This window comes from Jatrophihabitans fulvus (genome assembly GCF_054781375.1).
In genome coordinates this window covers 620264-733108 of sequence record NZ_BAAGUN010000001.1, presented here as the reverse complement: position 1 = coordinate 733108, position 112845 = coordinate 620264, and the positions used below count along the sequence as shown (strand labels likewise).

Genomic DNA, 112845 nt, shown 5'->3' with positions numbered 1-112845 from the left:
CCGCCAGCGGCAACGACATCGTGCGCACCTCGACGACGCTCACCGACGCCGACGTCCGCGGCACCTACATCCTTCCGGCGCTGCCGTCGGGCAAGTACGTGTTCACGTTCAGCGCCCCGGGCTACCTCGATCAGACCAAGCAGGTCGAGGTGACGCTCGGTGGCCGCCTCGTGCCCCAGAACGGTGAGCTGTCCGCGTCCGCCGGCATCGTCACCGGCACCGTCACGGGTGTGACCCTGAACGACCAGGGCGACCCCGTCCTCGTCGACGGCCAGAAGTACGTACCGCTCAACGGCGCCGGCGTGATCCTGCAGTCCGGCAGCAACAAGTACAAGGCGACCACCGACAACGGCACGTTCACGGTCACCGGCGTCGCGCCCGGTGACTACACCGTCAGCGCCGAGTACGCGAACCTCGCCACCGCCTATTCGTCGGTGACGGTCAAGGCCGGGTCCGGCAAGGCCGCCCAGGTCCCGGACGGTTCGCTGCAACTGGACGTGCTGCCGCTCGAGGACAACTCGACGATCAGCGGCGTCGTCACCGACTCGCAGAGCCCGAGCGGGCAGATCGACTGCTCGACCTCGGACACGCCGGGGTGCCAGCTGAGCTTCACCCTCATCGACACCAGCCAGCCGCCACCGGCCGCCGAGATCGCGCAGAACGACCCGCGTGCCGCGAAGTACTACGTGCCCATCAACGCCGGCGCGGACGACAGCATGTTCTCCTCGCCCGCGACGAAGAACCCGGCGTCGGACGGTCCCACCCCGTACACGATCAAGACCGACGACAACGGGTTGCCGCCCGGCCAGTACCGCCTCATCATCGGCGCCAACGGGTACCTTCCCGCGTCGGTGACGGTGCGGGTACCGGCCAACGCGCCCGCGGCCGTGCCGCCCGTCGCGCTGATCCGGGCCAACAAGCTCTCCGGAACCCTGGCGACCAGCGGCAGCATCGACGTCGGCCCGAACAACTACACGGACCCGGCCAAGGTGACCCACGCGGACACCACCAACCCCGACGCGGCGACGACGACCGACCAGTACGTCACCTGCGTGTACGTGGTGCCCTCCACCCTCGCGAAGCGGCCGAACCTCGACGGGTGCAAGAAGCCGGCCGACACGGGCACCTGTGTCGCGATCGGCAAGGCCCAGGCGGGTTACAAGGTGGTCGACCCCACCACGAACTCGTGGTCGATCTCCGGCCTGTGCGACGGCACCTACGACGTGTACGTCGTGACGAACAACCCCTGGTACACCCCGCAGAAGCCGGCCGAGCAGACGGTGGCACGCGGGCAGACGGCCGACGTGCCCCTCGACTTCCCGCGCAACGCGACGGTCGTGCTCACCGTTCGCGTGATCGATCCCGACACCGACCTCGACACCTCCACCGGGACCCTGCAGTCGTACCTGCCGAAGGGCAGCGACTGGAAGGCGTACTGCGACGTCACGAGCGCCGACCGCACCACGGTGCGAGCCACGAGGGCGACGCTGGCGGGCAACACGGTCACGGTCGACGGCGTGCCCGTGCCCCCGGGCGGGCAGACGAACTGTTTCGTCAGCACCCGTCCGAACACGGCCCAGTCGGCGGTCCCCACCCTCGACGGGGTGCTGCGCGGACTTCCGGTGCAGGTGAACAAGACCGCCTCCGGTTCGATGGACCTCACCCAGAGCGTCGGCGCCGTGTCGGGCGCGCTGATCGTCGACCGGGAGTCGAAGGCCAACGACCCGTTCGCCGGCGTCCAGGTGACCGTCACCGCGCGACTGCGCGACTCGTCCTCGGGGCAGATCGCGCCCACGCAGAAGACGCTGACGACCGACTCGGCCGGCTGCTTCGCGATCGTCAAACAGGGGACGCCCGTCAACGGCGTCTATCCGCCGCTGAACAGCCCCTGCAGCGCGGCCGCGACCTGGGTCCTGCCGACCACGGCGAATGCCTCGGACCCCGGCAACCTGACGTTGGCGAAGCGCTACGTCACCGTGTCCGTCACCGGCGACCTCGCCTCGGGCGTGCAGCCCTACTCCCAGTCGGTGCAGTTCACCGTCGGCGCCACCAAGACCATCGAGCTGACGCCGCGCGGCAAGTTCGTGACCCCGCCGAATCAGACGACGGGCACCAGCTCGGCGCTGCGGGTGTCGCTCACCGCCAACGGCCAGGCCGTGGAGTCCGACGACGCGACGAAGGTGAAGCTGACCGCGAACAAGGTCTTCCAGGGGCCGGACGACACGACGTCCTTCGATCACGCCGTGGCCGCCTCGGGCGTCTCGGGCATCACCCTGCAGGTGGCCAGCGGCAAGGGCGGCGTGTCGTGGACCGACCCCAAGGTGACGGACGGTTCCGAACGCGCGGCGTCGGGCACCTATCTCATCTCGGTGACTCCCCCGTCCGGCTACGAACTCAAGAGCAGCGACCCCATCTACTTCAGGTGCCCCTTCAGCGCCGCGAGCTGCACCCCGCTGACCATCGAGCTGGTGAGAAAGGCGACCTTCTCCGGCACGGTGACGGGCGTGCTCGGTCAGCAGCGGACGATCGAGGGCAACCCGAACAACAACTACCCGTCCAACCGGCTCGCCAACGCCTCGGTGAGCATCAGGAAGTGCTCCAACGACTTCGATCCGACGGGCGTCACGGGTGCTGCGCTCACCACGCTGATCGCGGACAAGTGCACGGTGGGCAATGCCCTCACCGTCAAGACGAAGGCCGGGGGAAACAACGTCGTCCCGGGATCGTTCGACTTCGGCACGAACCTGACGCCCGGGTACTGGTCGTTGGCCGTCACGGCGACCGGCTTCGGCACGACCTCGACCGACCCCACCGTCGATCCCGTCGTGCCGTCGTACATCAACCTCGTGCCCGGCGCCACGAGCTCCGACTACACCCTGTACGCGACGGCGACCGGTCTGAAGGTCCAGCTGCAGGTCGCCAAGGGCACCTCGGCGGTCAACTACCAGTGCGACGCCGCCCCGGCCGGACAGCCCGACCAGGGTTGCACCGTCACGGTCCGGCGCATCGTCACGAACGTCCTCGCGGGACCGGTGGCCTACGCGAACACGACACCGGCGACGTTCAGCTCGCTGATCCCCGGCGAGTACGAGGTCACGGTCAAGGGGCCGCTGATCGACACCACCACGCAGCGCAGCTACACGCTGGTTCCTGCCGCATCGACGGCGACGGCCACCCTCAACATGACCGTCACCCCGACGGCGAACATGCTGCAGGGATCGGTCCTGGGGCCCAAGGGCTCCCAGACGATCCCCCTGAACGACGTTCCGGTCGAGATCGGCAAGCTGACCCTCAAGGCCGACGGCTCCGTCGACAAGTTCACCGTCGCGGAGGACAACAACGGCGACCCGCTGGTGACCAGGACCAGCAGTTCCAGCGGCGCGCCGGGCAACTTCCGGTTCGACAACGTGACGTCCGGCTCGTACGTGGTTCGCTACAACGCGCCCAAGAGCGACAACGGCAAGTACGACGCGCTTCCCGGTTACCTGCAACCGGACACGTACGCGGTCGTGTCGACCGGCGGCAGCGGCGTTCCCGTCACCGTGCCGCCCGTGACGCTGCAGCGCGTCAAGCATGCGGTCAGCATCTCGATCGACGTCGGCTCGACACCGGTGCCGATCACCGACGTCAGCCTGGTGTCGTCCGTCGACGGCACGCTGGCGCCGACCAGCGGCCCGGCGTCCGGTGCCACCGGCAAGCTCACCTACACGTGGGCGCAGGTCCTCAGCGGCACGTGGTCGCTGAAGGTACGGCTCCCGGTGGGCCACTACGGCGCGCTGAGCGGCGGCAAGTCCCTGGACGCGTGCCCGCAGGCCGCCAGCCCGTCCGGCACCGGCAAGCAGGTGCTCTGCACCGACGACGGCATCGTGGTGAGCGGCGACCCCAAGGGCAGCGACACGTCAGAGGCCTACACCCTCACCGAGGTCGGCTTCCCGGTGAACGTCGCGGTCACCGCCGCGTCGGGCACCCGGCCGGGCTTCGCCCCCGCGCCCCCGACGACCGTTCCGGTCACGATCACCGACGGCGCCGGCACCACGGTGTTCAGCGGCTCGGTGACGCCGGGGGTCACGTCGACGACGCCCGCCTTCTGGGGACGTAAGTCGACCACGTACACCGCCGAGCTGCCCGACTATCCCGCGTTCACGGCGAGCGGCCTCACCTTCATGAACACGCCCGGCGGCGCGATCACGCTGACCGAGCAGAAGGGTTCGCAGAAGTTCACCGGCACCGCGACCCCGTCCGCGGGCACGAACCCGACCTACTCGGCGGCGACGTACAAGGTGACCGACCCCGCCGGCACGGTGTCGTCGGCCGTGAACCTCACGGTGAAGGCGGACGGCACGTACACGTTCACCCTGAACAACCTCTGGCTGACCGCGAGCGACACCTCGAAGTACACCGTCGAGGTGACGATGTCCTGCACCACCGGCACGACGACCAAGACGACCACGACGCTGACGGGCACCCAGCAGTTCTCGATGCCGACCACGAGTCCGGACGACCAGACGGTCGACGCGAAGTAGTCGCACCGCGGATGTGACGAAGGCCCGGCGGGGAGATCCCGCCGGGCCTTCGTCGTACGTCGGTGCGCCGATCAGGTGTGGATGACACCCGTCAGGAACAGGGTGAGCAGCACGCCGACCACCGCGAGCGAGCCGACCGCGAGCCAGATCGCCCACCAGGCGATGTCCCGCGGCACCTCGGGCTCGGGGGGCGGCGGCGGCAGGTAGGGCGCGGGCGCCGGGGGCGGCGGTGGCGCGATCACCCGCATCGGGCTGCCGCAGCGGGCGCAGGTCTCGGCGCTGACGAGGTTCAGCTCGGCGCAGTGCGGGCAGGCGCTGTGCGCGAGCTTCGTGCTGCCCCCGGTGCCGGGCAGCCGGCGCAACGTGTCGGCGGCCGCCTCGTTGCGGTCGCGCTCGTAGCGGCTGGGCGTCCAGAACAGGGGGTAGTCGCAGCGGGAGCAGAAGTCCTCCGCGTCGCGCCGGTTCAGGTTCACCGACTGCTGCGCTCCGCACTCGGGGCAGGTGATGCGCTCGTGCCGGCCCTCGAAGTCGGACGCGGCCGTGCGCGCGGCGAACAGGTCGGCCTGCGTCGCGTCCGGACCCGGCGTGGGCCGCCAGCCGGACGGCTGCTGCGGAACCTCGACGGACATCGGCGCCTGCTCGGTCGCGTACGGCGGGTAGTCCATGAGCGCGCCGTAGCTGGACGGCTGCTCCTCCTCCCGCGGCTGCGGCAGCGCCCGGGCCGACTCCGTCGGCGGCCGGTCGGCGTACGTGTCCGACGTGCCCCAGACGTCCGTCCGATCAATGTCGTTCATCACGCGTCCTCCGCGTCCTCGTTCGACCGCCACACGATCCGCTCGCCCACGTACAGCACGGCGCGCACGTGAGCGGGCACCTCGTCGCGCACCAGCTCGACGAAGTCCTTCTCGGGCATCCAGCCGGTCGAGCGCACCGACATCACGACCCACGCCGTGTTGTCGGGCGCGTCGCCGTCGACCCACACTCCCCCGCCGTCGCGGACGCTGACCGGACCGCCGCTGGCGAGCTCGAGGAAGCGTGCGAGTCCCTGCGGGGTGCCGCGCCAGGTGAGCGTCTCGGCCGCGCTGCGCACGATGCGCCGCTGCAGCTCGACGGGCAGTTCCGGGTCGACCGACGCGCTGCCGATCCACGAACCCAGGTAGCGCACGAGCGCGTCGGGCGCGACCGCGACGTCGAGGATGTTGTCGACGTTGTCGGCGTCCTCGAGCAGCGTGCTGCCGAGGTCCTGGAAGATGCGGACGAAGCGCACGAAGAAGTCGCTGTCGAGCATGCCGACGGGCAGCTGGTCGAGCATCCACGACTCGCTGCGCCGGGCGCGCGGGCGGCTCGTCGGCACCGGCGCGCGGCCGCCGCGGGGAACGAGCGAGTTCATCGCACGACCACCTGGTGCGGGGCCGACATGAACAGCGAGTGGCGGTCGAGCCTGATGACGTCCTTGGCCGCGCCGAGGCGCTGCTCGGTGCGCAGGTCGTACTCGAACAGCAACAGCTCGTCGACCCGCTCGACGCCTTCGACGGACTCGACCAGCTGCGACACGCGGGCGCTGGTGATGTCGACGTCGAACGGCCACCCGGTGCCGTCCGGACCGCCGGTGAGCGGGTTGACGTAGCGGTGCAGCGCGTCGACGATGCGCTGCTGCACGAGCGCGGTCGGACGGCCGGGCGAGGCGTGCACGAGGGCGACGACCGAGACGCCCTGGTAGTACGGCGTGCCGACCTCGACGGCGGTGCCGACCAGGCGGTGCTCGTCCAGGTGCTCGCCGATGTGGCGCAGCAGCGGCGCCGACAGCGCGAAGTCGTCGATGGTGTGGCGGACGGCGTCGCCGCGCACCTGCGGCACGACCAGCATGCGCACCGACCCGTGGTCGCGCGACGCCGGCAGGCACCGGGCCCGGGCGACCTCGACGGACGACTCCAGGGTGAGCCGCTCGTAGTCGCCGGCGGTGACGGCGCGCTGCCCGGTGCGCAGCGTCAGCGGCGCACGGACCTTCGCCTCGCCGACGGTCTCGGCATCGACGCCGCCGGTCGCGTTCGCGAGGTTCACCGCGCTGCGCACGAACGGCACCGTCGAGCGCATGACCGTGAGGGTGCGGGCACCGACGTTGCCGGCCGCTCCCCCGCCGTGGCGGTAGCCGGTCACGCGGATCTCGGCGCCGTCGCGCGGCACCGCGCCGTGCTGCTTCACGGCGCCGTCGGGGTAGCGCACCCGCGGGCCGAAGCGGACGACACCGCTGGCGTTGTCCCAGGTGTAGTGCCGGTCCTCGGGTCCCGACTGCGAGAAGTCGTCGACCTCGGTCCAGGCGAAGACCGCCTCGCCGTCGACGACCTCGACGTGCTCCTCGAGGCTGCGCGGCAGCACCGGCGCGCTCGAGACGGTGAACGACTGGGCGGGACGGCCGTCGCTCGCGCCGAGCAGCTCACCGGCGATGTTCTCGGAGTGCTCGGCTCGGACCGTGCCGCCCAGCATCTCGGCCTCGACGGCGCGCACGCGCGGCGACATCGCGTACGTCGGCTGTCCGGGCTGGGAGCTGCGCAGCCGCACCCGAAGCCAGTAGGCGGACATGTTGCCGACGGTCAGCAACTCGTGCTCGACGGGAATCAGCAGGACGATCTCGCCGGCGCGGTTGAGTCCGCCGGTGGTGTCCTCGGTGACCTGGCACGTCAGCCACGCCTCGCCGTTCCAGACCTCCCACGCGAGCGGAGGGTTGCGCGGGTCGACGCCGATGCCCTCGGCCTCGGCCTCGAACGACAGGCGCATCGCGCCCCCGGCGAGGCTCTCGGCGAAGGCCAGCAGGAACGCGTCCCCCGCGGTCAGCTGCGGCGACGCGAAACAGGCCGCGCCGCGCGGGTTGTAACGGACCTCGTCCCACACGTCGGTGGCGCGGCCGCCGTCGGCCGTGGTGGTCATGGCGCCGACCAGCTTCGGCGGCGCGATGACCAGGTCGTGTGCCGTCGTGAAGATGACGGCGTCCGGGCTGCCGCTGCTCGCCCCGGCCGTCGTCATGACCTGGGTGCCCGACGGCACGACGACCGGGGTGTCGAGCACGGCCGACAGCCAGAAGGTGATGTCGACGCGCGCCACCGACGGCGGGAACGGCTCGATGCCGATCATGTTGAGGAAGTGCGTGTAGAGCCGCTCGGGCACCTGGTTGACGCGGAAGAGCACCATCTCGCTCATCCACGCGAACAGTTCGATCAGCGCGACGCCCGGGTCGGAGACGTTGTGGTTCGTCCACTCCGGGCAGTACTGCGGGATCAGGCGCTTGGCCTCGTCGACGATGTCCTGGAAGCGGCGGTCGTCGAGATCGGGGGCGGGCAACGGCATGGCGACCTACTCCTCGTGCGGAATGACGTAGAACGGGAAGACGAGGTTGTGGGGCTCGTTCGTGTCGCGCATCGTGTAGGCGACGTGGATGTTGACGAGCGACGCGTCGTCCTCGTCGCCGAACGGTGTCACCGACTCGATCTCGACCCGCGGCTCCCACTGCCCGAGTGCGTCGAACACGGCGTGCGCGATGCGGCCGAACAGCTCCGGCGTGACCGGCTCGAACAGCAGGTCCCAGATCTCGCAGCCGAAGCGGGGACGCATCAGCCGCTCACCGGGCGCGGTCGACAGGATGATGCGCATCGAACGCTCGACGTCCTCGTCCGTCGACGTCAGCCGGATCGATCCGGTGTGGTCGACCTCCATCGGCCAGTAGAACCCGCGGCCGACGAAGGACGTCTCGATGCTGCCCGGATCCCCCGGGCGGATGGGGAAATTGCTCTCGCTCATCGACGTCCTCGCTCCGCTCCGGGCGCCGACGAGGCTCCGAGCGCGCTGTATCCCCTGTTCGCTTCGCAAGCTTCGCTCATCAGTTGATCGACACCACCGCTCCCTTGATGGTGAGCGGACCGCTCGCCTCGACCGATCCGACACCCTGGGCCTTCACCGACACCTGTGCGCCCTCGAACGCCGCCGTGCCGGTGCCCTTCGCCTGCAACTGCGCGCCCTCGAGCTTCAGGGCCGCCTTGGCCTTGATGGTGACGTTGGTGCCCTCGATGGTGATGTCGCCGCTGTTGCTGATGTCGAACTTCGAACCGCCGGCCTTGATGGTCAGCGGCGTGCCGTTGGTGACCTCGATGTCGAAGCGGTCGGCACCGACGCGGATCCGGTGTTCCTTGGTGCCGAGTTTGAGCAGGACGTGCTGCTCGGACGGCTGGTCGCCGTCGGCGAACTCGACGATGTGGTTCTTGCGCGAGGCGATGCGGCGGTAGTTGACCTTGCCGTTCGCGACGTACTTCGCACCGTTGGGCAGGGTGTTCGACTTGCTGAACAGGCCACCCAGCACGACCGGACGCCGGGTGTCGCCGTGCTCGAAGCCGACCAGCACCTCGTCCTTGACCTCGGGGTAGAAGACCGCGCCGCGCGCCTTGCCGCCGCCGAGCGTGACCACACGCGCCCACGGGCTCTCGACGTCACCGTCGATGCCCGCGTACTTGACCTTCACCCGGCCGGCACCGTCGGGATCGTTGGCGTCGGTGACCACGGCGACGACGAGGCCCGACACGGCGAAACCGGGGTCGGCGGCCTTGGGCGCCAGCGTGTCGACCAGGCCCGCGGGGCGGCGCGGACCGCACTCGAACTTGGTCAGGAACCGCCCCTTGAACCAGGTGTGCTCGACGCCGGTGACCAGGTACTTGCCCGACAGCGGGCCCGCCTGCGCGACCGACACCGTCTCGCCCGGCTTGAGGCGGCTGTCGACCGCGCACTGCCCCTTGGCGACGACCGCGGCGGAGCTCCACTCCTCGAACATGGCGTCGGCCATGGTCTTGGCCTCGCCCGCGGTGAGCGCGGGACGGTCGGCGACGGACGTCGCCGACTTGGTCAGCGTTTTGGCGGGCTTGGCGCCGAGGTAGTCGGCCACGAAGGCCGGCGGGTTCATCGTCGTGCTCGCCGGGTTCTTGTCGGTGAAGTCCTTCTGCTGGTCGGGGTTCCACCCGACCACGCTCACCTCGGTCGGGCGCAGGCCCGAGGCGCGGACGGTGAACGAGTCGAGCTCGCTGCCGAAGTCGAGCGTCGCCACCGGCGAGCCGAGCTTGAGCTTCTTGGCGACGAGCGTCTTGTTCTCGTCGACGAACCAGCTGAAACCGAGCCGCTCGCAGACGGAGTTGAGGAACTCGAGGTCGGTGCCGGCCTGCAGCAGGTACTCCATGGTCATCGTGCTGCTGCCCAGCTCCGGACGCAGCCCGTGACGGCTGCACACGCGCTGCAGCGCGGCGGTGTAGGACCCGTTGAGGTACGTGGTCACCTGCGTGCCGCGCATGAGCTTGAAGGCGGCGTCGTCGGCGACGACGGTGAACTGCGGCGCGGCCTGGCTGTCCAGGTCGAGGTTCACGCCGGTGACCGTGCCCTCGAAGAGGGTGCCGCCGCCGGGCTCGCTGACCTTCACGTCGCTGCCGAGGGTGAACTGGTCGCCGGCCGACAGCCCGTAGCCGAGGTCGACGAAGCGCAGCGTCGCGCGGCCGACGAGGCCGACGGACCGTTCGATGCGCAGCGAGCGCAGCGCGCTGAGCCACTGCGGGGCGAGCTTGGTGCGTCCGCAGGTGACGACCGGGTCGAGATCGCTGGTCATTACGCTCCTGGCTCCGGGATCGCCAGGGCCATGCCGGGACGCAGCCCGAGGGGGTCCTCGATGCCGTTGGCGACGGCGAGGGTGCGCCACTGCGTCGAGTCGCCGTAGTAGCGCGCGCTGATGCGGTCGAGCGTCTCGCCTCGCTGCACGCGGTGGATGTGGTGGGGCGCGGGCGTTCCCGAGGTGGGGTTCTGGCGCGTGTACGCGTCGTCCGGGCCGGCCTGCGTCAGCGTCAGCTGCACGCGTGCCCGCAGCGGGACGCCCGTGCTCGAGAAGAACTCGAAGGTGACGGTGGCGCTCTCTATGAACGCCCACCACGACACCTCCTTGCCCCAGCCGAACTTCACGCGGGGCGGGCGGGTGATCGTCGCCGACTCCCCCGGCTTGGCGCCCTTGCGCTTCGGCGCCGGGTAGGAGACCGGCTTCATCGCCGCGAAGATCTTCGCCGTGTACTTCGTGACCGGCTTGTCCCGCTCGTCGGTCGTGTCGAACAGCAGGTTGAGGCTCAGCGTCGCGGCCTTGGTGCTGTCGAGCGTCTGCTCCTCGACGGTCTTCATCTTGTGGGTGTTGGCGGGCTTGCCGTCGGCACCCATCTGCGCCGTGTCGGCGGCGGCCGCCGCCGACTGGAAGGAGTTCGACTTCGACACGCTGTAGGTGTCGGGGTTGAACTGGCAGACGATCTTCTGGTTCTTCTCGCTGCTCTTGGTCTTCTCGATCTCGAGGTACGCCTTGATCACGTTGTCGCTCATCAGAACACTCCCGGGTTGTGGCGGCGGCCGCGGCGTTCGAGTTCGTCGACGACGCGCGCCTCGAGACGCTCGACCACCTCGGTGGCCAGCACCTCCATCGCGTCCGCGTCGTTGAGCAGTGCCTTGACGACGTCGACCGGGTCGACGACCGGCCCGGGCTGCACTCCCGGCGATGACGAGTCCTTGACGATGCGCAGTCGCTGCTGACCTTCGGGCATGTCGCCTCCTGTCGGCGCGATCTCCTGGCTCGGCGGCGCCTCGGCCGCGGTCGCCGACTCCGGCGACCGTGCGATCGCCTGCGACATCTCCTGGACGATGTCGACCAGCGAGCGACGCAGCGCGCCGGTGGAACTGCGCACCATGCCGTCCGGAATGCCCGGGCCGCCCGACGAGGACGGCAGGTCCAGCGGGGTCTCCGGGCGCCGGATGCTCACCGGCGGCGGCGCGGGCAGGTGCGACGGGCCCTGCCGCGGCGCGACGGGCGTGATGAGCGAGCGCCGGGCGAAGGCCTCGGCGAGCGAGCCGGCCGAGGCCGGCGTGCCCGCCACCGGACGGCGCACGGGCCCGGTGGCAGCGGGGTTCGCGACGGTCTGGGCACGCCGCGCGGGCACGACCGGCGGCGCGGTGGGCGCGGACTCGCGACGGGCGGCCGGAGCCGGAGCGGTGGCCGGGGCGGTCGAAGCGGCACTGCGGCGCACCTCGGCGCGGCGCTGCGCCGCGGCCAGCGGGCTGCGGCGGGCCGAGGCGGGCACCGGCGGCGCCGCGGCCGGGATCGGCACGGTCGTCGGCGGCGCTGCCGGACGGGGCGCCCCGGCCACCGGGACCTCGTCGGACGGCGCGAACGCGGTCGCCAGCGGCGCCGTGCTGCGCCGCACGGGCGCGTCGTCGCCGACCGGTGCGGCGAGCAGGTCGGTCATGCCGAGCGTCCGGGCGCGCTCGGGGGCACCGGCGCGTGTGGTCGCCTTGGGCCCGCCGTGCTTCTGCAGCGGGGCCGCGGCGACCGGACGCTGCCGCGCCCCGGGCAGCCACCCGTGACCGGAGGTCAGCGAGGGCAGCACGCTCGTGGCCAGCGCGGGCCGCACGGCCTCGGCGCCCCTCGCGAGCGCGGGCAGCGGACGTCCGGTGGCCAGCGCCAACCCGGTCGGGGCGATCGAACGCCGCCGCAGCGGCGCCGCGACGGCGGCCGGCGTGCGGGGCGCAGCTGCCGCAGGTGCCGACGGGAGCCCCGTCGGCGACGCTGCCGCCGGCGAAGCTGCCGCCGGTGAAGAGGCCGCCGCCGACGCTGCCGTCGGCGAGGGAACCGCCGGCGAGGAAGCCGTCGGCAGTGCCGCGGCCGCGCGGTGGCGGCCCCGCGCCGCGGGGGCGGGGGCGGCCTCGCGGGCCGCGCGGGTCATCGGCACGACGGGTCCGGACAGCCGGGTGGGCGCCGCGGACGGCTGCGTCGCCGGCGCGACCGTGTAGCCGGCGCCGACCATGCGGCGCAACGGCTCGGCGGCACCGCGGCGGTCGTCGAGCGCGCGGGCGGCGACCGGGGTGGCGTCGGGCGCGACGAGGGCGAGCGGGCGCACGCCCGTCCGCATGCCGCCGTCGGGCCCGGTGCGGGGCGTGCGGGCGCTGGCCAGGCGCGACACCCGCTCGGCGCGTCGGCGAGGCGGCGCCGGCGGGGCGGCGGGAGGCGCCGGCGTGGTCTGCGCGACGGGCGGCGTGGCCGCAGGCCCGGGGGCCGGCGGGGCGGACGGCGCGCCCGCAGGCGCGGGAGCCTGCGGCGCGGCCGCAGGCGCGGAAGCCTGCGGCGCGGACGGCGCGGACGACGCGGACGGCGCTGACGACGCGGACGCGGTGGGGCCCGACGCGCGGCGCGGCGGCACGGCCGGCGTCGCCGCCGCGGCCGCGGCCGAGGCCGAGCGCCGGATGGTGACGGCGTTGAGCTTGGTGCGGTCCTGGGACACGAGCATCGGTCCCGCGGCCTGCACGGCGTCGACGCGGCGCACGGGCACGACCTGCGCCTTGAGGCTCTCGACGATGCTGCCGGGCGTCCAGCTCTGGTCGTTGTCGACCCGGCGGACGGCGCGCGCGAGCCCGCGCCTCGGCACCGGCGGCGGCTCCGGCGCCGCCGGGGCGAGATCGGGGTGCCACCAGCGCGGAGGGCTGGTGTTGGCGGTGCGGTACGACGGCACCGTCAGCACCTGTGGGCCGCGCAGCGCGCGGCGGGTCACGGTGGGACGGGCGAGGCCGGTGGAGAACCGGCGCGTGGCCGAGGCCAGGCTGCCGATGGGAGCCGGGCGGGGGCCGAGACGGACGGGCGGGCCGGGCAACCGCAGCCGGTGCGCGGCCCGCGGGCCGAGGCTCGACGGCTGCGGGTCCGTCATCGCAACATCGCCTTGGCGGCCTTCGCGTTACGCGGCAGGAAACCGGGGCGCGGCGTGTCGAAGGTGTTGAACTCGAGGCCGTGGTGCGCGATCTCGAGCTCCTCCTCGAGCTGCGTCTGCTGGCCGACGGCGAACTCGGGGCCGCGCCAGCGCACCGGGGTGGCGTCGATGAGTTCCCACGACCGCAGCCGGCGGTAGTTCTCGGTGAGCGCGGTGATGGCCCCGGTGAGGCGCTGCGTCTTCGGCTTCGAGTCGCTGGATCCCGAGGCGGTGTACCTGGCCTCGGAGTACTTCTGCAGCCACTTGGCCATCTCGTCGCTGTGGGTCAGACCGCGGCGCAGCGTGATGTTGCTCCACGTGGTGCGACCGGGCAGCTTCTCGACGTAGCGGTTCTGGCCACCCTCGGCGACGTCGATGGTGGTCATGTTGAACTCGAGGCCCTTGACCTCCTTGAAGATGCCGATCTCCAGGCCGTCGAGCTCGAACAGGAAGAACGTCGCGACGGCCGGGTCGCCGCCGTTCAGCAGCAGGAAGCTGGTGCCGATCATCGTCGTCCTCCGTGCGGTTGTGCGGTGACTTCAGCGGTGACTACTGGGCGTACTCGCGGACGGTCTGCCACGCCCGGTCGTTCAGGTTGGCCACCGCGCGCACCATGCGCACCCGGTCGAGGTGCTCCAGGTCGAGCAGGGTGTCGAGCGGCCAGTGCAGGTGGTAGGCGAGGTACGCGATCTCCTGCCAGATCGCGTCCGTGGGGTAGCGCATCATCGCCGACTACCCGATCAGGACGACTCGCGCCGGATCTCCTCGATCGCGGCGCGGATCGGCGGACGGGCCGCGGGCGGCGCGTCCGGCTCGGGCTCCTCCTCGGCCGGCGGCTCCGGCTCGGCGGCGGGGGCGGGGCGACCCGCAGGTGCCCCGCCACCGCCGACGAGCGACGTCTCCGCCTGGGAGCGCATGAGCTCCTCGTAGTCGGCCTGGGTACCGAAGTTGATCACGCCGTAGAAGTCCTGGAGGAACGCGAGGTCGACCGCGAACAGGTTCTCGATGTCGTGGTCGGTGACGAGCTCCATCGACCCGAGTCGGGTGATGACCCGGGCGAGCACGAGGATCGTGAGACGTGGATCCTCGGGCCCGGAGATGGTCGGGTCGCGCAACGGGTCGAGTTCGTCGCGAGCCGTCGCCAACCGCATGGTGCCGTCGGTGTGCAGCTGGCCGGTGTGGTCGACATAGCCGCGGGGCAGCGTGAACTCGTAGCTGGTGCGCAATCCGGTCATCGGTGACTCTGTGACTTCCTCTGTGACTGGGTGTGCTTCGGTGCCGTGCCGTGCGGGTTGGACTAGTGAACCCGCTCGATGCGCTCGACGACCATGGTGATCGTCTCCTTCATCGGCTCGTTCGAGTCCGTGGTCATGGCGTCCGTCGCGATCTTGCTCGGCCAGCCCTTGAAGAAGTTGAAGCGACCGACCTCGGTGAACGCGCCGTCGTAGAGCACGATCGAGCCGTCACGACGGAACGCCGAGGCGCGGCCGCCGACCATGCCCAGCTTGCGGATGTCGAGGAACCACTTCCACAGCTTGTCCTCCTGAGCCTTCAGGGGGGCCATGCGGGTGATGGTGATGTCGTTCGACTTCAGCTGGCCACCGAGGGTCTTGATGTGCTGCTGGATCGCGCCCGCGCCGTTCTGCGCGACGGACACGACGTCGAGCTCGACCTCGAGGCCGGACACACCCGAGAGGACGAACTTGTCCAGGTTCGGGATGTCGAGATAGAAGTTGCGCGCGACGATCGGGTCGTACGCGATCAGTTCGTTGACGTAGCCGGACATGTTTCCTGCTCTCCGAGATTCGGGTGGTGGTGGGCGTCCGGGCCGATCAGCCCGCGACCTGCTTCTGCTGGCTGATGCGGAACACGACGAACTCGGCCGGCTTGACCGGCGAGATGCCCACCTCGACGACGAGCTTGCCCTCGTCGATCGACTCCGGCGGGTTGGTCTCGGCGTCGCACTTCACGTAGTACGCCTGGTCGGCCGAGACACCCGCGAGGGCGCCGGCGCTCCACAGGCCGCGCAGGAAGCCGTTCAGCGTCCGCTTGACGCCCTCCCACAGGGTCATGTCGTTCGGCTCGAAGACGGCCCACTGCGTGCCCTCGGAGATCGTCCGCTCGATCATGTTGAACAGCCGGCGGACGTTCACGTAACGCCAGTCGGAGTCGGACGACAGGGTGCGGGCGCCCCAGATGCGGATGCCACGCGTGCCGAACGGACGGATGCAGTTGATGCCGATCGGGTTGAGCAGCGACTGCTCGTTCTGGGTGATCGCGCGCTCGACGTCGAGGACGCCGCGGATGGTGTCGTTGGCCGGGGCCTTCCACACACCGCGCTCCTCGTCGGTGCGGGCCCACACGCCGGCCACGTGGCCCGACGGCGGCACGAAGACCTCGGCGTTGCCGTTGGTGCCGATCGGGTTCTCGACCTTGATCCAGGGGTAGTAGAGCGTCGCGTACGCCGAGTCGTACATGGCGACGTCCGAACGCCACTCCTTGATCTGCTGCGGCGTCATGCCGGGAGGCGCGTCGAGGACGGCCATGCGGTTGCCGTTCTGCTCGCAGTGCGAGATCAGCGCGGTCTGGACGGCTTTCCAGAGGTTGAGGTCCAGCGAGCCGTCGTCCTTGGTGGCGGCGGTGACCAGGTCGGGGACGATCACCATGGTGACGTCCTCGGCGATCGCGAGGCCGTTGATGCCGGCGCGCGAGGACTCGGAGCCGGCGAACTTGCGGCCGGTGACCGGCACCGGGACGGGTGCGGCCTTCTCGAGGTCGTAGCGGCCCGGCTTGAGCAGTTCGAGCTGGTTCGAGACGTCGGCGTTCTTGTCGAGGTCGAGCTCGACCTTCACCTTGGTCGAGGTCTTGTTGACGGTCGACTTCACGTCGTTGCTGCCACCGAAGCCGAGGCCCGGGTACTGCTCGACGACCTGGCCGTTCTCGATGACGGTCAGCGTGAAGGTCGCGGGACCGTCGGTGTCGTCGTCGGCGGTGTCGTCGGTGTCGATGGCGATCGAGATGTCGGCGTCGGCGTCGATGCTCTCGATCTTCAGCGGCTGGCCGAGCGCGCGGTCGGAGGCCGGGAGCGCGCGGCGCGCGGGCTCACCCGACGGGTCGGTGTTCGGGATGCGGACGATGTAGGCGATGGCGCCGCCGTTGGCGAAGTAGCCGTAGACGGACATCGGCAGAACGCAGTTCTCTGCGAAACCGCCGAAGAGGGCCTCGAACTGGGACCAGCTGGTCACCAGGCGGGGCGCGACACCCTGCGGGTCGTTGGGGTCGTCGGTGGGTGCCTTCTCGGTGAAGCCCACGAACGCCGCGATGGCCGTCGGGGACGCACTGAGGCTCTTCTGCGAAGAGGGGACCTCTTCGACGTAGACACCCGGCGCGGCATACGTGGGCATGAACTACTCCGATCGGACGGTAGGGAGTGTTAGGGCCGTGCAAAGTTTTGAAGATCCGGCCGAAGGGTATACCGGGCCTTCACAAAAAGGCACCGCCCCGAACGTCCCTGTTTTTTCCGGTCCGACGACAGCATCGGACTCGCTGCGGAGGACCAAAGACCCTGGGCTGCAGGCCCGTGCCGCGGGTCAGTTCGACTGGGTGCGCACGGCGCCGGGGAACGTGATCGTGATGACCCCGCCCCAGCTGCACTGGCAGGTCGACGACGAGGTCAGGGCCGGCTTGCCGCCGAGCATCGTCTTGATCGCGCCGGGCTTCCACGGGGTCGTCACCGGCACGCACGGCATGGGCGTGAGCACGCCCAGCGCGGCCGCCGTGGCGGACGCGACCGTCGGGTTCGACAGCGTCGTGCACATGCCGAACGGCGGCACGTTCACCATGGGCGCGCAGTCGGTGATGGTGGCGGCCGGCTTGCCCTCGATCATCACGCGCGAGGTCGGCAGTGCGTTCAACGTCGACGGCGCGACCCCGAACGAGCACGTCATCATCGCGGTCGTCGTGACGTTCTGCGGCATGGGGAGGTACTACCGCTCGCGACCCTCGATGTCCAGGCCGGGTGACGACCCGCCGGTCAGCGCTTCGAGCCCTTGACCGAGCTCTTCAGGGTGCCGCCGGTCGTGGTGACGAAGCAGATGACCTTGCGGTCGCCGCTCTGCTCCCAACTGCGCGCCGACGGCAGCAGGTAGGTGTAGAAGAAGTCGGACTCCAGGTAGTCGACACCCACGTACGGCCCGTACGCCTGCGCGCAGGCGCCGTCGGCGAACTTCTTCAACACGCTCGCACCGGGGTAGTCGAGTCCCGCGACGGACGCCGACGGGGCCGACGGCTGCGCGATGCTCGGAAGCGCGGTGGGGACCGCGGTCGGGACCCCGGTGGGCACCTTCGGCGTGCTCGGGCGCTGGCTGCTCACCGACCCGGCCGGACGGTAGACCGGCGTCGCGTACGCCTCGAGCGAGTGCGGCTTGTCGCAGCCGACCCTCGACAGCGTCGACAGCTGCACCTTCACCGACTTCGGCACGGTGAAGCACTCCCCCGCCTTCACCGCGAACACCGACACCGTGTTGTCGTCGTCGCCGGTGCAGGCGGCGAGCGTCGCGGTGAGGGCGATCGACGCCAGCGCGGCGGCGAGCGCGCGCCGCCCCCGTGCGGGCGGGGGAATCACGGTCGCAGCAGTCACGTGCTCGTCCTTCGCGGTGGTGTCGTCGTCGGTGCCGGGCGGGGTCGCGGACGGGGCTCGGACCGGCCGTGCGGTTCGCGCACATTCGGCCTTTCGCCGGGAAACCAGCGGTGTCCGGGAGGTCCGGCGCGTGGCTAGTATCCGTGCCGTGTCTATCACCGTGATCATCGCTCGCGACGACGTCGGCGCACCCACGACGCGAGAGGTGTACGCGACGGGGGTCAAATTCACCATCGACAACGGTGACCTGGCCATCCTCTCGGCGATGCCGCAGCTCATCGCCACCTACGGCTCGGGCAACTGGCTGTCGGTGCACGTCGACGAGCACGTCGAGGTCATCACCGAGAAGCCCGCCGAGGACGACGACAGCGGCGGCTTCGGCGGTTTCGGCGGCGACGACGACTCGGGCGGCTTCAGCTTCGGCGACGACGATGCGAGTTCCTCGGACGACAGCAGCGGCGGCGACTTCGACTTCAGCTTCGGCGACGACGACTCGACGACGAGCACGACGACCTCGTCGGACGACAGCAGCGACTTCGACTTCAGCTTCGGCGACGACGACACGACGACGAGCACCACGAGCACGACGAGCTCGTCGGACGACAGCAGCAGCGGCGACTTCGACTTCACCTTCGACGACGACACGACGACGAGCACCACGAGCTCGACCGACGACAGCAGCGGGGACTTCGACTTCACCTTCGACGACGACGACACCCCGGGGACGAAGTCCGGCTGATCGCCGCTACTACCGGGACGGTCGGCCGAGGCTGACGATCGTCGCGTCGTCGGCGACGTCCCGGTCGACGGCCTCGCGGATGTCGGGTGCCTGCCAGGTGCTCAGCGACGCGAGCGCCTCGGACAACCGCTGCCGGCCGACGTCGATGACCTCGCCGCGGCGCTCGATGAGGCCGTCGGAGAACAGCACCAACCACTGTCCGGGCTGCATCGTGAACGTGCTCGCCCGGTAATCGACCCGCCGGATGCCGACGGGCGGCGACACGACGATCGCGGGCGTGGCCGGTTCGGCCCCCGGCGCGAGCAGGAACGGCAGCGGGTGTCCTGCCGAGACGGCCTCGACCTCGCCGGTGTCGAGATCGGCGGCGGCGATCGCGAGGGTCGCGAACGCGCCGGGCAACAGCTGGGTGGCGAACCGGTTCGCCTTCGCGACGGCCTCGGCCACCGGGTCGCCGTCGTGCAGGTAGGCGCGCAGCACGTTGCGCAGCTGCGCCATGGTGCCGGCCGCCGCGATGCCGTGACCGGCCACGTCGCCGAGCACGGCGGCGAGCCGTCCGTCGGGAAGGTAGAGCGCGTCGTACCAGTCGCCGCCGACGCGGCCGCCCTCGGCCGGTTCGTAGTGCGCGCTCAGGTGCCAGCCACCGGCGACGTCGGGCATCCGCGGCTGCAGGTTGCGTTGCAGCGTCTCGGCGAGCCGCAGCTCGGTGCTGGCCCGTTGGAACATGGCCTCGACCACGACCCGGCGCAACTGGTCGGCGTGGTCGCGATCGACGCTCGACCACGGCGCGGACCGGTTCCGGACCGTCTCGGTCCAGCGCTCGAACGACTTGCGCGGGCTCAGGCGCACCGAGTCGCCCTCGCGCGTCGCGATCGCCTTGTTGTACGGGTCGCCGCCCCAGTCGACCGACTGGGCCTGCTCGGCCCGGGTCCAGAGCAGGTAGCGGCGGTCGGGCAGGACGACGACCAGCGCGCCGGCCGCGACGTCGTGGGGGACGTCGAGCTCGGGCAGGGTCTCGCGCAGGCTTTCGGTCGCGGCCACCGGCGTGTCACGCGAGCGGGCCCACTCGACGATGGTGAGCACGGCACGCTCGTCGGGCACCGTGCCGCGGGTGCGCAGCTCGTCCTCGAGACCGACCACCACGCCGTCGGCCTCGATGAGGTCGAGCAGGTCGGGCGCGCCGAGCAGGGCGTCCGGCAACGCCGTCCGCTCGTCGTTGGTGGTCGCGGTCAGCTTGGCGAGCACGGCCTGCGCGGCGATGCGGGCGCGGAAGTTGTCGTCCTCGACGCGGTCGACGAGACGCAGCGACAGCGTCGAGCCGAGGAACTCGGCGGCGGCGCGGGTGCCGTAGGGCGGCGAGTGCGGTCCCGAGTAGTGGTGACAGGCGATGAGGCCCCAGAGCTTGCCCTCGCGCAGCAGCGAGATGGACATCGACGCGTGCACGCCCATGTTGCGCAGGTATTCGAGGTGGATCGGCGACACGCTGCGCAGCGTCGAGTTCGTCAGGTCGATCGACCCGCCGGTCACCGGGTTGACGGCCGGCACGAGAGGCGAGGGCGTGTAGTCGACGTCGTGGATCAGGCGGATCCAGTTCTTCTCGTACAGCGCGCGCGCCTGCGCCGGGATGTCACTGGCCGGGTAGTGCAGGCCGAGGAACGAGTTGAGGTCGTCCAGCTTCGCCTCGGCCACGACCTCGCCGTTGTACTGCTCGTCGTAGCGGTAGACCATCACCCGGTCGAAACCGGTCAACTCGCGCACGGCCCGCGCGGTGACGTCGTACAGCTGCTGGATCTCGGCGGTCGTGTTGAGTTCCTGGGTCGCCCCGCGCACCGCCTGGTACGTGTTCGGGAACGAGAACGGACGTGGACCGTAGGCGTCCTCGAGCTCGACGAGCAGCAGGCCGTCCGGTTCGCGCGACAGGATCGCGTCGAAGTCGCGACGCTCCTCGCCCACGTGGACGACGACCTCGAGCGGGTTGCGGTGACGCAGGTCCGGATACGACGAGGCGAAGTGGACGACCGCGCGTCCGGCCCGGTCACCGAGCGCGCTGGACAGGTGGTTGCCCAGCACCGCGTCGACCTCGACGCCCAGCACCTCGGGCAGGTTGGCGCTCGCCTGGACGACGACCATCTCGGGTTCGCGCAGCACCAGCAGCACGCCGCGTGGCTGGATGCTGCCCGGCACGTGGATGGGCTCGCGCGCGCAGTTGTCGAGATCGATGGGGGTGCCCGGGGGCAGCAGGTCCAGCGACGGATCGGAGACGCCCGTGGCGTCGTCGGAGCTCAGGACGGGCCTCCTCCCACCACCCGGGCCGGCGCGGATCGCTGGGTCTCAACCCCGCGGGGGCGCAGCAGTGTCGATCAGGTCTTTCCCGAATACTGGCACAGCGATCAGTCCAAGGTCCCGATGTGGGGCGGCGCGTGCCCCGGCCGCCCGTGCCAGGCTGACGGCGTGGCGGCAACGATCGGAATCCTCGGCACCGGAGCGATGGGAGCGGCCCTGGCGGCCGCGTGGCGCGCCGGCGGCGCCGAGGTGGTCGCCGACCTCTCGGCGCGCAGCCCCCGCAGCCGCGCACTCGCCGCCGCAGCGGGCATCAGCGACGTACCCGCCGTCGAGGTCGTCCGGGCCGACGTGGTCGTGTCCGTCGTGCCGCCGGGCAGCGCCCTGGCCGCAGCGCGCACGGTTGCGGCGGCGGCCGCGGCCGCCGGCGTCCGTCCGGTGGTCGCCGACCTCAACGCCGTCTCACCCCCGACCCTCGCCCGCATCGCCGCCGCCCTGCCGGGACACGAGCTGGTCGACGGCGCGCTGTCCGGGCCGCCGCCGGCACCGGGCGGCACGACGCGCCTGTACCTGGCCGGACCGTCCGCGCCGGTGCTGGCCGCACTGCCCGCGCCGGGGGTCGAGGTCGTCGTGCTCGACGGCCCCGCCGGCAGCGCGTCCGCGCTGAAGATGTGCACGGCGTCGATGTACAAGGGCACGACGGCGCTCGTGACGCAGGCGATGCTCACCGCGCGCCACCACGGAGTGCTCGAGCCGTTCCTCGCCGACGTGGCACACCGCTGGCCGCACGACGTGCCCCGCTGGCCGGCGGACGTCGGCCTCGCCGCGAGCAAGGCCGCGCGGTTCGCCGACGAGATGCGCGAGATCGCCGCGACCCAGCACACCGCCGGGCTGCCCCCGGGCCTGTTCGACGGTGCGGGCGACGTGTACGCGCGCATCGCGGCGACGCCCGCCGCCGCGCGCAGCCCCGAGGAGGCCCGCGGCACCGGCGCCGACCTCGCCGACCTCGCCGCGCGACCGCGAGGGGTGCTGTTCGACTTCTCCGGCACGCTGTTCCGCATCGAGTCCCCCGCGCAGGCGCTGCTCGCCGCGCTGGGTCCCGGTTTCGTCCCCCTGGCCGACGGCCTGGAGCGGCTCGGCGCGATCAACGGCGCCACCGAGCCGCAGGAGCTGCCCGACCACCTGGCCGGCGACTGGGACGGACGCGACCTCTCGATGGCCGCGCACCGGGCCGTCTACTCGGGGCTCGCCGTCCACGGCGGCCTGAGCGAGCAGCAGGCGGCCGTGCTCTACGAGCGAGGGGTGCAGCCGGAGGCGTGGCTGCCCTACGACGGCACCGTCGCGACCCTCCGCGCGCTGCGCCGCGGCGGGGTGCGGGTGGCGATCGTCAGCAACATCGGCTGGGACCCCCGCCCGGTGCTCGCGCGCTACGGCGTCGACGACCTCGTCGACGAGCTGGTGCTGTCCTACGAGCTCGGGGTGATGAAGCCGGACCCGGTGATCTTCGAGCACGCCTGCTCGGCGCTGGGCCTCGAGCCGGACGACTGCGTGATGGTCGGCGACAGCCCGCGCGCCGACGGCGGCAGCGAGGCGATCGGGGTGCCGTTCCGTCACGTCGCGGCCGACCCGCACGAGCGCGGACCGGACGCGCTGCTGCACGCCGCCGCAGCGGCCCGATGACGAATCGGGCACCGTTGCCGCGCTCTCGTTGACTTCGGGCGGCGCCCGGCGTTCCCTCGGCACCAGGCCGCTCAGGCCGCCCGTCCGGTGGAGTGCCCGTGACCGTCGTCGTCCTCGTCGTGGCGTGCCTCAGCCCTGCGCTCGCGTTCTGGTTGTTCTCGCGCGCCTTCGACTGGTTCAGCACCTACGAACGCCGCGTCCCGACCCCGAAGCCCGATCCGGCCGTGGTGCTGCCGCGCATCGGCGACGACCTGCGGCGCCTGTCGGCCGAACACCGCTGGTTGATGCGGGCGGACGTGCCCGGGCGGGCGCTGCGGATCAAGGCGGTCGAGCTCGCGTACGACGACGTGCTGCTGCAGGCGGGAGCGGTGCTGGAGATCGACCTGCCGGAACCGCCGCTCGCGCCGGCGACGAGGCTGGAGGCCGAGATGGAACTGGCCACGCACGGGTTCACGTGGTGACCACGCGCGCGGGCTGACAGCTCGGGCACCACCAGGTGCGCCGTCCGGACGGGCTGTCGACGCCGTCGACCACCCGCACGACGGTGCCGCAGCGCAGGCACGGCCGTCCCGCCCGTCCGGTGACCCAGTGCTGCTCGCCGCGGCGCCGGACGCCGGTGGTCACCTGCATCTGACCCGGCCGGTGGGCCGACGCGTGCAGCGCCCGCGCGCCGAGCGCGACCAGCGCGGGCAGGTCGACCTCGCCGACCGGCGTCCGCGGGTCGAGCCCGCGCAGGAAGCAGAGCTCGTTCGCCCAGAGGTTGCCGAAACCGGCGACGAGCCGCTGGTCGAGCAGGGCGTCCGCCACGGCGCGCGACGGGTCGCAGCACAGTCGCCGGACGGCCTCGGCGGCATCCCAGTCGGCGCGCAGCGGGTCGGGCCCGAGGTGGCCGATCACGTCCCGTTCGTCGGCGGTGGCGACCAGGTCCACGACCGGCAGCCGCAGGCCGTAGGCCGTCGAGCCGCCGTCGACCTCGAGCAGCAGGCGGACGTCCGGGAGCAGCCGGCGCGGCAGGCGGCGGCCCTGCCGGGTGACCGTCCACGACCCGTCCATGCGCAGGTGCGTGTGCAGGGTGCGGCCGTCGCCGAAGCGGGTGAGCAGGTGCTTGCCGTGGGTCTCGTGGCCGAGCACCACCGATCCGGCGACGTCGGCGGTCGCGTGCGCCGGGACGCGGAACGACGAGCGGACGACCGTCCGCCCGTCGAGGTCGCGCCGTAGCCGCGCCGCGAGCGCGAAGACGGTGTCGCCCTCAGGCACTCGCTCCCAGCTTGTTCAGCACCTCGGTCATCTGGTCCTCGGTGTCGCCACCGAGCTTCTCGAAGACCAGCTTCATCACCGGTGTGCCGAGCTTCGCGGCGCCGTGCATCTCGAGGTCGACGTGGTACGTGATCTCGGATCCGGTGCCCGACGGGCGGACGGTGATCGTGTCGATCGACGTGGCCGTGTCGTTCTTGCCCACCAGCACGATCGTGTCGTCGGTGAGCGTGTCGAGCGTGTAGGTCAGCTCCGTCTTCAAGCCCATGATCTTCGAGACGTTGTGCCAGTTGGCACCCACGGCGATCGGGCCGCTGTCGTTGCGCGTGCACTCCTCCGTGCCCGGGTCCCACTCGGTGGCGTTGCCGAAGTCGGCGAGGTACGGGACGACGACGGCCGGCGGCGGGGTGACCTCGAAGGTGCGTTCCACTTGTGTCATGCCGGTCTCGTACCCGGTCTGCACCATGATGGTGCGAATGATCGCCTGTGCGGCTCGTGTCCCCGGCGCCGTTCGCGCCGTCGCCGTCCTCTGCGTGGCGGGGGGTGTGCTCGCCGGCTGCACGTCGGACGGCGACGACGGCCCGACGTCCGGCCCGCCGCCCACGGTCACGTCGGGGTCGTCGGGGTCGCCGTCCGCCCCGTCCGGGAGCACGACGCCGTCGGGCGACGGGCTGGCCGCGCTCGCCGGCACGTACCTGCTCGCCGGGCCCACCGCCGACACCGCCCGCATCTACCGGGTCGCGCCCGACGCCGTCGACCGGGTGACCGCCACCAACGGCTTCACCGGCGTGACCGTGCGCGGCAGCACCGTCGTGGTGTCCCGCCGCAGCGCCGGCGGCGAGCAGGTGCAGGAACTGCGCAACGACAGGCTCCTCGACATCGGCCTGGGCGACGCGTTCTCCCCCGCGCTCTCGGGCACGGGACGGCTGGCCTGGGCGCAGCTCGCCCGGGGCAGCGGCGGCCCCGGCATCTCGAAGCCCGCCGGCTTCACCGTGTTCGCGCGCCCGTCCGTCACCGGCGCGACGCGGAAGCTCGCGACCTTCCGCACGTCGGTCGGGTCGCTCGCGTGGTCCGGGGACCTGCTCGTCGTCCCCGTCGAGGAGGGCCAGGCGACCCGGCTGGTCACCGTCGACGGCCGGGGACGGGTCCGCGACGTCACGCGGGTGGCCGACTCCCCCGACCTCGTGGTCACCGCGAACCGGCGCTCCGCGACCGTGCAGACCTCGGACGGCGCCGTGGTCGTCGACCTCGCGACCGGACGCACCCGGCCGCTCGCCACCGGGTGGACGCCGCTGTGCTGGCAGGACTCCGGACCGTCCGGACGGCTGGTCGTCGCCCGCGGCCGCACCCTCGGCCTGGTCACCCTCTCGGCGTCCGGCGCGCCGGGAACTCCGGCGCCGCTGGGCAGCCTGCCGGCCGGAACCTCCGCCTTCGGCGGCGCCTGCCCGTGACGCCGACACACCCGCCCCTGAGCGCGAGCCGTGTGGCGGACGCGGCCGGGCGGCCCCTCGATGCCATGATGTCCTGATGGTCGCGGTGCGGGAATCGGAGGTCGCCTCCGCAGGTGATGCTGCCGACGCCGCCGGTCCGGCGCACCGGTCGTTCACCGGCCTGCTGCCCCGCCGCTTCACGCGGTGGCGCCGGCCCCGCTGGTACCAGGAGATCGCGATCATCGCGATCGGCTACTGGCTCTACTCGCTCGTGCGCAACGCGATCCCCGAGCACGAGTCGATCGCGACCCGCCACGCGCGCAGCATCCAGCACGTGCAGGACGTGCTGCACCTCAACTTCGAGCGGTCGTTCAACGGCTTCGTCGCCGCCCACGAATGGCTCGCGCAGCCGCTGAACTACTACTACGCGACGTTGCACTTCATCGTCACGCCCGGCGTGCTGATCTGGCTGTTCGTGAAGTTCTCGCACCTGTACCGCGGGGTGCGCACGGTGCTGTTCGCCACGACGCTGATCGCCCTGGCCGGGTTCGCGCTCTACCCGCTCGCCCCGCCGCGGCTCATGCCCGAGTTCGGGTACGTCGACACGCTGGTCGTCTTCCACACGTGGGGCTCGTTCGCCAGCCCCGCGGTGCAGAGCGCGTCCAACCAGTTCGCCGCGATGCCGAGCCTGCACATCGGCTGGGCGCTGTGGGCCGGCATCACGATCGTCCGGCTGGCCCGTCGCCGCTGGGTGCGCGTGCTCGGCGCCGTCTACCCGCTGGGCACCCTCGTGGTCATCGTCGGCACCGCCAACCACTTCCTGCTCGACGCCGTGGGCGGCGCGGTGGTCGTCGCGGCCGGCTTCGGGGTGCAGTTCCTGCTGTCGGGACGGGGGGCGTTCACCGCGCCGGTCGACGCCCCCGACTTCGGCCGACCCGACCCTCCCCTGCCAGGACACAAATCCGCCTAAGCCCCATCGAAGCGGACGTTCGCGGACCGGAAGTCCCGAAAACCGAACAGCCGCTACACATCCGGACGTGCCGTTCCGTACAGTCCGTGCCATGACCTCGACCTCCCCCCGGGTCGGTCGCCGCGCCGTCGTCCTCGGTGCCGCCACCGTCTGCGCCGTCCTCGCCCTCTCGTCCGCCACCCCCGGCGCGACCGCCTCGCCGACCGTCCGCGCGTCGGCCGCCACCGCCGCCGCACCCCGCACCACGTCCGGCAAGACCGTGCAGCCCGTGAACAAGTACAACCGCACCAACCCGCTGGCCGGTCGCACCTGGGGCGTCGCGAAGGACTCCGCCGACCAGGTGTATCCGCACTACCAGAACGCGCGCGGCCTGACGAAGCAGCGCCTGGCCCGCATCGCGCTCACCCCGCGGGTGCGCTGGTTCGGCGCCTGGCAGAAGGCGTCCTCGCTCAACAGCCTGGTCGGCAAGTACATCGCCGCGGCGAAGGCCGACGGCGGCTCGAAGACCGTCGTGCAGGCCGCGGTCTTCCGGCTCGTGCCGAACGAGGCCCAGTCGTGCGGCCGCGTCGCGACCTCCGCCGAGGTCAGCGCCTACCAGTCGTGGATCACCGCGTTCGCGCGGGCGATCAACGCCCACATCGGCGACGCCCGCATGATGATCGACCTCGAGCCCGACCTGCCGCACTGGGAGTGCTCGCCGCGCGGCGCGAAGCACCGCAGCATGACGGCCTACTCGGCCCGCGTGCTGGAGGCGGCCAAGAACACGTCCGTCTACATCGACGCGGGAGCGTCCGACTGGCGTTCGGTGTCGCAGGCCGTGTCGCTGCTCAAGGGATCGGGCATCAGGTACACCCGCGGCTTCATCCTGAACAACACGCACTACACGAGCACGACCGACAACATCAACCACGGTTACGCGCTGACGAAGGCCCTCGCGCGGGCCGGCTTCGGCACCAAGCACTTCGTGCTGAACACCTCGAACAACGCCTGGGGCTTCACCCACGCCTGGTACTACTCCAAGAAGCGCAGCGCACCGTACGACAACGCGCCCACTTGCAGCACCGCCGCCCAGCGCGGCTGCGTCACGCTCGGCATCCCCGCCACCACGAACGTCGCCAAGAGCACCTGGGGCCTGTCGAAGGTCGTGGCACTGCGTGCCGCGATGCGCGTCGACGGCTACGTGTGGTCGGGACGGTCGTGGCTGACGATGCAGTCGCACCCGTTCAACCTCGCCCGGGCCCTGAACATGGCCAAGACCGGCCGCTACATGGGCAGCTACCCGACGCGCTGACCGCGCGTCAGTCGGGCCGCACCCCGTAGAAGACGTCCTCGACGACCCGGCGCGCCCGCCGCGCGGCGCGCCGGTAGTCGTCGACGAGCTGCCCGGGGTCGGTCTCGGCCGGATAGCCGAGCACCCGGTTCACCGCCACCAGTTCCGGTCCCAGGGCGGGCAGCTGGTCTGTGGGCTTGTCGCGCACCAGCGCGAGGGCGTTGCGCACCCGGGTCGCCAGCCGCCACGCGTCGGCCAACGTCTCGGCCTGCCCCGGCTCGAGCAGGTGCGCCTCGGCCAGCGCCGTGAGGGCCTCGAGCGTGCGGGTGGTGCGCAGCCCCGGCACGGCGTGACCGTGGCCCAGCTGCAGCAGTTGCACGGTCCACTCGATGTCGCCGAGGCCACCGCGGCCCAGCTTCGTGTGGGTCGTCGGGTCCGCGCCCCGAGGCAGTCGCTCGGCGTCGATGCGGCCCTTGAGCCGCCGGATCTCGAAGAGATCGTCCGCCGACACACCGCCCTCGGGGTAGCGCACCGGGTCGATGAGGGCCACGAACCGCCGGCCGAGCTCGGCGTCGCCGGCGACCGGACGGGCCCGCAGCAGGGCCTGCGCCTCCCACGCCGAGGACCAGCGCGCGTAGTAGGCGCCGTACGAGGCGAGGGTCCGTGCCAGCGGCCCGTTGCGACCCTCGGGACGCAGGCCGGCGTCCAGCGTCAGAGGTGGGTCGACCGACGACGGAGCGCCGAGCAGCGCACGTAACCGTCCGGCGAGGTCGGCCGCGCACTTGGCGGCCAGCTCGTCGCCCGCCGAGGTCGCCTCGCCCGCGTTCTCGTAGACGAACATGACGTCCGCGTCGGAGCCGTAGCCGACCTCCGCACCGCCGAGACGGCCCACGGCGATCACCGCGAAGTGGATCGGCAGGTCCTGGAGGGCGCGGTCGGCCGCGACCGTACGGACGGCCACCCTCAGCACCGCGTCGATCGTCGAGGTCAGCGTGTCGCTCAGCGCCGCGCACACCTGCCCGACGTCCGCCCGGCCGAGCAGGTCGGCGAAGGCGGTGCGCAGCAGCTCGACCCGGCGCAGCGCGCGCACGCTGCGCACGGCCGCCGCCGGGTCCGGGTGCCGCGCGGCCGACTCGTGCATGGCCGCCAACACCTCGGCGGGGTCGCGCGGCGCCAGGCTGCCCTCGCCGCCCAGCAGCCGGACGGCCTCCGGCGCACGTCCCAGCATCGGCGCCACGTAACGGCTCGTGCCCAGCACCCGCGCGAGATTGGGCGCGACCGCGTCACCGTCGCGCAGCAGCCGCAGGTACCACGGCGTGGTGCCGAGCTGGTCGGACAACCGGCGGTAGGCCAGCAGCCCGGTGTCGGGGGCGGGCGCCTCGGCGAACTCCTCCAGCAGCACCGGCAGCAGCGCCCGCTGCAACGCCGCCCGCCGGCTCACGCCCGCGGTGAGCGCCTCGATGTGCCGCAGGGCGGCGTCCGGGTTGTCGAAGCCGAGCGCGGCCAGGCGCCGGCCGGCCTCGTCCGTGGTCAGGCGCAGCCCGGCGGCGGGCACGCGGGCCACCGCCTCGAGCAGCGGACGGTAGAACAGCTTCTCGTGCAGCCGGCGCACCTCGCGCACGTGCAGCTTCCACTCGGCCTCGAAGACGTCCTTGGCGCTGCCGCGGTGGTCGGGGCGGTAGCCCATGGCCCGGGCCAGCCAGCCGAGGTCGGCCTCGTCCGCGGGCAGGATGTGCGTGCGCCGCAGCCGCCGCAGCTGCAGGCGGTGCTCGACCGTCCGCAGGAAGCGGTAGGCGTCGCGCAGGCTCACCGCGTCGTCGCGCCCCACGTACCCGCCGTGCTGCAGCGCGTCGAGCGCGGGCAGCGTCTCGGGCGAGCGCAGCGTCTCGTCGCCGCGGCCGTGCACGAGCTGCAGCAGCTGCACCGAGAACTCGACGTCGCGGATGCCGCCGCGGCCGAGCTTGACGTCGCGCTCGGCGTGCGACACCGGGATGTGGTCGACGACCCGCTTGCGCATCGCGCGCACGTCGGCGACGAAATCGGGACGCTCGGCAGCCGTCCAGACCAGGGGGGTGATCACGTCCCGATACGCCGCGCCGAGCGCCGCGTCGCCCGCGACCGGACGGGCCTTGAGCAGGGCCTGGAACTCCCACGTCTTGGCCCAGCGGTCGTAGTAGGCCTGGTGGCTGGCGAGGGTGCGCACGAGCGGCCCGTCCTTGCCCTCCGGACGCAGGTTGGCGTCGACCTCCCACGCGACGGCACGGCAGACGCGCATCAGGGCGCCGGCCAGTTTCGACGCGGTGGCGAGGGCGGGCTCGGTGTCGGCGTCGGGCCCGGCGTCCGCCTCGGGCCCGGCGACGAAGACCACGTCGACGTCCGAGACGTAGTTGAGCTCGCGCGAGCCCGTCTTGCCCATCGCGATCACCGCGAGCCGGCAGGGCGCGGCGTCGGACGGCAGCTCCGCGGCGGCCAGCGCGAGGGCGGCCTGCAGCGTGTGCCCGGCGAGGTCGGCCAACAGCTCGGTGACGGCGCGGACGTCGAGGTCACCGGCCAGGTCGCGGCCGGCGATGGCGACGACCTCGCGGCGGTAGGCGGTGCGCAGCGCGACGATGCCGTCGGCACCGGTGACGGTCGCGCGGGTGCCGCCGGTGCCCGTGACCGGACGCTCGGCGTCGGCACCGACCGCGGCGTGCAGCCGCTGCGCGGTGCGCAACGGGTCGACGTCCGCCGCCGGGTCCTTCGGGTCGTCGAGCAGCACCCGCCAGTGCCCGGCGTGGTCGCCCAGGTGGTGCGCGATCTCGTCCGACACCCCGAGCAGGCCCAGCAGGCGGGCCCGCAGCTCGGGACGCAGCTCGAGCGCCTGTTGCAGGCCGTCGGCGCCCGGTGCCCCCAGCATGCGGGCGAGCGCGCCGACCGCGGCGTCGGGGTCGGCGGTGCGCGACAGCGCCGCGACGACGGCGCCGGCGTCCTGGCCCGCCGGCGCGGCGGCGGCGAGGTCCCACCAGGCAGGCGGATCGGCCGACAGCAGCCGCGCGGCCGCCTCGGGTTCGGCGAACGACAGGCGCGACAGCCGGGCGCTGCTGCGCGCCGGTCCGGACGCCGCCTCGGCGCTGCGCGCGGGACCGGCGGGGACGGTGTCAGTCACCGTCGGGACGGCGGGTCGGCATCGGCAGGAACGCGGGGCCGGGCAGGTCGCGAGCCGCACTCGCCTCGGCGGCGAGGGCGGCCCGGGCGGCGGCGACCGGGTCGGCCGGGCCCGCGGTCGGTGCCGGGTCGGCCGCGGAGTCGGGGTCGGCCACCACGGCCATGAAGGCCGCCGCGAACGGCGCCCACACCTCGGCGACGTCGTCGTGCACCGCGGACGCCCGCGCGACGATGCGGTCGAGGTCGATCTGCGGGTAGTCGTCGGTGAGCGACGCGGCGTCCTGCCGGGCCCACGACGCCACCACCTCCGGCGTGGTCTCGATGTGGAACTGCAGTCCCCACGCGAGACCGCCGAGCCGGAAGGCCTGGTTCTCGCAGACCGGCGAGCTGGCCAGCTGCACCGCACCGGGCGGCAGCCTGGTCACCGCGTCGTAGTGCCACTGCACGACGTCCGGGGTGATCGGCAGCGAGTCGAACAGCGGGTCGCCGGCCGCGGCCGAGCGCTTGGCGACCAGTCCGGCGCCGATCTCGGGTCCCTCGGGGTTGACCTCGACGCGGCCGCCGTTGGCCGCGGCCAGCAGCTGTCCGCCGAGGCACACGCCCAGCACCGGGCGGGGGGCGGCGATCGCGTCGCGCAGCAGGGCCTTCACGTCGCGCAGGTACGGGTGCCGGGCGTCGTCGTTCGCGCCCATGCCGCCGCCCATGACGACGACGGCATCGACCTCGTCGACGCCGGGCAACGGGTCACCGGCGTGCACCCGGCGGACGTCGAGGTCGGCGCCGGCTCCGGCCAGCCACTCCCCCAGCCGACCGACCGGGTCGGAGGGATCGAGCTCGACGACCAGCACCCGGTTCCGCGACACGTGTCAAGCCTACGGACCCCCTTCCTGCGCAGGAATGTGGCAATAAGGTGCACACCATGCCGATCAGTGCGCGGGTCCGCGGCCTGCATCGTTCCTACCGGCTGGGCCGCCGCACCGTGCAGGCGCTCGCCGACGTCGACATGGACTTCGTCTCCGGTGCGCTGACCGTCATCGCCGGGCCGTCCGGGTCGGGCAAGTCGTCGATGCTGCGCATCCTCGCCTGCGTCGAGCGGCCCGACTCGGGGGTGCTGGAGATCGACGGCCAGTCGGTCGCCGAGGCCGGTACCCGGCGGCGGCGCAGGCTGCGCCGGCGGCGCATCGGCTACATCTTCCAGGACCCGATCGACAACCTGGTCGAGTATTTGAGCGCTGATGAGCAATTGCGCACGGCGGGACGGCTGCGGGGCGTCCGCGTCGACGACGCGGAGATCGAGCGGCTGCTGGGGTCACTGCACCTCGAGGGCCGTCGTGACCACCGTCCGCAGCAGTTGTCGGGCGGTGAGCAGCAACGGGTCGCGGTGGCCACGGCCATGGTCGGCTCCCCCGCGCTCGTGGTCGCCGACGAGCCCACGGCCGAGCTCGACTCCCGCTCGGCCGACAGCGTCCTGGACGGGGTGCGGGCGCTGTGCGACCAGGGCGCGTCGTTCGCGATCGCGTCCCACGATCCGCGCATGATCGAACGCGCCGACCACCTGTTGCGTCTCGAACGCGGACGGGTGGTGGAGACGTGGTGAGCGCGCCCAGCACCACCGCCGTCGTCCGCGTGCGCGACGTGGTGAAGACCTTCCGTCGTGGCCCCGAGACGGTGCACGCGTTGCGCGGCGCGGACCTCACGGTCGGCGCCGGTGAGCTCGTCGGCATCGCGGGATCGTCCGGGTCGGGCAAGTCGACGTTGCTCGCGGTGCTGTGCGGGTGGGAGCGTCCCGACTCCGGTGACGTCGAGGTCGTCGGCACGGGCACCCCCCTGGACCTCACCTGGTCGAGGTTGTCGCTGCTGCCGCAGACCCTCGGCCTGCTCGACGACCTGCCCGCACGCGAGAACGTGCTGCTGCCCGCGCGGCTGGCCCGCCGCGAGCGCGAGTTCCACGCCCGCGCCGACGCGCTGATGGCCGCGCTGTCGGTCGACCACCTGGCCGCGCGGTTCAGCGACCAGATGTCGCTCGGGGAGCAGCAGCGGGTCGCGGTCGCCCGCGCGCTGCTGCTCGAACCGCAGCTCGTGCTCGCCGACGAGCCGACCGCCCACCAGGACGCCCGCAACGCCCTCGACGTCCTCCGCCTGCTGCGCGAGTTCGTCGACGGAGGGGGCGGCTGCGTGCTGGTGAGCCACCACCAGCAGGCGCTCGACGCCGCCGACGTGGTGCTGACCATGCGCGACGGGCGCCTGACCCGGGACGGCGTCCGATGAGCGCGCGGCATCGCGGCACCAGCCCTGCGCGCGGCGGCGCGCTGGCCACCCTGCCCTGGCGGCGCGCACCGCTGCTGTTGCTGCGCCGTCCCGCCGTCTTCGTCGCGATCGTCGCGGCCACCGCGGTGCTCGGTATCGCGGCCGCGTCCGGCCCGCTGTTCCTCTCGACCGTCGGCACCGCCAGCCTGGCCTCGCAGGCCGGGCAGACCTGCCCGGAGAACAGCGAGCCGGGCATGACGGTCACGGTGCCGGGCGCGCGCGCCGCCATCATGACCGGCCGGGGCGAGCAGGCGCTGCGCCGGCAGGGACTGGCCACGCCCCGCGTCGTCAGCATCGCCGAGGCCAGGGTGCAGCGCTCGTTCGTCCACGTGTTCGCCGCCGCGGGCGCGCTTGATCACGTGCGCACGCTCACGCCCCGCGGCGCGTCCGGCGTCTGGGTGCCGGACACCTTCGCGGCCAAGCTGGGCCTGCGTCCGGGCGGCAGCGTGACGACCGGCGCGGGAACCGCCCTGCCGGTCGCCGGGATCTACCGCGACCTCGCCCCGGACCCGTTCAAGCTCGCCAACCTGCCGCGCTTCTTCTGCAGCTGGTCGAACGCGATCGTGCCGGGCGTGCCGTCCGAATCCGGCCCCGGTCCGAGCTCGCTCGCGCTGACCGCGGCCCCGCTGCTGATCACCGACCCCGCGACGGTCGCCCGCGCGGCCGCCACCCCGGTCCGCGTCTCGCTGCACTCGCCGTTGTCGCCGCAGACGAACGCGCTCGGCCGCTTCCGGACCGCCGCCGACCGTGCCGCGCTGGCCGCCGCCACCCCGGGGCTGGCGCCGTACGCCGAGGCCGACGACCACCTGCCGCGCGTGATCGCGCGCGCCGAGACCGCGCGCAACGGTCTCGCCGGCTCGATCGTGCCGATCGAGGTGGCCGGCGTCGTGATCGCCGGCCTGCTGGTGGCCGGTGCCGGACTGTTCTGGGCCAACGCCCGCCGCCGCGAGATCCGGCTGCTCGTCGCGCGCGGCGTGGGGCCGGGTGCGCTCGCCGGCAAGGCCGTGCTCGAGACGCTGCCGCCGGCCGTCGTCGGCGGGCTCGCCGGGTGGGCGGTGTCGGCGTACCTGGTGCGTGCGGTCGGCCCGGCCGACGTCTTCGAACCCGGCGCGGTGTTCGGCGCGCTCGGTCTCGTGGGGGCCGTCCTCGCTGCCGGTCTGCTGCTGATAGCGGCGGTCGGCGCCGTCGCCGGACGGGAGCGGACGTCCGGACGTTCGGCCTCGTGGGCCGCGCGGATCCCGTGGGAACTGCTGCTCGTCGCCGCGGCGGTGGTCATCGCAGCGACCAGGCTCGACGACTCCGCGGTGACGGTCGAGAACGCGATCGTGCGCATCAGCCCGCTGGTGATCCTCTATCCGCTGCTGGGCGTGACCGGCGTGCTGCTGCTGCTCGGCCGGGCCGTCGGCCTGCTGCTGCCGCTCACCGGGCGGGCGGCCGGACGGGGACCCTCGACGCTGTACCTCGCCTTCCGGCGCATGTCCCGCTCGCGGGCCGTCGCGGTCGGCCTGCTGATCGGCACCGCGCTGCCGTGCTGCCTGCTGATGTACGGCAGCACGGTGCGCGCGAGCGTGTCGGACGAGGTCAGGTCGAAGTACCAGACCAACCTCGGCGCGCCGCACGTGCTCGCGGTCTACGGCGTACGCGGGCGGCAGCTCGACCTGCGCGGCACCGGGGCCCAGGTGACCGTCTACGACCAGGACGCCGCGCTCGGCGCCACCAGCGACATCGCCGACCTCGGCAACCAGGTCACCGTGCTCGGGGTCGACCCCGCGATGTTCGGCCGGTTCGCGTTCCTGACCGGGTCGCAGCGCGCCGATCTCGCCCGGGTGACCGCCCCGGCCGACGGACCGGCACCCGTCGTCGTCGCCAACGCGAGCGGCCCGCTCGCCCGCACGCTGCACGTCGGACGGACGTCCATCCCCGTCGACCCGGTCGCACGGCCGGCCGTCTTCCCCGGCCTGCGCGACGGGTCGTCCCCCCTCGTGATCGTGAACGAGCGCTTCCTGCGCGGAGTCGACCCGAACGCCGAACGCAACACGCAACTCTGGACCGACGACGCGCACTACGGCCCCGCCCGCCGGCTCGTCGCGTCCGACACCCGGTTGAACGTGCTGTACGAGCTGACGTCCAAGGTGGTCATCGACACCACCGGCCTGCTGCCGGTGACGTGGGTGTTCGGCTACCTGCAGGCGCTGGCGCTGCTCGTGGGCTTCGTCGCGCTGGCCGGGTTGGTGTTCGGGCTCGCCGCCCGCACCCGCGCGCGCCGGGTCTCGTACGTGCTCGCCCGCCGCATGGGCATGCGCCGGCGCACGCACGTCGCCAGCCTCGTCGTCGAACTCGGGGTCGTCCTCGGGCTCGGCTGGGTCGCCGGCTCGTCGCTGGGCATCGGATCGTTCGGGTTGATCGTCGACCGGCTCGACATGTACCCGTCGCTGCCGCCGCCGCCCGCGTTCACCGTGCCGGGCACCCCCCTCGTGGTGACCGCCGTGCTCGTCGCCGTCGTCGTGCTCGTCGCGACGCTCGCGGTGCAGGCGCTGGCCGAGCGCACGAGGCCCGCGGAGATCCTCCGGCTGGAGTGAACCCTCAGCGGTGCCGTTGCCGGTCGCGGCAGATGTCACCGATCGGGATGGCGATGCCGCGGTGCTGCGTCGAGGCCAGATCGGCGTGCAGGTCGTGGCGTTCGGCGTCGATGACCGCCCACGACCGGACACGGTGGCGCCGGCGGTCGCGCACCTCGATGACGGCGGCGACCGCGAAGATCAGCAGCACGATCGCCACCGCGGCGGCCAGCACCGCTCAGCCCGTCCCGGTCGGGGTCATGGACGGATGGTGGCCCTCCCCGCGGGGTCCGGCAAGCACGGTGACGTCCGCCGGACACCGGTAGCGGCGCCCCACGACGGCGAACGTCGCGAACGCGACGACCGCGTAGGCGTGGCCGAGCACCGGTCCGAACTCGAACGGGCTGAGCACGAGCGCGCCCGGAACGAGCCGGGCCGCCACGGGCAACCCGGCCAGGCACGGCACGAACCAGACCCAGTGGTGGTTCCACGCCACCGGCGACACCAGACAGGCCGTGAGCCCCACGACGCCGACCGCGGCGATCTCCCCGCCCGCGCGGGCCACGCGCCGCGCCAGCAGCACCCCTGCCGTCAGCACCGGTCCGGCGAGGGCGATCCACACGGCCACCCCCGTGCCGTGCCCGAGCAGGCGTTCGGCCAGCCCGCGCACCGACTGGTTGGCGGTGTGGTCGACACCGCCGAACCCGGTTCCGGCGACCACGTCGTGGGTCCAGTACCGCCACGACGCCGAGGGTGCGACCAGCACCCCGGCACCCGTCGCGGCGACGAAGGTGACCGTCGCGGTCCGTGCCTCCCGCGTCCGTCCGCACAGCAGCAGGTACACGACGAACACGGCCGGCGTCAGCTTGACCGCTGCGGCGAGGCCGACGAGCACGCCGCTGCGGCGCACCAGCAGGTCGTGCATCACCACCGCGGCGAGCAGCAGGTTGACCTGGCCCCACTGCAGGGTCGCGACGACCGGCTGGGCGAGCGCCCATGGCGCGATGCGCAGCGCGGTCGCCCAGCCGGACCCGCACCCGGCCGGAACCGACCGACGCAGGACGACCGCCAGCGCGAGCGCCGACACCGCGGTCAGCGCCGCGAACATCGCCGGCACCGTCAGGCGGGCGAGCGGCGCGAACAGGGCTGCGGCGAACGGCGGATAGGTGAAGCCGAAGCCTCCGACGCGCAGCCCGTACAGGTCGCCGCCGAACACCGCCCGTCCCCCGGCGCGGTACACGCCGACGTCGCCGAGACGCGCGGTCGGCAGGGCGACCGCGAGCGCGGCCACCACCGCCAGGACGATGACGGCGGTGGCGACAGCGCGCCGTGGACGGGTGTCGATGAGCACGACGGGCACGTTCGTCCGGCAGGGTCACCACCGCGCGACCACCGCGTCCCGGTCGTCCGACGCCTCGCTACGGTCGTCGGCGGCGCCCTGTCGACGTCCTGTGACGATGTCGGGACGTCACGGCGACGAAACCGGCGCACGATGGACCCGACGATGACGAAGGAGTGTTGTGCCCCGCCTGCTCGTGATCGAGGACGACGACGCGGTGGCCGAGGCGTTGCAGCTGTCGCTCACCCAGCTGGGCCACGGCGTGCGGACGGCGGCGTCGGCCGAGCTCGGTCTCGCGATGCTCGACGACGGCACCCCGACCGACCTCGCGATCGTCGACGTCATGCTGCCGGGCATGGACGGGTTCGAGCTGTGCCGCCGGGTCAGTGCGACGCGGGCGTTGCCCCTGGTGCTGCTGACCGCCCGCAGCGACCCGATCGACATCGTCGTCGGTCTCGAGTGCGGCGCGGACGACTACGTGACGAAGCCGGTCGAACCGCGGGTCCTCGACGCCCGCATCAAGGCGGTGCTGCGGCGGACCGCCACCGAGACGGCACCGCGCTCGACCGTCACGCGGCTCGGGTCCTTGGTCGTCGACGAGGGCGCGATGCGGGTGACGCGCGACGGCGAGCCGGTGCAGCTGACACCGACCGAGTTGCGGTTGCTGCTCGAGCTGGTGCAGCACCCCGGTCAGGCCCTCACCCGCCGTGCCCTGCTCGAGCGCGTGTGGGAATACGGGTACGTGGGCGACACCCGTCTGGTCGACGCCTGCGTGCAACGGTTGCGAGCGAAGGTCGAGCAGAACCCGTCCCGACCGACGCTCATCCACACCGTCCGTGGTGTCGGCTACCGGCTGGAACTGCCGTGAGGCGGCTGCGCGATCGATTGCCGGTGCGCATCGCGGCGCTCGTCGTCGTGACGGTCGCGGCCGTCTCGGGCGCCATGATCGTCGCGGCCACCCGCCAGCAGTCCTACGGCGACGTCGACAAGCTCCACCGCTCGGCGTGGCTGATCGGCATCGTGGGCCTCGTCGCGGCGATCGCGGTCGGGGTGGCGGCGGCGGTCGCGATCACGCGCCCCGTCCGCCGCACCATCGAGGCCGCCCGGCGCTTCGGGTCGGGCGAGCTCGACGTACGCCTGCCCACCGGCGGCGCGACGGAACTCGCCGAACTCGGCCGGGCGTTCAACGCGATGGCGGGTCGGCTGGCCGACACCCTGCGCGACCTGCACGAGTCACAGACGCTCCAGCAACGCTTCGTCGCCGACGTCTCCCACGAGCTGCGCACCCCGCTGGCCGCCGTGATCGCCGCTGCCGAAGGCCTCGACGCGGCGGACGAACAGGCCCGCTCGCGCGCGGTCGAACTCGTGCGCGGCCAGACGCGGCGGCTGGGCAAGCTCGTCGACGACCTGCTCGAGATGTCGCGCTTCGACGCCGGCCAGACCAGCCTCGAGTACGAACCGGTCGACGTCGCCGCGCTCGCGTCCGACGTCGTCACCACGGTCGCCGTCGCCGAGGACGTGCGCATCACCCGGCTCGGCGACACGACGGCCGAGGTCGACGTGCGGCGCGTCCACACCGTCCTGCGCAATCTCGTGGCCAACGCGTTCCAGCACGGCCGGCCGCCCGTCGACATCGTGGTCGACGGCAGCGGACGCGACACCGTGACCGTCAGCGTCGCCGACGACGGCCCGGGGGTGCCGCCGCACGTCGCGCCGACCGTCTTCGACCGGTTCGTGCGGGCCGACGAGTCCCGCGCGTCGGCCGGTGCGCACAGCGGCCTCGGGCTGTCCATCGCCCAGGAGAACGCCCGGCTGCACGGGGCGTCGCTCATCCTGTCGCACGTCGGCCGTACGTCGTTCGCCCTCGAGCTGCCGCGCCGGGCGGCGATGCGGCCGGCCGGCGCCCTGGACGGGACGGTTCAGCCGGAGCAGTGATCGAGGCCGGTGTCGGCGAGCGCCCGGCCCACGACGGCGTCGATGCGCCGACGGCTCCACTGCGACGGGTCGAACAAGGCCTGCATGCCGGTCCCGAGGACGACGGCGAGCAGGCCGCGGGCCACGGCGTCGGCGTCGGTGCCCGCCGGGAGGCACCCGGCCGCGACCTCGACCGCGAGCGCCGACCGGACGCGCGCCCGCGCCGCCCGCAGCCGCACGCGCTCCTCGGCGGTGAGGTCGACGTCCGTCGCGGCCGGTCCGAGAAAGGCGAACAGCACCCGCCAGTCACGGACTCGCTGCCGGTCCAGCGGCAGCAGGGCGTCGAGCGTCGGCCGCAGCGGGTGCGGCGAGTCGGCCGCCACTTGCAGCCGCTCGGCGACGCGCTCGCCGACCTGGCGGTACGTCGCCATCACCAGGTCGCGCTTGTCGTGGAAGTAGTGGCTCACCACGGTGGTGCTGGCGCCGCTCGCCTCGGCGATGCGCCGATGCGTCGCTGCGGCGAGGCCACCCTCGGCGATGAGATCCCCGGCGATGCGCACGATGTCGCGGCGGTGCTGCTCGTGGTCTCCGCGCGCGGGCATTGACAGACCGTAGCAACGGTCCGCACCATCCGGTGTACATCACTTGTTGCACACCGGAGGACGCATGGATCTCGGACTTGCCGGACGGACCGCACTGGTCACCGCGGGCAGCCGCGGTATCGGACGCGCCGTCGTCGAACGCCTGGTCGCCGAGGGCATGCGGGTGGCGATCTGCGCCCGCGACGCCGACGGCGTCCGGGCGGCCTGTGAGGCTCTCGGCCCGAACGGCGAGGTCGTCGGCGCGTCCGTCGACGCGAGCGATCACGCCGCGCTCGCGGCGTGGGTCGACGAGTACGCCGAGCGCCTCGGCGGGGTGGACGTGCTCGTGTCGAACGCGAGCGCCCTCGGCGGCATCCCCCACACGCCCGAGGGCTGGCGCCGCAACTTCGAGGTCGACGTCATGTCGGCCGTCACCGTCGTCGACGCGGCGGTGCCGTACCTGCGCCGCAGCGACGCCGGCAGCATCGTGCAGATCGGCACGATCACCGCGGTCGAGAACCACTACTACCCGGGCGGCGGCCTCAGCTACGGCCCGATGAAGGCCGCGGTCATCAACTACATGAGCCAGCTCGCGAAGGAGCTCGGGCCCGACGGCATCCGCGCGAACGCGGTCTCGCCGGGACCGATCTACATCGACGGTGGCTCGTGGGACCGCATCCGGCAGAAGAAGCCGGACTACTACGAGTCGAACAAGGCGCGCCACCCGTCCGGGCGCTTCGGCCGCGCCGACGAGGTCGCCGACGTGGTCGCCTTCTTCGCCAGCCCGAGGGCGTCGTGGGTGACCGGTCAGAACCTCGTGGTCGACGGCTCGTTCACGCTGCGGGTCGGTTACTGACGCGGTCGGTCAGGTCGACTTGAACCCGCCGTCGACGGCCACGACCTGACCGTTCAGGTACGACGCCTCGGGCGCGGCCACCGCTCGCACCACGTGGGCGATCTCGTCGGCTGCCGCGGAGCGTCCGGCCGCGATGAACGAGAGCAGCGACGCGCGGCGCTCCGGCGGGATGCGCCCGGACGTGATCTCGGTGCCCTCCGTCCAGCCCGGGGCCACCACGTTGGCCGTGATGCCGTCGGGCCCGAGCTTGTCGGCGAGCACCTTGACCCAGCCGTGCAGCGACGCCTTCATGGCGGCGTACGACGCGGTCGAGTTGCCCCGCAGCGCTGCGGCCGAGCCGACGAGCACGACCCGTCCGCCGGGACGCGCGAGCACCGGCTGCAGCGCCTCCACGAGCAGGACGGCGGAGAGGACGTTCGCGCGGAACGCGCCCTCCCACGCGGCGGCGATCTCGCCGAGGTCCGGACCAGGCTTCACGGCCGCGGCGCCGGCGTTGGCGATCACGACGTCGACCGTGCGCCCGTCGACGGCGTCGCGCACCGCGGCGACGGACACCGGGTCGGACGCGTCCGCCGCCACGGACGAGACCGTGCCGAGCGGCGACAACGTCTCGACGGCCGCGTCGAGCACCTGCTGCCGGCGCCCGACGAGCAACACCTCGTCGCCGTCGCGCAGGAGCGCCTCGGCGACCGCCAGGCCGATACCGGTGCCGCCTCCGGACACCACCGCCAGGCGGCTCATGCGAACTCTCCCCCGGCGAACCAGCGCTCGAAGCGCGGGCGGACGGCGTTGGTCACCGGCTCGAGCAGGAACCCGCTCGGCGCGCGGACGTAGGTCATCGAGCCGTACCCGTCCTCGGGCGACTTCTGCGACATCTCGAGCGACCATCCGGCCGCGAGCAGCGCCTCGGTCTCGGCGGCCACGTCGTCGACCCATACACCGTGGTGGTGCACCCCGGGGGCGTCGTTGCCGTCCCAGAGCGAGCCCGGCGCACCCTGCAACAGCTCGACGTGCTGAGGGCCCTCGCACGAATAGGTGAACCGCAGCGGGGTCGTGAAGTAACCGAGTGCGGGCGTCCACGCGGACTGCTCGCGCTCGATGATCCCGGCCCACGTGATGCCCAGCCCGGCCCCCAGCTCGGCCATCGCCTTCTCGAGATCGGGGACGCGGACCCCGACGTGGTACAGCCCCGCGTTGTAGTCGACCATCGCCGCACCCTATCCCAGTTACTGTACGGCGAATACAGTAAGAAAATGCTTGATCTCTTCCGCCTCGACGGCACCGCCGCTGTCGTCACCGGGTCGGGCCGCGGCATCGGCCGTGGCATCGCCCTCACGCTCGCGCGGGCCGGCGCCGACGTCGTCGTGACCGGACGCCGCACCGACGAGCTCACCGCGGTCGCCGCCGAGGTGACCGCGCTCGGCCGGCGTGCGGTCGCGCACCCGGCCGACCTGCTCGACGAGGGCGTGAACGACGAGCTCGCCGAGCTCGCCGTCCGCGAGTTCGGACGGCTCGACATCTGGGTCAACAACGCCGGAGGGTCGGACGAGAAGACGGTCGCGCCGCTGACGGAGACCTCGGACGAGGTGTTCCGGCGCGTCGTCGAGCTGAACCTGACGGCGGCGTTCCAGGGAATGCGTGCCGCGGCGACGCGCATGGGGCGCGGCGGGTCGATCGTCAACATCTGTTCCGGGGCCGGCATGCGGGCGGCGCCCAACACCGGCGCGTACGGCGCCGCCAAGGCGGGGGTGCTGAACCTGACCATGACGATGGCGGCCGAACTCGCGAAGGCCGGTGTCCGCGTCAACGCCGTCTCGCCCGGACCCGTGCCGACCGAGGCGTTCCGGCGCGTGCTCGACTTCACCGACGAGCAGCTGGACGCGCTGGCCACCACCGTGCCGCTCGGGCGGCTCGGCACTCCCGAGGACATCGCCGCCGCCGTGCTCTACTTCTGCTCGCCGGCCGCGTCGTGGGTGACGGGACAGAACCTGCTGGTCAGTGGCGGGCGCGACGGGGGACGCAGCGTGGAGGACCGATGAGCGAACCACTGCACCCGACGGACATCAGCGCGATCGAGGCGCTGACCACGACCCGCGCGATCCGCCGCTACACCGCCGAGCCCGTGCCCGAGGCCGTGCTGCGCGACATCCTGTTCGCGGCCACGCGGGCGCCGAGCGGGTCGAACCGGCAGCCGTTCCGCTTCGTCGTCCTCACCGACGGACCGAACGCCGCCGCGGCCAAGGCGCTGCTCGCCGAGGGCGCGCGCACGTTGTGGGCGGGCAAGGTCGACCGCGACGGCTTCGCGCGTGGTTCGGGCGCGGTCGCGGGATCACCGAAGGCGCGGATGGCCGCGAGCATGGACGAGTGGGTCGGGTCCGTCCCCCGCGTGCCGGTCGTGGTGCTGCCGTGCCTCAACCGCTACCGCGACCCGGAACCGTCCGAGGGGGCGAACGTCTACCCGGCGTGCCAGAACCTGCTCGTCGCCGCCCGGGCGTACGGCTACGGCGGCGTGATGACGATGATCCACCGCTCGGTCGAACCGCAGCTGCGCGAGCTGCTCGGCATCCCCGACGGCACCGCGGTGTGCGCCACGATCACGCTCGGCCGCCCGGCCGGTCACCACGGACCGGTGCGGCGCCGACCTCTGTCCGAACTCGTCTACGCGGACGGGTGGGACCAGCCCCCGCCGTGGGCGCTCGACCCGCCCGGCACGGCGTTCACCGCCGCGGGGCCGCCGAAGCGTTAGGCCGTCGGCAGGTTCAGCACCGCCGGGTTGCCGACGGTCCAGCGCCGGTCGAGCTTGAGCAGGGCGATGCGCCAGCGTCCGTCGACGCGGACGAGCTCGTCCTGGTACTCGCCGCCGATGGTGCAGAACTCCTCGCGGCCGTCGACGTCGGCGACGTGCCACGCGGTGACGTACATGCGGCACGTCGCGCGGTCGCCGTCGAACTCGACCCGCGGGTTGGACATCGAGTGCTGCGTCGCCCGCATCGTCGCGAACCGCTTGCTCGCGTGCTCGATCCACGCCGCGGACGTCGTCGGGCCCTTCGAGTCCGGACGGTGCGAGCTGTAGTCGTACTCGAACTCGTCCAGCAGCACGGACGCGACCAGCGGCCAGTCGCGCGTGTCGACGCCCTGCGCCCACAGGTAGAGCGCCCCGGTCACGTCCTCGAAGTCGGTCACCCGCGGATCATCGCAGGCCCGCCGGGCTCAGAGCATCGGCAGGTAGCGCCGCAGCTCGAACGGGCTGACCTCGGAGCGGTAGTCGGTCCACTCCTCGCGCTTGTTGCGCAGGAAGAAGTCGAAGACGTGCTCGCCGAGGGTCTCGGCGACCAGCTCGCTCTGCTCCATCGCCCGCAACGCCTCGCTGAGGTTGTGCGGCAGCTCGTCGTAGCCGAGGGCGCGGCGCTCGATGTCCGACAGCGACCACACGTCGTCCTCGGCGCCCGGGGGCAGCTCGTAGCCGGCCTCGATGCCCTTCATGCCGGCGGCGAGGATGACCGCGAACGCCAGGTAGGGGTTGCAGGCGGTGTCGGGCGACCGCAGCTCGACGCGGGTCGAGTTGGCCTTGCCCGGCTTGTAGCGCGGCACCCGCACGAGCGCCGAGCGGTTGGCGTGGCCCCAGCACACGAAGGTCGGGGCCTCGACGACCGAGCCCGGTGCACCGAAGCCCCACAGCCGCTTGTACGAGTTGACCCACTGGTTCGTCACCGCGGTGATCTCGCGGGCGTGCACGAGCAGCCCGGCAATGAACGCGCGCGCCGTCTTCGACAGGTTCAGCGGGTCGTCCGGGTCGTGGAAGGCGTTCTGGTCGCCCTCGAACAGCGACAGGTGGGTGTGCATGCCGCTGCCCGGCTGGTGCATGAAGGGCTTCGGCATGAAGGTCGCGTGCGCGCCGTGTGCGAGCCCGACCTCCTTGATGACGTGGCGGAAGGTCATCAGGTTGTCGGCCATCGACAGCGCGTCGGCGTAGCGCAGGTCGATCTCCTGCTGGCCGGGCGCGACCTCGTGGTGGCTGAACTCGACCGAGATACCCAGCCCCTCGAGCGCACCGACGGCCGCGCGGCGGAAGTCGTGCGCGACATCGTGGCTGGTCATGTCGAAGTAGCCGCCGTTGTCGATCGGCAGCGGCTCGCTGCCGTCGGTCGGACGGTTCTTCAGCAGGAAGAACTCGATCTCGGGGTGCGTGTAGAACGTGAACCCGCGCTCGGCCGCCTTCGACAGCCCGCGCCGCAGCACGTAGCGCGGGTCGGCCCACGACGGCGAGCCGTCGGGCATCTGGATGTCGCAGAACATGCGCGCCGAGTCGGTGGTGCCGCCGTCGCTCTCGGGCAGCACCTGGAACGTGCCCGGGTCGGGGCGGGCGAGCATGTCGCTCTCGAACGCACGGCTGAAGCCCTCGATCGCCGAGCCGTCGAACCCGATGCCCTCCTCGAAGGCGCCGTCGAGTTCTGCCGGGGCCACGGCGACGGACTTCAGCGTTCCCAGCACGTCGGTGAACCACAGCCGCACGAAGCGGATGTTGCGTTCCTCGATCGTGCGCAGCACGAATTCCTGCTGACGGTCCATGTGCGCAGCCTACGGGCGGAGTGTTACGGGACGTAGGTGGCGCGGGCGGTCAGGCCGCCGCGCCGCCCTTGGCCCACGTCGCCCACGGGACACTCCAGTCGCCGCCCTGCCAGACCTGGATGGCGGGCCCGCCGGAGTGCACGACCTTGACGATGTCGCCGACGCGGGCGTTCTGGAAGTACCACTGTGCGTTGGCCTGGTTGAGGTTCAGGCAGCCGTGGGACACGTTCTGGTTGCCCTGCGCCCACACCGTGGTGTCGAGCTCGTGCAGGTAGATGCCGTCGGTGCTGATCTTCGTCGCCCACGGCACCTTCTCGGCGGCGTAGCCGTACGGCGAGCTGGCCGGCAGGCCGTAGCTGTCGGACGACATGGTCGCGGGGTTCTCGTGCGCGATGACGGTGTACGTGCCCGGCATCGTCCAGAGATAGATCGGACCGGTCTTGCCCGGCACGATGCCGCCCTGGCCCATGGACGTCGGCATGGTGCGCACCAGCTTGTCGCCGAAGTACACCTTGACCTGGTGGGTCGAGGCGTCGGCGATCGAGACCCGCTTCTGGCCGATCGTGAACGAGGTGGCGATGTCGGACTGGCCGTAGAGGCCGCCGCCGAAGTCGTGGCCGTAGTCCTTCGCGGTGACCTGGACCTTGGTGCCCGGCGCGTAGTAGTTCTTCGGTCGCCAGTGCGCGGTCTGGTCGTCGAGCCAGTACCACGCGCCCTGCACGGACGGGCTGGTCTTGACCTCGAGGATCTTCTCGGCGGCCACCTTGTCGGGGATCGGCTCGTCGAAGTGGACGCCGACCACCATGCCGACGCCGTAGAGGCCGCCCTTGGTCATGGCGTCGCCCGCAATCGTCACGAACGAGGGCATGGTCATGTTGTTCGGCTGCAGCGTGGTGACGTGCTCACGCTTCGTCACGGTCGCGCCGTCGGCGTTCTTGGCCTGGGCGACGAGCGTGTAGGTGCGGGAGTAGGCGAGGTCCTCGGTGGTGTGCCAGCTCGTGCCGTCGTCCGCCATCGCACCCGAGACGGACAGGCCGGCCGGGTTCACCAGCTTGACCGAGGTGAGCGTGCCGTTCGTGGCCTTGACCTCGACCGGCTCGGCCGGGTTGGCGTGCGTGAGACCACCGACCGCGGACGTCGCGATGGCGGCCGCGGCAGCGGGGGCGCTGCTGGTGGCCGACGAGGACGAGCCGCTGCCCGACGGGGCCGCACTCGCGCCGGTGGCGGCACCGCCTGACTTCGTGCCCGGGTCGTTCGTGCCCGAGGTGCACGCGGCCAGCGTGAGCAGGACGGCGGACCCGGCGAGCACGGTGGCCGCGGTGCGCCGGCGTCCCGAACTCGTGCGAACGGTCCGGACGTCTCGCGCCTGCGTGCCCACGTGCTGCATAGAACCCCTCCGAAACGCGATCTTGGCCCCCGCCAGTGTGCCGGACGAAGCGGACGGACCTCGGCTGATTCGCAGGCTTTTCACAACCGCGTCAGCGGCGAACGCGGTATAAGCCACTACCCCCCGACGACCGGGAGGGTCAGCGCCTGGCCGGGTCCCGAGGCGACCGTCACCGGCCCGGGCACCAGCCCGCCCCGGTAGTTCGGGTCGCCGCCCGCGACGACGAGCCGCACCGAGTGGCCGGCGGCGAAGCGGTGCGCGAAGGCCGGCAGTGTCACGCGGACCGGCCCGGCCGGGTCGGCGACGCGGATCGGCGCGACGAGGCCCTTGATGAGCGAGGCCTTCCCGTCCGGACCGACGTCGTAGAGCTTGGGGATCAGCACCAGCTGTCCGGCCGGCCCGACGGCGGACGTCGCCGCGGCGGCCGGTGCGGACACCCGCAGCGAGAGGGTGGGTGCGCCGACGACGTCCATCGCCGTGGTGAGCTTCGCCGAGTCCCACTGTCCGTAGGTGCCCGGAAGGTTGACGTCCGGCACGTCGAGCGGCGTGCCCGCGGGCAGCCGCGACCCGATCGCGTCCGGCTCCGAGATGGTCGTGGGCGCACCCGCGGGAGGGACGACGAAGGTCTGGCTGCCCGGCGCGCCGGACGTCCCGGCCGCGAGGCGGTTGCCGCTCGACAGCGTGAAGGTGCGGCCGGACCCGACCGGGTAGGCGGCCGCGGAGGCCCAGGTGCCCGTCCAGTCGCGGTAGTACGCGAAGGCGGGCCCGGTGCCGACGGCCTTGTTCTTGAGGTAGCGGTCGAACCAGGCCTTGATGCGCGCGTCCTCGTACGCCCTCCCTGCCGCGGACGGCGTGCCACCGGAGTGGCCCTGCTCGCGCCAGAGCATGGCGACCGGCGTGCCCTGCCTCTTCAACATCGTGTAGGTGGCGACGGCCTCGTTCAGGTTGAACAGGGTGTCGGTCTGGCCCTGGTCGAGCAGCACCGGAACCCGGATCCTCGCCATGTAGCTGCTCACGGACGCGTGCCGCAGCGCCGCGATCGCGTCCGGCTGGAAGTACCCCGTCGTGCCGGCGGTCACGAGCGCCGGGCACACGAAGTCGGCGAAGTTCGGGCATCCGACGAGGCGTCCCGGGTCGTTCGCCGCGTACTGCACGCCGTTCAGCACGCCGACGCTCGAGAAGAGCAGCCCCCACGCGATCTTCGTGGCGCCGGGCGTGGTCGTCGTGACGGTGCCGGACGGCGTCGCGTTGTTCGGGCCGAGCGAGTACGACAGGTCGTTCCACGTGATCTGCGGGTTCAGGGCGTCGATGCGCGGATCGACGGCCGCCGCGGCGAACTGCACCTGGCCGCCGTAGCTGCCGCCCCACATGCCGACCCGCGGGTCGTAGGTCCGCGCCGTCCCGGCGTGGTCGCGCGCGTCGTGGACGATCGCGGTGAGTCGCGGCGCGGGCTTCGTGTGCTGCGCGTCGGTGAACGCGATGCCCGGGGCGCCGCCGAGGTAGCTGACCAGTTGGCTCGCGGCCACGCCGTCGTAGTCGGGCGCGTCCAGCGTGATCTTGCAGCCCGACCCGCCGAAGCCCAGGCCGGAGTACGACAGCACGGCGTAGCCGTCCGAGGCGTACTGCTGCGCGAACGGCGCCTGGTCGGCGGCCGAACCACCGAAACCGTTCGTCGTGAGGACGGCGGGCACCCGCTTGCCCGCCGACGCGCCCGTGGGCAGGTAGAGGTCGCCGACGATGTCGCACTTCTGGGTGCGACCCGGCCCGACCGACACCGCGAAGTGCAGGGACGTCACCGAGTAGGCAGGCGCCGCCTGCGCCGGTGGTGCCAGTGCGGCCGACAGGGCGAGGCCGGTGGTGACCGCAAGGGCGGCGGCGATGGGTTTGCGCAGCGTGGGCACGGCAGCTCCTGTGGACGTCGGCTCGGTAGGACCAACGAGCGCGCGACGGCCGGGTTACCGGCAGGTATCGAGCACGTCCGGTTCGTCCCGGTCGCGACACGGTTCGCCGGTCGGTGACGGGGCTCTCACGCGCTTCGGGCTGACTTACCGGCCCGTACGTTGCAGCATTGTGTCGTCCGCATGACACGCCCGGGGACCGGCCGAGCCGGCCTCGAGGAAGAAGTGAGGCGCACCGATGGCTCAACAGTCCCTGTACGGCGGTGTCACCAGCCGCCGCGTGACGATCCGCGACCTGCAGTTGGCGAAGGACCGCGGCGAGCGGTGGGCCATGCTCACCGCGTACGACTACTCCACCGCCCGCGTCTTCGACGAGGCGGGCATCCCCGTGCTGCTCGTCGGCGACTCGGCCGCGAACGTCGTCTACGGCTACGACACGACCGTGCCCGTGACGGTCGACGAACTGGTCCCGCTCGTCCGGGGCGTCGTGCGCGGCGCGCAGCGCGCGCTCGTCGTCGCCGACCTGCCGTTCGGTACCTACCAGGCCTCCCCGCAGCAGGCGCTCGAGACCGCGTCGCGCTTCATGAAGGAGGGCGGCGCCCAGGCGGTCAAGCTCGAGGGTGGAGCGCGGGTCGCGCCCCAGGTCGAGCTGCTCACCGCCGCGGGCATTCCCGTCATGGCCCACATCGGTCTCACCCCGCAGTCGGTCAACGCGCTCGGGGGTTACCGGGTGCAGGGTCGCGGGGACGAGGCCCGGCACCGCCTGCTGCAGGACGCGAAAGCGCTCCAGCAGGCCGGCGCCTTCGCGGTCGTCATGGAGGTCGTGCCGTCCGACGTCGCTGCAGAGGTGACCTCGGCGCTGCACATCCCGACGATCGGCATCGGCGCGGGACCGTCGTGCGACGCGCAGGTGCTCGTCTGGCAGGACATGGCCGGGCTGCGCGGCGGCGGCAAGCCGGCCAAGTTCGTCAAGGAGTACGCCGCCATCGGCGACGCGCTGCGTGACGCCGCGACGCGCTACGCCGACGAGGTGCGCGGCGGCACGTACCCCTCCGCCGAGCACGAGTACAGCTGAGGTCCCGACGACGAGGGCCCGGTGACCATCAGGTCACCGGGCCCTCGTCGTTCACGGGTGCCGTCTAGCTGGTCGCCTTCTTCGCCGGCGCCTTGCGCGCGGTCTTGCGGGCGGTGGTCTTCTTCGCCGCGGTCTTGCGAGCGGTCGTCTTCTTCGCCGCCGCCTTCTTGGCGGGAGCCTTCTTCGCGGCCGTCTTGCGAGCCGTCGTCTTCTTCGCCGCCGCCTTCCTGGCGGGAGCCTTCTTCGCGGCCGTCTTGCGAGCCGTCGTCTTCTTCGCCGCCGCCTTCTTGGCGGGAGCCTTCTTCGCGGCCGTCTTGCGAGCCGTCGTCTTCTTCGCCGCCGCCTTCTTGGCGGGAGCCTTCTTCGCGGCCGTCTTGCGAGCCGTCGTCTTCTTCGCCGCCGCCTTCTTGGCAGGAGCCTTCTTGGCGACGGTCTTCTTCGCGGCGCCGGCCTTCCTGGCCACGGTCTTCTTGGCAGCGCTCGCCTTCTTCGCCACGGTCTTCTTCGCGGCAGTGACCTTCTTGGCCACGGTCTTCTTCGCGGCGCTCGTCGTGCTCGCCGCCTTCTTCGCGGGCGACTTCTTGGCGGCGGTCTTGCGAGCCGTCGCCTTCTTCGCGGCCGCCTTTCTGGCCGGTGCCTTCTTCGCAGCAGGTGCGGTCATGCGGTGTGCCTCCTCGGGCGGCTGTCGACGAAACACTCGTCGTTGCAACAAAGTTGACGAAGAACATAGGGCTTCGTCAACACGGCACGCCGACCTTTTTCAGGGGCGACGGGCGGGCGGCGCGCACCTCGGCGGCGTCGTTTCGCGCAACTTCGCGCTAGATCGCCTACGCCGTAGGGCTTTCGGTTCGCGCAGTAGCGCGCGAACCCGCTACGGGCGTCGGAAACCAATTCGAGGATTTCTGCGCAAGAACGTCGCGCATCCCACACCCCGCCGGCGCGCTCGCTTCACGTGATGCGTGCGACGACCAGCTCGCGCACGAGCTCGGTGACGCACGCGAGCACGTCGTCGTGCGCCCGCCGCACACCGTGCCGTCGCACCAACGAGTGCATGGTCACGCCCGCGATGACGTCACCTGCACGGTCATCCACGATGTCACCGGCGATGTCACCCGCGACCACCTCGACTTCGACTCCGCACTCACGCGCCAAGGCGGTCACGCCACCGACGACCTTGCCCGCGAACGACGTGCGATCGACCCGCCCCTCACCCGTGACGACGAGGTCGGACGCGACCACGTGCGCGCGCAGATCCTGCTGTGCGGCGACGACGTCGAATCCCGGGCGCAGCCGTCCGCCGAGTGCGGCCAACGCACCGCCGAGGCCACCGGCCGCCCCCGAACCGGCAACCGACTGCACGTCGAACCCGAAGCGATCGCGTACCCGTCTCCGTGCCATGACGAGTCGCTCGCTGAGCGCGCGCACCTGGTCGGCGTCCGCACCCTTCTGCGGCGCGAACTCGACGGCGGCATCCGTGTAGCGCGTGGTGACGTCGCAGCACACGACGAGCTCGACGCTGCCGTTCGCGATCGCGTCACGGACGTGCGCGGGGACGGCGTCCATGGCGGGCAGCCCGCCGTCGGTACACGCGCTGCCACCGAGCCCGAGGAGCACGCGACGGGCGCCCGCCTCGACCGCGGCGGTGAGCAGTTCCCCGGTACCGGCGGAGGTCGCCGTCATGGGGTCGTTCGCGTCACGTCCGCCGGCGAGCACCAGTCCGCTGGCACAGGCGCTCTCGACGACGGCCACTCCGTCGGCGAGGCGCCAGGCGGCGCGCACGGGCGTGCCCGCCGGGCCGGTCACGACGCTCTCCCGGTTCGCGCCACCGAGCACCTCGAGCAGGCCGTCGCCGCCGTCCGACATGGGCACCGTCGACGCGGTCGCACCGGCCTCCCGCGCGCCGCCGGCCATCGCCCGGGCGACCTCGACCGCGGTGGCGGTGCCCTTGAACTTGTCCGGCGCGGCGAGGACGTGCACGTGCGCCACTCTGCCCGTCCCGGCCTCCGTCCGGGTGCGCCGGTCGTGCTTTCGGGCACCGATCGGCGGTGACGGTGACGAGCCGTGATCGCGTGGGTACTCCCTTGGCGATCGGGGCGACGACGGCGAAGGGGGAGGACGATGTGCCGCACCATCGACGCCTCCTTCGTGTGCGAACCCGAGGCGGTCGGCGAGGCGCGCCGCTGGGTGCGTGATCAGCTCGAGCAGCTGTTTCCCGACCTCGACGGGCTGGTGGCCGACGACGTCGGGCTGACGGTGTCCGAGTTGGTCACCAATTGCGTGCGGGCCGACGGTCACGACCTGTCGGTGTCGCTGACCGCGCACCGCAGCGAGATCACGGTCGCGGCGACCGACGACGCACCCGGCGTGCCGGTGGTCAGTTCACCCCCCGACTCGCAACCCAGCGGACGCGGCCTCGCGATCGTCGAGGCGGTCACGTCGGCGTGGGGTGTCGAGTCGGCCGGCGACGGTCACAAGACGGTGTGGGGACGCTTCGACGTGACCGGTGCCGAGTCGACGTTCGAGTGCTCCCGCTGACCCGCGGGCGCTGACGTCGCGGCCGGAACGGTCAGCCGGAAGCAGGCACCCTGCCCGGCGGGTTGCGGCAGGCACACCAGGTCGCCCCCGTGGGCGCGGGCCAGCGCGCGGGCGATCGGCAGGCCGAGCCCGAACCCACCCCGGTCGCGGCTGCGCGATCGGTCGAGCCGCACGAGCCGCTCGAAGATCCGTTCGGCGTCCGCCGGGTCGACGCCCGGACCGGAGTCGGTGACGTCGACGCGCCAGTGCCCGTCCGCCGACGTCAGGGTGACGCCGATGCGTCCGGTCGGACCGGCGGCGGTCCGGGCGTTGGCGAGCACGTTGCCGAGCACTTGTCCGAGCCGGGTGGGGTCACCGTGCACCGGCGCGCTGCCGGGTGCCGCGAGGGTGACGGCAAGGTCGGGCGCGAGCGCGCGGAGACGCTCGAGCTCGTGGGATGCGATCTCGACGAGGTCGACCCGCTCGGACGTCAACGCGGTTCCGGTGTCGAGCCGAGCCATGGTGAGCAGGTCGTCGACGAGCCGGTCGAGCCGGCGGGTCTCGCGTACCAGCGTCACGTACGCGTGCTCGCGGTCGGCGCGGTCGGGCTCGTCGCGCAGCAGCGTCTCGGTGGTGGTGGCGATACCGGTCAGCGGCGAGCGCAGCTCGTGCGACACGTCGCCGAGGAACCCGCGCAGCCGCGCCTCGGCCGCCGCGGCGCCGGCCAGCGCCGACTCGAGTTCGTCGAGCATCGCGTCGAAGGCGGTGGCGGTGCGGCCCAGCTCGGTGTCGGGACGGCCGGTGCCCAGGCGACGTCCGCGGTCGCCGGCCGCGATGGTGCGCGCGACCGCGGTCATGTCGTCCAGCGGGCGCAGCGCCACCCGCACGATGCGGCGCAGCAGTACCCAGGCCAGCGCGAGCGCGACCAGGCCGCCGATCACTTCGAGCAGCACGAGTCGCCGCAACGTGTCGCCGACCTGGCTGCTGTCGACCGACAGCGTCAGCACCTGCCTCGTCGACGGCAGCGTGGTGCGCAGGTAGAGCAGCGAGCCCGACGTCTGCACGTCCGCGCCGCCCGTCCGCGCCGGGGGCGCCGGAGCGCCCGACGGCCTCCCTCCGGGGAAGCCCCGTCCCGGCCCGCGGCCGGAACCCGCGCTCGGGCGGTTGGCGCCGGGGCCGGGCGCCTGCGGCGCGGCCTCCGACTGCACGCATTGCAGGCGCTGCGACGACGACGAGCTGGGCCGGCTGGTCGATTCCGGTTCGCAGAGCAGGGCGACCACGCCGTCGCCCCGCAACCGGTCGACCAGCTGCTGCGGCGAGAGCGCGCCGTCGAGCTGGTCGGCGAGGGCGACCCGATCGGTGAGCCGCGTGCGGAGGTCGGAGTGCAGCCGTGACGACAGCACCGCGTCGACCACGACGAACAACGCCGTCAGCAGCACCGCCAGCAGCGCGAGCACCCCGAGCACCACCCGGCCGCGCAGCGAGCGCGGCCGCGGCACGCGCCATGAGCGCCTCACGGGCGCAGCACGTAACCCAGGCCGCGCACCGTGTGGATCAGGCGCGGTCCGGCGGACTCGGTCTTGCGCCGCAGGGCGCTGACGTGCACCTCGACGAGGTTGGGGTCGTAGTCCTCGTACCCCCACACCTGGGTGAGGATCTGCGTCTTCGACAGGGTGCGACCGCGGTTGGTGGCGAGGTAGCCGAGCAGCCGGAACTCCGTCGCGGTCAGGTCGAGCGGCGTGCCCGCACGGCTGGCGACGGCCGCGCCCTGGTCGATGACGAGGTCACCGACCTGCAGCGTGCTCGGGACGCGCCCGAGCCGGCGCAGCGCCGCGGCCGAGCGGGCCAGTACCTCGCTGATCGCGAACGGCTTGGGCACGTAGTCGTCCGCGCCCAGCGCGAAGCCGCGCAAACGGTCGTCCAGGTCGTCGCGGGCGGTGAGGAACACCACGGCCGCGTCGGTGCGGGCACGCAGCGCCTCGGCCAGCACGAAGCCGTCCCGGTCGGGCAGCATCACGTCGAGAACCACGAGGTCGGGACGGAACGCGTCGACCTGCCGTTCGAAGTCGGCGCCGTCGGCCATCGCGAGCACGTCGTACCCCTCGGAGCGGAACGCGGCCGCGAGCGAGTCACGGATCGCGTGCTCGTCCTCGACGACGATCACGCGCGCGCCGGAGGCTCGGGGGCTGGATGCGCGGGAGCCGTCGGGGCGCGCGGTCTCGGCTGCGGAACTCACCGCACCGAGTCTCGTGCCTCGGTCTGAAGCGATCCTGAAGAACCGCCGGACGGCCCGCCGATTCAGGCTGGCTTCAGAGACGGGGACAACCGTCTGTTCCGTGCCGGTCAACCCCACCACCTCCCCGTTCGCCGCCGTCCTCGTGGACGTCGCCGTGATCGCCGTGGTCGTACTCGCCGCCGTGCGCGGCTACCGGCGCGGTGGCCTGGCCTCGCTCGTCCGCCTCGGCGGAGGTGTCGCGGGCCTGGCGATGGGCCTGGTCGTCGCCGGGCTGCTCAGCGCGGCGCTCCCGCCGGTCGCGCACGTGCTGCTCGGCGTCGCGTGCGCCCTGGGCGGGGTGCTGCTCGGCCTGTCCCTCGGCCGGCGCCTCGCCGCCCCGCTCGCGCGGCACCGCCCGCTGCTGCCGGACCGCCTCGCCGGCGCCGTCGTCGGCGGTGCGGTCGGCGCCCTGGTGTGCGGTCTGCTGGCGAGCGTCGCGGTGGCGGCCGGACCACCCGCGCTGGCAGCGGCCGTCCGTGCCGGATCGGTCGCACCCGACTCGCCGGACGACGTCCCCGTGGCCGGCGAGGTCTGGCACGGGGTCGGCGGGATGCTGCAGGAGGTCGCGCCGTCGGACCTGGCGGCCCTCGTGCCGTCCGTCGGTGACGCCGCTCCGTCCGCGACCGTCATCGACGCTGTCGAGCGCCGCGTCCGCATGTCCGTCCTGCGGGTCACCGCGAGCGGGTGCACCGGTGGCGTCACCGGAACCGGCTTCGTGGCGGGCACGGACGGCGACGCCGCGATCGTCGTGACGAACGCGCACGTCGCCGGCGGTGGCGGTGCTCGCGTGGCCGACCGTCCCGCCACCGTCGTGTACCTGAACCGGCGCGCCGACCTGGCCGTGCTGCGCGTGCCGTCGCTCTCCGCCGCGCCGCTGCCGCTCGCCAGGACCGATGCCGCCAACGGCGACGGCCTCGTGGTCGTCGGCTACCCGGAGGGCGGACCGCGCACCGCCGTCGGCGCGACCGTCGTGCAGCGCTCGCCCGTGCCCAACCCCGGGCTCGCCGACGGCATCGCCCTGCACGAGGCGTACCTGCTCCGGGCCCCGATCGCCCACGGCAACAGCGGCAGCCCGCTGCTCGACACGTCCGGTCGCGTGGTCGGTGTGGTGAACGCGCTCACCGGCAGCTCGGGGCGCTACGGCTACGCCATCTCCGTCGACGAACTGCGCGGCGCACTGCAGACAGCGGCCGGACGTACGACCGCGGTCCCAGCGCAGAGCTGCTCCTGAACCCGGCTCCGGCCACCCGGCCGTGCCTCATCAGTTGGAAAGAACAACCCACGAAAGGGGAATCCCATGTCCGACCACACTCCCGTCCCGCCGACGGACCCTGCTGCCCCAGCGGCGGTCCCTGCCGCCGCGGCGCGGACGGCGTCCCGCGGCAAGCGGATCACCGTCGCGACCGTCGCCGCGCTCGGCCTCACGGCGGGCGGCATCGCGCTCGCGCAGACGTCGTTCGCCTCGGGCGGCGCACCGAGTGCCGTTCCCGGCACGGCGAACGGCGCCCCGTCGGGCGCCCGGCCGGCGGTCCGCCCGCCGATGGCCGGCGGCGAGCGCATCGACGGCACCGTGACCGCGATCTCGAGCGACTCGATCACCGTGCGCGACCTCTTCGGCGCGAGCCGCACCTACGCGATCACCAGCGCCACCACGGTGCACCGCGGTCCGACGAAGACCACCGTCTCGTCCCTGGCGGTCGGCGACCGCGTGGGCGTCGGCGGCACGAAGTCGGGGTCCGGGTCGAGCGCGACCTACAAGGCGACCGACATCGACGTGCGCCTCGCGCACATCGACGGCGTCGTGAAGAGCGTCGGCAGCGGCACGCTCACCGTCACGGACATGGACGGCTTCACCCGCACCGTGGCCACGTCGAGCGCCACGAAGTACACGAAGGACGGCGCCTCGTCCACGGCCGGGGCGGTGGAGCAGGGCAGCGTCGTGCACACCGAGGGCACGGTCGCCTCCGACGGCACCACCCTGGACGCGTCGTCGGTCGACATCCTCACCAAGGCTGCCGGTTCCGGCGGCCGGGGAGGCCCCGGTGGGCCTGCCGGCCACGGCCCGGGCGGGCACGGCGGACCGGGCGGACCCCTCGGCCCGGGCGGCCCGGGGCGCCTCGGGGGTCACGGCGGTCAGGGCGGTCAGGGCGGTCAGGGCGGTCCCGGTGGTGCGCCCGGCAAGGGCGGCTCGATGACGTCCGGAGCGCCGTCCGGAGCGCCGTCCGGAGCGCCGTCCGGTGCGCCGTCCGGTGCGCCGTCAGGAGCGCCGTCCGGTGCGCCGTCGGGAGCGCCGTCGGGCGGGGCGTCGAGTGGGTCCTGACGACCGCGTGCCCGGACGCCGCGACGACGACCCCACCGAGCAGCTCGCCCGCTGGCGGGCCTGGCGCGGCGCGGACGCAACGCGGGAGTTCCCGGCCGTGCCGCTCGACGAACCGCTGGAACCCGACCCGGGTCCCGATTCGGGGCGGCGGCGACACCGCCGCCGCCCCGGCGGGGCGGCGCTGACGGGGCTCGGGCTGCTCGGCGCGGCGCTCGTCGTGAGCGCGCTCGCCGCGACCGGGGTCGTCCCGGTGGGCGGCATCCTCGGCGCGGACGACACAGGTCGCGGGACGGGCACGTCGACGTCGTCCGGCACGGCGTCCGCACCAGCCACGGCTGGGTCGTCGGGTTCGTCCGCGGCGCCATCGCAGGAAGCGGGTTCGGACCGGCCGCAGGCACCGGCCCGCGGCAGGCACGCCCACACCCCCGGCGCGGGATCCGGACGTGACGGGAACGGGCCGTCGGACGTGCCCGCGGGACCTGCCGGCGGGCCGGGCCCGGCCGGCGGCCCGGCCAGCGGCCCCGCTGGCGGCCCCGCTGGCGGCCCCGCTGGCGGCCCCGCTGGCGGCCCCCCGCGCCAACGGGCGGGCGGACCGGGAGGCGGCCCGGCAGCCGATCCCGACGGCGGCCCCGCAACCGGAAGCAGCCCCCAGTCCGGATCCGACGGCACCGGTTCTCCGGCACTCCCGTCGGCCCCGTCCGCTGCGTCCGAGCGTCCGGCCACACCCTGACGCCTGGGCTGACGGCGGCCTGACGGCGGCCCGACCACCCCCTTCTCGAAATCTGTATTACACGCAGATCCGCGTGTATTACAGATTCGCGGAAGGGGGTGTCCGGGCCGCCGCGGTGCGCGTCGTCGGACGTCTCTGCTTGGCTGGGGCCAGCAGTTGTCACAGCGCGCATCAAGCCGACGGTGCCGTCTCCCCGAACGGACCTCTGTGCCCCGTCGTCCTGTCACCAGCCGCACCACGCGCGGTTCCGCCGCGCCGTCATTCCCCGCGGCCGACGTCCTGCACGTGATCGTCGGCCCCGACGGGCACGGCGTGGTCCGTCACGGACTGGAGATCGCGCAGGCCGCCGGCCAGCAGTGGGTACGCGCGCCGCAACCCGAGGCGGTGGCGACGGCCGCCGCCGGGGCCGCCGGGGCCGCCGGGGCCGCCGGGGCCGCCGGGGTCGGGGCCGGGTCCGGGTCCGGGGCGATCGAGGTGGCGCACCTGCCCACCGACGGCGTCGTGCACGTGCCCTTCACCGATCGCCTGTTCGGGCCCGACGCCGAGTCCGCACTCGAGACCTTCCTGGCCTTCGCCGACCGCGTCGCCGCGGCCGGTTCGTCGTTGTCGGTCACCCTGCACGACGTGCCGCACGACGACAGTCCGCTGCAGAAGCGCCGTCGGCGCGTCTACGACGAGGTCGTCGCGGCCGCCCGCGGCGTGGTCGTGAACAGCGGGCTCGAACTCGCGCTGCTGGCGGGCGCGGCCGACGGCGCGCACTCGCTGCGGCGCATCCCGCTGCCGGTGCACGCCGCCGTACCCACATCGAGCCGCCCCGGACGCTCCGGTGTGGCCGTGCTCGGCTTCGTCTACCCCGACCGCGGGTACGAGGACGTCCTCGCCGCGCTGGACTCCCTCGGCGTCGACGAGACGTTGCTCGCCGTCGGGCGGCCCGCCGACGGTCACGACGACCTGCTCGAGCGGTACGCGGTGACCGGACGTTGGCGCTGCACCGGCTACGTGCCCGATGACGCGCTCGCGGGCGTGCTCGCGGCGGCGGCGGTGCCCGTCGCACCGAACCGGCGGGTCACCGCGTCCGCCTCGATCAACACCTGGATCCAGCACGGCCGGCGTCCGCTCGTGCCCGACTCGCCCTACGCACGCGAGCTTCTCGACGAGCGTCCGGACGCGGTCGCGCTCTACGACCCGGACGCCGCGCCCGGCCACCCCGCGTGCCTGGCCACGGCGATCGCCGCCGCGCTCGCCGACCCCGCCCGTACCGAGCTGGCCGACGGCGTGCACCGCGGCCCGGGGCTCTCCGAGGTCGCGGCCGAGTACCGCCGGCACCTCGCGTCCTGCGCACCGCCGCGCGCCCTCGTCACCGACCACGGCGTGCTCGTGCCCGACAACCGATGGGATCTCGTGCCGGCGGGTGAGCCCGCTGCTCCGGCGACGGTCAGCGTCGTGATCCCCTACTTCGACGCGCAGCCGCAGCTCGACCGCGTGCTCTCGGCGCTCACCCGCCAGTCGGGACCACCGCTCGAGGTCGTCGTCGTGGACGACGGATCGCCACAGCCGCCGGACATTTCGTGCGCCGGTTCGCTGCCCGTGCGCGTGCTGCGGCAGGACGACCTCGGCTTCCGCGCGGCACGGGCACGCAACCTCGGCGCGGCCGCGGCGACCGGCGACGTGCTCGCGTTCCTCGACGGCGACACCGTGCCCGAACCCGGGTACCTCGCCGCCCTCACCGACCTGCCCGGGCGCTGCCCCGACGCGGTGACGGTCGGCCGGCGGCGGCACCGCGCGCCCGACGGCACCGAGCTCGACGAACCGGCGTGGCTGCGCGACGCCTACCGCGACTCGGCCGACCTGCTGCGCGCCGACCGCCGCAGCTACCGGTACGTGATCAGCGCCGTGCTGGCCGTCCCCCGTGCGCTGTTCCACGCCGTCGGCGGGTTCGACGAGCGTTTCGTCGGCTACGGCGGCGAGGACTGGGAACTCGCCCACCGGTTGCGCACCGGCGGCGCGGTGCTGGCCCACGTGCCGTCCGCCGTGGCGTGGCACGACGGGCCCGACTGGGCCGGGCGCGGTGACGAGACCGAGCGTGCCCGCACGAAGAACGCCGAGACCGCGGCCCTGGCCGTGCTGCTGCCCGACCCGGACGCCCGCGGGCCGGGACGCTGGGCGCCGTACCCCTCCGTGGTCGTGCAGGCCCCCGCCATGTGCGACGTCGACGCCCTGGCCACGGTGCGCTCGGCGCTGGACGTCGACTGCGCCTTCTGGTTCGCGGACGTCACGGGACCCCGGCGCGAACTCGTGCTCGCCGACCCGGCCGTCCGGCTGGGCGACCCGCCCGACGACGTGCTGCGCCGGGCCTGGTGCCGGGCCCGGCTGCACGGCCCGTCCGATCTCGGGACACTGGGCGAGCTGGCGACGCAGGCCGAGCGCATCGGCCGCGTCGACACCCCGGGCGTGTCCGTCCGCTCGTCCCGGTCCCTGGCGCGCGCCGGGCGCTGGACGGCGGGCGGGGCAGCGCCCGGGGCGGACGCCACCGCCGATCTGCTGTTCGGCCGTCAGGACCGTCCCGGCCCGGCACCGGCCCCGGTGGGCGACCTCGCCTCGTGGCTGCGGGGCCGACGATGAACGCTCAGCCGGTCAGTCGCTCGTACACGCCCACGACGTCGCCCTGCCACCACTCCCCCACGCCGGCGAACGTGGCCAGCACCTCGGCGTGCGACCAGTCCTCCTCGACGTGCACCTCGTACGGATTGCCCTCGATCTCGTGCTGCGGGTAGTGGACGATCGGGATCGACAGGTACACCGCGCGGCGGGCGACGGCGGCGCACCGGTCCCAGACGGCGAGGCCCTCGGCGCGGGTCATGTGCTCGACCACGTCGCCCAGCACGACCACGTCGGCCGGAGGCAGCTCGGCGGTGCGCACGTCACCCAGGAGGATCTCGTCGTAGTAGTCGTGCAGCCGGTACGTCGTCACGTACGGCTCCCACACCTCGAGCCCGGTCATGTGCACCGGCAGGTCGGCGAACAACTTGGCGTACGTGCCCACGCCCGGGCCGATGTCGAGAACCGTGAGCAGCTCGTCCCCGCGGAGGCCGCCGGCGAGCGCCGACACCCGCTCGTGGGTCCACTGCTTGCCTTCGGACGAACTCATGGGCACGGCTGGCTCTCCTGTTCGGAAGGGGATCGATGAACGACGGTCACGACCGCGTGGTCGTGTGGGGTAACTGCCAGGCCGCTCCGCTGGGCGACCTGCTGGCGGCCCCGCTCGCCGCGCACGGTCTGCGGGTGGTGTCCGTGCCTCCGGTCTACCTCGCCGACGAGGCGGACGTCGCGCGGGTGCACGACGAGGTGCGCCGCAGCGCGCTGCTGATCACGCAGCCGGTCGGTGACGACTACCGCGTCGCCGGCTGCGGCTCCGGCACGCTCGGCGCCCTGCTCCCCCGTGGCGCGCGGACGGTGCGCTGGCCGGTGACCTACCACGTGGGGCCGTTCCCCGCCCAGGCGCGCGGGTACGCAGGCGACGGCGAGCGCGTGAACGCTCCGCTGACCGACTACCACGACCTGCGCATCGTTCTCGCCGCTCGACGAGGTTGGGATGTCCAACGCACTCTCGACGGATGGGCGATCGCAGGCGACGCCGTGCGCGCGGTCGCGCAGGCGTCGACCGCCGAGCTGCGACGGCGCGAGGCCGGGCTGGACGTGCCCGTCTCGGACCTCGTCGGGGCGCCCGACGCGTTGTGGACGATGACGCACCCCACGAACGCGTTCCTCGCCCGCGTGGCCCGCCGCGTGCTCGACCACCTCGGCCTCGACGGCACGGTCGACGTCCCCGAGCGCGAGTACCTCGGGCAGCGCCGCGCCCCGATCGACGCCGACGTGGCCACGGCGCTCGGCTGGGCGCACGACACGGTTCGCCCGCAGTGGGTGATCGACGGCGCCGCGGTACCCGACGCCGAACTGGTCGCGACGCAGCTGGAGTTCTACGCCGAACGCCCCGACGTCGTGGCCGCCACGCTGCAGCGCGCGGCCGGCCGGATGGCGGCGCTGGCCCGCTGAGCCCTGCACGTCGTCGGCCGTCACACCCGGGCCCTACCCCGGGGTGACGACCGGCAATCGACGGCCTGAGTTCAGCCCCGGTACGGGTACTTGCGGTCCAGCTCCAGGTTCACCTTCAGCACGTTGACCTTCGAGGTCCCGATGAAGCCGAGGTCCCGGCCGGTGGCGATCGAGTCGATCACCGCGGCAACCTGCGCCCGGGTGATGCCGCGGGTGGCGGCGATCCGTGGCTCCTGCAGCCGGGCATAGGCGAGCGAGATCTCGGGATCGATGCCGGAACCGCTCGCGGTCACCGCGTCGGCGGGCACCGCGGGGTGGGCCGGGGCGTCACCGCGCACCGGCACCACCTTCGCGGCGGAGACGTCCTCCCCCGCCTTCGCGCACTGCACCGTCACGCCGCGGTAGCTGCCGACGAACGGCGTCGCCGGGCAGGGCTGGTTCACGCTGACCACCCGCTCGATCGCGCCGCGGTAACCGGGTTCGGTGTACACGACCGCGAGCACCGCCCCGACCCCGTCGGCGCAGTACGGCCGCGCGCCGGAGACCTTCTCGAGCGTGCCGACCGCGACGCTGCGCTGGCAGACCTGCGTGAGCAGGCTGGGCTTGTCGGGCGCGTCGACGATCGACTCCGGACCGAGGTTGGACGCCCCCGTGGCGAGCGGGTCGTAGCCACCCGCCGACGGACGTGACTGCAGGTACTGCTTCAGCGGGTTGCCCTTGGCGTCGGTGAAGCTCTGCCCGATGAGCCCGGAGCCGACCGGCCTGCCGTCGCGTTCGAGCATCGAGCCGTCCGCACGGGACGACAGCCCCGGCAGCTGGGCGACGGCCCAGATCGCCAGTGGATAGACGACGCCGAGCACGACGGTGAACACGAGCAGCAGCCGCAGTGCGGCGCCGGCCTGGCGGAGGGTGGACGCGAGTCTGCGCATGATCAGCCGATCCCGGGGACGAACTGGATGACGAGGTCGACGAGCTTGATGCCGACGAACGGCAGCACCAGCCCGCCCAGGCCGTAGACCCAGAGATTGCGGCGCAGCATGGCCGCGGCTCCGGACGGCTTGTACCGCACACCCCGCAGGGCGAGCGGGATGAGCGCCACGATGACGAGCGCGTTGAAGACGACCGCCGACAGGATCGCCGACTGCGGCGAGTGCAGCCGCATGATGTTGAGCTTGTCGAGGCCCGGGTACACGGCGGCGAACATCGCGGGGATGATCGCGAAGTACTTGGCGAGGTCGTTGGCGATCGAGAACGTGGTGAGCGCGCCGCGCGTGATGAGCAGCTGCTTGCCGATCTCGACGATCTCGATGAGCTTCGTCGGGTCCGAGTCGAGGTCGACCATGTTGCCGGCCTCCTTGGCGGCCGACGTGCCCGAGTTCATCGCGACACCGACGTCCGCCTGCGCCAGCGCCGGTGCGTCGTTGGTGCCGTCGCCGGTCATCGCGACGAGCTTGCCGCCCCGCTGCTCGCGTTTGATGAGCGCCATCTTGTCCTCGGGCTTGGCCTCGGCGAGGAAGTCGTCCACGCCGGCCTCGTCCGCGATCGCCTTGGCGGTCAACGGGTTGTCACCGGTGATCATCACGGTGCGGATGCCCATGCGGCGCAGTTCGGCGAACCGCTCGGACATGCCCGCCTTGACGACGTCCTTGAGGTGGATGACCCCGACGACGCTCGCGCGGCCGTCGACGCGTTCGGCGACGACGAGCGGGGTGCCACCGGACGCCGACATGCCGTCGACGACGTCACCGGCCTCGGTCGGCACGTCACCGCCGTGGTCGCGCACCCATTGCATCACCGACCCGGCCGCACCCTTGCGGATCTCGCGGGTGCCGACGTCGACACCGCTCATCCGCGTCTGCGCCGTGAACGCGACGAAGGTCGCGTTGTCCAACTCACCGGCCGCACGCTCGCGCAACCCGTACCGCTCCTTGGCCAGCACGACCACCGAGCGACCCTCGGGCGTCTCGTCCGCCAGGGACGACAGCTGGGCCGCCTCGGCGACATCGGCGTCGGTCCGTCCGCCGACGGGGACGAATTCGGACGCCTGCCGGTTGCCGAGGGTGATCGTGCCGGTCTTGTCGAGCAGCAGGGTGTCGACATCGCCGGCCGCCTCGACCGCGCGTCCGCTCATGGCCAGGACGTTGCGCTGCACGAGCCGGTCCATGCCGGCGATGCCGATGGCGGACAGCAGGGCCCCGATGGTCGTCGGGATCAGGCACACCAGCAGCGACACGAGCACGATGCCGGTGAGCCCGTTGTCGTCCAGGGCAGCACTGTCGCCGAGGCCCGGCTGCTGCGCCTTCGAGAAGATGGCCAGCGGTTGCAGCGTGACGGTTGCGAGAAGGAACACGATGGTCAGGGACGCGAGCAGGATGTTGAGGGCGATCTCGTTCGGCGTCTTCTGCCGGCTGGCCCCCTCGACCAGCCCGATCATGCGGTCGATGAAGCTCTTTCCGGGCTCCTGGGTGATCTCGACGACGATGCGGTCGCTGAGCACCCGGGTGCCGCCCGTCACGGCGCTGCGGTCACCACCGCTCTCGCGGATGACGGGCGCGCTCTCGCCGGTGATCGCCGACTCGTCGACGCTGGCGATGCCCTCGACGACGTCGCCGTCGCCGGGGATGACGTCACCCGCCTCGCACACCACCCGGTCACCGCGGGCCAGCTGCGGCGCGCCGACCGACTCGAGCGAGCCGTCCGGCCGCAGCCGGTTCGCCAGGGTGTCGGTCTTCGCCTTGCGCAGCGCGTCCGCCTGCGCCTTGCCGCGGCCCTCCGCCACCGCCTCCGCGAGGTTGGCGAACAGCGTGGTCAGCCAGAGCCACACGACGATCAGCCAGGCGAAGACGGACGGATCGGTGACCGCGATGACGGTGCTGAAGACGGCGCCGACCTCGACGAGGAACATCACCGGGTTGCGGTAGAGGGTGCGCGGGTCGAGTTTGCGCAGGGCCTGCGGGGTGGACGCGATCAGTTGCGCCGCGCTGAAGGCGGACGCGGTGGCGGTCATCAGTGAAGCCCTTCGGCGAGCGGCCCGAGGGCCAGGGAGGGGAAGTAGGTCAGCGCGACGACGATCACCGTGACGCCCAGCAACATGCCGACGAACAGCGTGCGGTGGGTGGGCAGGGTGCCGTCGGTGGCGGGCACGGGTCGTTGCCGGGCGAGCGCGCCGGCGAGGCCGAGCACGAACACGATGGGCAGGAACCGTCCGAGCAGCATCGCGACGCCGAGGGCGTAGTTCCACCACACGGTGTTCACCGACAGGCCGGCGAAGGCGCTGCCGTTGTTGTTGCCGGCGGACGTGAACGCGTAGAGCACCTCGCTCAGCCCGTGCGCGCCGCCGTTCAGCATCGCGGCACGCTGCCCGGGCAGCGCCATGGCGAGCGCGGTGCCGCCCAGCACCACGGTCGGGGTCGTCAGGATGTAGAGCGAGGCGAACTTGATCTCGCGCCCGCCCAGCTTCTTGCCGAGGTACTCGGGAGTCCGTCCCACCATGAGGCCCGCGATGAACACGGTGACGACGGCGAGCACGAGCATGCCGTAGAGGCCGGAACCGACGCCGCCGGGCGCGATCTCGCCCAGCATCATGTTGAGCAGCGTCATCGCGCCGCCGAGGCTCGTGTACGAGTCGTGGAAGCTGTTGACCGCGCCGGTCGAGGTGAGCGTCGTCGCGGCCGCGAACACGCCTGACTGCTGCACCCCGAAACGGCTTTCCGTCCCTTCCGTCGCCGCACCGACCGCGGTCGGCACGGTGCCGTGATGCATGCCCTGCAGCACGACGGTCAGCACCACGCTGGTCAGGGCGATGACGCCCATGACGGCGAGGATCGCGCGTCCCTGGCGGTGGTCACCGATCAGGTGGCCGAACGTCCGCGGGAGCGAGAACGCGATGGAGAAGATCAGCAGGATCTGCAGCCAGCTCGTCCACGCCGTCGGGTCCTCGAACGGGTGGGCCGAGTTGGCGTTGTAGAAGCCGCCGCCGTTGGTGCCGAGTTCCTTGATGACCTCCTGCGACGCGACCGGACCACCGGTGACGGTCTGCGAACCCCCGGTCAGCGTCGTCACCGTCGTGTAGTCGTGGAAGTTCTGCACCATGCCGGCGCCGACGAACACGATCGCGAACACGACCGAGATCGGCAGCAGCACCCGGAAGCTGATGCGCGTCAGGTCGACCCAGAAGTTGCCGAGCGTCCTCGCGCGGTTGCGCGAGAAGCCCCGGACGAGCGCGGCGACGACGGAGATGCCGACGGCGGCGGACACGAAGTTCTGCACCGCGAGGCCGGCCATCTGCACGACGTAACCGAGCGCGCTCTCCCCCGAGTACGACTGCCAGTTCGTGTTCGTCACGAAGCTGGCCGCGGTGTTGAAAGCCTGGTCGGCCGTCATCTGCGGCACGTCGAACGGGCCGGGCAGGTGGTTCTGTACGCGCAGGAACACGTAGAGGAAGACCACCGAGACGCCGCTGAAGGCGAGCACCGAGCGCAGGTAGCGCGACGTCGCCTGTTCGGCGTCGGGGTCGACCCCGGAGAGGCGGTAGGCGACCCGCTCGACGGCGAGATGCCGGGTGCTGGTCAGCGTGCGGGCGATGTAGTCACCGAGCGGCTTGTGGACGATCGCCAGCACCACGACCAGCGACCCGATGTAGACGGCGGTCGCGCCCCACTCCGGCATCAGAACTTCTCCGGATACAGCAGCGCGATCACCAGGAAGATCGCGAACAGCACCGCGAGCACCAGGCCCACGGCATTCACAACGCTCACAGCCGCTCGGCCCCCTTGGCGACGAGGCCGAGCAGGACGAAGGCGGCGACCGTCACCAGGACGGCCCAGAAGTCACTCACGCCTCGCAGTGTTCGTCCGCGCGAGGACCGATGTCGCCCTGGGACGGGCGTATTCACGCCGTCCTCGCGGCAGTCTCACGCCGCCGCAAGGGCCGTGTGACTACGGCAACTCGACGACCTGTCCGGACCACGCCAGGCCGGCGCCGAAGCCGAGCAGCAGGGCGAGCTGCCCGCTGCGCGCGCGTCCCTCGGCGAGCAGCCGGCACAGGGCCAGCGGGATCGACGCGGCGGACGTGTTGCCCACGGTCACGATGTCGTCGGCGACGACGGCGCGGGTGAGGCCGAGCTTCTGCGTCAGCGCGTCGACGATGCGCAGGTTCGCCTGGTGCGGCACGAAGACGTCGAGCTCGTCGAGCCCGATGCCGGCACGCGCGCAGGCCTCGCGGGCAACCGCGGGCATGCTCTCGACGGCCCAGCGGAAGACCGTCCGCCCGGCCATCCGCATGCGTCCGCCGGCGACGCCACCGCAGTCGATCAGGCCCCGCTCGGCGCCGTCGCTTCCCCATACGGCCGGACCGATACCCGGCCGGTCGGACGCCGCGACGACCGCCGCGCCCGCCCCGTCACCGAAGATCACGGACGTGCCCAGGTCGGCCGGGTCGACCAGCGAGCGCATGTGTTCGGCGCCGACGACGAGCACCCGCTGCGCCGCGCCCGCGCGGATCAGGTTGTCGGCCGTCGACACCGCGTAGCTGAACCCGCTGCACGCGCTGTTGAGCTGCATCCGCGGCGCCGCGGGCGCGACCCCGGCCGCGAGGGTGTTGACGTCCCACGGGCCGGTGGCCGCGCTGCAACTGGCGGTGATGACGAGGTCGACGTCGCTCTCGTCCAGACGGGCGGCGGCGATGGCGGACCGACCGGCCTCGTGGGCCAGCGCGACGAGCTCACCGGCGCCGTCCACCTGGCCGTACCCCTCGATGCCGGTGCGGGCCCGGACCCATCCCGCGTCCTTGCCGAAACCGGCTCCGACGTCACTCGACGCGACCGTGCGACGGGGGCGCGCGGCCCCGAGACCGAGCAGCCGGGTGAACGACGGCCGTGCGCTGGAGAGCAGAGGCACTGTCTGTAACCTTCGGTACCGTAGGTAGTAGGACCTCCGACTATCCGGGTTACCGGCACGTACGCGAAATGCCGCGCCTGGGACGCCCTCAGCCGGCCGCGCGCAGCGGCTCGGCGGCCGCCAGGGCGCGGCCCGCCTCACGGGCGGCCGTCTTGGCGCCGGCGTGCAGTTCCGCGGCGGCGTCCTTGAACTCGTCCAGGGCCGGGTTGACCCCGACGAGGGTGAACTCGCGCTCGACGACGGTGAGGTCGGCACCCCAGAGGTCGGCGAGGATGCGCCGCAGGTAGCCGGTCGAGTGGTCCCAGCCCTCGCGGGGAGTGCCCGCACCGTAGGCGCCGCCGCGGACGGCCGCCAGGACGACCTTCTTGCCCTCGAGCAGCGGCGCACCCCCGGTGGTCGCCCGGGGGTCGGTGATGATGAGGTCGATCCAGGTCTTGACGTGCTGCGAGACACCGAAGTTGTACAGCGGCACCGCCAGGAGGATCGCGTCGGCGGCGAGCAGTTCGTCCACCAGGGTGGCCGCGAGCGCCCGCGCGTCGCGCTGCGCGTCCGTCCACTCGGCTTCCGGCACGAAGCCGGCGGTGGCAGCCAGGCCCCACGCGTCGGACGGCAGCACCTCGACACCGACGTGGCGCTTCACGACGCTGTCGCGGGGATGCGCGTGACGCCACTCCTCCTCGACGATGTCGGCGATCTCGCGGCTCGCGGAGCCCTCGATGCGGATGCTGGCGTCCAGGCGGAACAGGGTCATGGCGTCTCCTCGATCGCGTACTTCACAGTTGAAGTAACTTCGAGGTCCAACTTAGTTCAACCTTGAAACGTTCCGGACGTGACACAGACCACTGTTGCTAGGGTTCGCGCGTGGCTGACGAGGCGCCCCGGTGGCTCACCGGCCAGGAACAGGACGCCTGGCGTGCCGCGGCGTCGATGATGCTCCAGCTGCCCGGGCCCCTCGACGCCCAGCTGCAGCGCGACTCGGGCATCAGCCTGTTCGAGTACTTCGTGCTGAGCTCGCTGTCCATGGCGCCCGACGAGACGGTGCGCATGAGCGAGCTGGCACGACTGTCCAACGGATCTCCGTCACGGCTGTCGAACGTCGCCAAACGGCTCGAGCAGAAGCGCTGGCTGCGCCGCACCACCGACCCGCGCGACCGCCGGGTGACGGTGGCCCGGCTGACCCCTGCCGGACGGCGGGTGGTCGAGGCCGCGGCGCCCGGACACGTCGCCGCCGTTCGGCAGTTCCTGATCGACCGGCTCACCGCCGTGCAGGTGCGCACGCTCGCCGAGATCGGCGAGACGGTGCGCGCCGGCATCGAGTGCCCGGACGACGGACCGGACGGCGTCTGCTGATCGCCGGACGGCCGGGCCCGTGACCGTCAGGACTTCGTCGAGCTCTTCTTCGAGCCCTTCTTCGAGCCCTTCTTCGAGCTCTTCTTCTTGGCCTTGGCGCCCTTCTTGCCCAGCTCGGACTGCGCGGCGGACGACGTGCGGGGGTTCTTCTTGCCCTCCTTCGCCGCCTTGGCGTTCGCCTTCTTCGCGGTGTCGCTGCCCTTGCCCTTTTTCTCGGCCATGCCGGTGCTTGTACCCGCGGCACCGGGTCGCCGTGCGTTCGTCGGAACCCGCTGGTAGACCGGGGCCGTGACCACATCCACCCCCACCCGCCTGCTCGACGTCCGGCGGCTGTGGGCCGAGCCCGACGCGTTCGCCGGTGAGCGCGGGCAGCGGGTCCGCACCCGCACCGACCTGATCCCCGAGCACGCGCCGTGGCTGCGGATGCGGCTGCGGATGCGGCTGCGGATGCGGATGCGGATGCGGCTGCGGATGCGGCTGCGGATGCGGATGCGGCATGCCTTCTGACGGCGACGTCGTCGACGTGCTGCGGGCCCTCGCCGACGACGACCGCGATCGCGCCGTCACCCTGGCTGCCGCGGACGACCCGCGACGTCCGCTGCTGTCCCTGGCGGTGCGCACGTACCTGACGCGTGGTGACCGCGCGGACGTCTACGACGCGCCCGCGGCGTTCCAGGCGTTCATCGACGGCGGCGACAACGTCGGGCTCTACCGTGCGACGAGCGCCGCGCTGGCCGAGGGCTACCGCGGCGCGACCACGCTGCTCGACATCGGGTGCGGTACCGGGCACGCCCTGGTCCCCGCGCTCGCGCTGGCGCCGGGCACCGTCACCTCGGTGACGATGGTCGAACCGTCCCCCGCGCTGCTGCACGAAGCCCGTGACGGCGTGGCCCGCGAGCTGCCCGCCCTCGCCGTGACGCCGTTCGAGGGCACGCTGCGATCGTTCCTCGAGCAGACCCACGACCGGTTCGACGTCGTCGAGTCGACGTTCGCGCTGCACACCATGCCGCCCGACGAGCGCGCGGCGCTGCTGCCCGCGCTGGCCGAACGCACCGGCCGGCTGCAGGTCGCCGAGTTCGACCACACGCCGCACCCGGCCGGCTCCGAGGACCAGCTGCGCTTCCTCGCCGACAGCTACGAACGCGGCCTCGGCGAGTACGACGACGACCGCGACCTCGTCGCGCAGGGCTTCCTCATGGGGGTGCTCACCGGCCAGCTCGAGCCCGGCGCGCCCCGCTACACGTTCGAGCAGCCGGCGTCCGACTGGGTGGCCGAGCTGCGCGCCGCGGGCTTCTCCGACGTCGTCGCGCGGCCCCTGGCCGACTACTGGTCCTCGCCGGCCGTCCTGCTCACCGCACGCGGACGCTGAGAGACGCGCCGACGCCGAGGGCCGGGTACAGGGCGGCGGACGAGTCGACCTGTAAGCCGGATCCTGTCCCGGCGCGAACGCCGGTGGCGGCCATCCATCTGGGCCTGCCGTCGCCGACAGGCTCTAGCGGTCCACCCGCGGACTCGGGCGGGCAGCCCTCGAACGTCCGCGCGAACCAGCACGCTGGTTCTTCTCGACCTTGCTCCGGGTGGGGTTTACCGAGCCGCTGCGGTCACCCGCCGCGCTGGTGGTCTCTTACACCGCCGTTTCACCCTTACCCGGACGCGAACGCCCGGGCGGTCTGTTTTCTGTGGCACTGTCCCGCGGGTCACCCCGGGTTGCCGTTGGCAACCACCCTGCCCTGTGGAGTCCGGACTTTCCTCGACACGGTTCCCCGTGCCGCGGCCGCCCGGTCGGCTCGTCCGCCGCGCCGAGAAGCATACGGCGGACGGTCAGAGCGGCTGCATCAGCTGGCTGAAGGCCGGGCGCGCACCCTGCCGGGTGTAGAACCGCAGCCCGTCGTGATTGTCCGTCCGGGTGTCGATGTGCATCGTCGCGGCGCCCCGGTCGCGGGCCCAGCCGACGGCGGCCGCGTACAGCCGGGCCCCGAGCCCCGTCCCACGGGCGCCGCCGGCGACGACGAGCGTGAGGAGCTCCGCGTGCTCGCCGACCGGTTCGAGCACCGGGCGCAGCAGTCCCTCCCGGTCGAGCATCGTGACGAGGGCGAGGCCGTCCCACCCGTCCGCCCCGCGGTGCACGAACAGCTCGGCGACGCCGTCGCGCAGCAGCGGTTCGGCCCTCGCGCGCCAGCCCGCGTAGGCGGCGTCCTCGTCGCGCGGCACGAACCCGGGCGGCACCTCGATCGCGCTGTGGTGCCGGTGCAGCTCGATGCGCAGCGCACGGGCCTCGTCGATCCTGTCAACGGGCAGCGTCTCGATCACGCGCCCGACGGTAGGCGCACTACGCTCGGGGCCATGCCCGAACCGTCCGGTGCCGAGCTCGCCGCCGTCCGCGAACGCCGTGAGCAGTTGCGCGAGAAGTACCTGCAGGAGAAGTCCGTCCGTCCGCCGACGACGGCTCGCGGCATCCATCACGCGGCGTTCGTGTGCCAGGACGTCGAGGCGACGATCCGCTTCTACCAGGGCTTTCTCGGCTTCCCCCTCGTCGAGCTCGTCGAGAACCGCGACTACGCCGGCTCCAGCCACTTCTTCTTCGATCTCGGCAACAGCAACCTGCTCGGCTTCTTCGATTTCCCCGGCCTCGACCAGGAGCCGTACAAGGAGACGATCGGTGCGCTGCAGCACCTCGCCATCTCGGTGACGTCCGAGCAGTTCGAGGCGGCGAAGGCCAAGTTCGACGAGGCCGGCATCGACTACCTCGGACCCGACCGCGGCGCCGACGACAGCATCTACTTCCGCGATCCCAACGGCATGGGCATCGAGCTCTACCGCGAGGTGCTCGGGCACTTCGAGGGAGCCGAGCTCCTGTGACGCTCGACCGGTGACCGGCGCGGCGGCCGAGACCGTCGCCGTCGTCCTGCTCGTCGCGTCGCTCGGCTTCGCCGTGCTGCGCCCGCGCGGGCTGTCGGAGGCGGTCGTCGCGGTGCCGGCGGCACTGCTCATCGTGGTGCTCGGCATCGTGCCGTGGCGCGACGCCCTGCACGCCCTCGGCGACATCGGGCCGACGGTCGGGTTCCTCGCGGCCATCCTCGTGTTCGGGCATCTCTGTGCCGAGGCGCAGGTGTTCGTCTACCTCGGCGGCGTGGCCTCGCGGCTCTCGCGTGGTGATCCCCGACGGCTGCTGACCCTGGTCGTCGCCCTGGCCGCCGGGGTGACCGCGACTCTCACCCTCGACGCGACGGTCGTCCTCGTGACGCCGGTCGTGCTCGCCACCGTGGCGCGGCTGGGGGTGCCCGCCCGTCCGTTCGCGTACGCCTGCACGCGGCTGGCCAACAGCGGGTCGTTGCTGCTGCCCGTGTCGAACCTGACCAACCTGCTCGCGTTCGCGGCCGCCGGCCTCTCGTTCGGACGCTTCGCGGCACTCATGCTGCTGCCGTGGCTGCTCGTCTGCCTGCTCGAGCGGGTGGGCATCCGCTGGTTCTTCCGCCGCGACTTCGACCAACCGCCGGAGCACGAGGCGGTCGACCCGCCTCCCGCACCGCGGTACGCGCTCTTCGTCCTGGCGGTGACGGTCACCCTGTTCGTGGTCACGTCCGCCGTCGACGTCTCCCCCGCCTTCGCCGCCGTCGCCGGCTGCCTGGCCCTGCTCGCCCCGCGGTGGCGGACGGTACGACCGATGCCGATCGTCCGCGCGGCGTCGGTGGGCTTCTGCCTGTTCGTGCTCGCGCTGTCGGTGATCGTCGTCGGCGTCACCAGCCACGGTCTGGGTGACGAGCTGGCGAAGCTGGTGCCGGACGGCACCTCGCTGCTCGCCCTGCTGGGTGCCGCGGCCATCGCCGCCGTGCTGGCGAACGTGGTGAACAACCTGCCCGCCACCCTCGCGCTGCTGCCGGTCGTCACCGGCTCCCCTGCCGCGGTGCTCGCCGTGCTCATCGGGGTCAACGTCGGCCCCAACGCCACCTACGCGGGGTCGCTCGCGACGCTGCTCTGGCGCCGGCTGCTGCCCGCCGATCACAAGCCCCGCGCCGGGGAGTTCCACCTGCTCGGCCTGCTGACGGTGCCGGTGCTGGTCGTCGTGGCGGTGGCGGCGCTCTGGCTCGGCGTGCGGACCGTCGGAGCCTGACCGCCGCCCGCCCGTTACCTGCTGTTCGTCCAACAGGTCCGGTTTCGTCCTTAAGCAACTCATAGCTTCGGTTCGTGATCGACGAACCGACCGTGCGAGCCCGCGGTCTCGTGAAGGCCTTCGGCGACGTGATCGCCCTCGACGGCGTCGACCTCGACGTCGCCGCGGGACGCGTCCACGGGCTGATCGGCCCCAACGGCGCGGGCAAGACCACCCTGCTGGGGCTGCTGCTGCATCTGGCGTTGCCCGACCGGGGCGAGCTGGACATCCTCGGGCACCGCGCGCGGCGCACCCTCGCCCTGCCGCCCGGTGTCGCGGGGTTCGTGGACGGACCCGGCCTCTACCCCTCCCTGACGGCACGGCAGAACCTGTCCACGACGGCCGCGCTCGCCGGCGAGGGGTCGGCCGGTGTCGAGGCCGCGCTCGCCCGCGTCGGGTTGGGCGACGTGGCCGACGACCGCGTGCGCGGCTTCTCGCTCGGCATGCGGCAACGGCTCGGGCTCGCCGCCGCCCTGCTGACCGAGCCGCGCCTGCTCGTGCTGGACGAGCCCGCCAACGGGCTCGACCCCGCCGGTACCCGCCACGTGCACCGGGTGCTCACCGAGCTCGCGGCGGCGGGCACCTCGGTGATCCTCTCCAGCCACCGCATGGACGACCTCGCCGCGCTCTGCGACGACGTCACCCTGCTCGCCACCGGACGGGTCGTGTTCAGCGGGCCGCTGGGCAAGCTCGAGGCCGAGGTCGGCGAGCTCGACCACCGCATCCGGACGTCCGACGCCGACGCCGCCCGCCGGGTCGCCGAGGCGGTGGACGGGGTGCGGCTCCTGCCGGCCGACGACGTGGTGCGGCGGCGCGACACCGACACCCTGCTCGTCCGTGCCGCCGTGCCCGTGCTGGACGACCTCGTCGCGGCCCTCGCCGCGGCAGGGGTGGCCGTCCGCGAGCTGACGCCGGTCGTCTCCCCGCTCGAGGCCGCGTACCTCGCGCTGACCGGAGCCGGTGACGCGCGATGACGACCCTGGCCCCGCCCCCCGTCAGGACCGGTGACGTCGCCCGGCCCGCGCCGCTCGGGCGCGCGGTGCGCTTCGAACTGGTCAAGCTGCTCGCGCAGTGGCGGGTGCGGCTGCTGCTGCTGACGTGCTGGGTCGCGCCGGCGCTCTTCGTCGCCGTGGTCAGCCGGCAGAGCAGCCTGCCCGCCGACACCGTGTTCGGACGGTGGATGGACCGGAGCGGCGCGGCCGGGCCGCTGGTCGTGCTGATGTTCTGCGGCGCCTGGGTGCTGCCGCTGGCGACGTCGCTCGTCGCCGGGGACGTGTTCGCCGCCGAGGACCGGCTCGGCACCTGGCGGCACCTGCTCGTCACCGTGCGCTCGCCGCGGCGGATCTTCGCCGCGAAGACCGCCGCCGCGCTCACGGTGGTGCTCGTGCTCTGGCTCGGCCTCGCCGTGTCGGGTGTCGTCGGCGGCCTGCTCGCCGTCGGCGGGCACGACCTGGTCGGCCTGGACGGCCACCTGCTGTCCGCGGGGTCCGCCCTCACCCACGTCGTCCTCGCGTGGTTGTGCGTGGTGCCGCCGACGCTGGCGTTCGCCGCCGTAGGCCTGCTCGGTTCGGTGGTGCTGGGCCGCTCGCCGATGGGCCTCGCGACGCCGGCGCTGCTGGCGGTCGTGCTGCAGCTCGCGCAGCTGCTGCCGCTGCCCGCGGTGGTCCGCGCCGCCCTGCCCAGCTGGGCGTTCCTGTCGTGGCGCGGGCTGTTCACCGAGCCGGCGCAACCGGCGGGTGTGGTCGTGGGTCTCGTCGTCAGCGCCGCCTGGCTGCTCGTCGCCGCCGGGGTCGCATACGCGCTCTTCCTGCGCCGTGACTTCACCGACCTCGCGCACGACGGCCTCGGCCGGCGCGCCGCGGCGGTCGCCCTCGCCCCGCTCGCCGGGCTGCTGCTCCTCGGCGTCGCCGGCGTCGCCGTCGCCACCCCCGCCTCGGGGTCGGGCGTGACCCGCGCGGCCCTCGACCGGTCGCTCGCGACCACGTTCGCCCACCTGTACCGGTTGCAGGCACGCGAGCTGAACCGTCCCGACGTCACCGAGACCCAACTGGCCGCGAGCGCGGCGTGCGACAAGGGCGGCTCGCTGGTCGCCGACAGCGGGCCCGGCAACGACTGGCGCTGCGTCGTGCAGTGGCACATCCCGGGTGCCCGCGCGGTCGGCCGCGCGATCTACCAGCTCGACGTCACCCCCGACGGCCGCTACATCGCCGACGGCGACGGACCGAAGTCGGTCAACGGCTATTTCCCGGTGCGGACGTCCACGGGCGACGCGGCCAACCCCCTGTGGCAGTTCGACGGCCTCGTCGATCTGCTCGACTCCCCCACAGTGAAGGACTGAGCACATGCAGGTCACCCGACGCCGAAGCGCGTCCCCCTCCAGGATCCGGCGGGTCCGGCGCGTCACCACCGGCGCCGCCGCGGTGCTGCTCGCCGGCACCGGAATCGCCACCGCGTCCACCACCGTGTTCGGCGAGAACCAGGTCGGTACCAGCAACGACCGCGGACTGCAGATCTCGTCCGACCAGGTCCTGAAGCCGCTGGGCAACCGGCTGGTCACGAAGTTCGGCAAGATCATGGGCTCCACCGTGAGCCCGGACGGCCGCTACCTGGCCGCGGCCAGCACCGACAAGTCGGTGACGCTGCAGATCTTCGACCTCAAGCCGTACCGCCTGATCTGGACGGCGGGCTCGGCCGGCTTCGTCAACCAGAAGCTGACCGACGACACGATCGGCCAGGAGGCGCCGGTCTACTCGCCGGACGGCAAGTTCCTCTGGCTGTCGCAGAACGACCGCGTCACCCGCTTCCCGGTGAACGCCGACGGCACGCTCGGCACCCCGGTGCCGTTCGCGCTGCCGAAGGTGGGCACGACCTCGGCACTGCCCGGTCAGGGCGCCTTCTCCTCGGACGGGGGCACCCTCTACCTGCCGCTCAACGGCCAGAACCGCGTCGTCGCCCTCGACGCCGCGACCGGCGCCGTCCAGCACAGCTGGGAGGTCGGCATCGCACCGCGCGAGGTGGCACTCGTCGGCGGCACGCTCTACGTGAGCAACGAGGGCGGACGGCGTGCCCGTCCCGGTGAGACGACGATCAGTTCCTACGGCACCGACGTCCCCGCCGATCCCTACCTCGGCACCTCGACGACGGGCACGCTCAGCGTCATCGACACCGCGGACCCCGCCGCGACCGTCGGGTCGATCACGGTGGGGCTGCACCCCACCGCGCTGCACGTCGAGCGCAACGCGCTGTTCGTCGCCGACACCAACAGTGACGCCGTCTCGGTCGTGAACACCCGCACGAACAAGGTCGTGCAGACGATCGCCACGCAGCCGTGGCCGTCCTCGCCGGTCGGCTACGAGCCGACCGCGATCACCGTGACGGACGACAACCACCTGCTCGTCACCCTCGGCCGCGCCGACGCCGTCGCGGTGTACCGGTACTACGGCACGCCGCGTCAGCCCGTCAGCTACTTGGGCCTGCTGCCCACGGACTACTTCCCGTCCGACATCGCGCAGGTCGGCGGCAAGGTCGTCGTCACCAACACCCGTGGCATCGACGCCCGCGGACCGGAGCTGACCTTCACCAAGGGCACCGGCACCGTCCCGGCGACCGGCCACGGCACGCACAGCACCACCGCCTCGCTGACCCGCTTCGCGCTGCCCGACGACCGTCGCATCGCCACGCTGACCGACACCGTGTTCGCCCAGAACGGCTGGGGCAACGGCGACGTCGTGCAGGCGCACGGCCGGGGCGCGCGTCCCGTTCCGGTGCCGAAGCGGTTGGGCGACCCGTCCACGATCAAGCACGTCTTCCTGCTCGTGAAGGAGAACCGCACCTACGACCAGGTGTACGGCGACGTCAAGCGCGGCAACGGCGACGCCGGGCTCGCGCAGTTCGGCAAGAACGTCACCCCCAACCAGCACGCGCTCGCCAAGCAGTACGGCCTGTACGACAACACCTACGACATCGGCACCAACTCCGCCGAGGGCCACAACTGGCTGATGCAGGGCGACAACCCGGAGTACACCGAGTCGAGCGCCGGCTCCTACACCCGCAGCTACGACACCGAGGACGACGTGCTCGGCCACCAGCGCTCGGGCTTTCTCTGGACGGCCGTGAAGAGCGCCGGCAACACCGCGCGCAACTTCGGCGAGTTCACGCAGTTCGAGACCAAGCCCGCCGGGGCGACGTGGCAGCAGTACTACTGCGCGGCCCGCGCGGTCGACGGCGGTGCCGACCCATCGACGCTGCTCGACCCCTCGATCCGCCAGGACACCGAGTCGCCGATCCCGTCGCTGAACGCGATCACGAACCACGACTACCCGAAGTTCGACACCGACATCCCCGACCTCTACCGCTACCAGATCTGGAAGCAGGACTTCGAGAAGAACGGTCCGGCGAACCTGAACATGTTCTGGCTCTCGAGCGACCACACCGGTGGCACGCCCGACCCGCGCGCCCAGGTCGCGGACGGTGACGTCGCCGTCGGCCGCATCGTGGACGAGATCTCGCACAGCCCGTACTGGAAGTCGTCGGCGATCTTCGTCGTCGAGGACGACAGCCAGGACGGCGCCGACCACATCGACGGCCACCGTGCCCCGATCCAGGTCATCAGCCCGTGGGCCCAGCACGACGCGGTCGACAGCACCTACTACACGCAGATCACCATGGTGCGCACCATCGAGCAGATCCTCGGCGCGCAGCCGCTGAACGAGAAGCTCGCAGCGGCCACGCCGATGTACGGCGCGTTCACGAAGCGTGCGGACCTCGCGCCCTTCACCGCGAAGCGCAACCAGGTGCCGCTGACCGAGGGGGTCGCCACCGCGCCCACCTGCGGCAACGACACCCTCGGCCGCACGGGGACGGCCGCCCGCCGCCTGGCCGTGCAGCAGCAGCACGCGACGGCGGTCCCGTCGGACAAGCGCGGTCTGGCCGCACAGTGGCAGGCGTGGCGATCGCACCAGCGCTTCACCGGCAACTACGCGGTGCCCGACTACGCGAACCCCGAGCAGATGAACCGCTACACCTGGTACCAGACCCACGACTGGACGAAGCCCTACCCGGGCGACACCACGGTGTACGCGCCGTCGCAGGTGCCCGGCGCGTACGTCCCCGGGGACGACGGCGACGACTGATCGGTCACGGCAGCACGTTCTCCAGATCCGCGAGCAGGCCCGGGTGGCTCGGCTGCCACCCGAGCCGCTCGCGGGTCAGCACGCTGGACGACGGCTGATCCATCGCGAAGATCGCCCCGAGCGGACCGAAGTCCGCCTCGGGGCGTCGCTGTACCGGCAGCCCGAGCCGCCGCCCGATCACCTCGGCCAGGGCGCGCACCTCGTCACCCTCGTCGTCGACGGCGTGCCACACCGTGCCGGCGGGCGCCGACTCGAGCACGAGCCGGAACAGCACCGCGGCGTCGAGGGCGTGCACGGCCGGCCACCGCTGGGTGCCGTCGCCCGGGTACCCGGCTATTGCGCTCTGCCGCGCAATGTCGGTGAGCAGACCGGCGAAGCCGCCGCGGCCGTCGTTGTGGACGGTGCGCGGCAGCCGGACGGCCGCGCTGCGCACGCCACGCCCGGCCAGCGCGAGCAGCGCCAGGGTGGCCCGGCCGCGCTCGGCGAGCGGGCCCTCGAAGACCGGGGTGTCGTCGTGCTCGGTGGTCACGCGCCCGGGAACCGCCGGGGTGCCCGACGCCGCGACCAGCGGACGATCGCTGCCGACGAGCGCGTCGCCGAGCGCGGCCAGCGCCGCGCTCTCCTGCTTCGCCGCCCCGGCGATCTCCTCGACGCTGCCGAAGCTGTCGTGGTCGAAGGCCAGGTGGACGACGCCGTCCGCCGCGCTCGCGGCATCGCGCAGCACGTCCAGGTCGGACAGCGAACCGCGGACGGCGGTGGCGCCGGCGGTGACGATCGCGTCGGCGGACCGATCGCTGCGCGCGAGCGCGGACACGGCGTGGCCGTGGGCGACGAGCTCGGCGACGACGGCCGAGCCGATCAGACCGGTGCCGCCGGTGACGAAGACCTGCATGGAAACGCTCCAGAACGGTGATGGGACTCTTGTCCCGTCACCGTAGCACCGCGACGGGACAAGAGTCCCATCACTACGAGTCCCATCACTACGATGGGGCCATGGCCCGCTGGGAACCCGGAGCGCGTGAGCGGCTCGTCGCCGCCGCGGTCGACCTCTTCGCCGAGCAGGGGTACGACGCCACGACGGTCGCCGAGATCGCCGAGCGCGCCGGCGTCACCAAGAGCACGTTCTTCCGGCACTTCCCCGACAAGCGCGAGCTGTTGGTCGCCGGGCAGGAGACGTTGAGCACGTTGCTGCGCGAGGGCATCACCGAGGCGCCCGACGGCGCGACGCCGTTCGAGGCGGTCCGGTCGGGCCTGGCGCGCGCCTCGGCCGTGATGGGACCGGCCAACCGCGAGTTCGGACCCAAGCTGCGCGCCGCCGTCGCCAGCAGCACCGAACTGCAGGCGCGCGACGCGCTCAAGAGCGTCGGCCTCGCCGCCGCGATGTTCGATGCGCTGACCGGCCGGGGCGTCGCCGAGACGCCCGCCCACCTCGCTGCCGAGCTCGGCGTGCTGGCGTTCAAGCTGGGCTACCAGCGGTGGTCCGAGACCGACGACGCGACCGAGCTGGCGACCCACACCGACGCCGCACTCGACGAACTGCGGTCGGCGAGCGCAGCGCTCGGGTGAGCCCTAGAGGTGGCCGGTGTCGTTCACCAGGCGCACCGAGGAGGTGCCGTCGGCCCAGTAGTCGACCGCCGACACCGACGCGGTGTCGAGGTGCAGGCGGTACATCGCCGTCGGCGGCGCGTCGAGCGCGAGCCGCAGCAGGGTCTTGATGGGCGTCACGTGCGACACGACCACGACCCGCTGCTCCGGGTGCCGGCCGATCACCGTCTCGCGGGCGCGGCGCACGCGACGGGCGACCGCCGCCATCGACTCGCCGCCCGGCGGCGCGGCGTCGGGTGAGGCCGTCCAGGCCGCGAAGGCGTCCGCGTCGCGCTCGCGCACCTCGGCCATGGTCAGGCCCTCCCAGGAACCGAAGTCGAGTTCGACCAGGTCGTCCTCGATCTCGATCTCGAGACCCAGCGCGCCGGCGATGGCCGTGGCGGTCTCGACGGCCCGCGGCAGCGGCGAGCTGACCACGGCACCGACGTCGCCCCACGCGCGGCCGGCGAGCGACGCCGCCTGCGCGCGCCCGACGGCGTCCAGCGGCAGGTCGTTGCGTCCGCTGAGCCGGTGCTCGGCCGAGTGGACGGTCGCCCCGTGGCGCACGAGCAGCAGTCCGGTGCGGGCGCCGCTGGGCGGCGTCCAGGCCGGTGCCGGCGGGGTCTTCGCCGCCCTCGCCGGCTTCGGCGCGATGCCGGCGGCGCCGTCCATCGCCTCGTTGGCCAGCCGGTCGGCGTGCTTGTTCTTCTCGCGCGGGATCCAGGTGAAGCTCACGTGGTCGAACCCGCGCCGCAGCGCCTGCGCCTCCCGCGACAACCCCTGCAGCGCAGCGTTCTTGACCGACCAGCGTCCGGACATCTGCTCGACGACGAGCTTGGAGTCCATGCGGACGTCGACCCGGCGCGCCCCCAGCTCCTGCGCCGCGCGCAGCCCGGCGATGAGGCCGCCGTACTCGGCGACGTTGTTGGTCGCGGTGCCGATCGACTCGGCCCGCTCGGCCAGCACCGCCCGCGACGTCGCGTCGAACACCACGGCGCCGTAGCCGGCCGGGCCGGGGTTGCCGCGCGACCCGCCGTCCGCCTCGACGATCACGTGCTCAGCGTTCACAGACCGCTCTCGGACGTGCGGACGAGGATCGCGCGGCAGTTGTCGCAGCGCACCACGTCGTCCGGGTCGGCCTTGCGGACGGCGTTCAGGTCGCTGCCCGACAGCTCGATGCGGCAGCCCTCGCAGCGGCGTTGCCGCAGCAGCGCGGCTCCGTTGCCGCTCTGCGCCCGGGCCTTCTCGTAGAGGGCGAGCAGATCGGCGGGCAGCCCGGCGGCGATCGCGTCTCGCTGCGGCCTGCGCTCGGCCGCGGCGGCGTCGATCTCGGCGAACGCGCTGTCGCGCTCGGCCTCGAGGTCGTGCTGCTCGGCGACCACGGCCTCGTGGCGGGCCTGCACGTCGCTCAGGACGGCATCGGCGGACTCGGCGCGCTCCATGACCTCGAGCAGTTCGTCCTCGAGCGTGCTCTGTCGCCGCGCGAGCGTCGCGATCTCGTGCTGCAGGCTGCCGAGCTCCTTCGCGGGCAGTCCACCCGCCTGCAACCGAGCGTCGTCGCGGGCCGCGCGGTTGCGGACGGTCTCGACGTCGGCCTCGAGGCGGTTCTGCTCGAGCTCGGTGTCGGCGACCGCGGTCTGCGCGTCGACCAGTTCGTGATGCAGCGCCGCAGCGGCCTTCGCCTTGTCGGCGATGGCGGCGAGCTGCGGCAGGCTGCGGCGGCGGTGCGCGAGCTGCGACAGCGCGGTGTCGGCGGCCTGCAGGTCGAGCAGTCGCAGCTGTACGGCGGGATCGGCGTTCACGACGAGGTTTCCCCTCAGCGGGCGGTGCGGTGGACGTGGACGGACCACGGGTCGGTGACGAGTCGGGAGACCCGGACGTCAACCGTAGTGCCGAAGCGGTCGCGCAGTGCGGCCGCGAGGGCGTCGAGCCAGGGGGCCTCGGTGGCCCAGTGCGCGGCGTCGACGAGGGCCATGGCGCCCGGGCCGCGCTCGGTGACGGCCTCGACGGCCGGGTGGTGCTTGAGATCGGCGGTGAGCAGCACGTCCGCGCCCATCGCCCGCGCCTGCCCGGCGTACCCCCCGCCGGACCCGCCGCACACCGCGACCCGCGCCACCGGACGGTCGGGGTCACCCGCGGCGCGCACGCCCCACGAGGTCTCCGGCAGCACCCGGGCGGCCTGCTCGGTGAAGTCACGCAGCGTGGTCGGTCGCGGCAGCTCGCCGACCCGTCCGGTGCCGCGTCGCCCGGGTACGGGAGCCATCGCGAGCAGGTCGAACGCCGGCTCCTCGTAGGGGTGCGCCGCCCGCAGCGCGGCGACGACGGCGGCCCGCCGCGCGGCCGGGACCACCATCTCGACCCGCGCCTCGGGAACCCGCTCGATGTCGCCCACGGTGCCGATGGTCGGGTTCGCCCCGGCGAGCGGACGGAAGGTGCCCTCACCCGCCACCGTCCAGGCGCACCGGTCGTAGTCGCCGATCGCTCCGGCGCCGGCGTCGGCGAGCGCGTCGATCAGGTTCTGGGCCTGCGCGTGCGGGACGAAGACCACGAGCTTGTCGAGCGGGGCGTCCGGCTGCGGGTCGAGCGGGCGGAGATCACGCAGGTCGAACAGGGCCGCGAGCGCGTCCGAGACACCCGGGTCGGCCACGTCGGCGTTGGTGTGCGCGACGAGGTGGCCGACCCCGGCGCGGATCATCCGGTGCACCAGCGCGCCCTTCGGATCGTCCGCGGGTACCCCGTGCACGCCGGTCAGCAGCAGCGGGTGGTGCGTGATCAGCAGCTGGGCACCGGCGGCGATCGCCTCGTCGACGGTCGCCGGGACCGGGTCGACGGCGAGCATCACCCGCTCGACCGGTTCGGACGGGTCGCCGCACACCAGCCCGACGGCGTCCCACGACTCGGCCCACCGCGGGTCGAACCAGGTGTCGCAGGCGGCGACGAGGTCGGCGAGCAGCGGCACGGCCGAACCCTATCCGGCGCCGCCGGGCGCCTCCGGAACCGCCCGACACGCACAGTTTCGCGGCGTAGCCTGGCGCCAACCCCCAGCTCGGAAGGGTCGTTTCATGGTCGTCGGTGGCGCTCTCGGCGTGATTCTCATCGGTGTCTGGATCTTCTGCGTGATCGACACCCTGACCACGCCCGCGGAGCAGGTGCGCAACCTGCCCAAGCTGGCCTGGGTCGCGATCGTGGTGCTGCTGTTCGAGATCGGCGCGCTCGCGTGGTTGATCGCCGGACGGCCGTGGGGGGCGAAGGCGCCCACGCCCGGTGGCAGCACCGGCGGCGGGTTCGCCGGGCTCGGCACGTCCGCGGCGCCCGCGCGCCGGCGCGGCCCCGGCCGCCCGGTCAGCCCCGACGACGACGACGAGTTCCTCGCGTCGCTCAACCAGCAGATCAAGAAGCAGAAGAAGGACGGCGACGGCGGACCCGCCGAACCTTCGCCGGCGTGACCGCCTGAGCTACGGCACCTCCTGCAGCACCCACCCGTTGCCGTCCGGGTCGTCGAACTCGGCGAAGGTGTTGTATTTCGCGTGCTGCGGATCGGCGCCGGGCTGCCAGCCGTCGGCGGTCATGTGCCGCGCCTCGCCCACCTCGACCCCCCGTCCGAGCAGGTACTCGCGGGCCTCGGTCACGTCGCGGACGACCAGGTGCATGCCGCGGACGGGCGCGGTGCCGGCGACGCTCATCGCGCTGCCGAACATCAGCGAGCAGTGCGATCCCGGCGGGGTGAACTGCACGACGCGGAAATCGCTGCCCTCCCCGGGCGAGAAGTCGACGTCACACGGGAACCCGCAGCGTTCGTAGAACGCCTTGGCCCGGTCGACATCGGTGACGGGCAGGACGACGGCCTCGAGTCGGAACTCCATGCCGCACACCGAACCACACCCGTCCGACGAACCACACCGGTGTAGTTCGGCCGCATTACCAGGACAAATCCGTCTCTCGAGCGCGACACGCCGACGTTCAGCCCGGTTTTCTCGCGTGAATCTTGTGAATCAGTGGTGTCTGTGTGACGGTTGGTGCGACTGAGACGTCCGACCACACCACTGCCGACACGACACGGTGGGCCCACGAGGGCCCGTGCCGGAGGGCCTGCCTTGACTTCCGATCCCCGCCATTTCTTCGCCGACTGGACGCGCGAGAACTCCACCCGCCGCTCGCTCGCGCAGCTCGTCCGCGACTCGCGCGGTCCCCGCAACTGGGGCCTGGCCGCTGCGGCCGCGACCGTGGTCGCCCTGGGCGTCACCACCCTCACCACCGCCGGCAGCGCGCAGGCCGACCCGTCTGCGGACCAGTGGTACCGGCTGCGGATGTGCGAGTCGTCGAACAACTACGCGATCAACACCGGCAACGGGTACTACGGCGCGTACCAGTTCGACCTCTCGACGTGGCGCAGCGTCGGCGGCCAGGGTTACCCCCACCAGAACTCCAAGGCCGAGCAGGACTACCGCGCGCTGCGGCTCTACCGGCAGCGCGGCTGGCAGCCCTGGGAGTGCGCGTCGATCCTCGGCCTCGCGTCCGACCGGGACGCCGGCAGCGGACGCTTCTGGGACATCCCCAAGCCCGGCTCCGGCGGCGGCAACACCGGTGGCGGCAACACCGGTGGCGGCAACACCGGTGGCAACACCGGCGGCGGCAACACCGGCGGCTCGTCCAGCGGCGTCCCGATGTTCCCGGGCGGTAGCCACTGGTACACCTACGGCGAGTGGAACAACCACATCAAGCGGTTCCAGGACCAGATGCACAAGCGCGGGTTCTTCCCCGTCGGCACCGGTGAGTACGGGCCCAACACGCTGCGCATGGTCAAGCGGCTGCAGCAGCTCAACGGCCTGATCCCGAACGGCTACATCGGGCCGAACACGTGGCGCATGGCGTGGAAGGGCAAGTACAGCGAGGCCGCGGCGCCGGCCAAGCCGAAGCCCACGCCGAAGCCCACGCCGAAGCCGAGCTCGTCCGGCGTTCCTGCCTTCCCCGGCGGCAGCCACTGGTACTTCTACGGCGACTGGAACAACAACATCAAGCGGTTCCAGGACCAGATGCACAAGCGCGGTCACTTCCCCGTCGGCACCGGTGAGTACGGGCCCAACACGCTGCGCATGGTCAAGCGGCTGCAGCAGCTCAACGGCCTCGTCCCGAACGGCCTCATCGGCCCGAACACGTGGAAGTTGGCCTGGAAGGGCAAGTACTGATCCGACCGTGTCAGTCGGCGCCGGACCCCGTCACCGTGAAGATCGTGATCAGTCCGGCCGTCGTCAGCGTGCGACGCACCCGCGGGTGAAGGTCGCGCAGCGACAGCGTCACGCCCTGCTGCAGGCAGCGCTCGCGGGCCCCGATGAGCACGCCCATGCCCGACGAGTCGATGAACGTCGTGGTCGCGAAGTCGAGCACCAAGCTCTCGACACCCTGCTGTCCGAGCGCCCGCTCGATCTCGCGGGTGAAGGGCGGTCCGGTGCGCACGTCGAGCTCGGACGGCGCGGAGACGGTGGCCGCGGCTTCGGGCATGCGCGCATTGAATCACGCGCGATGCACGGGTGGGCGTTACTGGGATCGAACCAGTGACCGCTCGGGTGTAAACCGAGTGCTCTCCCGCTGAGCTAAACGCCCGGGCGCGCCGAGACTACCGGTCCGGCACCCGCCGGACGCGCCCTCACAGGGCCCCGCCGTACCGTGGACCCGTGTCGCGCAGGTCGAAGGCGGAGGCGGTCCGTCCCGCCTATCTCGCCCGGTTGCGCGAGCCCCGCTACGCCGCGCTCGGCGTGCTCATGCTGGTCGTCGCGCTCGTCTGCGTCGCCTGCGGTGTGTGGCAGATCTTCCGCTACGAGTCCAAGCACGACGAGAACCAGGTGCTGCGCGCGAACGCGAAGCTGCCCGCGGTCGCCCCGGCGCAGGTGCTGCCGCTCGTCGGGTCGCGCGATCCCACGCGCAACGGCGTGGAGTTCCGCCAGCTGCGGGTCAGCGGACGTTACGACGGCGCGGCCGAGACTCTCGTCCGCAACCGCACCGACGGCGACGCGACCGGGTTCCTCGTCGTCACCCCGCTGCAGACCGCGGACGCCACCTTGTTGATCGTCCGCGGTTTCGTCGCGCAACCGGCGTCGGGGGCGCAACCGGCGCCGCCGTCCGCACCGTCGGGCACCGTCACCGTGCTGGCGCGTGCCCAGCCGCCCGAGAGCCGGGACGATCAGTTCGGCTCCCTGCCGGGACGCCAGGTGAGTTCGATCAACCCCCGGCAGCAGGCCGAACGTCTCGGTGGCGCGGTGTACGACGGGTTCGCCCAGCTCGAGTCCGGGCAGGCGGGCACCGGTGGTCTCACCGTGCTGCCGCGTCCCGACCTGTCCAACCCCGCTGGTGGGGCCCTGGAACCGCAGCACTTCGCCTACGTCGTCCAGTGGTTCCTCTTCGCCGCGTTGGCGCTCGCAGCGCCCTTCGCGATGATCCGCGCCGAGAGCAGGCGCCGCGACGACGGCGAGGTCGACCTCGTCGACGAGCAACCCGAACCGGTGGCCGGCCCGCCGTCGCAGGAGGACGTGCGCGCCGCCAAGCTGGCCGACCGGTACGGCCGTCCGGTTCACTGACAACCGTGTTCGACGCGGCCTACTGGGACGAGCGCTACCGTTCGTCGCCGTCGGTGTGGGGACGGCCCCCGAACCGCTTCGTCGAGGCCGAGTGCTCCGACCTCGCCCCGGGCACGGCGATCGACCTGGCGTGCGGCGAGGGTCGCAACGCGCTGTGGCTGGCCGCCCGCGGGTGGCGGGTGCTCGCGGTCGACTTCTCACAGGCCGCGCTGGCGAAGGGGGCCGGGGCGGACGACACCGGTCGGGTCACCTGGGTGCTCGACGACGCACTGGAATTCCGGGCGCCCGCACCGGTCGACCTGATCGTGGTCGCCTACCTGCAGCTGCCGCCCGACGAACGGCGACGCGCGATGCGCAACGCCGTGGCGTCCCTGGCGCCGGGAGGCACGTTGCTCGTCGTCGCCCACGACGCCCGCAACCGCAGCGACGGCACGGGAGGCCCCCAGGACCCCGCCGTGCTCTACACCGCGCGGGACGTCGAACACGACCTCGAGTCGTGCGGGCTCGTCGTCGAACGCGCCGACGAGGTGCTGCGCCCGGTACCGGGTGCCGATCGTCCGGCGATCGACTGCCTGTACCGGGCGCGGCGCCCTACAGGCTCTTGATCGCGGCTTCCCACGCGGCAGGGTCGCGGCCCTCGCCCGGGCCGTTCATCTCGGCGAAGCGGACGATGCCGTCCTTGTCGATGAGGAACGTGCCGCGGTTGGCGATGCCGGCCGGCTCGAGGAACACCCCGTAGGCCTGCGCGACCGCGCCGTGCGGCCAGAAGTCGGCGAGCAGCGGGAACTCGAAGCTTTCGCGCTCGCTGAAGATCTTGTGGGAGTACGCGGAGTCGACACTGACCGTCAGCACCTGGACGTCGTCGTTCTGGAACGTCGGCAGGTTGTCGCGCAGATGGTGCAGTTCGCCGGTGCAGATGCCCGTGAAGGCGAGCGGGTAGAAGACCAGCAGAACGGCCTTCTCGCCGCGGAACGAGGCGAGCGAGACCTCCTCGTTGTTCTGGTCCTTCAGCGTGAAGTCAGGCGCCTGCTCGCCGACCTGGATCATTTCTTCCCTCCGGATTTGCGGCCCGCGAGGCGGGCGGCGGACCAGCCCTCCCCCACGGTGGTGGTGGACGTCTGGGACAGGCCGGCGATCGACGCCGCCTCGGCGATGTCGGACGGGTCGACGTGGTCGTCGCGGCCACGCTTGGGTGTCAGCAACCAGATGTGACCGTCGTCGGCCAGTGGCGAGATCGCGTCGACGAGTGCGTCGGCGAGGTCGCCGTCGCCGTCGCGGTGCCAGAGCAGCACGACGTCGACCACCTCGTCCGAGTCCTCGTCGACCAGCTCCTCGCCGGTGCGCTCGACGATGTCGTCTCGCAGGTCCTCGTCGGCGTCGTCGTCGACACCGATCTCCATCACGAGCTGTCCGGGCTTCAGCCCCAGACGCTCGGCGATGCCCACCTCGTTACCGGGCTGGGCGCTCGGGCTCACCTCGACGTTCCTCCTGTCCGCGTACACCCGTGTCGGGATGTTGGTCCTGCATACCAATGAGTAACCCGTCCGTCGACCCCATCGGCGATGAAGGGTGTTGACTGGGGGCGACGAACCTCACGACCACGTCGGCCACAAGCACCGTACGGAGGAGCTCGCGTGACCCGCGACCGCTACAGCATCATCACCGATGGCCTACCCAATCAGTTGCCCGACATAGACCGCGACGAGACCCGGGAATGGCTGGAGTCGCTCGACGCCGCCATCGACTCCGACGGCCGTCAGCGCGCGCGTTTCCTCATGCTCAAGCTGCTGGAGCGGGCCCGGGAGCGGCAGGTCGGCGTCCCGGGGCTGCGCAGCACCGACTACATCAACTCCATCCCGCCGGAGCGCGAACCCTGGTTCCCCGGCGACGAGGACATCGAACGCCGCATCCGCGCGTACATCCGCTGGAACGCGGCCGTCGCGGTGTCCCGCGCGAACAAGACCGTCGGCGTCGGCGGCCACATCGCCACCTACGCGTCCGCGGCGTCGCTGTACGAGGTGGGCTTCAACCACTTCTTCCGCGGCAAGGACCTCGCCACCGGCATGGGCGACCAGGTCTACTTCCAGGGCCACGCCGCGCCGGGCATCTACGCCCGCGCCTACCTCGAGGGCCGGTTGACCGAGAAGCACCTGGACGGCTTCCGCCAGGAGGTCTCGCACGCGCCCTACGGGCTGTCGTCCTACCCCCACCCGCGGCTCATGCCCGAGTTCTGGGAGTTCCCGACCGTCTCGATGGGCCTGGGCCCGATCGGCGCGATCTACCAGGCGCGGTTCAACCGCTACCTGCACGCGCGCGGGCTGGCCGACACGTCCAACTCGCACGTGTGGGCGTTCCTCGGCGACGGCGAGATGGACGAGGTCGAGTCCCTCGGCGCCATCGGCGTCGCCGCGCGTGAGGAGCTGGACAACCTCACCTTCGTCATCAACTGCAACCTGCAGCGGCTCGACGGACCCGTCCGCGGCAACGGCAAGATCATCCAGGAACTCGAGTCCTACTTCCGCGGTGCGGGCTGGAACGTGCTCAAGGTCGTGTGGGGCCGCGACTGGGACCCGCTGCTCGCCGCCGACGGCGACGGCGTCCTGGTCAACCAGATGAACCAGACGCCGGACGGGCAGTTCCAGACCTACACCGTCGAGAGCGGCGCCTACATCCGCGAGCACTTCTTCGGCGGCGACCCGCGGCTGCGCAAGCTCGTCGAGGGCATGTCCGACGACGACCTGCGCAAGCTGTCGCGCGGCGGCCACGACTACCGCAAGGTCTACGCGGCGTTCGAGGCGGCGCGGGCGCACACCGGTCAGCCGACGGTGATCCTCGCCAAGACGGTCAAGGGCTGGACCCTCGAGTCGTTCGAGGGACGCAACGCCACGCACCAGATGAAGAAGCTGACCGTCGCCGACCTCAAGGCCTTCCGCGACCGCCTCTACCTGCCGATCAGCGACAAGGACCTCGAGGCCGACCTCGCGCCGTACTACCACCCGGGCGAGAAGTCCGACGAGATCCAGTACATGAAGGAGCGGCGGGCCGCGCTCGGCGGCGCGCTGCCCAAGCGCGTCGTCCGCGCCAAGCCGCTCGCGCAGCCGGGCGACAAGGTCTACTCCGAGTTCCGCGGCGGGTCGGGCAAGCAGCAGGTCGCGACCACCATGGCGACCGTCCGCCTGTTCAAGGACCTCATGAAGGACAAGGAGATCGGCAGCCGCTTCGTGCCGATCATCCCCGACGAGGCCCGCACCTTCGGCCTCGACGCGATCTTCCCGACGGCCAAGATCTACTCGCCGCACGGCCAGGAGTACGAGGCCGTCGACCGGGAGCTGCTGCTGTCGTACAAGGAGTCGCAGCAGGGGCAGATCCTGCACGAGGGCATCAGCGAGGCCGGTTCGATGGCGTCGCTGATCGCCGCGGGCACCTCGTACGCCACGCACTCGACGCCGACCATCCCGTTCTACATCTTCTACTCGATGTTCGGCTTCCAGCGCACCGGCGACCAGTTCTGGCAGCTCGCCGACCAGCTGGGCCGCGGGTTCGTCCTCGGCGCCACCGCCGGCCGTACGACGCTCACGGGCGAGGGCCTGCAGCACGCCGACGGCCACTCGCTGCTGCTCGCGTCGTCCAACCCGGCGTGCGTCGCCTACGACCCGGCCTACGCGTTCGAGGTCGCGCACATCGTGCGCGCCGGCCTGGCGCGCATGTACGGCGTCGGCGCCTACGAGGGCGGGGTCAGCGACCGCGACGTCTTCTACTACCTCACGATCTACAACGAGCCGATCGTGCAGCCGGCCGAGCCCGCCGACCTGGACGTCCAGGCGCTGCTCAAGGGCCTGTACCGCTTCTCCCCCGCGGCCCAGGAGGGACGTCCGCGCGTGCAGCTGCTCGCGTCCGGTGTCGCCATGCCGTGGGCGGTCGAGGCGCAGCGGTTGCTCGGCGAGGACTGGGGCGTCGACGCCGACGTGTGGTCGGTGACGTCCTGGAACGAGCTGCGCCGCGACGCGGTCGAGTGCGAGCAGCACGCGCTGCTGCACCCGGGCTCTGACGGTGGAGACGCCCCGGAACCGTTCGTCACGCAGCAACTGCGCGACACGCAGGGTCCGGTCGTCGCCGTCTCGGACTTCATGCGTGCCGTGCCCGACCAGATCTCGCGCTGGGTGCCGAACGACTACGTCTCCCTCGGGACGGACGGGTTCGGCTTCGCCGACACCCGCGGCGCCGCGCGACGGTTCTTCCACGTCGACGCGCAGTCGATCGTGGTAGCGGCGCTGGAGCGGCTCGCCCGCACCGGTGAGGTCAAGCCCGAGCTCGCCCGCGAGGCGTTCACCAAGTACGAGCTCGAGTCCATCTCCGCCGCCGGCACCGGCACCGTGGGCGGCGACGCCTGACCCTTCCGCTTCCCGGCTCGACTGGTTGCCGGCGCACCGGCGTGTCACGACCGGTTCAGCCGGGAGGCGGCGCATCCCGCCTGCGCTTCCCGGCTCGTTCGGCTGCTGACACTCCGGCGTGTCACGACCAGTTGGGCCGGGAGGGCAGGCGGCGGATCGCCGACCACAGCCGTTCGCGCGCAAGCGTCCAGCCACGGTTGGTGGTGTCGGACCACATCATGCGTTCCACCCGCCAGCCCTGGCGCGCGACCGCCTCCTGGCGCTCCTTCTCGCGCCACCCGGCATCCCCGGTGTACTTCACCCGGCCGTCGGCCTCGACGACCACGCGCTGATCGAGCAGGGCGAGGTCGACGCGGTAGCCCGCGATCCGATGCTGCGGCTCGGGCCGCGGCATGCCGTCGTCGTGCATCAGCAGCCGGACGATCGACTCGAGCGGCGACTCCGCCCTGGCATCTGCGAGCGCCACGATCTCGCGCGCGGTGCGCACCCCCGGCCAACCCCGCGCGTCCTCGAGAACCCGGTCGAGTTCTGCAGCCGTCACCAGTCCGGCCCGAAGAGCCGCGTCGGCGGCGACAATGCCCGCCCGGCGGCTGTGCCGCGCAAGGTCCACCACCGTGCGCTCGGGGATCGTGACGGGGACGCCCCACCACCGCGTCACGTCCTGTGCGGTGATGGACGCGCCGAACAGGTGCGCGCCGGCGCGACGGCCGAGACCGTCCGGATCCGCGTCGGTGATTTCCGCCGTCTCCGGGACGTCGAGCGTCGGCAGGCCGGCGAGGATCGCTGCGCTGTTGCCGCTGACCACGTGGCCCGGACGGCGCAGGGCCGCCGCGGCCGCCCTCACCGCGTGTGCCCGCCGCGCGAGTGTCCACACGTCGGCACCATCGTCGTCCAGGTCGAACGGAGTGACGGCACCGTGCGCGGCGGCGCCCCAGCATCCGCTTGCGACCCGGTGGCGTGCGGCGGCTCGCGTGACACCGACGCCCGGCAACTGCCGTGCGAGCAGGACGAAGCCCTGCGTGCGCGCGAGGCGATGCTCCGGCCGTGCGCCCGGGCGCGCCGACCACCATTGCGCCCACTCGACGGTCGGATCGTCCGCGTCGTCGAAACGCGGCGGCTCGCCACCGGGCGGCAGCGCCCATGGATCGTGTGCGTCGAACACACGACGCATCGTCGTGCGCGCCATGGGGGCGTCGGGCGTTGTCCACAGGCCTCCTCCCCACTTCCCGGCCCGAATGGTTGCCGACACGCCGTGGGGGACCAGCCAGTTCAGCCGGGAAGCGGATCAGGGCTGGACGGACCTGCGCCAGGACGAGAAGCTGCGCACCGACCCGCCGGACGGGCGCGCGAGCCAGGGCCAGGGATGGACCTCGACGGGGTCGAGGCGGCGGGCGCGGGTGGCCCAGCCGGGCACGGGCGTCCAGGTCGCGGCGAGCGACATGCCCGCCAGCTCGTCCACGACCGACCCGCGCCGCACCTCGAGCGGACGGGTCGCGGCGAGATCGCCCAGGCACTCGGCCAGGAACACCAACCGCTTGCCCGACAACCGCAGCCGGGCGAGCAGCGGCTCGTCGAAGACGAACACAGCCGGACGCGCCGGGTCGGACGCGAGCGCCGGGTCGGACGTCCCCAGCGACTCGGCCGTCAACCACACGACCTCGCCGCCGCCGCCCGTGACCGACGACGGTCCGGCGTCGGTCGGACCGCGCCCGAGGTCGGGTCCGGAGACCGACGCACCGGGGGACGCGTCCGGCCACGACTCGATCGGACAGGCGGACGCCAGCGCGCACTCGCGACACAGCTGCGGCGCCCGCTTCTGCACCTGCCAGCGGCTGAACCCGTACGGCTTGCCGCTGCCGGTGCCGACGGTCCACTGCCAGCCGAGCCGGTTGGCGGCGCGCGAGCCGTCGAGCAGGTGGACGAAGAACTCGTCCTCGCCGGCGCGCCAGTCGGCGCCGCCGCGCACCGCCCACTGCGACGCCAGCCACATGCGCGTCTGGTTCACCAGCCACCCGTCGTCGTGCAGCGCGCCGACGGTGTACTCCATGCACCGCATGCGCTCCGGCCACGGCTCGTCACGCCACGGCGGTCCGGACGGTTGCCCGCTGCGCAGCGGCTCGCGCAACCCCGTGCCCACGCGGGCGTAGAGGTGCCGCGCGTACTCCTGCCACATCAGCTCGTCGCGGTAGCGCTGCCTGTCGCGAGACGGGGCGGACGCGACCGCGTCCCACACCTCGCGCAGCGTCAGCAGTCCGTGCCGGATGTAGGGCGACATGCGGCTGGCGCCGCGCCGCGCCTCGGGCAGCACCGTGCTGCGGGCCCGCGCGTAGTTCGCGATGTCGAGGGTCGCGAGCGCGGCGTCGGCCGCCGCCTGTCCCCCGGTGATCGCCCCCGGACGGATGTCGGCCCGCTCCTCGCGCGCGAGGTCGCCGAGGTGCTCGCGCACCCAGTCGACGCCGGAACCGGACGCCGGATCGGGCGGGACGGGCAGCACGCTCACCGTCACGGTCTGCCCATCCCGACCGGTGCCCGCACAGCGACGCACGGCACCATCGGGGCATGACCGTCATCAAGATCAACGCCATCACCGTCGAGAAGGACAGCGGCGACGAACTCGCCCACCGCTTCGCCAAGCGCGCCGGCGCCGTCGACGGCGCGGACGGCTTCGAGGGTTTCGAACTGCTCAAGCCGACCGACGAGCGGACGCAGTGGCTCGTGATCACCCGCTGGCGCGACGAGGAGTCGTTCCAGGCGTGGATGAGCTCGCCCGCGTTCGGCCAGGGCCACCGCAGCGACCAGGAGCGCCAGGGCGGCGAGGCGCCGAAGCCCGTCGGCGTCAGCAGCGAGGTGTGGAACTACGAGGTCGCCGTCACGAACTGACGTCCGGCACGTCGTAGAGGGCGACGAGGACGCCGCGGGGGCGTCCGTCCGCATCGTCGGACGGCGCCTCGGCCGCCGCCTCGAGCACGGCCCGCAGCTGCGCCGCCTGCGCGTCGGTCAGGCGGACGTGCCGCAGGTGCAGCAACGCGTCGTCGTCCGACGCCATCTCCTTCGCGACGGCCTGCATCATCGCGATGCCGGCGGCCGGGTCGTCCCAGTGGATGCGTTCGACCGCCCACTGCCAGTACGTCTCGGTGCCGCCGCGGACGGTGCGGGTCTCGCCCGTCTCGACCAGCCCGGCCTCGCGCAGCACCGCGAGGTGGTGCGCCGCGCTGCCCTTCTGCACGCCGAGCCGGCGCGCCAGCCCGCTGACCGTCTGCGGTTGCTGGCGCAGTGCCATCAGGATGCGGTGGCGGTCGGGGTGCGCGAGGGCGCGATGCACGGCGGCGTCGTCCATGCATCAAGTGTCAAGGATGCTTGACACTTTGTCGAGAGCCTGCTGTCATCCCTGCATGGACATCCGTGCCGTGGTCACCGAATGCGCCGACCTCGTCGAACGCCACTACCTCGACGCCGCCGTCGGCGCGCGCTGCGCGACGGCCCTGCGGCGCCACCGGGACGCCGGCGCCTACGACGGTCTCGACGAAGCGTCGCTCGCCGAGCGGGTCAGCCACGACCTCGCGGACGCCGACGACCGGCACCTGCGGCTCAAGCACCACCCCGACCCGATCGCCGACCCGGCCGACGAGGTGGCGTGGCTCGCCGAGGCACGCGCCCGGGCGGACGAGCACACCGGCGGCGTGCGGCGGGCCGAGCGGCTGCGCGGCAACGTCGGCCTGCTCGAGCTGGCGCCGGAACTGTTCCCGACCCGCTTCGCCGGACCGTCGATCACCGCGGCGATGACGCTGCTGGCGTCGTGCCGGGCGCTGATCATCGACCTGCGGGCGATGCGCGGCGGCGACCCGGGCACGGTCGCGCTGATCTGCTCCTACCTGCTGCCGCCGGGCACGCACCTGAACACGATGGTGCCGCGCGACCCCGCCGGCGCGACCCAGTCGTGGACGTTGCCGTGGGTGCCGGGACCGCACTTCGGCGACGGTCTCGTCTACGTGCTCACCAGCGCCCGCACGTTCTCCGGCGGCGAGGAACTCGCGTACGACCTGCAGCAGCTCGGGCGGGCGACCGTCGTGGGCGAGGTGACCGGCGGTGGCGCGAATGCCCGCGAGGGCTTCCGCGTCGCGCCGCACCTCGAGCTGTGCGTGCCGGTCGTCGCCGCACGCAATCCGGTGACGGGCACGAACTGGGAACGCGTGGGCGTGCGTCCCGACGTCCCCGTGCCGGCCGCCGACGCGCTGCGCGTCGCCCACGACGTGGTCGTCGAGCACCTGCAGCACGAGCCGGACCTCAGCCCGGCACTGCGGCGCGAACTGGTCGCGGCGGGCTGAGGGCGGCTCAGTAGCGCGCGCCTGCCGTCTGCTCCCCCAGGGGGTCGAGCGCGGCGAGGTCGGACTCGTCGAGCTCGACGCCGAGCGCGGCCACGTTCTCCTCGAGGTACGTCGTGCGCTTGGTGCCCGGGATGGGCACGACCGGCACGCCGAGCCGGGACGCCTGCGCGTACACCCAGGCGATCGCGACCTGCCCGGGCTTGACGCCCTTGCGCTCGGCGACCTCGACCACGGCGGCCACGATGCGCTCGTTGGCGTCGCCGGCCTCACCCCGGAACCGCGGGTTGTTGGCGCGGAAGTCGGACGACGGCAGCGAGGACCGGTCGAGCGTGCCGGTCAGGAAGCCGCGGCCCAGCGGCGAGAAGGGCACGAGACCGACGCCGTGCTCGCGCATCGCGGGCAGCACCACGGTCTCGGGATCGCGGGTGAAGATCGAGTACTCGCTCTGGACCGCGGCGATCGGGTGGACCGCGACCGCGCGCCGCAGCAGCGCGTCGTCGACCTCGGACAGCCCGAGGTACCGGACCTTGCCCTCGTCGACGAGTTCCTTCATGGCGCCGACGGTCTCCTCGATCTCGGCGTCCTGCGGCGGGCGGTGCAGGTAGTAGAGGTCGATGTGGTCGACGCCGAGGCGCAGCAGCGAGTCCTCGCAGGCCTGCTTCACGTAGTCGCGGGTGCCGTGCGTGGTGCGGTTGTTCCAGCCCCGCGTGTTGTCGATGCCGAACTTGGTCGCGAGCTGCACCTCGTCCCGGCGCCCGACCAGCGCGCGTCCGACGAGCACTTCGTTGTGTCCGGCCCCGTACACGTTCGCGGTGTCGAGGAAGGTGACCCCGAGCTCGAGCGCGCGGTGGATCACCGAGACCGACTCGTCCCAGTCGCCCTTGCCGTAGCTCTGCGACATGCCCATGCAGCCGAGGCCCTGCGCCGAGACCGTGAGACCGCCGAGATCGGTCGTGGAGATCGCCATGCGACCCACGGTAGTCACCCGGTGGTGACGACCAGCGACGATCCGTCCCGCAACGGAACGGCGAGTGAGTCGGAAAGTTCAACCGACTCCGGACGGACGTCGAACGAGAGACCGCCCGGAAGCGCGACGGGCACCTCGGCCACGGATGTCGAGACCGGCGCATTAAGCAACAGCGTCGTCTGCACGAAGCACAGCTCGTCGCCACCGCCATTGGTCTCGGCGTGCCGGATGCCGTCGCCGCACGACTGCACCAGTGCCCGTCCCGGCCCGACCCGCAGCTCCGAGGACCCGACATGCCGCAACGTCCCCGCCAGCACCCACGACACGATGACGACGCCGCGGTGCGCGTGGGTCGGGAACCCGGCGCCCACCGCCACGGTGTGCTCGTCGCAGCCGACGACCGGTCCGTACGCCATGCGTCCCGGGTCGTAGTGCGCTCCGGACGAGAACACGTGCCGGGTCTCGATGCCCGGCTGCGAGGTCGCGAACGCGAAGTCGAGCCTCACGGCCGCACCGAGTGGTCGTCCGCCCACGCCACCAGGTCGTCGCGCGACCAGGTGTTCACCACCGAACCCGGGTCGACCTCGCACTCGACCGCGCGCGAGCAGCCGTTGGGCTGCCAGTCGAGCTGTCCCGGCGCGTGCGCGTCGGTGTCGATCGAGAACAGGCACCCGGCCTCGACCGCCTGGCGCAGCAGCCGCCGCGGCGGGTCGAGCCGCTCCGGACGGGAGTTGATCTCCACCGCGACCCCGAACCGCGCGCACGCGGCGAACACGAGCTCGCTGTCGAACTGCGACTCCGGACGCGTGCCGCGGCCGCCGGTGACGAGCCGTCCGGTGCAGTGCCCGAGCACGTCGGTGTGCGGGTTCGAGACGGCGGCGACCATGCGCGGGGTCATCTCGTCCGCCGGCATCTTGAGCTTCGAGTGCACGCTCGCCACCACGACGTCCAGCCGCTCCAGCAGGGACGGCTGCTGGTCCAACCGGCCGTCGTCGAGGATGTCGACCTCGATGCCGGTGAGGATTCGGAAATCCAACCCACGTTCGGCGTAGGACGCGTTCAGCGCCTCGACGACGTCGAGCTGCCGCTCCAGCCGTTCGGCCGACAACCCGTTCGCCACCGTCAGCCGGGGCGAGTGGTCGGTCAGCACGACGTAGGAATGGCCCAGGGCACGCGCGGTGTCGGCCATCTCGTCGATGGGCGAGCCACCGTCCGACCAGTCGGAGTGCGTGTGGCAGTCGCCGCGCAGCAACGCCCTGAGCTCGGCGGTGGCGTCGTCCATCGGCGGCGGATCCGACGGCAGTCCCTGCAGATACGAGGGCTCCGAACCGCGCAACGACTCGGTGATCGCCTGGGCCGTCTTGGGCCCGATACCCGACAGTTCCTGCAGGCGTCCGGACGAGCCTCGCGAGGCGACCTCGTCGGGGTCGAGCGCCGCGATGACGCCCGCGGCGGTGCGGAACGCCTTCACCCGGTGCGTGGGTTCGCGCGCCCGTTCGAGCAGGAAGGCGATGCGCCGAAGGTCGGCCACCGGATCGCGCGCGTCGCTCACCCCACCAACCCTAGAGTCAGCGCCATGGGCAGCACCGGCATCGGCGACGCGACGATCCGCGCCGTCGAACAGGCGATCGGCCGGCTCGCGACCCAGAGCGTGGCGCGCATGGACGAGGAACTGCCCTGGTTCCGCGAGCTGCCGAGCGACCAGCGCTCGTGGGTCACGCTCGTCGCACAGTCGGGTCTGCAGTCGTTCGTCGCCTGGCTGCGCAACCCGGACGACGTGCTGCAGCTGACCGGTGGCGTGTTCTCGGCCGCCCCGAACGCGATGGCGCGCACGGTGACGCTGCAGCAGACGGTCGAGCTGGTGCGGACGGCCATCACCGTCGCCGAGCAGAACCTGCCCGGCATGGCCGCCGAGCACGAGGTCGCGCCGCTGCGCGAGGAACTGCTGCGGTTCAGCCGCGAGATCGCGTTCGCCGCCGCCCGCGTGTACGCGACCGCGGCCGAGAACCGCGGCTCGTGGGACCGCCGGCTCGAGGCGCTCGTGATCGACGCCCTCGTCAGCGGCACCGGGGACCCGGTCGGCGGCGCGCTGTCGAGCCGCCTCGCCGCGCTCGGCTGGCGCAGCACGGGCCCGATCTTCGCCATCGTCGGCTCGGCGCCCGGCGGGCCGGCCGATCTCATCCTCACCGCGGCGCACGCGCGCACCCGGCGCCTCGGCGCCGATCTCATGGCCGGCCTGCACGCGGACCGGTTGGTGGTGGTCGTCGGCGGGCTGGGCAGCAGCGAGGCGGACGTCGAGGCCGTCGCGAAACAGCTGCTGCCCGCCTTCGGCCCGGGACCGGTCGTCATCGGTCCGGCCGCCCCCGACGTCGCGCACGCCGCCGACGTCACGCAGACCGCGCTGCGCGGGCTCGCGGCCGTCCCCGGATGGCCGGACGCGCCGCGACCGGTGCACGCCGACGCGCTGCTGCCCGAGCGCACCCTCGCCGGGGACGAGCAGGCCCGCCGCCAGCTCGTGAGCGAGGTGCACGACCCCCTCGTCGCCGCCGGCGGGTCGCTGGTCGAGACGGTGACGACGTTCCTGGAGTGCGGCGGAGGCCTGGAGGCGACGGCCCGGGCGCTGTTCGTGCACGCCAACACCGTCCGCTACCGGCTGCGGCGGGTGGCCGAGGTCTGCGGCTGGTCGCCGACCGACGCGCGCGGCGCCTTCACCCTGCAGATCGCCCTCGTCGTCGGCCGCCTGGAGGCCGGTCGAGGAAACACTGACGTTAACTGACAACGACCTACCGTCCGGTAGCGGCAATATCCCCGCCATCGTTGTGGAACTCCTACAACGTCGTCGGACGATCCCTGTGCGTGTCACCGTCGCCACAACCGCTTCCGGCGGACGATCCTGGACACCGTGATCGCCGTATTCGCCCCGGGCCAGGGCGCGCAGTCGCCCGGCATGCTCGCCCCGTGGCTCGAGCTCGAGGGTGTCGCCGAGCAGGTCGACGCCTTCTCCGAGGCCACCGGCCTGGACCTCCGCCGCCTGGGCACCACCGCCGACGCCGACGAGATCAGGGACACCGCCGTCACCCAGCCGCTGCTGGTGGCGCTCGGCGTGATCGCCGCCCGCCAGCTCGGTCTCGACCGTCCCGGTGAGCGCGTCGTCGCCGGCCACAGCGTCGGCGAGTTGACGGCCGCCGCCGTCTCGGGCGCGCTGAGCCCGGTCGACGCCGTCGCCTTCGCCGCCCGCCGCGGCCGTGAGATGGCCGCCGCCTGCGCCGTCACCCCGACCGGCATGTCCGCCGTGCTCGGCGGCAGTGACCCCGACGAGGTGGCCGCCGCCATCGAGGCCGCCGGCCTGACCCCGGCCAACCGCAACGGCGCGGGCCAGATCGTCGCCGCCGGTGATCTCGACGCGCTGCAGAAGCTGGCCGACGAGCCGCCCGCAGGCGCCCGCGCCGTCCGTCCGCTGCAGGTCGCGGGCGCGTTCCACACCCACTTCATGGCGCCGGCCGCCGAAGCGCTGGGCGACTACGTCGGCACGCTCGACGTCAAGGACCCGAACCCGATCCTGCTGTCGAACGCCGACGGCGCCGCGGTCACCACCGGCCCCGACCTCGTCGCCCGGCTCGTGCGGCAGGTGACGCTGCCGGTGCGGTGGGACCTCTGCCTGCGCACCACCGCCGACCTCGGCGTCACCGCCGTCATCGAGCTCGCCCCGGGTGGCGTGCTCACCGGCATCGCCAAGCGCGAGCTGCCGGGCGTCGAGCTGCTGGCGATCAAGTCGCCCGCCGACATCGCCCGCGGCCGCGAGCTCGTCGCCAGCCGTCCCGAGCACGGCCAGGGCGAGCACACTCCGGAGTTCCGCGTGGTGGTCACCCCGGCCAAGGGCGTGTTCACCCGCGACGAGGCCGTCAGCGAGGGCGGCCGGGTCGCCTCGGGCGCCCGGCTGGGCACCGTCCGCACCAACCGTGACGAGCACGTGGTCGTCGCCCCGGCCGACGGCGTGCTGGCCGAATGGCTGCGGCACGACGGCGACATCGTCGCGGCGGGGCTCCCCGTCGCCCGGCTCACCGACCACGCGGAGGCCTGATCGTGCCGCTCACCGTGCCCGCCGGCGCCCCCGCCGCCCGCATCCTCGGCCTCGGCCACTACCGCCCCGGCAACGTCGTCACCAACGACGACCTCGTCGCGCGCGGCGTCGACACGAACGACGAGTGGATCCGCACCCGCGTCGGCATCAGCGAGCGCCGCTGGGCCGACCCGGACGAGACGGTCGTCGACATGGCCGAGCAGGCCGGCGCCAAGGCGCTTGCCGCGGCCGGCGTCGGAGCCGACGACGTCGACCTCGTCGTCGTGGCCACGTGCACCATGCCGACGCCGGTGCCCGCCGCCGCCCCACACCTCGCGCACCGCCTCGGCATGCACGCGCCCGGGGCCTACGACGTGAACTCCGGCTGCTCGGGCTTCGTCTACGCGCTCAACAGCGCCGCCGCCGCCGTGCTCGGCGGCCAGGCGCGCAACGTGCTGGTCGTCGCCAGCGAGCGGTTCTCCGGCTGGCTGGACATGACCGACCGCAGCACCTGCATCATCCTCGGCGACGCCGCCGCGGCGGCCGTCGTCGGCCCGTCCGACATCCACGGGTTCGGACCCGTCGTGTGGGGCAGCCAGGGCGAGTCCCACGACACCGTGGCCATCGACGAGCAGAGCCGGCACTTCCGCCAGGAGGGCCAGGCGGTCTACCGCTGGGCCACCGGCGAGATGGCGCCCGTCGCGCTGGCCGCCTGCGAGCGCGCGGGCGTGTCCATCGACGACATCGCCGCGTTCGTGCCGCACCAGGCCAACCTGCGCATCATCGACGCGCTCGCGCGCCGCATCGGCATCCCGTCCGAGAAGGTCGCCCGCGACATCGTCACGTCGGGCAACACGTCCGCCGCCACCATCCCGCTCGCGCTCAGCCGCATGGTCGAGCGCGGCGAGGTGCCCTCGGGCGCGCCCGTGCTCGTGCTCGGCTTCGGATCCGGTCTGGCCTACGCCGGCCAGGTCGTGCTCGCCCCCTGAACCAGACCGCAAGACCCAACCACCACCGAAGGGAACCACCGTGCCCAGTGCCGACGAGGTCCGTCAGGGACTCGCCTCGATCCTCGCCGAGGTCGCCGACGTCAACCCCGACGACGTGCAGGACGACAAGAGCTTCGTCGACGACCTCGACGTCGACTCGCTGTCGATGGTCGAGGTGGCCATGGAGGCCGAGACGCAGTTCGGCGTGAAGATCCCGGACGACAAGCTCTCGGACCTCAAGACGGTCAAGGACGCCGTCGACTACATCACCCAGAACGCCGGCTGACGCATGGTGGCTCGGACGGACAACGACCCTGTCGTCGTCAGCGGCCTCGGCGCCACGACCCCGATCGGAGGTGACGTCGCGACCTTCTGGGACGCCCTGCTCGAGGGCCGTTCCGGCGTGCGCGCGCTCACCGAGGAGTGGGCCGCGCCGCTGAAGGTCCGCATCGGTGCACGGATGGCCGTGGATCCGTCCGAGCACCTCACCCGCGTCCAGGCACGGCGCCTCGATCGCGCGCAGCAGGCCGCGATCGTCGCCGCCCGCGAGGCGTGGGCCGACGCCGGCTTCGAAGGGCGCTCGGACGAGAACGGGCTCGACCCTGCCCGCGTGGCGGTCGCCATCGGCACCGGTATCGGCGGCGTCACCAGCCTCATCAACCAGCACGACGTCATGCTCGAGCGCGGCCCCGACCGGGTGTCACCGCTGCTCATCCCCATGGACATGCCGAACGGTCCTGCCGCCCACGTCGGCCTGGCCGTCGGCGCCCGCGCGGGCGTGTTCACCCCGGTCAGCGCGTGCGCGAGCGGCGCCGAGGCCATCGCCTACGGCCTCGACCTCATCGCGCTCGACCGCGCCGACGTCGTCGTGGTCGGCGGCACCGAGGCGTGCATGCACCCGCTGACGATCACCGGCTTCGCGCAGATGCAGGCCATGAGCACCCGCAACGACGAGCCGGAGCTCGCCTCCCGCCCGTTCGACAAGGGCCGCGACGGCTTCGTGCTCGGCGAGGGCGCGGCGGTCATGGTCATCGAGCGCGCCTCCAGCGCGGCCGCCCGGGGACGCACCCCGTACGCCGTCCTCGCGGGCGCCGGGGTCACCGCCGACTCGCACGACATCGTCGCTCCCGACCCCGAGGGCAACGGCCAGCGGCGCGCCGCCGTCTCGGCGATCGAGCGCGCGGGCCTGTCGCTCGCCGACATCGTCCACGTCAACGCGCACGCGACCTCCACCCCCGCAGGCGACATCGCCGAGGCCAAGTGGGTCGGCGAGCTGCTCGGCGAGCAGACCGTCGTCTCGGCCACGAAGTCGATGACCGGTCACCTGCTCGGCGCGGCCGGGGCCCTCGAATCGGTCGCCACCGTCCTCGCCGTCAAGCACGACGTCGTGCCGCCGACGATCAACCTCGACGACCCGGACGACGCCGTCCGCGTCGACGTCCCCGACAAGGCCCGCGAGATGCCGGTCCCGGCCGCGATGAACGACTCGTTCGGCTTCGGCGGCCACAACGTCGCACTGGTGTTCAGAAAGGCATGACCATGACCGCGCTTGCTGCCCCCACCCAGCCGGACGTCGACCCCCGTGACCCGGTGCTGCGGCTGGAGAAGCTGTTCGACGCCGGGACCACGGAACTGATCCGTCCCCGCGACGACAGCGGTGTGGTCGCGGCCCGCGGTCTCGTCAACGGCAGTCCCGCCGTCGCGTTCTGCACGGACGCCACCGTCATGGGCGGCGCGATGGGCTCGGCCGGGTGCCGGCACATCGTCGACGCCACCGACCTCGCCGTCCGCGAACGGTGCCCGGTCATCGGGTTGTGGCACTGCGGCGGTGCGCGGCTGGCCGAGGGCGTCGAGGCGCTGCACGCGGTGGGCCTGGTCTTCCAGGCGATGATCCGCGCCTCGGGTCGCGTGCCGCAGATCTCGGTCGTGCTCGGCCCGGCCGCCGGCGGCGCCGCCTACGGCCCCGCGCTCACCGACGTCGTGATCATGTCCGAGGGCGGCCGGGTGTTCGTCACCGGACCGGACGTCGTCCGGTCCGTCACCGGCGAGAACGTCGACATGGAGTCGCTCGGCGGCCCGGACACCCACGGCCGGCGCAGCGGCGTCGTCCACATCACCACCGACGACGAGGACGGCGCGTTCGCCGCCGCCCAGTCGGTCACCTCGCTGCTGGCCCGGCAGGGCAGCTTCGACGTCGCGCAGGTCGGCCCGGGTCAGGACCTGCGCGCCCTGCTGCCCGAGAGCCCGAAGCGCGCCTACGACGTGCACCCGCTGATCAGCTCGATCCTCGACGAGGGCGGCTTCATCGAGCTCCACGCCCGCTGGGCGCCCAACATCGTCACCGGTTTCGGACGGCTCACCGGCCGCACCGTCGGCGTGATCGCGAACAACCCGCTGCGGCTGGGCGGCTGCCTCGACTCGCCGTCGGCCGAGAAGGCCGCACGCTTCGTGCGCATGTGCGACGCGTTCGGCGTGCCGCTGGTCGTGCTCGTCGACGTGCCCGGTTACCTGCCCGGCGTCGGGCAGGAGTGGGACGGCATCGTGCGCCGCGGCGCCAAGCTGCTGCACGCCTTCGGCGAGTCGGTGGTCCCGCGGGTCACCCTCGTCACGCGCAAGACCTACGGCGGCGCCTACATCGCGATGAACTCCCGCTCGCTCGGCGCCACCCGCGTGCTGGCGTGGCCGGACGTCGAGGTCGCCGTCATGGGCGCGTCGGCGGCCGTCGGCATCCTGCACCGCAAGAAGCTGGCCGCCGCCCCGCCCGGCGAGCGCGAGGCGCTGCACGCCCAGCTCGCCGAGGAGCACGCCCGCATCGCCGGCGGCGTCGACCGGGCCATCGAGCTTGGCGTCGTCGACGAGGTCATCGACCCGGCCACCACCCGCGCCGCCCTCGCGAGCGCGCTGGCGGCGGCACCGTCCGGACGCGGGGCGCACGGCAACATCCCGCTGTAAGAAGTTCGTGCCGCCGTTCAACACTGCGGCCGTCGTACGCCTTTGAAGGCCATGACGACGATGCTGCGGGAGGGGCAGCAGGTGACGTTCGAGCAGTTCCTCGACGAACGCCTGCGCTCGCTGCTGAAACTGGCCATGGTCCTGTGCGGGTCGCGACCACCCGCCGAGGATGTCGTGCAGGAGGTGCTGCTGCGCGCGCACCAGCAGTGGTCCCGCATCGCGGCGATGGACTCGCCGTACGGCTACGTGCGCGCCATGGTCGTCAACGAGCACCTCTCGTGGCGCCGCCGCAACGCCCGCACCGTGACGGTCGCGGACGTCGACACCGGCTCCGGCCCCGACCACGCCGACACCGTCGCCGGTCGCGACGACCTGCTGCGACGGCTCGAGACCCTTCCGCCGCAACAGCGCGCGGCCATCGCGCTGCGCTACTTCGACGACCTGCCGGACGACGCGATCGCCGAGGCGTTGCAGTGCTCGCGCGGCACCGTCCGCAGCCACATCTCCCGAGGTCTCGCCACGCTGCGCGTCGATCTCTCGACCGGGCCGGAGGACGTCCGATGAGCACCGAGACCTACGGCGAGACCGATCTGCGCGACGCGCTCGCCTCCCTGTCGCTCGACGACGGACGGGAACCCGACGTCACCGACCTGCGCGCCCGCATCCTGGCGTCCGTGGGCGGCACCGACGCGCCGCACGCCGACGGCGAGGTGCTCGACCTGCAACCGGCGCGGACGAGGCGGCTGCGCCCGCTGCGCCGCACCGGTTGGTTCGCCGCCGCGGCCGCCGCGGTGGTGGCCCTGCTAGCCGTCGCCGCCGTGGTGTTCGTCGGCCAGGGCAAGGACGTCTCCCCCGCCGACGTCTACCGCGACGTGGTCCCGAACCCGTACCCCGGCACCACCTTCGTCGCGGCGTACGAGGGTCACGGTCCGCGCACCATCGTCGTCCCCGACCGCCGGGTGCCCGAGAACTTCCAGTGGACGATCTGGGGCGACTGCAGTGGCACCGGCGCGTTCCGGTTCGCGGACGCATTGGTCGCCGGCGGCCGGTGCCGGCCCGGCGCCATCGGCCACGACATCACCGACCCGCTGTGGGACCGCACCGTCCGGGTCCGCGCCGACGAGGACGTCTCGTGGCGCATCGTCGCGACGATCGCCCCGAAGCCGCTCACGAACGGCACCGTGGTCGGACCGGACGACCTCGAGGGCTTCACCGCGCCCGCGCTCTACACCGGCACCGGCAACAAGGAACTCAGGGTGACGGGACCGACCGTCCGCGACGGGACGATCAAGCTCCTGTGCCGCGGGTCGGGCGTGCAGCTGCTGGGTCCGAGCGCGAAGGGTGTGCGCGCCGGCTCGCCGCTGGCGACCAACACCTGCTTCTCCGGGTTCCTCTACCAGTGGCAGAACGTCCGGGTCCGACAGGGTGAAGCGATGTACGTCGCCGCGAAGCCCGGGACCACGTGGCGGTTCGTGATCACCCCGTAGAGCCGGTCGCGTCAGCCGGCGCTGTGCAGCAGCGTGACCGGGGCGCCGTCCCCACCCTCGCGGTACGGCTCGAGCTCGGCGTCCCAGGCCGAGCCGAGCAGGTCGGTGAGCGCGTGGCGGAAGTCGTCGGCGGTGCGGGAGCGGCTGAGCACACCGCGCAGCCGCTCCTCGCCGACGACGACGTCGCCGTTCACCGACACGGCGCTGCGGTGGAACCCGCGGCCGGGCACGTAGGCCAGCCGCTCACCGTCCGAGACGGACGTCGCGTCCTCGGTGAGCTCGAAGACGAGCATCGGCCACTGCCGCAGGGCGGCGGCGAACCGGGCGGCGGTACCGACCGGACCCGACCACGCGACCTCGGCGCGCAGGTGCGACGGCGCGGCGGGCTGCCCGGCCCACTGCAGCCGGACGGGCCGCTCGAGCACTCCGGCCAGCGCCCACTCGACGTGCGGGGCCAGCGCGGAGGGGCAGCAGTGCAGGAAGACGACGCCGCGCGTGGACACGGCGTGGTTCATCCCGGTGCGGGCAGACGACATCGCACACCTCCCATGACTCGACGGCGACGCCTTCCCCAGCGATCCGTCCCGACGGGTGGTGTGAGGCTTCATTGTGACCCATGGGTCTCGAGTTGCGCCAGTGCACTCGTGAGATCGGAGTGAATTGCGCCCAGGGGGCCGTGAGCGGGTAGGTCATTCGCATGAGCGACAACCGGACTCGCGTGGTGATCGTCGGCGGCGGGCTCGCCGGCGCCAAGACGGCCGAAGGGTTGCGGGACGAGGGCTTCGACGGCCCGATCGTGCTGCTGGCCGCCGAGGCGGACGTCCCCTACGAGCGCCCGCCGTTGTCGAAGGAATTCCTGGTCGGCAAGTCCGGCCTGGACGACACCGCCGTGCAGACCCGCGAGTGGTACGCCGAGCACGACGTCGACCTGCGCCTCGGCGCCGAGGCAGTCGCCGTGCGCACCGACACCGGCGAGGTCGAGCTGGCCGACGGCAACCGGGTCGGCTACGACCGGCTCGTGCTGGCGACGGGGTCCGACCCCGTCGTCCTCGGCGTCCCCGGCGGCGACTCCGCCCTGCGGCTGCGCACCCGCGCCGACGCCGAAGCGGTCAAGGCCACGTTCGGCGAGGGCAAGCGGTTGCTGGTTGTCGGCGCGGGCTGGATCGGGCTCGAGGTGGCGGCCGCCGCCCGCGAGGCAGGCACCGACGTCACCGTGGTCGAGAGTGCCGAGCTGCCGCTGCTGGCCGTGCTCGGCCGCGAGATGGGCCAGGTCTTCGCCGACCTGCACCGCGAGCACGGCGTCGACCTGCGGTTGGGCGCGAAGGTCACCGAGATCGTCGTCGAGGACGGCCACGCGATGGGAGCAGTGTTCGAGGACGGCACCCGCATCGAGGCGGACGCGGTCGTCACCGGCGTCGGCGCGAAGCCGAACCTGGACCTCGCCGCGTCCGCCGGGGTGCAGGTCGACAAGGGCATCCTGGTCGACGCCTCGCTGCGCACCGACAACCCGGCCATCTACGCCGTCGGCGACATCGCCGAGCACGACCACCCGGTGCTCGGCAAGCGGGTGCGGGTCGAGCACTGGGCCAACGCGCAGAACCAGGGCCTGCACGTCGCGAAGGCGCTGGTGGGCGACGAGGCCGTGTACGACCGGCTGCCGTACTTCTTCAGCGACCAGTACGACCTCGGCATGGAGTACGTCGGCCTGGCGCAGTCGGGCGAGTACGCGCGGGTCGTCGTGCGCGGCGACCTGCCGGGGCGCGAGTTCGTCGCGTTCTGGCTCGACGCCGGCGACCGCGTGCTCGCCGCCATGAACGTCAACGTGTGGGACGTGCAGGACGACATCAAGCCGCTCATCTCGGGCAGGCAGCCGGTCGACGTCGACAAGCTGGTCGACACCGAGATTCCCCTGGGCGAGGTCAGCTCTCGGTAGCGAGCCGCACGCCGAAACCCACGAGGACGCTGCCCGCGACGAGGTCCAGCCGTCGCCGCACCCGCTCCCGGGAGAACAGCTCGGTCACCTTGGTCGCGAGCAGCACCAGGGGCAGCTGGTAGGCGAGGTTGATGACGATGAACAGCGCGCCGAACAGCAGCAGCGTGGGCGTGACCGCGTACCCGGCGGGCACGAAGGCGGGCAGGAACGTCACGAAGAAGACGCCCACCTTGGGGTTGGCCAGGTTCGAGAACAGCCCGGCCCGGTAGCCGGTGCCCGACAGGCCGCGTCCTCCGGTCTCGGTCACGTCGAAGCCGCCACGGTTGCGGAAGGACTGCACCCCCAGCCAGATGAGGTAGGCCGCCCCCACGATGCGCAGCGCGGTGAACGCGATCTCGCTGGCCCGCAGCAATGCCGTGAGGCCGAGGACGGCGGCGAGGATCCAGACGACGAGACCGGTCTGGATCCCGAGCACGGTGGTGACCCCGCGACGCCGGCCGCCGCGCACGATACTGCGGACGATCACGAGCGTGTCGGGACCGGGCAGCAGGACGAGGAAGAACGCGGCGAGGGCGAACGAGCCGAGGGCAACCAGCACCAGCTCAGGCTAACGGCGCCGTCACTCCCTGATCGTCGACGCGAGTTCCGGCAGCAGCCGTCCCAGCGGGGCCTCGATCTTGAGCTCGGCGAGCGGGTCGCCCCTGGTCTCGCCCTGGTTGACGATGACGACCGGAACGGCGAGCTTGGCGGCGCGACGCACGAAGCGAAGGCCGGACATCACGGTCAGCGACGAGCCGAGCACGAGCAGCGCGCGGGCCTGTTCGACGAGATCGAAGCAGTGCGCGACGCGGGGCTTGGGGACGCTCTCGCCGAAGAACACGACGTCCGGCTTCATGAGGTCGGACCCGCACCTGGTGCACCCGACGAGCGCGAAGCCGGTCAGCGCGTCGTCCGGCAGGTCGGCGTCGCCGTCCGGGTTGACACGGGTGACCTCGGCCCCGAAACCCGGGTTGGCCGCGGCGAGACGTGCGCCGAACGAGTGCCGTGACTCGCGCAGGCCGCAGTCGAGGCAGACGACGACGTCGAGCCCGCCGTGCAGTTCGACGACGTCGCGGGCGCCCGCCGCCTGGTGCAGCCCGTCGACGTTCTGCGTGATGATGCCGTCGAGCACACCGCAGGACTGCAGGTCGGCGACGGCGCGGTGGCCGGCGTTGGGGCGGGCATGGGCGATCTGCCGCCAGCCGAGGTGGCTGCGCGCCCAGTACCGCTGCCGGGCCGCGGCGGGGCCGACGAACTCCTGGTAGGTCATGGGCGTCGAGGTGCGCTGCGCCCCGGACGGGCCGCGGTAGTCGGGGATGCCCGATTCGGTCGAGAGCCCGGCGCCCGACAGCACGACGACGCCGCCGTGCCGCACCAGCCCGTGCAGTGCTTCGAGCGCGGGGTGGACGGAGGTGGTCACCCCACCATGGTGCTACTGGTCCGCCAGTGAGCGTCCGTAGCGTTCGGTGACCCGCCGGCGCATCGTCTCGTCCCGCGCGGACGCCGGCTGGATGAAGATCTCGTCGAGGACCGGCCACTTCGTGCGCAGGTCGGTGTCGAGCCGCACGCACGCCTCCTCCAACTGACCCCCGGTCAGCTCGTCGTCGAAGTCGACCCGCGCGCACAGCAGGATGCTGTCGGTGCCGGTGAGCATGGTCAGCAGGTCGACGACGTCGTCGACCTCGGGCTGTTCCTCCAGCCAGGTCTCCACCGCCTGCACGAGCCGCCGGTCGGCCTGCTTGCCGACCAGCAGGCTCTCGCAGGCCCGCGACAGCGTCAGGCAGACGGTGAGCAGCAGCAGGCCGATGGCGATGGAGGCCAGCCCGTCCCAGAGCTTGTTGCCGGTGATCTGGTGCAGGGCGACGCCGATGGCGGCGAACGTCAGGCCGGTGATGGCGGCCGAGTCCTCGAGCAGGACGCTGTTGACCGTGGGGTCGCGCGGGGTGCGGACGTAGTCGCGGATGCTCAGCCGCAGCCGCCGCGTCTCGCCCTTCATCTGCTTGGCCGCCTGCCGCAGCGAGATGCCCTCCAGGACGGCCGCGAGCGCCAGCACCGGGTAGTTGACCCAGAGCTTGTCGACCTCCTCCTCGGGGCCGACGATCGTCTCCCAGCCCTGGTAGAAGGAGAAGATCGCGCCGGCGACGAAGATGCCGACCGCCGCGATCAGCGACCAGAAGTAGCGCTCCTTGCCGTAGCCGAAGGGGTGGGCGCGGTCGGCCGGCTTGGCGGCCCGCTTCTGCGCCACGAGCAGCATCAGTTCGGTGATGACGTCGCCGACCGAGTGGGCGGCCTCGCTGAGCAGCGCGCTCGAGCCGCTGATCAGGCCGGCGACCAGCTTGAGGATGCCGACGCCCGCGTTCGCCCCCAGGGCGAGCAGGACCGTGAACAGGCCCTCGCCGTCGCCGTTGTCCGGCGCCGCGACCGGGGACGCGGGCTCGGCGCCCTCGGCGCCCTCGGCGCCCTCGGGGCCGGAATCCCCGCGCTCGTTCGGGCGTTGCGCCTCGGTCTGGTCGGTCACGGCAGGCAGCCTGCCCGGCGTCACCGATCCGTTACCCGGTGACGGAGGACCTGCGCGGGCCCGAATACGCTGGTCCCGACCACCTTCGAGGAGGAACCCCCGCATGAGTTCTGCCGTGGGTTACGAGCTGACCCACCTGGAGCGGCTCGAGGCCGAGGCCGTGCACATCATCCGCGAGGTCGCGGCGACCATCGAGAAGCCCGGGCTGCTGTTCTCCGGCGGCAAGGACTCGGTGGTCATGCTGCACCTGGCGGTGAAGGCGTTCTGGCCCGCCCGGGTGCCGTTCCCGGTGGTGCACGTCGACACCGGCCAGAACTTCGACGAGGTCATCGAGTTCCGTGACCGGGTGGTGGAGAAGCACGGGCTGCGCCTGATCGTGGCGTCCGTCCAGGACGACATCGACGCCGGACGTTCGCACGAGGACTTTCCGGGGGCCCCGCGCAACAAGCTGCAGACGGTGACGCTGCTGCGCACCATCTCCGAGAACCGGTTCGGCGCCGTCTTCGGCGGCGCCCGCCGCGACGAGGAGAAGGCGCGCGCCAAGGAGCGGGTGTTCAGCTTCCGCGACGAGTTCGGCGCCTGGGATCCGCGCAACCAGCGGCCCGAGCTGTGGAGCCTCTACAACGGTCACCACCGCAGGGGCGAGAACATCCGCGTGTTCCCGCTGTCGAACTGGACCGAGCTCGACATCTGGTCCTACATCGAGTCCGAGGGCATCGAGCTCGCCGACCTCTACTACGCGCACCCGCGCCAGGTCGTCGAGCGCGACGGCATGCTGCTGGCCGTCAACCGCTTCATCCAGCCCACCGCGGACGAGACGCCGTTCGAGGCGACCGTGCGCTTCCGCACCATCGGGGACGCCACCTCGACCGGCTGCGTCGAGTCCGACGCCGCCACCGCCGCCGACGTCGTCGCCGAGGTCGCCGCCGCCCGCCTCACCGAGCGGGGCGCCACCCGCGCCGACGACCGCATCAGCGAGGCCGGCATGGAGGACCGCAAGAAAGAGGGCTACTTCTAAATGACGCAGTTGCTGCGCCTCGCCACCGCCGGCTCGGTCGACGACGGCAAGTCGACCCTCATCGGACGCCTGCTCTACGACTCGAAGGCCATCTTCGAGGACCAGTTGTCCGCCGTCGCGAAGACCAGTGAGGCCCGCGGCCAGGCGGCACCGGACCTCGCCCTGCTGACGGACGGGCTGCGCGCCGAGCGCGAGCAGGGCATCACCATCGACGTCGCCTACCGCTACTTCGCCACGCCCAAGCGCAAGTTCATCATCGCCGACACCCCGGGCCACATCCAGTACACGCGCAACATGGTCACCGGGGCGTCCACCGCCGACGTCGCCATGATCCTGATCGACGCGCGCAACGGCGTGCTCGAGCAGTCGCGCCGGCACGCGTTCCTCGCCAGCCTGCTCGGCATCCCGCACCTGGTCGTCTGCATCAACAAGATGGACCTCGTCGACTACTCGCAGGAGCGCTTCGACGAGATCCGCGCCGAGTTCACGCGGTTCGCCTCGCGCCTGGAGATCAGCGACCTGCAGTTCATCCCGATGTCGGCCCTGACGGGCGACAACGTGGTGCAGCGCAGCGAGAGAATGCCGTGGTACGAGGGCACCTCGTTGCTGCACCACCTCGAGGAGGTGCACATCGCCTCCGACCGCAACCTCATCGACGTGCGCTTCCCCGTGCAGTACGTGATCAGGCCGCAGTCGGGCGCGCAGGACGGCCTCGACGCCGCGACGCTGCACGACTTCCGCGGGTACGCGGGCACCATCGCCGGCGGTGTCATGCGCCCGGGCGACGAGGTCACCGTGCTGCCGTCCGGGTTCACCACCACCATCGCGGCGGTGTGGGCCCCCGGCGGCCGCAAGCTGGACGAGGCCGCCGCCGGCCAGGCCGTCACCGTCGAACTGGCCGACGACATCGACATCGCGCGCGGGGACCTCATCTGCCGTCCGCACAACCGTCCGCACGTCGGGCGCGACATCGACGCCCGGATCAGCTGGATGACGTCCGACTCGGCGCTCAAGCCGGGCTCGCGCTACCTGCTGCAGCACACCACGCGCGAGACCCGGGCCGTCGTCACCGAACTCGACTACCGCCTCGACATCAACACCCTGCACCGCGACGAGCACGCCGAGGTGCTGACGCTCAACGAGATCGGCCGCGTCCGGCTGCGCACCCAGCAGCCGCTGCTGTTCGACGCCTACCGCCGCAGCCGCGAGACCGGCAGCTTCATCCTCGTCGACGAAGCGACCAACAACACCGTCGCCGCGGGCATGATCACCGGCCCGAGTCAGCAGGACTCCGTCGTCCGGCACTCCGGCTCCGTCACCCGGGAGGGGCGCGCGTCGCAGGGCATGACCCTGTGGCTCACCGGCCTGTCGGGCTCGGGCAAGTCGTCGGTCGCCGCCGAGGTCGAGCGGCGGCTGGTGGCCTCGGGCCGTCCGGCCTACCTGCTCGACGGCGACAACCTGCGCCTCGGCCTCAACAAGAACCTGGGCTTCTCCGCCGAGGACCGTGCCGAGAACGTGCGCCGCACCGGCGAGGTCGCCAAGCTGCTGGCCGACGCGGGCGTCGTCGCGGTCGTGTCGCTCGTCAGCCCCTACTCGGCCGACCGCGAGCAGGTCCGCGCCGTGCACCGCGAGGCGGGCCTGCCCTTCGCGGAGGTGTTCGTCGACACCCCGCTCGAGATCTGCGAGCAGCGCGACCCCAAGGGCATGTACGCGAAGGCCCGTGCCGGCGAGATCAAGAACTTCACCGGCATCGACGACCCGTACGAGAGGCCCACCGCGCCGGAGCTGCGGCTCGTGCCCGACGACGGCGACGCCGCCGCCCAGGCGCTGAAGGTGCTCGACCTCGTGGAGCGCACCGGTGAGTGACCCGTACGACGTGACGGACGCCCGCCTGGCGGCGCAGCTCGCCGAGACGTCCGGACAGCTGCTGCTGCGGTTGCAGGCGGAGTCCGGGCTCGAGGGCAAGGAGCTGGGCAAGCGCGGCGACGCCGAGTCGAACGAGGCGCTCCTGCGGGCGCTCGCCGAGCACCGTCCGGCCGACGCCGTGCTGTCGGAGGAGTCCGCCGACTCCCCCGCGCGGCTGTCCGCCGACCGGGTCTGGATCATCGACCCGCTCGACGGCACCCGCGAGTACGGCATGCCCGGGCGCAGCGACTGGGCGGTGCACGTCGCGCTCTGGCAGCGCGACGACACGCACGTCGCGGGCGGGCGCATCACCGACGCCGCCGTCGCCCAGCCCGCCCTCGACGTCGTGTACGCGAGCGACTCCGCCACCGCGCGTCCGGTCGCGTCCGGACTGCGTTTCCTCGTCAGCGACAGCCGTCCGCCGGCGTGGGCGCAACCGGTCGCGCTCGCCCTGGGTGCCGAGCTGGCGCCGATGGGCTCGGCCG

Annotated in this window: 108 protein-coding genes, 1 tRNA gene and 1 other RNA gene (2 of these 110 only partly in view); 49 read left to right on the top strand and 61 right to left on the bottom strand. The window is 72.6% G+C overall.

The features are described 5' to 3' along the window. On the top strand, positions 1–4523 hold the 3' portion of the coding sequence (locus tag ACYVP9_RS03590; protein WP_460603318.1) for a carboxypeptidase regulatory-like domain-containing protein. 1786 nt of this gene lie to the left of the window's left edge; only the last 4523 of its 6309 coding nucleotides appear in the window; the start codon falls outside the window, past its left edge; the stop codon is at positions 4521–4523. A 71-nt stretch (positions 4524–4594) separates the two neighbouring features. On the opposite strand, the gene ACYVP9_RS03585 is transcribed toward ACYVP9_RS03590, so the two are convergent. The 14 genes from ACYVP9_RS03585 to ACYVP9_RS03520 form a co-directional block, all read right to left on the bottom strand. After that, positions 4595–5317: a hypothetical protein gene (locus tag ACYVP9_RS03585; RefSeq protein ID WP_460603317.1), complete on the bottom strand. Its 723-nt coding sequence runs from the start codon at positions 5315–5317 to the stop codon at positions 4595–4597. Next, entirely contained in the window at positions 5317–5913 is a 597-nt protein-coding gene (locus ACYVP9_RS03580) for a phage tail protein (RefSeq protein ID WP_460603316.1), read from the bottom strand. The genes ACYVP9_RS03585 and ACYVP9_RS03580 overlap by 1 nt, the downstream gene beginning before the upstream one ends. Further along, a complete protein-coding gene (locus tag ACYVP9_RS03575) occupies positions 5910–7865 on the bottom strand; it encodes a baseplate J/gp47 family protein (protein ID WP_460603315.1) in 1956 nt (651 codons plus the stop codon). The genes ACYVP9_RS03580 and ACYVP9_RS03575 overlap by 4 nt, the downstream gene beginning before the upstream one ends. 6 nt (positions 7866–7871) lie before the next feature. Then, entirely contained in the window at positions 7872–8315 is a 444-nt protein-coding gene (locus tag ACYVP9_RS03570; RefSeq protein WP_460603314.1) for a GPW/gp25 family protein, read from the bottom strand. A gap of 79 nt (positions 8316–8394) precedes the next feature. Continuing rightward, positions 8395–10155: a type VI secretion system Vgr family protein gene (locus ACYVP9_RS03565; RefSeq protein ID WP_460603313.1), complete on the bottom strand. Its 1761-nt coding sequence runs from the start codon at positions 10153–10155 to the stop codon at positions 8395–8397. Further along, the gene (locus ACYVP9_RS03560; RefSeq protein WP_460603312.1) at positions 10155–10904 is read right to left on the bottom strand and encodes a CIS tube protein; all 750 of its coding nucleotides are present in this window, start codon (positions 10902–10904) and stop codon (positions 10155–10157) included. The genes ACYVP9_RS03565 and ACYVP9_RS03560 overlap by 1 nt, the downstream gene beginning before the upstream one ends. Continuing rightward, a complete protein-coding gene (locus tag ACYVP9_RS03555; RefSeq protein WP_460603311.1) occupies positions 10904–13273 on the bottom strand; it encodes a hypothetical protein in 2370 nt (789 codons plus the stop codon). The genes ACYVP9_RS03560 and ACYVP9_RS03555 overlap by 1 nt, the downstream gene beginning before the upstream one ends. Then, positions 13270–13821, bottom strand: coding sequence for a phage tail protein (locus tag ACYVP9_RS03550; RefSeq protein ID WP_460603310.1), 552 nt, complete (start codon positions 13819–13821; stop codon positions 13270–13272). The genes ACYVP9_RS03555 and ACYVP9_RS03550 overlap by 4 nt, the downstream gene beginning before the upstream one ends. Before the next feature lie 40 nt (positions 13822–13861). Continuing rightward, entirely contained in the window at positions 13862–14038 is a 177-nt protein-coding gene (locus ACYVP9_RS03545) for a DUF6760 family protein (RefSeq protein WP_460603309.1), read from the bottom strand. 14 nt (positions 14039–14052) lie between these two features. Beyond that, positions 14053–14547, bottom strand: a complete 495-nt coding sequence (locus ACYVP9_RS03540) for a hypothetical protein (RefSeq protein WP_460603308.1) — start codon at positions 14545–14547, stop codon at positions 14053–14055. Positions 14548–14609: 62 nt separating this feature from the next. Continuing rightward, entirely contained in the window at positions 14610–15098 is a 489-nt protein-coding gene (locus tag ACYVP9_RS03535) for a phage tail protein (protein WP_460603307.1), read from the bottom strand. A 46-nt stretch (positions 15099–15144) separates the two neighbouring features. Continuing rightward, on the bottom strand, positions 15145–16716 hold the full coding sequence (locus ACYVP9_RS03530) for a phage tail sheath family protein (protein ID WP_460603306.1): 1572 nt from the start codon (positions 16714–16716) through the stop codon (positions 15145–15147). Between the two features lie 186 nt (positions 16717–16902). Beyond that, complete coding sequence (locus ACYVP9_RS03525) at positions 16903–17289, bottom strand: DUF4280 domain-containing protein (protein ID WP_460603305.1); 387 nt, start codon at positions 17287–17289, stop codon at positions 16903–16905. A gap of 56 nt (positions 17290–17345) precedes the next feature. Further along, positions 17346–17951 (bottom strand): septum formation family protein, encoded by a 606-nt coding sequence (locus tag ACYVP9_RS03520; RefSeq protein WP_460603304.1) that lies wholly within the window; start codon positions 17949–17951, stop codon positions 17346–17348. 148 nt (positions 17952–18099) lie between these two features. Between ACYVP9_RS03520 and ACYVP9_RS03515 the strand changes: the two genes are divergently transcribed. After that, complete coding sequence (locus ACYVP9_RS03515) at positions 18100–18690, top strand: hypothetical protein (RefSeq protein ID WP_460603303.1); 591 nt, start codon at positions 18100–18102, stop codon at positions 18688–18690. 9 nt (positions 18691–18699) lie between these two features. Here the strand turns inward: ACYVP9_RS03515 and ACYVP9_RS03510 are convergent, their stop codons facing one another. After that, positions 18700–20907 (bottom strand): SpoIIE family protein phosphatase, encoded by a 2208-nt coding sequence (locus ACYVP9_RS03510; protein ID WP_460604280.1) that lies wholly within the window; start codon positions 20905–20907, stop codon positions 18700–18702. 231 nt (positions 20908–21138) lie between these two features. Here ACYVP9_RS03510 and ACYVP9_RS03505 point away from each other — a divergent pair, with 231 nt between their 5' ends. Together ACYVP9_RS03505 and ACYVP9_RS03500 are read left to right on the top strand one after the other, a co-directional pair. After that, entirely contained in the window at positions 21139–22647 is a 1509-nt protein-coding gene (locus tag ACYVP9_RS03505; protein ID WP_460603302.1) for an HAD-IA family hydrolase, read from the top strand. 98 nt (positions 22648–22745) lie between these two features. After that, positions 22746–23108: a hypothetical protein gene (locus ACYVP9_RS03500; RefSeq protein ID WP_460603301.1), complete on the top strand. Its 363-nt coding sequence runs from the start codon at positions 22746–22748 to the stop codon at positions 23106–23108. Here ACYVP9_RS03500 and ACYVP9_RS03495 read toward each other — a convergent pair. Both ACYVP9_RS03495 and ACYVP9_RS03490 read right to left on the bottom strand, forming a co-directional pair. After that, complete coding sequence (locus tag ACYVP9_RS03495) at positions 23098–23904, bottom strand: Fpg/Nei family DNA glycosylase (protein ID WP_460603300.1); 807 nt, start codon at positions 23902–23904, stop codon at positions 23098–23100. The two genes, ACYVP9_RS03500 and ACYVP9_RS03495, sit on opposite strands and share 11 nt — an antisense overlap. Continuing rightward, positions 23897–24340, bottom strand: a complete 444-nt coding sequence (locus tag ACYVP9_RS03490; protein ID WP_460603299.1) for an SRPBCC family protein — start codon at positions 24338–24340, stop codon at positions 23897–23899. The genes ACYVP9_RS03495 and ACYVP9_RS03490 overlap by 8 nt, the downstream gene beginning before the upstream one ends. On the opposite strand from ACYVP9_RS03490, the gene ACYVP9_RS03485 reads away from it, so the two are divergent. From ACYVP9_RS03485 to ACYVP9_RS03475, 3 genes are all read left to right on the top strand, one after another. Next, positions 24339–25352, top strand: coding sequence for a hypothetical protein (locus ACYVP9_RS03485; protein ID WP_460603298.1), 1014 nt, complete (start codon positions 24339–24341; stop codon positions 25350–25352). The genes ACYVP9_RS03490 and ACYVP9_RS03485 overlap by 2 nt on opposite strands. A gap of 76 nt (positions 25353–25428) precedes the next feature. After that, the gene (locus ACYVP9_RS03480; protein WP_460603297.1) at positions 25429–26301 is read left to right on the top strand and encodes a phosphatase PAP2 family protein; all 873 of its coding nucleotides are present in this window, start codon (positions 25429–25431) and stop codon (positions 26299–26301) included. A 91-nt stretch (positions 26302–26392) separates the two neighbouring features. Further along, entirely contained in the window at positions 26393–27592 is a 1200-nt protein-coding gene (locus ACYVP9_RS03475; protein ID WP_460603296.1) for a glycoside hydrolase family 6 protein, read from the top strand. A gap of 7 nt (positions 27593–27599) precedes the next feature. Here ACYVP9_RS03475 and ACYVP9_RS03470 read toward each other — a convergent pair whose 3' ends face one another. Together ACYVP9_RS03470 and ACYVP9_RS03465 are read right to left on the bottom strand one after the other, a co-directional pair. Next, positions 27600–30716 (bottom strand): bifunctional glutamine-synthetase adenylyltransferase/deadenyltransferase, encoded by a 3117-nt coding sequence (locus ACYVP9_RS03470; RefSeq protein WP_460603295.1) that lies wholly within the window; start codon positions 30714–30716, stop codon positions 27600–27602. Next, positions 30709–31578, bottom strand: a complete 870-nt coding sequence (locus ACYVP9_RS03465; RefSeq protein WP_460603294.1) for a type 1 glutamine amidotransferase — start codon at positions 31576–31578, stop codon at positions 30709–30711. The genes ACYVP9_RS03470 and ACYVP9_RS03465 overlap by 8 nt, the downstream gene beginning before the upstream one ends. A 56-nt stretch (positions 31579–31634) precedes the next feature. Here ACYVP9_RS03465 and ACYVP9_RS03460 point away from each other — a divergent pair, with 56 nt between their 5' ends. Genes ACYVP9_RS03460 through ACYVP9_RS03450 form a run of 3 tightly spaced genes read left to right on the top strand, consistent with a single transcriptional unit; the run spans position 31635 to position 35601 of the window. After that, positions 31635–32312, top strand: a complete 678-nt coding sequence (locus ACYVP9_RS03460; RefSeq protein ID WP_460603293.1) for an ABC transporter ATP-binding protein — start codon at positions 31635–31637, stop codon at positions 32310–32312. Further along, complete coding sequence (locus ACYVP9_RS03455) at positions 32309–32983, top strand: ABC transporter ATP-binding protein (protein WP_460603292.1); 675 nt, start codon at positions 32309–32311, stop codon at positions 32981–32983. Before ACYVP9_RS03460 ends, ACYVP9_RS03455 begins: the two co-directional genes overlap by 4 nt. Beyond that, entirely contained in the window at positions 32980–35601 is a 2622-nt protein-coding gene (locus ACYVP9_RS03450; RefSeq protein WP_460603291.1) for an FtsX-like permease family protein, read from the top strand. The genes ACYVP9_RS03455 and ACYVP9_RS03450 overlap by 4 nt, the downstream gene beginning before the upstream one ends. 4 nt (positions 35602–35605) lie before the next feature. On the opposite strand, the gene ACYVP9_RS03445 is transcribed toward ACYVP9_RS03450, so the two are convergent. Both ACYVP9_RS03445 and ACYVP9_RS03440 read right to left on the bottom strand, forming a co-directional pair. Continuing rightward, on the bottom strand, positions 35606–35815 hold the full coding sequence (locus ACYVP9_RS03445; RefSeq protein ID WP_460603290.1) for a hypothetical protein: 210 nt from the start codon (positions 35813–35815) through the stop codon (positions 35606–35608). Between the two features lie 3 nt (positions 35816–35818). Further along, positions 35819–36931, bottom strand: a complete 1113-nt coding sequence (locus ACYVP9_RS03440; protein WP_460603289.1) for a glycosyltransferase 87 family protein — start codon at positions 36929–36931, stop codon at positions 35819–35821. Positions 36932–37100: 169 nt separating this feature from the next. Here ACYVP9_RS03440 and ACYVP9_RS03435 point away from each other — a divergent pair, with 169 nt between their 5' ends. Both ACYVP9_RS03435 and ACYVP9_RS03430 read left to right on the top strand, forming a co-directional pair. Continuing rightward, positions 37101–37787, top strand: a complete 687-nt coding sequence (locus ACYVP9_RS03435) for a response regulator transcription factor (protein ID WP_460603288.1) — start codon at positions 37101–37103, stop codon at positions 37785–37787. Between the two features lie 23 nt (positions 37788–37810). Further along, positions 37811–38854 (top strand): ATP-binding protein, encoded by a 1044-nt coding sequence (locus tag ACYVP9_RS03430; RefSeq protein ID WP_460603287.1) that lies wholly within the window; start codon positions 37811–37813, stop codon positions 38852–38854. Here ACYVP9_RS03430 and ACYVP9_RS03425 read toward each other — a convergent pair. Next, positions 38839–39435 (bottom strand): TetR/AcrR family transcriptional regulator, encoded by a 597-nt coding sequence (locus ACYVP9_RS03425; RefSeq protein ID WP_460603286.1) that lies wholly within the window; start codon positions 39433–39435, stop codon positions 38839–38841. The genes ACYVP9_RS03430 and ACYVP9_RS03425 overlap by 16 nt on opposite strands. Before the next feature lie 64 nt (positions 39436–39499). On the opposite strand from ACYVP9_RS03425, the gene ACYVP9_RS03420 reads away from it, so the two are divergent. Continuing rightward, complete coding sequence (locus tag ACYVP9_RS03420) at positions 39500–40270, top strand: SDR family NAD(P)-dependent oxidoreductase (RefSeq protein WP_460603285.1); 771 nt, start codon at positions 39500–39502, stop codon at positions 40268–40270. Between the two features lie 9 nt (positions 40271–40279). Here ACYVP9_RS03420 and ACYVP9_RS03415 read toward each other — a convergent pair whose 3' ends face one another. Continuing rightward, positions 40280–41011, bottom strand: coding sequence for an SDR family NAD(P)-dependent oxidoreductase (locus tag ACYVP9_RS03415; protein WP_460603284.1), 732 nt, complete (start codon positions 41009–41011; stop codon positions 40280–40282). Beyond that, positions 41008–41478, bottom strand: coding sequence for a VOC family protein (locus ACYVP9_RS03410; RefSeq protein WP_460603283.1), 471 nt, complete (start codon positions 41476–41478; stop codon positions 41008–41010). The genes ACYVP9_RS03415 and ACYVP9_RS03410 overlap by 4 nt, the downstream gene beginning before the upstream one ends. 45 nt (positions 41479–41523) lie before the next feature. Between ACYVP9_RS03410 and ACYVP9_RS03405 the strand changes: the two genes are divergently transcribed. Further along, positions 41524–42309, top strand: a complete 786-nt coding sequence (locus tag ACYVP9_RS03405) for an SDR family NAD(P)-dependent oxidoreductase (protein ID WP_460603282.1) — start codon at positions 41524–41526, stop codon at positions 42307–42309. Continuing rightward, positions 42306–43016 carry a nitroreductase family protein gene (locus tag ACYVP9_RS03400; RefSeq protein WP_460603281.1) on the top strand — a complete coding sequence of 237 codons (711 nt, stop codon included), beginning with the start codon at positions 42306–42308 and terminating at the stop codon, positions 43014–43016. Before ACYVP9_RS03405 ends, ACYVP9_RS03400 begins: the two co-directional genes overlap by 4 nt. Here ACYVP9_RS03400 and ACYVP9_RS03395 read toward each other — a convergent pair. From ACYVP9_RS03395 to ACYVP9_RS03380, 4 genes are all read right to left on the bottom strand, one after another. Continuing rightward, the gene (locus ACYVP9_RS03395; protein ID WP_460603280.1) at positions 43013–43453 is read right to left on the bottom strand and encodes a nuclear transport factor 2 family protein; all 441 of its coding nucleotides are present in this window, start codon (positions 43451–43453) and stop codon (positions 43013–43015) included. The genes ACYVP9_RS03400 and ACYVP9_RS03395 overlap by 4 nt on opposite strands. A gap of 27 nt (positions 43454–43480) precedes the next feature. Continuing rightward, positions 43481–44839, bottom strand: coding sequence for a glutamine synthetase family protein (glnA, locus tag ACYVP9_RS03390; RefSeq protein WP_460603279.1), 1359 nt, complete (start codon positions 44837–44839; stop codon positions 43481–43483). Between the two features lie 49 nt (positions 44840–44888). Further along, positions 44889–46226, bottom strand: coding sequence for a L,D-transpeptidase (locus tag ACYVP9_RS03385; RefSeq protein ID WP_460603278.1), 1338 nt, complete (start codon positions 46224–46226; stop codon positions 44889–44891). Positions 46227–46342: 116 nt separating this feature from the next. Beyond that, positions 46343–48127: a hydrolase CocE/NonD family protein gene (locus ACYVP9_RS03380; protein WP_460603277.1), complete on the bottom strand. Its 1785-nt coding sequence runs from the start codon at positions 48125–48127 to the stop codon at positions 46343–46345. A gap of 235 nt (positions 48128–48362) precedes the next feature. On the opposite strand from ACYVP9_RS03380, the gene panB reads away from it, so the two are divergent. After that, positions 48363–49199: a 3-methyl-2-oxobutanoate hydroxymethyltransferase gene (gene panB, locus ACYVP9_RS03375; protein WP_460603276.1), complete on the top strand. Its 837-nt coding sequence runs from the start codon at positions 48363–48365 to the stop codon at positions 49197–49199. A 64-nt stretch (positions 49200–49263) separates the two neighbouring features. Here panB and ACYVP9_RS03370 read toward each other — a convergent pair whose 3' ends face one another. Both ACYVP9_RS03370 and ACYVP9_RS03365 read right to left on the bottom strand, forming a co-directional pair. Further along, positions 49264–49860, bottom strand: coding sequence for a histone H1-like repetitive region-containing protein (locus ACYVP9_RS03370; protein ID WP_460603275.1), 597 nt, complete (start codon positions 49858–49860; stop codon positions 49264–49266). A gap of 287 nt (positions 49861–50147) precedes the next feature. Next, positions 50148–51176, bottom strand: a complete 1029-nt coding sequence (locus ACYVP9_RS03365; RefSeq protein WP_460603274.1) for a glycerate kinase — start codon at positions 51174–51176, stop codon at positions 50148–50150. A gap of 141 nt (positions 51177–51317) precedes the next feature. Here ACYVP9_RS03365 and ACYVP9_RS03360 point away from each other — a divergent pair, with 141 nt between their 5' ends. Continuing rightward, a complete protein-coding gene (locus ACYVP9_RS03360; RefSeq protein ID WP_460603273.1) occupies positions 51318–51734 on the top strand; it encodes an ATP-binding protein in 417 nt (138 codons plus the stop codon). On the opposite strand, the gene ACYVP9_RS03355 is transcribed toward ACYVP9_RS03360, so the two are convergent. Continuing rightward, positions 51668–53230: a sensor histidine kinase gene (locus ACYVP9_RS03355; protein WP_460603272.1), complete on the bottom strand. Its 1563-nt coding sequence runs from the start codon at positions 53228–53230 to the stop codon at positions 51668–51670. The genes ACYVP9_RS03360 and ACYVP9_RS03355 overlap by 67 nt on opposite strands. Next, positions 53227–53949 carry a response regulator transcription factor gene (locus ACYVP9_RS03350; protein ID WP_460603271.1) on the bottom strand — a complete coding sequence of 241 codons (723 nt, stop codon included), beginning with the start codon at positions 53947–53949 and terminating at the stop codon, positions 53227–53229. Before ACYVP9_RS03350 ends, ACYVP9_RS03355 begins: the two co-directional genes overlap by 4 nt. Positions 53950–54049: 100 nt before the next feature. On the opposite strand from ACYVP9_RS03350, the gene ACYVP9_RS03345 reads away from it, so the two are divergent. The 3 genes from ACYVP9_RS03345 (at position 54050) to ACYVP9_RS03335 (ending at position 59660) form a co-directional block, all read left to right on the top strand. Next, entirely contained in the window at positions 54050–55219 is a 1170-nt protein-coding gene (locus ACYVP9_RS03345; RefSeq protein ID WP_460603270.1) for a S1 family peptidase, read from the top strand. Positions 55220–55285: 66 nt separating this feature from the next. Continuing rightward, positions 55286–56308 (top strand): DUF5666 domain-containing protein, encoded by a 1023-nt coding sequence (locus tag ACYVP9_RS03340; protein ID WP_460603269.1) that lies wholly within the window; start codon positions 55286–55288, stop codon positions 56306–56308. Between the two features lie 937 nt (positions 56309–57245). After that, positions 57246–59660: a glycosyltransferase gene (locus tag ACYVP9_RS03335; RefSeq protein ID WP_460603268.1), complete on the top strand. Its 2415-nt coding sequence runs from the start codon at positions 57246–57248 to the stop codon at positions 59658–59660. Positions 59661–59664: 4 nt separating this feature from the next. On the opposite strand, the gene ACYVP9_RS03330 is transcribed toward ACYVP9_RS03335, so the two are convergent. Next, complete coding sequence (locus ACYVP9_RS03330) at positions 59665–60186, bottom strand: class I SAM-dependent methyltransferase (protein ID WP_460603267.1); 522 nt, start codon at positions 60184–60186, stop codon at positions 59665–59667. Between the two features lie 35 nt (positions 60187–60221). Between ACYVP9_RS03330 and ACYVP9_RS03325 the strand changes: the two genes are divergently transcribed. Then, positions 60222–61091 (top strand): WcbI family polysaccharide biosynthesis putative acetyltransferase, encoded by an 870-nt coding sequence (locus ACYVP9_RS03325; protein ID WP_460603266.1) that lies wholly within the window; start codon positions 60222–60224, stop codon positions 61089–61091. A gap of 71 nt (positions 61092–61162) precedes the next feature. On the opposite strand, the gene ACYVP9_RS03320 is transcribed toward ACYVP9_RS03325, so the two are convergent. The 6 genes from ACYVP9_RS03320 to ACYVP9_RS03295 all read right to left on the bottom strand — a co-directional run bounded on the left by ACYVP9_RS03320 (position 61163) and on the right by ACYVP9_RS03295 (position 67739). Beyond that, complete coding sequence (locus ACYVP9_RS03320) at positions 61163–62020, bottom strand: potassium-transporting ATPase subunit C (RefSeq protein ID WP_460603265.1); 858 nt, start codon at positions 62018–62020, stop codon at positions 61163–61165. 2 nt (positions 62021–62022) lie between these two features. After that, entirely contained in the window at positions 62023–64098 is a 2076-nt protein-coding gene (gene kdpB, locus ACYVP9_RS03315) for a potassium-transporting ATPase subunit KdpB (protein WP_460603264.1), read from the bottom strand. After that, positions 64098–65759, bottom strand: coding sequence for a potassium-transporting ATPase subunit KdpA (gene kdpA, locus ACYVP9_RS03310; protein ID WP_460603263.1), 1662 nt, complete (start codon positions 65757–65759; stop codon positions 64098–64100). The genes kdpB and kdpA overlap by 1 nt, the downstream gene beginning before the upstream one ends. Further along, positions 65759–65848, bottom strand: a complete 90-nt coding sequence (kdpF, locus tag ACYVP9_RS03305) for a K(+)-transporting ATPase subunit F (RefSeq protein WP_460603262.1) — start codon at positions 65846–65848, stop codon at positions 65759–65761. Before kdpF ends, kdpA begins: the two co-directional genes overlap by 1 nt. A 180-nt stretch (positions 65849–66028) precedes the next feature. Beyond that, on the bottom strand, positions 66029–66988 hold the full coding sequence (locus ACYVP9_RS03300) for a ketoacyl-ACP synthase III (protein WP_460603261.1): 960 nt from the start codon (positions 66986–66988) through the stop codon (positions 66029–66031). An 88-nt stretch (positions 66989–67076) separates the two neighbouring features. Further along, on the bottom strand, positions 67077–67739 hold the full coding sequence (locus ACYVP9_RS03295; protein WP_460603260.1) for an FMN-dependent NADH-azoreductase: 663 nt from the start codon (positions 67737–67739) through the stop codon (positions 67077–67079). Positions 67740–67849: 110 nt separating this feature from the next. Between ACYVP9_RS03295 and ACYVP9_RS03290 the strand changes: the two genes are divergently transcribed. Beyond that, the gene (locus ACYVP9_RS03290; protein ID WP_460603259.1) at positions 67850–68338 is read left to right on the top strand and encodes a MarR family winged helix-turn-helix transcriptional regulator; all 489 of its coding nucleotides are present in this window, start codon (positions 67850–67852) and stop codon (positions 68336–68338) included. A 26-nt stretch (positions 68339–68364) separates the two neighbouring features. Here ACYVP9_RS03290 and ACYVP9_RS03285 read toward each other — a convergent pair whose 3' ends face one another. Further along, entirely contained in the window at positions 68365–68559 is a 195-nt protein-coding gene (locus tag ACYVP9_RS03285) for a hypothetical protein (RefSeq protein ID WP_460603258.1), read from the bottom strand. A 67-nt stretch (positions 68560–68626) separates the two neighbouring features. On the opposite strand from ACYVP9_RS03285, the gene ACYVP9_RS03280 reads away from it, so the two are divergent. Together ACYVP9_RS03280 and ACYVP9_RS03275 are read left to right on the top strand one after the other, a co-directional pair. Then, complete coding sequence (locus tag ACYVP9_RS03280) at positions 68627–68845, top strand: hypothetical protein (RefSeq protein WP_460603257.1); 219 nt, start codon at positions 68627–68629, stop codon at positions 68843–68845. Further along, positions 68835–69707 carry a class I SAM-dependent methyltransferase gene (locus ACYVP9_RS03275; RefSeq protein ID WP_460603256.1) on the top strand — a complete coding sequence of 291 codons (873 nt, stop codon included), beginning with the start codon at positions 68835–68837 and terminating at the stop codon, positions 69705–69707. The genes ACYVP9_RS03280 and ACYVP9_RS03275 overlap by 11 nt, the downstream gene beginning before the upstream one ends. A gap of 36 nt (positions 69708–69743) precedes the next feature. On the opposite strand, the gene rnpB is transcribed toward ACYVP9_RS03275, so the two are convergent. After that, positions 69744–70128, bottom strand: an RNA gene (gene rnpB, locus ACYVP9_RS03270) — RNase P RNA component class A. 31 nt (positions 70129–70159) lie between these two features. Continuing rightward, a complete protein-coding gene (locus tag ACYVP9_RS03265) occupies positions 70160–70648 on the bottom strand; it encodes a GNAT family N-acetyltransferase (RefSeq protein WP_460603255.1) in 489 nt (162 codons plus the stop codon). 33 nt (positions 70649–70681) lie between these two features. On the opposite strand from ACYVP9_RS03265, the gene ACYVP9_RS03260 reads away from it, so the two are divergent. The 5 genes from ACYVP9_RS03260 to ACYVP9_RS03240 all read left to right on the top strand — a co-directional run bounded on the left by ACYVP9_RS03260 (position 70682) and on the right by ACYVP9_RS03240 (position 77620). After that, positions 70682–71197, top strand: a complete 516-nt coding sequence (locus tag ACYVP9_RS03260; RefSeq protein WP_460603254.1) for a VOC family protein — start codon at positions 70682–70684, stop codon at positions 71195–71197. Between the two features lie 10 nt (positions 71198–71207). After that, entirely contained in the window at positions 71208–72449 is a 1242-nt protein-coding gene (locus tag ACYVP9_RS03255) for a transporter permease (protein ID WP_460603253.1), read from the top strand. Positions 72450–72523: 74 nt separating this feature from the next. After that, entirely contained in the window at positions 72524–73462 is a 939-nt protein-coding gene (locus ACYVP9_RS03250) for an ABC transporter ATP-binding protein (protein WP_460603252.1), read from the top strand. Next, the gene (locus ACYVP9_RS03245) at positions 73459–74826 is read left to right on the top strand and encodes an ABC transporter permease (protein WP_460603251.1); all 1368 of its coding nucleotides are present in this window, start codon (positions 73459–73461) and stop codon (positions 74824–74826) included. The genes ACYVP9_RS03250 and ACYVP9_RS03245 overlap by 4 nt, the downstream gene beginning before the upstream one ends. 4 nt (positions 74827–74830) lie before the next feature. Beyond that, complete coding sequence (locus tag ACYVP9_RS03240; RefSeq protein WP_460603250.1) at positions 74831–77620, top strand: alkaline phosphatase family protein; 2790 nt, start codon at positions 74831–74833, stop codon at positions 77618–77620. 4 nt (positions 77621–77624) lie between these two features. Here the strand turns inward: ACYVP9_RS03240 and ACYVP9_RS03235 are convergent, their stop codons facing one another. After that, positions 77625–78512 carry an SDR family oxidoreductase gene (locus ACYVP9_RS03235; protein ID WP_460603249.1) on the bottom strand — a complete coding sequence of 296 codons (888 nt, stop codon included), beginning with the start codon at positions 78510–78512 and terminating at the stop codon, positions 77625–77627. Between the two features lie 101 nt (positions 78513–78613). Here ACYVP9_RS03235 and ACYVP9_RS03230 point away from each other — a divergent pair, with 101 nt between their 5' ends. Then, a complete protein-coding gene (locus ACYVP9_RS03230) occupies positions 78614–79186 on the top strand; it encodes a TetR/AcrR family transcriptional regulator (RefSeq protein WP_460603248.1) in 573 nt (190 codons plus the stop codon). Positions 79187–79189: 3 nt separating this feature from the next. Here ACYVP9_RS03230 and ACYVP9_RS03225 read toward each other — a convergent pair whose 3' ends face one another. Genes ACYVP9_RS03225 through ACYVP9_RS03215 form a run of 3 tightly spaced genes read right to left on the bottom strand, consistent with a single transcriptional unit; the run spans position 79190 to position 82163 of the window. Continuing rightward, positions 79190–80272 carry a bifunctional RNase H/acid phosphatase gene (locus ACYVP9_RS03225; RefSeq protein ID WP_460603247.1) on the bottom strand — a complete coding sequence of 361 codons (1083 nt, stop codon included), beginning with the start codon at positions 80270–80272 and terminating at the stop codon, positions 79190–79192. After that, entirely contained in the window at positions 80269–81006 is a 738-nt protein-coding gene (locus ACYVP9_RS03220) for a zinc ribbon domain-containing protein (protein ID WP_460603246.1), read from the bottom strand. Before ACYVP9_RS03220 ends, ACYVP9_RS03225 begins: the two co-directional genes overlap by 4 nt. A 14-nt stretch (positions 81007–81020) precedes the next feature. Next, the gene (locus ACYVP9_RS03215) at positions 81021–82163 is read right to left on the bottom strand and encodes a Nif3-like dinuclear metal center hexameric protein (RefSeq protein ID WP_460603245.1); all 1143 of its coding nucleotides are present in this window, start codon (positions 82161–82163) and stop codon (positions 81021–81023) included. Between the two features lie 103 nt (positions 82164–82266). Between ACYVP9_RS03215 and ACYVP9_RS03210 the strand changes: the two genes are divergently transcribed. After that, positions 82267–82650, top strand: a complete 384-nt coding sequence (locus ACYVP9_RS03210; protein ID WP_460603243.1) for a PLD nuclease N-terminal domain-containing protein — start codon at positions 82267–82269, stop codon at positions 82648–82650. Positions 82651–82659: 9 nt separating this feature from the next. Here the strand turns inward: ACYVP9_RS03210 and ACYVP9_RS03205 are convergent, their stop codons facing one another. Then, positions 82660–83067: a VOC family protein gene (locus ACYVP9_RS03205; RefSeq protein ID WP_460603242.1), complete on the bottom strand. Its 408-nt coding sequence runs from the start codon at positions 83065–83067 to the stop codon at positions 82660–82662. A gap of 231 nt (positions 83068–83298) precedes the next feature. Here ACYVP9_RS03205 and ACYVP9_RS03200 point away from each other — a divergent pair, with 231 nt between their 5' ends. Continuing rightward, positions 83299–84390, top strand: coding sequence for a transglycosylase family protein (locus ACYVP9_RS03200; protein WP_460603241.1), 1092 nt, complete (start codon positions 83299–83301; stop codon positions 84388–84390). 10 nt (positions 84391–84400) lie between these two features. Here ACYVP9_RS03200 and ACYVP9_RS03195 read toward each other — a convergent pair whose 3' ends face one another. Both ACYVP9_RS03195 and ACYVP9_RS03190 read right to left on the bottom strand, forming a co-directional pair. Further along, positions 84401–84703 carry an STAS domain-containing protein gene (locus tag ACYVP9_RS03195; RefSeq protein ID WP_460603240.1) on the bottom strand — a complete coding sequence of 101 codons (303 nt, stop codon included), beginning with the start codon at positions 84701–84703 and terminating at the stop codon, positions 84401–84403. A 30-nt stretch (positions 84704–84733) separates the two neighbouring features. Beyond that, positions 84734–84805, bottom strand: a tRNA-Val gene (locus ACYVP9_RS03190). A 71-nt stretch (positions 84806–84876) separates the two neighbouring features. On the opposite strand from ACYVP9_RS03190, the gene ACYVP9_RS03185 reads away from it, so the two are divergent. Both ACYVP9_RS03185 and ACYVP9_RS03180 read left to right on the top strand, forming a co-directional pair. After that, entirely contained in the window at positions 84877–85776 is a 900-nt protein-coding gene (locus ACYVP9_RS03185) for an SURF1 family protein (protein WP_460603239.1), read from the top strand. A gap of 5 nt (positions 85777–85781) precedes the next feature. Next, entirely contained in the window at positions 85782–86381 is a 600-nt protein-coding gene (locus ACYVP9_RS03180) for an SAM-dependent methyltransferase (protein WP_460603238.1), read from the top strand. On the opposite strand, the gene ACYVP9_RS03175 is transcribed toward ACYVP9_RS03180, so the two are convergent. Continuing rightward, positions 86368–86823, bottom strand: coding sequence for a peroxiredoxin (locus ACYVP9_RS03175; RefSeq protein WP_460603237.1), 456 nt, complete (start codon positions 86821–86823; stop codon positions 86368–86370). The genes ACYVP9_RS03180 and ACYVP9_RS03175 overlap by 14 nt on opposite strands. Then, positions 86820–87251, bottom strand: a complete 432-nt coding sequence (locus tag ACYVP9_RS03170) for a DUF3052 domain-containing protein (protein WP_460603236.1) — start codon at positions 87249–87251, stop codon at positions 86820–86822. Before ACYVP9_RS03170 ends, ACYVP9_RS03175 begins: the two co-directional genes overlap by 4 nt. A gap of 87 nt (positions 87252–87338) precedes the next feature. On the opposite strand from ACYVP9_RS03170, the gene aceE reads away from it, so the two are divergent. Next, positions 87339–90167 carry a pyruvate dehydrogenase (acetyl-transferring), homodimeric type gene (aceE, locus tag ACYVP9_RS03165; protein ID WP_460603235.1) on the top strand — a complete coding sequence of 943 codons (2829 nt, stop codon included), beginning with the start codon at positions 87339–87341 and terminating at the stop codon, positions 90165–90167. Positions 90168–90288: 121 nt separating this feature from the next. Here the strand turns inward: aceE and ACYVP9_RS03160 are convergent, their stop codons facing one another. Together ACYVP9_RS03160 and ACYVP9_RS03155 are read right to left on the bottom strand one after the other, a co-directional pair. Further along, positions 90289–91353 carry a DUF559 domain-containing protein gene (locus ACYVP9_RS03160; RefSeq protein ID WP_460603234.1) on the bottom strand — a complete coding sequence of 355 codons (1065 nt, stop codon included), beginning with the start codon at positions 91351–91353 and terminating at the stop codon, positions 90289–90291. Positions 91354–91452: 99 nt separating this feature from the next. Beyond that, positions 91453–92667 (bottom strand): FAD-binding domain-containing protein, encoded by a 1215-nt coding sequence (locus ACYVP9_RS03155; protein ID WP_460603233.1) that lies wholly within the window; start codon positions 92665–92667, stop codon positions 91453–91455. Positions 92668–92726: 59 nt separating this feature from the next. Between ACYVP9_RS03155 and ACYVP9_RS03150 the strand changes: the two genes are divergently transcribed. Further along, positions 92727–93047, top strand: a complete 321-nt coding sequence (locus ACYVP9_RS03150; RefSeq protein ID WP_460603232.1) for an antibiotic biosynthesis monooxygenase family protein — start codon at positions 92727–92729, stop codon at positions 93045–93047. Here the strand turns inward: ACYVP9_RS03150 and ACYVP9_RS03145 are convergent. Continuing rightward, entirely contained in the window at positions 93037–93504 is a 468-nt protein-coding gene (locus ACYVP9_RS03145; RefSeq protein ID WP_460603231.1) for an ArsR/SmtB family transcription factor, read from the bottom strand. The two genes, ACYVP9_RS03150 and ACYVP9_RS03145, sit on opposite strands and share 11 nt — an antisense overlap. 55 nt (positions 93505–93559) lie before the next feature. Here ACYVP9_RS03145 and ACYVP9_RS03140 point away from each other — a divergent pair, with 55 nt between their 5' ends. Further along, a complete protein-coding gene (locus ACYVP9_RS03140) occupies positions 93560–94492 on the top strand; it encodes a S41 family peptidase (protein WP_460603230.1) in 933 nt (310 codons plus the stop codon). Between the two features lie 7 nt (positions 94493–94499). Here the strand turns inward: ACYVP9_RS03140 and ACYVP9_RS03135 are convergent, their stop codons facing one another. Genes ACYVP9_RS03135 through ACYVP9_RS03125 form a run of 3 tightly spaced genes read right to left on the bottom strand, consistent with a single transcriptional unit; the run spans position 94500 to position 97011 of the window. Further along, positions 94500–95459, bottom strand: a complete 960-nt coding sequence (locus ACYVP9_RS03135; protein ID WP_460603229.1) for an aldo/keto reductase — start codon at positions 95457–95459, stop codon at positions 94500–94502. A gap of 14 nt (positions 95460–95473) precedes the next feature. Next, positions 95474–95965, bottom strand: a complete 492-nt coding sequence (locus tag ACYVP9_RS03130) for a cupin domain-containing protein (RefSeq protein WP_460603228.1) — start codon at positions 95963–95965, stop codon at positions 95474–95476. Beyond that, entirely contained in the window at positions 95962–97011 is a 1050-nt protein-coding gene (locus ACYVP9_RS03125) for a PHP domain-containing protein (protein WP_460603227.1), read from the bottom strand. The genes ACYVP9_RS03130 and ACYVP9_RS03125 overlap by 4 nt, the downstream gene beginning before the upstream one ends. Positions 97012–97035: 24 nt before the next feature. Here ACYVP9_RS03125 and ACYVP9_RS03120 point away from each other — a divergent pair, with 24 nt between their 5' ends. The 8 genes from ACYVP9_RS03120 to ACYVP9_RS03085 all read left to right on the top strand — a co-directional run bounded on the left by ACYVP9_RS03120 (position 97036) and on the right by ACYVP9_RS03085 (position 104947). Further along, positions 97036–98235, top strand: a complete 1200-nt coding sequence (locus tag ACYVP9_RS03120) for a PucR family transcriptional regulator (RefSeq protein WP_460603226.1) — start codon at positions 97036–97038, stop codon at positions 98233–98235. A 126-nt stretch (positions 98236–98361) separates the two neighbouring features. Beyond that, positions 98362–99540 carry an acyltransferase domain-containing protein gene (locus tag ACYVP9_RS03115; RefSeq protein WP_460603225.1) on the top strand — a complete coding sequence of 393 codons (1179 nt, stop codon included), beginning with the start codon at positions 98362–98364 and terminating at the stop codon, positions 99538–99540. Continuing rightward, positions 99537–100508 (top strand): beta-ketoacyl-ACP synthase III, encoded by a 972-nt coding sequence (locus tag ACYVP9_RS03110; protein WP_460604279.1) that lies wholly within the window; start codon positions 99537–99539, stop codon positions 100506–100508. The genes ACYVP9_RS03115 and ACYVP9_RS03110 overlap by 4 nt, the downstream gene beginning before the upstream one ends. 40 nt (positions 100509–100548) lie before the next feature. Then, positions 100549–100794: an acyl carrier protein gene (locus ACYVP9_RS03105; RefSeq protein ID WP_460603224.1), complete on the top strand. Its 246-nt coding sequence runs from the start codon at positions 100549–100551 to the stop codon at positions 100792–100794. A 3-nt stretch (positions 100795–100797) separates the two neighbouring features. Further along, positions 100798–102045 (top strand): beta-ketoacyl-[acyl-carrier-protein] synthase family protein, encoded by a 1248-nt coding sequence (locus ACYVP9_RS03100; RefSeq protein WP_460603223.1) that lies wholly within the window; start codon positions 100798–100800, stop codon positions 102043–102045. Positions 102046–102047: 2 nt separating this feature from the next. After that, positions 102048–103460, top strand: a complete 1413-nt coding sequence (locus ACYVP9_RS03095; RefSeq protein WP_460603222.1) for an acyl-CoA carboxylase subunit beta — start codon at positions 102048–102050, stop codon at positions 103458–103460. A 51-nt stretch (positions 103461–103511) separates the two neighbouring features. Beyond that, positions 103512–104024 carry a SigE family RNA polymerase sigma factor gene (locus tag ACYVP9_RS03090; protein WP_460603221.1) on the top strand — a complete coding sequence of 171 codons (513 nt, stop codon included), beginning with the start codon at positions 103512–103514 and terminating at the stop codon, positions 104022–104024. Then, positions 104021–104947 carry a hypothetical protein gene (locus tag ACYVP9_RS03085; RefSeq protein ID WP_460603220.1) on the top strand — a complete coding sequence of 309 codons (927 nt, stop codon included), beginning with the start codon at positions 104021–104023 and terminating at the stop codon, positions 104945–104947. The genes ACYVP9_RS03090 and ACYVP9_RS03085 overlap by 4 nt, the downstream gene beginning before the upstream one ends. A gap of 11 nt (positions 104948–104958) precedes the next feature. Here the strand turns inward: ACYVP9_RS03085 and ACYVP9_RS03080 are convergent, their stop codons facing one another. Beyond that, positions 104959–105483 carry a DUF3145 domain-containing protein gene (locus tag ACYVP9_RS03080; RefSeq protein ID WP_460603219.1) on the bottom strand — a complete coding sequence of 175 codons (525 nt, stop codon included), beginning with the start codon at positions 105481–105483 and terminating at the stop codon, positions 104959–104961. A gap of 161 nt (positions 105484–105644) precedes the next feature. Between ACYVP9_RS03080 and ACYVP9_RS03075 the strand changes: the two genes are divergently transcribed. Further along, positions 105645–106880, top strand: coding sequence for an NAD(P)/FAD-dependent oxidoreductase (locus ACYVP9_RS03075; RefSeq protein WP_460603218.1), 1236 nt, complete (start codon positions 105645–105647; stop codon positions 106878–106880). On the opposite strand, the gene ACYVP9_RS03070 is transcribed toward ACYVP9_RS03075, so the two are convergent. From ACYVP9_RS03070 to ACYVP9_RS03060, 3 genes are read right to left on the bottom strand one after another with little or no spacing between them, the layout of a single operon-like run. Continuing rightward, the gene (locus ACYVP9_RS03070; protein WP_460603217.1) at positions 106867–107478 is read right to left on the bottom strand and encodes a LysE family translocator; all 612 of its coding nucleotides are present in this window, start codon (positions 107476–107478) and stop codon (positions 106867–106869) included. The genes ACYVP9_RS03075 and ACYVP9_RS03070 overlap by 14 nt on opposite strands. A 21-nt stretch (positions 107479–107499) precedes the next feature. Beyond that, positions 107500–108339 (bottom strand): SIR2 family protein, encoded by an 840-nt coding sequence (locus ACYVP9_RS03065; protein ID WP_460603216.1) that lies wholly within the window; start codon positions 108337–108339, stop codon positions 107500–107502. Positions 108340–108351: 12 nt separating this feature from the next. Next, complete coding sequence (locus ACYVP9_RS03060) at positions 108352–109437, bottom strand: cation diffusion facilitator family transporter (protein ID WP_460603215.1); 1086 nt, start codon at positions 109435–109437, stop codon at positions 108352–108354. 103 nt (positions 109438–109540) lie between these two features. Here ACYVP9_RS03060 and cysD point away from each other — a divergent pair, with 103 nt between their 5' ends. The 3 genes in view from cysD to ACYVP9_RS03045 are tightly spaced (each overlapping or abutting the next) and all read left to right on the top strand, a layout consistent with a single transcriptional unit that may run on beyond the window. Further along, positions 109541–110455 carry a sulfate adenylyltransferase subunit CysD gene (gene cysD / locus ACYVP9_RS03055; protein WP_460603214.1) on the top strand — a complete coding sequence of 305 codons (915 nt, stop codon included), beginning with the start codon at positions 109541–109543 and terminating at the stop codon, positions 110453–110455. Continuing rightward, positions 110456–112321, top strand: coding sequence for a bifunctional sulfate adenylyltransferase subunit 1/adenylyl-sulfate kinase (gene cysN, locus ACYVP9_RS03050; protein WP_460603213.1), 1866 nt, complete (start codon positions 110456–110458; stop codon positions 112319–112321). Then, positions 112314–112845 carry the 5' portion of a 3'(2'),5'-bisphosphate nucleotidase CysQ gene (locus tag ACYVP9_RS03045; RefSeq protein ID WP_460603212.1) on the top strand. 251 nt of this gene lie beyond the right edge of the window, so the window shows 532 of its 783 coding nt (coding positions 1–532); it begins with the start codon at positions 112314–112316; its stop codon lies off the right edge, out of view. The genes cysN and ACYVP9_RS03045 overlap by 8 nt, the downstream gene beginning before the upstream one ends.

Excerpts from the sequence above, each read along its gene's own strand:
- ACYVP9_RS03245 (WP_460603251.1), top strand. The coding sequence starts at position 73,459 with ATGACGACCCTGGCCCCGCCCCCCGTCAGGACCGGTGACGTCGCCCGG.
- ACYVP9_RS03450 (WP_460603291.1), top strand. The coding sequence starts at position 32,980 with ATGAGCGCGCGGCATCGCGGCACCAGCCCTGCGCGCGGCGGCGCGCTG.
- ACYVP9_RS03100 (WP_460603223.1), top strand. The coding sequence starts at position 100,798 with ATGGTGGCTCGGACGGACAACGACCCTGTCGTCGTCAGCGGCCTCGGC.
- ACYVP9_RS03560 (WP_460603312.1), bottom strand. The coding sequence starts at position 10,904 with ATGAGCGACAACGTGATCAAGGCGTACCTCGAGATCGAGAAGACCAAG.
- ACYVP9_RS03135 (WP_460603229.1), bottom strand. The coding sequence starts at position 95,459 with ATGGCGATCTCCACGACCGATCTCGGCGGTCTCACGGTCTCGGCGCAG.
- ACYVP9_RS03205 (WP_460603242.1), bottom strand. The coding sequence starts at position 83,067 with ATGGAGTTCCGACTCGAGGCCGTCGTCCTGCCCGTCACCGATGTCGAC.
- ACYVP9_RS03085 (WP_460603220.1), top strand. The coding sequence starts at position 104,021 with ATGAGCACCGAGACCTACGGCGAGACCGATCTGCGCGACGCGCTCGCC.
- kdpB (WP_460603264.1), bottom strand. The coding sequence starts at position 64,098 with ATGACCGCCACCGCGTCCGCCTTCAGCGCGGCGCAACTGATCGCGTCC.
- ACYVP9_RS03425 (WP_460603286.1), bottom strand. The coding sequence starts at position 39,435 with ATGCCCGCGCGCGGAGACCACGAGCAGCACCGCCGCGACATCGTGCGC.
- ACYVP9_RS03080 (WP_460603219.1), bottom strand. The coding sequence starts at position 105,483 with ATGTCGTCTGCCCGCACCGGGATGAACCACGCCGTGTCCACGCGCGGC.
- ACYVP9_RS03550 (WP_460603310.1), bottom strand. The coding sequence starts at position 13,821 with ATGATCGGCACCAGCTTCCTGCTGCTGAACGGCGGCGACCCGGCCGTC.
- ACYVP9_RS03565 (WP_460603313.1), bottom strand. The coding sequence starts at position 10,155 with ATGACCAGCGATCTCGACCCGGTCGTCACCTGCGGACGCACCAAGCTC.
- aceE (WP_460603235.1), top strand. The coding sequence starts at position 87,339 with ATGAAGGGTGTTGACTGGGGGCGACGAACCTCACGACCACGTCGGCCA.
- ACYVP9_RS03525 (WP_460603305.1), bottom strand. The coding sequence starts at position 17,289 with ATGCCGCAGAACGTCACGACGACCGCGATGATGACGTGCTCGTTCGGG.
- ACYVP9_RS03260 (WP_460603254.1), top strand. The coding sequence starts at position 70,682 with ATGCCCGAACCGTCCGGTGCCGAGCTCGCCGCCGTCCGCGAACGCCGT.
- ACYVP9_RS03570 (WP_460603314.1), bottom strand. The coding sequence starts at position 8,315 with ATGAGCGAGAGCAATTTCCCCATCCGCCCGGGGGATCCGGGCAGCATC.
- ACYVP9_RS03535 (WP_460603307.1), bottom strand. The coding sequence starts at position 15,098 with ATGTCCGGCTACGTCAACGAACTGATCGCGTACGACCCGATCGTCGCG.
- ACYVP9_RS03295 (WP_460603260.1), bottom strand. The coding sequence starts at position 67,739 with ATGACCCTGTTCCGCCTGGACGCCAGCATCCGCATCGAGGGCTCCGCG.
- ACYVP9_RS03540 (WP_460603308.1), bottom strand. The coding sequence starts at position 14,547 with ATGACCGGATTGCGCACCAGCTACGAGTTCACGCTGCCCCGCGGCTAT.
- ACYVP9_RS03420 (WP_460603285.1), top strand. The coding sequence starts at position 39,500 with ATGGATCTCGGACTTGCCGGACGGACCGCACTGGTCACCGCGGGCAGC.
- ACYVP9_RS03460 (WP_460603293.1), top strand. The coding sequence starts at position 31,635 with ATGCCGATCAGTGCGCGGGTCCGCGGCCTGCATCGTTCCTACCGGCTG.
- ACYVP9_RS03090 (WP_460603221.1), top strand. The coding sequence starts at position 103,512 with ATGACGACGATGCTGCGGGAGGGGCAGCAGGTGACGTTCGAGCAGTTC.
- ACYVP9_RS03330 (WP_460603267.1), bottom strand. The coding sequence starts at position 60,186 with ATGAGTTCGTCCGAAGGCAAGCAGTGGACCCACGAGCGGGTGTCGGCG.
- ACYVP9_RS03580 (WP_460603316.1), bottom strand. The coding sequence starts at position 5,913 with ATGAACTCGCTCGTTCCCCGCGGCGGCCGCGCGCCGGTGCCGACGAGC.
- ACYVP9_RS03475 (WP_460603296.1), top strand. The coding sequence starts at position 26,393 with ATGACCTCGACCTCCCCCCGGGTCGGTCGCCGCGCCGTCGTCCTCGGT.
- ACYVP9_RS03555 (WP_460603311.1), bottom strand. The coding sequence starts at position 13,273 with ATGACGGACCCGCAGCCGTCGAGCCTCGGCCCGCGGGCCGCGCACCGG.
- ACYVP9_RS03325 (WP_460603266.1), top strand. The coding sequence starts at position 60,222 with ATGAACGACGGTCACGACCGCGTGGTCGTGTGGGGTAACTGCCAGGCC.
- ACYVP9_RS03160 (WP_460603234.1), bottom strand. The coding sequence starts at position 91,353 with ATGGCGCGCACGACGATGCGTCGTGTGTTCGACGCACACGATCCATGG.
- ACYVP9_RS03210 (WP_460603243.1), top strand. The coding sequence starts at position 82,267 with ATGGTCGTCGGTGGCGCTCTCGGCGTGATTCTCATCGGTGTCTGGATC.
- ACYVP9_RS03340 (WP_460603269.1), top strand. The coding sequence starts at position 55,286 with ATGTCCGACCACACTCCCGTCCCGCCGACGGACCCTGCTGCCCCAGCG.
- panB (WP_460603276.1), top strand. The coding sequence starts at position 48,363 with ATGGCTCAACAGTCCCTGTACGGCGGTGTCACCAGCCGCCGCGTGACG.
- glnA (WP_460603279.1), bottom strand. The coding sequence starts at position 44,839 with ATGGACCGTCAGCAGGAATTCGTGCTGCGCACGATCGAGGAACGCAAC.
- ACYVP9_RS03195 (WP_460603240.1), bottom strand. The coding sequence starts at position 84,703 with ATGCCCGAAGCCGCGGCCACCGTCTCCGCGCCGTCCGAGCTCGACGTG.
- ACYVP9_RS03275 (WP_460603256.1), top strand. The coding sequence starts at position 68,835 with ATGCCTTCTGACGGCGACGTCGTCGACGTGCTGCGGGCCCTCGCCGAC.
- ACYVP9_RS03385 (WP_460603278.1), bottom strand. The coding sequence starts at position 46,226 with ATGCAGCACGTGGGCACGCAGGCGCGAGACGTCCGGACCGTTCGCACG.
- ACYVP9_RS03120 (WP_460603226.1), top strand. The coding sequence starts at position 97,036 with ATGGGCAGCACCGGCATCGGCGACGCGACGATCCGCGCCGTCGAACAG.
- ACYVP9_RS03140 (WP_460603230.1), top strand. The coding sequence starts at position 93,560 with ATGGACATCCGTGCCGTGGTCACCGAATGCGCCGACCTCGTCGAACGC.
- ACYVP9_RS03405 (WP_460603282.1), top strand. The coding sequence starts at position 41,524 with ATGCTTGATCTCTTCCGCCTCGACGGCACCGCCGCTGTCGTCACCGGG.
- ACYVP9_RS03545 (WP_460603309.1), bottom strand. The coding sequence starts at position 14,038 with ATGATGCGCTACCCCACGGACGCGATCTGGCAGGAGATCGCGTACCTC.
- ACYVP9_RS03490 (WP_460603299.1), bottom strand. The coding sequence starts at position 24,340 with ATGACACAAGTGGAACGCACCTTCGAGGTCACCCCGCCGCCGGCCGTC.
- ACYVP9_RS03320 (WP_460603265.1), bottom strand. The coding sequence starts at position 62,020 with ATGCGCAGACTCGCGTCCACCCTCCGCCAGGCCGGCGCCGCACTGCGG.
- kdpA (WP_460603263.1), bottom strand. The coding sequence starts at position 65,759 with ATGCCGGAGTGGGGCGCGACCGCCGTCTACATCGGGTCGCTGGTCGTG.
- ACYVP9_RS03285 (WP_460603258.1), bottom strand. The coding sequence starts at position 68,559 with ATGGCCGAGAAAAAGGGCAAGGGCAGCGACACCGCGAAGAAGGCGAAC.
- ACYVP9_RS03230 (WP_460603248.1), top strand. The coding sequence starts at position 78,614 with ATGGCCCGCTGGGAACCCGGAGCGCGTGAGCGGCTCGTCGCCGCCGCG.
- ACYVP9_RS03235 (WP_460603249.1), bottom strand. The coding sequence starts at position 78,512 with ATGCAGGTCTTCGTCACCGGCGGCACCGGTCTGATCGGCTCGGCCGTC.
- ACYVP9_RS03485 (WP_460603298.1), top strand. The coding sequence starts at position 24,339 with ATGCCGGTCTCGTACCCGGTCTGCACCATGATGGTGCGAATGATCGCC.
- cysN (WP_460603213.1), top strand. The coding sequence starts at position 110,456 with ATGACGCAGTTGCTGCGCCTCGCCACCGCCGGCTCGGTCGACGACGGC.
- ACYVP9_RS03415 (WP_460603284.1), bottom strand. The coding sequence starts at position 41,011 with ATGAGCCGCCTGGCGGTGGTGTCCGGAGGCGGCACCGGTATCGGCCTG.
- ACYVP9_RS03530 (WP_460603306.1), bottom strand. The coding sequence starts at position 16,716 with ATGCCCACGTATGCCGCGCCGGGTGTCTACGTCGAAGAGGTCCCCTCT.
- ACYVP9_RS03150 (WP_460603232.1), top strand. The coding sequence starts at position 92,727 with ATGACCGTCATCAAGATCAACGCCATCACCGTCGAGAAGGACAGCGGC.
- ACYVP9_RS03575 (WP_460603315.1), bottom strand. The coding sequence starts at position 7,865 with ATGCCGTTGCCCGCCCCCGATCTCGACGACCGCCGCTTCCAGGACATC.
- ACYVP9_RS03075 (WP_460603218.1), top strand. The coding sequence starts at position 105,645 with ATGAGCGACAACCGGACTCGCGTGGTGATCGTCGGCGGCGGGCTCGCC.
- ACYVP9_RS03175 (WP_460603237.1), bottom strand. The coding sequence starts at position 86,823 with ATGATCCAGGTCGGCGAGCAGGCGCCTGACTTCACGCTGAAGGACCAG.
- ACYVP9_RS03480 (WP_460603297.1), top strand. The coding sequence starts at position 25,429 with ATGGTCGCGGTGCGGGAATCGGAGGTCGCCTCCGCAGGTGATGCTGCC.
- ACYVP9_RS03095 (WP_460603222.1), top strand. The coding sequence starts at position 102,048 with ATGACCGCGCTTGCTGCCCCCACCCAGCCGGACGTCGACCCCCGTGAC.
- ACYVP9_RS03360 (WP_460603273.1), top strand. The coding sequence starts at position 51,318 with ATGTGCCGCACCATCGACGCCTCCTTCGTGTGCGAACCCGAGGCGGTC.
- ACYVP9_RS03400 (WP_460603281.1), top strand. The coding sequence starts at position 42,306 with ATGAGCGAACCACTGCACCCGACGGACATCAGCGCGATCGAGGCGCTG.
- ACYVP9_RS03240 (WP_460603250.1), top strand. The coding sequence starts at position 74,831 with ATGCAGGTCACCCGACGCCGAAGCGCGTCCCCCTCCAGGATCCGGCGG.
- ACYVP9_RS03585 (WP_460603317.1), bottom strand. The coding sequence starts at position 5,317 with ATGAACGACATTGATCGGACGGACGTCTGGGGCACGTCGGACACGTAC.
- ACYVP9_RS03370 (WP_460603275.1), bottom strand. The coding sequence starts at position 49,860 with ATGACCGCACCTGCTGCGAAGAAGGCACCGGCCAGAAAGGCGGCCGCG.
- ACYVP9_RS03410 (WP_460603283.1), bottom strand. The coding sequence starts at position 41,478 with ATGGTCGACTACAACGCGGGGCTGTACCACGTCGGGGTCCGCGTCCCC.
- ACYVP9_RS03145 (WP_460603231.1), bottom strand. The coding sequence starts at position 93,504 with ATGGACGACGCCGCCGTGCATCGCGCCCTCGCGCACCCCGACCGCCAC.
- cysD (WP_460603214.1), top strand. The coding sequence starts at position 109,541 with ATGAGTTCTGCCGTGGGTTACGAGCTGACCCACCTGGAGCGGCTCGAG.